General features: G+C 69.9%; 87 protein-coding genes, 7 tRNA genes and 1 pseudogene (1 of these 95 cut by a window edge). 69 read left to right on the plus strand and 26 right to left on the minus strand.

From position 1 onward, the window contains the following. A protein-coding gene (locus ACIBK4_RS34940; protein WP_399001331.1) for a sigma-70 family RNA polymerase sigma factor crosses the window boundary here: on the plus strand, positions 1 to 486 show its 3' portion. 21 nt of this gene lie to the left of the window's left edge; the window shows 486 of its 507 coding nt (coding positions 22–507); its start codon lies off the left edge, out of view; its stop codon occupies positions 484 to 486. 46 nt (positions 487 to 532) lie between these two features. Then, positions 533 to 1,030, plus strand: a complete 498-nt coding sequence (locus ACIBK4_RS34945) for a GNAT family N-acetyltransferase (RefSeq protein ID WP_399001333.1) — start codon at positions 533 to 535, stop codon at positions 1,028 to 1,030. On the opposite strand, the gene ACIBK4_RS34950 is transcribed toward ACIBK4_RS34945, so the two are convergent. Continuing rightward, complete coding sequence (locus ACIBK4_RS34950) at positions 1,020 to 1,469, minus strand: hypothetical protein (RefSeq protein ID WP_399001335.1); 450 nt, start codon at positions 1,467 to 1,469, stop codon at positions 1,020 to 1,022. The genes ACIBK4_RS34945 and ACIBK4_RS34950 overlap by 11 nt on opposite strands. A gap of 1 nt (position 1,470) precedes the next feature. Next, positions 1,471 to 1,830 carry a hypothetical protein gene (locus ACIBK4_RS34955; RefSeq protein ID WP_366434230.1) on the minus strand — a complete coding sequence of 120 codons (360 nt, stop codon included), beginning with the start codon at positions 1,828 to 1,830 and terminating at the stop codon, positions 1,471 to 1,473. A gap of 50 nt (positions 1,831 to 1,880) precedes the next feature. Between ACIBK4_RS34955 and ACIBK4_RS34960 the strand changes: the two genes are divergently transcribed. The 11 genes from ACIBK4_RS34960 to ACIBK4_RS35010 all read left to right on the plus strand — a co-directional run bounded on the left by ACIBK4_RS34960 (position 1,881) and on the right by ACIBK4_RS35010 (position 15,494). After that, a complete protein-coding gene (locus ACIBK4_RS34960; RefSeq protein WP_399001337.1) occupies positions 1,881 to 2,531 on the plus strand; it encodes an HAD family hydrolase in 651 nt (216 codons plus the stop codon). A 338-nt stretch (positions 2,532 to 2,869) separates the two neighbouring features. Beyond that, entirely contained in the window at positions 2,870 to 3,904 is a 1,035-nt protein-coding gene (locus ACIBK4_RS34965; protein WP_399001339.1) for a methionine ABC transporter ATP-binding protein, read from the plus strand. Then, complete coding sequence (locus tag ACIBK4_RS34970) at positions 3,901 to 4,605, plus strand: methionine ABC transporter permease (protein WP_262058620.1); 705 nt, start codon at positions 3,901 to 3,903, stop codon at positions 4,603 to 4,605. Before ACIBK4_RS34965 ends, ACIBK4_RS34970 begins: the two co-directional genes overlap by 4 nt. Before the next feature lie 78 nt (positions 4,606 to 4,683). Then, positions 4,684 to 5,520, plus strand: coding sequence for a MetQ/NlpA family ABC transporter substrate-binding protein (locus ACIBK4_RS34975; protein ID WP_399001342.1), 837 nt, complete (start codon positions 4,684 to 4,686; stop codon positions 5,518 to 5,520). A 29-nt stretch (positions 5,521 to 5,549) separates the two neighbouring features. Beyond that, positions 5,550 to 6,383 (plus strand): MetQ/NlpA family ABC transporter substrate-binding protein, encoded by an 834-nt coding sequence (locus ACIBK4_RS34980; RefSeq protein ID WP_399001344.1) that lies wholly within the window; start codon positions 5,550 to 5,552, stop codon positions 6,381 to 6,383. A 144-nt stretch (positions 6,384 to 6,527) separates the two neighbouring features. Then, the gene (locus ACIBK4_RS34985; RefSeq protein ID WP_399001346.1) at positions 6,528 to 7,166 is read left to right on the plus strand and encodes a GNAT family N-acetyltransferase; all 639 of its coding nucleotides are present in this window, start codon (positions 6,528 to 6,530) and stop codon (positions 7,164 to 7,166) included. A 115-nt stretch (positions 7,167 to 7,281) separates the two neighbouring features. Continuing rightward, positions 7,282 to 8,505, plus strand: a complete 1,224-nt coding sequence (gene cbiE / locus ACIBK4_RS34990; RefSeq protein WP_399001348.1) for a precorrin-6y C5,15-methyltransferase (decarboxylating) subunit CbiE — start codon at positions 7,282 to 7,284, stop codon at positions 8,503 to 8,505. A 384-nt stretch (positions 8,506 to 8,889) separates the two neighbouring features. Beyond that, positions 8,890 to 12,831 carry a nicotinate-nucleotide--dimethylbenzimidazole phosphoribosyltransferase gene (gene cobT, locus ACIBK4_RS34995; RefSeq protein ID WP_399001350.1) on the plus strand — a complete coding sequence of 1,314 codons (3,942 nt, stop codon included), beginning with the start codon at positions 8,890 to 8,892 and terminating at the stop codon, positions 12,829 to 12,831. Between the two features lie 143 nt (positions 12,832 to 12,974). After that, complete coding sequence (gene cobA, locus ACIBK4_RS35000; RefSeq protein WP_399001352.1) at positions 12,975 to 14,207, plus strand: uroporphyrinogen-III C-methyltransferase; 1,233 nt, start codon at positions 12,975 to 12,977, stop codon at positions 14,205 to 14,207. Between the two features lie 64 nt (positions 14,208 to 14,271). Then, entirely contained in the window at positions 14,272 to 15,090 is an 819-nt protein-coding gene (locus ACIBK4_RS35005; protein ID WP_366434239.1) for an RNA methyltransferase, read from the plus strand. Positions 15,091 to 15,098: 8 nt separating this feature from the next. Next, entirely contained in the window at positions 15,099 to 15,494 is a 396-nt protein-coding gene (locus tag ACIBK4_RS35010; protein WP_399001355.1) for an NUDIX domain-containing protein, read from the plus strand. 352 nt (positions 15,495 to 15,846) lie between these two features. On the opposite strand, the gene ACIBK4_RS35015 is transcribed toward ACIBK4_RS35010, so the two are convergent. Then, positions 15,847 to 17,184, minus strand: a complete 1,338-nt coding sequence (locus ACIBK4_RS35015) for a serine/threonine-protein kinase (RefSeq protein ID WP_399001357.1) — start codon at positions 17,182 to 17,184, stop codon at positions 15,847 to 15,849. 196 nt (positions 17,185 to 17,380) lie between these two features. Between ACIBK4_RS35015 and ACIBK4_RS35020 the strand changes: the two genes are divergently transcribed. Together ACIBK4_RS35020 and ACIBK4_RS35025 are read left to right on the plus strand one after the other, a co-directional pair. Further along, positions 17,381 to 17,656 carry a hypothetical protein gene (locus ACIBK4_RS35020; RefSeq protein ID WP_026150855.1) on the plus strand — a complete coding sequence of 92 codons (276 nt, stop codon included), beginning with the start codon at positions 17,381 to 17,383 and terminating at the stop codon, positions 17,654 to 17,656. A 212-nt stretch (positions 17,657 to 17,868) separates the two neighbouring features. Next, a complete protein-coding gene (locus tag ACIBK4_RS35025; RefSeq protein ID WP_033282229.1) occupies positions 17,869 to 18,078 on the plus strand; it encodes a hypothetical protein in 210 nt (69 codons plus the stop codon). Positions 18,079 to 18,279: 201 nt separating this feature from the next. Here the strand turns inward: ACIBK4_RS35025 and ACIBK4_RS35030 are convergent. After that, a pseudogene (locus tag ACIBK4_RS35030) lies at positions 18,280 to 18,455 on the minus strand (cobyrinic acid a,c-diamide synthase); the annotation flags it as partial. A gap of 42 nt (positions 18,456 to 18,497) precedes the next feature. Between ACIBK4_RS35030 and ACIBK4_RS35035 the strand changes: the two are divergent. Together ACIBK4_RS35035 and ACIBK4_RS35040 are read left to right on the plus strand one after the other, a co-directional pair. Next, a complete protein-coding gene (locus tag ACIBK4_RS35035) occupies positions 18,498 to 19,436 on the plus strand; it encodes a phosphotransferase family protein (RefSeq protein ID WP_399001360.1) in 939 nt (312 codons plus the stop codon). Between the two features lie 80 nt (positions 19,437 to 19,516). Then, on the plus strand, positions 19,517 to 19,819 hold the full coding sequence (locus ACIBK4_RS35040) for a zf-TFIIB domain-containing protein (RefSeq protein WP_366434243.1): 303 nt from the start codon (positions 19,517 to 19,519) through the stop codon (positions 19,817 to 19,819). 53 nt (positions 19,820 to 19,872) lie between these two features. On the opposite strand, the gene ACIBK4_RS35045 is transcribed toward ACIBK4_RS35040, so the two are convergent. The 5 genes from ACIBK4_RS35045 to ACIBK4_RS35065 all read right to left on the minus strand — a co-directional run bounded on the left by ACIBK4_RS35045 (position 19,873) and on the right by ACIBK4_RS35065 (position 20,344). Further along, positions 19,873 to 19,944 (minus strand) — tRNA-Val (locus ACIBK4_RS35045). A 34-nt stretch (positions 19,945 to 19,978) separates the two neighbouring features. Further along, positions 19,979 to 20,050 (minus strand) — tRNA-Val (locus ACIBK4_RS35050). A 34-nt stretch (positions 20,051 to 20,084) separates the two neighbouring features. Continuing rightward, positions 20,085 to 20,156 (minus strand) — tRNA-Val (locus ACIBK4_RS35055). Between the two features lies 1 nt (position 20,157). After that, positions 20,158 to 20,231 (minus strand) — tRNA-Cys (locus tag ACIBK4_RS35060). 40 nt (positions 20,232 to 20,271) lie between these two features. Continuing rightward, a tRNA-Gly gene (locus ACIBK4_RS35065) sits at positions 20,272 to 20,344 on the minus strand. Positions 20,345 to 20,523: 179 nt separating this feature from the next. Between ACIBK4_RS35065 and ACIBK4_RS35070 the strand changes: the two genes are divergently transcribed. From ACIBK4_RS35070 to ACIBK4_RS35080, 3 genes are read left to right on the plus strand one after another with little or no spacing between them, the layout of a single operon-like run. After that, on the plus strand, positions 20,524 to 21,567 hold the full coding sequence (locus ACIBK4_RS35070) for a chorismate-binding protein (protein WP_399001363.1): 1,044 nt from the start codon (positions 20,524 to 20,526) through the stop codon (positions 21,565 to 21,567). Continuing rightward, positions 21,564 to 22,385: an aminotransferase class IV gene (locus ACIBK4_RS35075; RefSeq protein WP_399001365.1), complete on the plus strand. Its 822-nt coding sequence runs from the start codon at positions 21,564 to 21,566 to the stop codon at positions 22,383 to 22,385. Before ACIBK4_RS35070 ends, ACIBK4_RS35075 begins: the two co-directional genes overlap by 4 nt. Positions 22,386 to 22,437: 52 nt before the next feature. After that, the gene (locus ACIBK4_RS35080; protein ID WP_399001367.1) at positions 22,438 to 23,262 is read left to right on the plus strand and encodes a GNAT family N-acetyltransferase; all 825 of its coding nucleotides are present in this window, start codon (positions 22,438 to 22,440) and stop codon (positions 23,260 to 23,262) included. Between the two features lie 15 nt (positions 23,263 to 23,277). Here the strand turns inward: ACIBK4_RS35080 and ACIBK4_RS35085 are convergent, their stop codons facing one another. After that, on the minus strand, positions 23,278 to 23,793 hold the full coding sequence (locus ACIBK4_RS35085) for a DsbA family protein (RefSeq protein ID WP_399001369.1): 516 nt from the start codon (positions 23,791 to 23,793) through the stop codon (positions 23,278 to 23,280). 228 nt (positions 23,794 to 24,021) lie between these two features. Here ACIBK4_RS35085 and ACIBK4_RS35090 point away from each other — a divergent pair, with 228 nt between their 5' ends. Together ACIBK4_RS35090 and ACIBK4_RS35095 are read left to right on the plus strand one after the other, a co-directional pair. Further along, complete coding sequence (locus ACIBK4_RS35090; protein WP_399001371.1) at positions 24,022 to 24,465, plus strand: hypothetical protein; 444 nt, start codon at positions 24,022 to 24,024, stop codon at positions 24,463 to 24,465. Positions 24,466 to 24,634: 169 nt separating this feature from the next. Continuing rightward, positions 24,635 to 24,787 carry a hypothetical protein gene (locus tag ACIBK4_RS35095; RefSeq protein WP_019059824.1) on the plus strand — a complete coding sequence of 51 codons (153 nt, stop codon included), beginning with the start codon at positions 24,635 to 24,637 and terminating at the stop codon, positions 24,785 to 24,787. Positions 24,788 to 24,867: 80 nt separating this feature from the next. Here ACIBK4_RS35095 and ACIBK4_RS35100 read toward each other — a convergent pair whose 3' ends face one another. Both ACIBK4_RS35100 and ACIBK4_RS35105 read right to left on the minus strand, forming a co-directional pair. Further along, positions 24,868 to 25,428 carry a CGNR zinc finger domain-containing protein gene (locus tag ACIBK4_RS35100; protein WP_399001373.1) on the minus strand — a complete coding sequence of 187 codons (561 nt, stop codon included), beginning with the start codon at positions 25,426 to 25,428 and terminating at the stop codon, positions 24,868 to 24,870. A gap of 276 nt (positions 25,429 to 25,704) precedes the next feature. Next, positions 25,705 to 26,118: an SsgA family sporulation/cell division regulator gene (locus ACIBK4_RS35105; protein ID WP_004002642.1), complete on the minus strand. Its 414-nt coding sequence runs from the start codon at positions 26,116 to 26,118 to the stop codon at positions 25,705 to 25,707. 191 nt (positions 26,119 to 26,309) lie between these two features. Here ACIBK4_RS35105 and ACIBK4_RS35110 point away from each other — a divergent pair, with 191 nt between their 5' ends. The 7 genes from ACIBK4_RS35110 to ACIBK4_RS35140 all read left to right on the plus strand — a co-directional run bounded on the left by ACIBK4_RS35110 (position 26,310) and on the right by ACIBK4_RS35140 (position 33,846). Further along, positions 26,310 to 26,774 carry a TIGR02611 family protein gene (locus ACIBK4_RS35110; protein WP_399001375.1) on the plus strand — a complete coding sequence of 155 codons (465 nt, stop codon included), beginning with the start codon at positions 26,310 to 26,312 and terminating at the stop codon, positions 26,772 to 26,774. Positions 26,775 to 26,851: 77 nt separating this feature from the next. After that, a tRNA-Val gene (locus ACIBK4_RS35115) sits at positions 26,852 to 26,923 on the plus strand. 344 nt (positions 26,924 to 27,267) lie between these two features. After that, positions 27,268 to 28,554 (plus strand): ABC transporter substrate-binding protein, encoded by a 1,287-nt coding sequence (locus tag ACIBK4_RS35120; RefSeq protein ID WP_399001377.1) that lies wholly within the window; start codon positions 27,268 to 27,270, stop codon positions 28,552 to 28,554. Continuing rightward, positions 28,554 to 29,522: a carbohydrate ABC transporter permease gene (locus ACIBK4_RS35125; RefSeq protein ID WP_399001379.1), complete on the plus strand. Its 969-nt coding sequence runs from the start codon at positions 28,554 to 28,556 to the stop codon at positions 29,520 to 29,522. Before ACIBK4_RS35120 ends, ACIBK4_RS35125 begins: the two co-directional genes overlap by 1 nt. Continuing rightward, a complete protein-coding gene (locus ACIBK4_RS35130; protein ID WP_399001381.1) occupies positions 29,519 to 30,394 on the plus strand; it encodes a carbohydrate ABC transporter permease in 876 nt (291 codons plus the stop codon). The genes ACIBK4_RS35125 and ACIBK4_RS35130 overlap by 4 nt, the downstream gene beginning before the upstream one ends. 4 nt (positions 30,395 to 30,398) lie before the next feature. Continuing rightward, complete coding sequence (locus ACIBK4_RS35135; RefSeq protein ID WP_399001383.1) at positions 30,399 to 30,989, plus strand: hypothetical protein; 591 nt, start codon at positions 30,399 to 30,401, stop codon at positions 30,987 to 30,989. A gap of 121 nt (positions 30,990 to 31,110) precedes the next feature. After that, the gene (locus ACIBK4_RS35140; protein WP_399001385.1) at positions 31,111 to 33,846 is read left to right on the plus strand and encodes a Tat pathway signal sequence domain protein; all 2,736 of its coding nucleotides are present in this window, start codon (positions 31,111 to 31,113) and stop codon (positions 33,844 to 33,846) included. A 7-nt stretch (positions 33,847 to 33,853) separates the two neighbouring features. Here the strand turns inward: ACIBK4_RS35140 and ACIBK4_RS35145 are convergent, their stop codons facing one another. Then, a complete protein-coding gene (locus tag ACIBK4_RS35145; RefSeq protein ID WP_399001387.1) occupies positions 33,854 to 36,400 on the minus strand; it encodes an SCO7613 C-terminal domain-containing membrane protein in 2,547 nt (848 codons plus the stop codon). A 65-nt stretch (positions 36,401 to 36,465) separates the two neighbouring features. On the opposite strand from ACIBK4_RS35145, the gene ACIBK4_RS35150 reads away from it, so the two are divergent. The 3 genes from ACIBK4_RS35150 (at position 36,466) to ACIBK4_RS35160 (ending at position 38,944) form a co-directional block, all read left to right on the plus strand. Further along, positions 36,466 to 36,912, plus strand: coding sequence for an SRPBCC family protein (locus ACIBK4_RS35150; protein WP_399001389.1), 447 nt, complete (start codon positions 36,466 to 36,468; stop codon positions 36,910 to 36,912). Positions 36,913 to 36,965: 53 nt separating this feature from the next. After that, positions 36,966 to 37,037 (plus strand) — tRNA-Val (locus ACIBK4_RS35155). 134 nt (positions 37,038 to 37,171) lie between these two features. Beyond that, positions 37,172 to 38,944: a DUF2207 family protein gene (locus ACIBK4_RS35160; protein ID WP_399001391.1), complete on the plus strand. Its 1,773-nt coding sequence runs from the start codon at positions 37,172 to 37,174 to the stop codon at positions 38,942 to 38,944. Positions 38,945 to 38,977: 33 nt separating this feature from the next. On the opposite strand, the gene ACIBK4_RS35165 is transcribed toward ACIBK4_RS35160, so the two are convergent. After that, positions 38,978 to 39,703: a 3'-5' exonuclease gene (locus tag ACIBK4_RS35165; RefSeq protein WP_366434259.1), complete on the minus strand. Its 726-nt coding sequence runs from the start codon at positions 39,701 to 39,703 to the stop codon at positions 38,978 to 38,980. 182 nt (positions 39,704 to 39,885) lie between these two features. On the opposite strand from ACIBK4_RS35165, the gene ACIBK4_RS35170 reads away from it, so the two are divergent. The 3 genes from ACIBK4_RS35170 to thrS all read left to right on the plus strand — a co-directional run bounded on the left by ACIBK4_RS35170 (position 39,886) and on the right by thrS (position 43,768). After that, entirely contained in the window at positions 39,886 to 40,452 is a 567-nt protein-coding gene (locus tag ACIBK4_RS35170) for a DUF4365 domain-containing protein (RefSeq protein WP_200689140.1), read from the plus strand. Further along, positions 40,449 to 41,678, plus strand: coding sequence for a hypothetical protein (locus ACIBK4_RS35175; RefSeq protein ID WP_399001394.1), 1,230 nt, complete (start codon positions 40,449 to 40,451; stop codon positions 41,676 to 41,678). Before ACIBK4_RS35170 ends, ACIBK4_RS35175 begins: the two co-directional genes overlap by 4 nt. A 113-nt stretch (positions 41,679 to 41,791) precedes the next feature. Further along, positions 41,792 to 43,768 (plus strand): threonine--tRNA ligase, encoded by a 1,977-nt coding sequence (gene thrS / locus ACIBK4_RS35180; RefSeq protein ID WP_399001396.1) that lies wholly within the window; start codon positions 41,792 to 41,794, stop codon positions 43,766 to 43,768. A gap of 31 nt (positions 43,769 to 43,799) precedes the next feature. On the opposite strand, the gene ACIBK4_RS35185 is transcribed toward thrS, so the two are convergent. Continuing rightward, complete coding sequence (locus ACIBK4_RS35185; RefSeq protein WP_399001398.1) at positions 43,800 to 44,456, minus strand: potassium channel family protein; 657 nt, start codon at positions 44,454 to 44,456, stop codon at positions 43,800 to 43,802. A gap of 79 nt (positions 44,457 to 44,535) precedes the next feature. On the opposite strand from ACIBK4_RS35185, the gene ACIBK4_RS35190 reads away from it, so the two are divergent. Then, a complete protein-coding gene (locus tag ACIBK4_RS35190) occupies positions 44,536 to 45,102 on the plus strand; it encodes an HIT family protein (protein ID WP_399001400.1) in 567 nt (188 codons plus the stop codon). Positions 45,103 to 45,202: 100 nt separating this feature from the next. Here the strand turns inward: ACIBK4_RS35190 and ACIBK4_RS35195 are convergent, their stop codons facing one another. After that, positions 45,203 to 46,870, minus strand: coding sequence for a hypothetical protein (locus ACIBK4_RS35195; protein ID WP_399001402.1), 1,668 nt, complete (start codon positions 46,868 to 46,870; stop codon positions 45,203 to 45,205). Between the two features lie 208 nt (positions 46,871 to 47,078). Continuing rightward, positions 47,079 to 49,274, minus strand: coding sequence for an elongation factor G-like protein EF-G2 (locus ACIBK4_RS35200; RefSeq protein WP_399001404.1), 2,196 nt, complete (start codon positions 49,272 to 49,274; stop codon positions 47,079 to 47,081). A gap of 291 nt (positions 49,275 to 49,565) precedes the next feature. On the opposite strand from ACIBK4_RS35200, the gene pgsA reads away from it, so the two are divergent. The 15 genes from pgsA (at position 49,566) to ACIBK4_RS35275 (ending at position 65,671) form a co-directional block, all read left to right on the plus strand. Further along, complete coding sequence (gene pgsA, locus ACIBK4_RS35205; protein ID WP_399001406.1) at positions 49,566 to 50,255, plus strand: phosphatidylinositol phosphate synthase; 690 nt, start codon at positions 49,566 to 49,568, stop codon at positions 50,253 to 50,255. Continuing rightward, positions 50,252 to 51,163 (plus strand): phosphatidylinositol mannoside acyltransferase, encoded by a 912-nt coding sequence (locus ACIBK4_RS35210; protein ID WP_399001408.1) that lies wholly within the window; start codon positions 50,252 to 50,254, stop codon positions 51,161 to 51,163. The genes pgsA and ACIBK4_RS35210 overlap by 4 nt, the downstream gene beginning before the upstream one ends. Further along, positions 51,160 to 52,320, plus strand: coding sequence for a glycosyltransferase family 4 protein (locus ACIBK4_RS35215; protein ID WP_399001410.1), 1,161 nt, complete (start codon positions 51,160 to 51,162; stop codon positions 52,318 to 52,320). The genes ACIBK4_RS35210 and ACIBK4_RS35215 overlap by 4 nt, the downstream gene beginning before the upstream one ends. Positions 52,321 to 52,506: 186 nt before the next feature. Next, positions 52,507 to 53,049, plus strand: coding sequence for a hypothetical protein (locus ACIBK4_RS35220; protein WP_366434270.1), 543 nt, complete (start codon positions 52,507 to 52,509; stop codon positions 53,047 to 53,049). Positions 53,050 to 53,241: 192 nt separating this feature from the next. Continuing rightward, positions 53,242 to 54,153 carry a pyridoxal 5'-phosphate synthase lyase subunit PdxS gene (gene pdxS, locus ACIBK4_RS35225; RefSeq protein WP_200686525.1) on the plus strand — a complete coding sequence of 304 codons (912 nt, stop codon included), beginning with the start codon at positions 53,242 to 53,244 and terminating at the stop codon, positions 54,151 to 54,153. Further along, entirely contained in the window at positions 54,153 to 54,755 is a 603-nt protein-coding gene (pdxT, locus tag ACIBK4_RS35230) for a pyridoxal 5'-phosphate synthase glutaminase subunit PdxT (RefSeq protein ID WP_318015194.1), read from the plus strand. Before pdxS ends, pdxT begins: the two co-directional genes overlap by 1 nt. Before the next feature lie 51 nt (positions 54,756 to 54,806). Then, entirely contained in the window at positions 54,807 to 55,559 is a 753-nt protein-coding gene (locus tag ACIBK4_RS35235; protein ID WP_352180401.1) for a YebC/PmpR family DNA-binding transcriptional regulator, read from the plus strand. 126 nt (positions 55,560 to 55,685) lie between these two features. After that, positions 55,686 to 56,297, plus strand: coding sequence for a crossover junction endodeoxyribonuclease RuvC (gene ruvC / locus ACIBK4_RS35240; protein ID WP_399001414.1), 612 nt, complete (start codon positions 55,686 to 55,688; stop codon positions 56,295 to 56,297). Next, complete coding sequence (ruvA, locus tag ACIBK4_RS35245; RefSeq protein WP_399001416.1) at positions 56,294 to 56,902, plus strand: Holliday junction branch migration protein RuvA; 609 nt, start codon at positions 56,294 to 56,296, stop codon at positions 56,900 to 56,902. Before ruvC ends, ruvA begins: the two co-directional genes overlap by 4 nt. A gap of 11 nt (positions 56,903 to 56,913) precedes the next feature. Beyond that, entirely contained in the window at positions 56,914 to 57,984 is a 1,071-nt protein-coding gene (gene ruvB, locus ACIBK4_RS35250) for a Holliday junction branch migration DNA helicase RuvB (protein ID WP_399001418.1), read from the plus strand. Positions 57,985 to 58,149: 165 nt separating this feature from the next. After that, positions 58,150 to 58,656 (plus strand): preprotein translocase subunit YajC, encoded by a 507-nt coding sequence (gene yajC, locus ACIBK4_RS35255; RefSeq protein WP_399001420.1) that lies wholly within the window; start codon positions 58,150 to 58,152, stop codon positions 58,654 to 58,656. A gap of 142 nt (positions 58,657 to 58,798) precedes the next feature. Next, positions 58,799 to 60,577 (plus strand): protein translocase subunit SecD, encoded by a 1,779-nt coding sequence (gene secD, locus ACIBK4_RS35260; protein WP_399001422.1) that lies wholly within the window; start codon positions 58,799 to 58,801, stop codon positions 60,575 to 60,577. Between the two features lies 1 nt (position 60,578). Continuing rightward, positions 60,579 to 61,703, plus strand: coding sequence for a protein translocase subunit SecF (secF, locus tag ACIBK4_RS35265; protein WP_399001424.1), 1,125 nt, complete (start codon positions 60,579 to 60,581; stop codon positions 61,701 to 61,703). Beyond that, positions 61,700 to 62,239 (plus strand): adenine phosphoribosyltransferase, encoded by a 540-nt coding sequence (locus ACIBK4_RS35270; RefSeq protein ID WP_399001426.1) that lies wholly within the window; start codon positions 61,700 to 61,702, stop codon positions 62,237 to 62,239. The genes secF and ACIBK4_RS35270 overlap by 4 nt, the downstream gene beginning before the upstream one ends. Positions 62,240 to 63,142: 903 nt before the next feature. Beyond that, entirely contained in the window at positions 63,143 to 65,671 is a 2,529-nt protein-coding gene (locus ACIBK4_RS35275) for a RelA/SpoT family protein (RefSeq protein WP_399001428.1), read from the plus strand. A gap of 76 nt (positions 65,672 to 65,747) precedes the next feature. On the opposite strand, the gene ACIBK4_RS35280 is transcribed toward ACIBK4_RS35275, so the two are convergent. From ACIBK4_RS35280 to ACIBK4_RS35295, 4 genes are all read right to left on the minus strand, one after another. Then, a complete protein-coding gene (locus tag ACIBK4_RS35280; RefSeq protein ID WP_399001430.1) occupies positions 65,748 to 65,951 on the minus strand; it encodes a hypothetical protein in 204 nt (67 codons plus the stop codon). Between the two features lie 35 nt (positions 65,952 to 65,986). Continuing rightward, positions 65,987 to 66,472, minus strand: a complete 486-nt coding sequence (locus ACIBK4_RS35285; protein ID WP_399001432.1) for a hypothetical protein — start codon at positions 66,470 to 66,472, stop codon at positions 65,987 to 65,989. A gap of 225 nt (positions 66,473 to 66,697) precedes the next feature. Then, positions 66,698 to 67,927: a DUF349 domain-containing protein gene (locus tag ACIBK4_RS35290; protein WP_399001434.1), complete on the minus strand. Its 1,230-nt coding sequence runs from the start codon at positions 67,925 to 67,927 to the stop codon at positions 66,698 to 66,700. 135 nt (positions 67,928 to 68,062) lie between these two features. After that, positions 68,063 to 68,893, minus strand: coding sequence for a peptidylprolyl isomerase (locus tag ACIBK4_RS35295; RefSeq protein ID WP_399001436.1), 831 nt, complete (start codon positions 68,891 to 68,893; stop codon positions 68,063 to 68,065). Between the two features lie 179 nt (positions 68,894 to 69,072). On the opposite strand from ACIBK4_RS35295, the gene ACIBK4_RS35300 reads away from it, so the two are divergent. Together ACIBK4_RS35300 and hisS are read left to right on the plus strand one after the other, a co-directional pair. Then, positions 69,073 to 69,783: an MBL fold metallo-hydrolase gene (locus ACIBK4_RS35300; RefSeq protein WP_399001439.1), complete on the plus strand. Its 711-nt coding sequence runs from the start codon at positions 69,073 to 69,075 to the stop codon at positions 69,781 to 69,783. A 10-nt stretch (positions 69,784 to 69,793) separates the two neighbouring features. Further along, a complete protein-coding gene (gene hisS / locus ACIBK4_RS35305) occupies positions 69,794 to 71,056 on the plus strand; it encodes a histidine--tRNA ligase (protein WP_399001442.1) in 1,263 nt (420 codons plus the stop codon). Between the two features lie 320 nt (positions 71,057 to 71,376). Here hisS and ACIBK4_RS35310 read toward each other — a convergent pair whose 3' ends face one another. From ACIBK4_RS35310 to ACIBK4_RS35325, 4 genes are read right to left on the minus strand one after another with little or no spacing between them, the layout of a single operon-like run. Next, positions 71,377 to 72,000 (minus strand): response regulator, encoded by a 624-nt coding sequence (locus tag ACIBK4_RS35310; RefSeq protein WP_399001444.1) that lies wholly within the window; start codon positions 71,998 to 72,000, stop codon positions 71,377 to 71,379. Then, positions 71,997 to 73,205 carry a sensor histidine kinase gene (locus ACIBK4_RS35315; RefSeq protein ID WP_399001446.1) on the minus strand — a complete coding sequence of 403 codons (1,209 nt, stop codon included), beginning with the start codon at positions 73,203 to 73,205 and terminating at the stop codon, positions 71,997 to 71,999. The genes ACIBK4_RS35310 and ACIBK4_RS35315 overlap by 4 nt, the downstream gene beginning before the upstream one ends. Continuing rightward, positions 73,202 to 74,059 carry an ABC transporter permease gene (locus ACIBK4_RS35320; RefSeq protein WP_399001448.1) on the minus strand — a complete coding sequence of 286 codons (858 nt, stop codon included), beginning with the start codon at positions 74,057 to 74,059 and terminating at the stop codon, positions 73,202 to 73,204. Before ACIBK4_RS35320 ends, ACIBK4_RS35315 begins: the two co-directional genes overlap by 4 nt. Then, a complete protein-coding gene (locus ACIBK4_RS35325; protein ID WP_399001450.1) occupies positions 74,056 to 74,922 on the minus strand; it encodes an ABC transporter ATP-binding protein in 867 nt (288 codons plus the stop codon). The genes ACIBK4_RS35320 and ACIBK4_RS35325 overlap by 4 nt, the downstream gene beginning before the upstream one ends. 142 nt (positions 74,923 to 75,064) lie before the next feature. On the opposite strand from ACIBK4_RS35325, the gene ACIBK4_RS35330 reads away from it, so the two are divergent. From ACIBK4_RS35330 to rpsD, 3 genes are all read left to right on the plus strand, one after another. Beyond that, a complete protein-coding gene (locus ACIBK4_RS35330; RefSeq protein WP_399001452.1) occupies positions 75,065 to 75,721 on the plus strand; it encodes a vitamin K epoxide reductase family protein in 657 nt (218 codons plus the stop codon). A 47-nt stretch (positions 75,722 to 75,768) separates the two neighbouring features. After that, on the plus strand, positions 75,769 to 77,124 hold the full coding sequence (locus ACIBK4_RS35335) for a replication-associated recombination protein A (protein ID WP_399001454.1): 1,356 nt from the start codon (positions 75,769 to 75,771) through the stop codon (positions 77,122 to 77,124). Between the two features lie 303 nt (positions 77,125 to 77,427). After that, positions 77,428 to 78,042 carry a 30S ribosomal protein S4 gene (rpsD, locus tag ACIBK4_RS35340; RefSeq protein WP_019066381.1) on the plus strand — a complete coding sequence of 205 codons (615 nt, stop codon included), beginning with the start codon at positions 77,428 to 77,430 and terminating at the stop codon, positions 78,040 to 78,042. A 28-nt stretch (positions 78,043 to 78,070) separates the two neighbouring features. Here the strand turns inward: rpsD and ACIBK4_RS35345 are convergent, their stop codons facing one another. Next, entirely contained in the window at positions 78,071 to 80,239 is a 2,169-nt protein-coding gene (locus ACIBK4_RS35345) for an ATP-binding protein (RefSeq protein WP_399001457.1), read from the minus strand. A gap of 148 nt (positions 80,240 to 80,387) precedes the next feature. Between ACIBK4_RS35345 and ACIBK4_RS35350 the strand changes: the two genes are divergently transcribed. The 13 genes from ACIBK4_RS35350 to nusB all read left to right on the plus strand — a co-directional run bounded on the left by ACIBK4_RS35350 (position 80,388) and on the right by nusB (position 93,412). Then, complete coding sequence (locus ACIBK4_RS35350; protein WP_366434290.1) at positions 80,388 to 80,843, plus strand: DUF948 domain-containing protein; 456 nt, start codon at positions 80,388 to 80,390, stop codon at positions 80,841 to 80,843. Between the two features lie 7 nt (positions 80,844 to 80,850). Then, on the plus strand, positions 80,851 to 81,210 hold the full coding sequence (locus ACIBK4_RS35355) for a hypothetical protein (protein ID WP_399001460.1): 360 nt from the start codon (positions 80,851 to 80,853) through the stop codon (positions 81,208 to 81,210). After that, entirely contained in the window at positions 81,210 to 83,882 is a 2,673-nt protein-coding gene (gene alaS, locus ACIBK4_RS35360) for an alanine--tRNA ligase (RefSeq protein WP_390165269.1), read from the plus strand. Before ACIBK4_RS35355 ends, alaS begins: the two co-directional genes overlap by 1 nt. 15 nt (positions 83,883 to 83,897) lie before the next feature. Beyond that, positions 83,898 to 84,362: a Holliday junction resolvase RuvX gene (gene ruvX, locus ACIBK4_RS35365; RefSeq protein ID WP_033282278.1), complete on the plus strand. Its 465-nt coding sequence runs from the start codon at positions 83,898 to 83,900 to the stop codon at positions 84,360 to 84,362. 122 nt (positions 84,363 to 84,484) lie between these two features. Then, positions 84,485 to 86,215 (plus strand): endolytic transglycosylase MltG, encoded by a 1,731-nt coding sequence (gene mltG / locus ACIBK4_RS35370; RefSeq protein WP_399001495.1) that lies wholly within the window; start codon positions 84,485 to 84,487, stop codon positions 86,213 to 86,215. Next, positions 86,196 to 87,035, plus strand: coding sequence for a shikimate dehydrogenase (locus ACIBK4_RS35375; protein WP_399001463.1), 840 nt, complete (start codon positions 86,196 to 86,198; stop codon positions 87,033 to 87,035). The genes mltG and ACIBK4_RS35375 overlap by 20 nt, the downstream gene beginning before the upstream one ends. 264 nt (positions 87,036 to 87,299) lie before the next feature. Then, positions 87,300 to 88,484, plus strand: a complete 1,185-nt coding sequence (aroC, locus tag ACIBK4_RS35380) for a chorismate synthase (protein WP_399001464.1) — start codon at positions 87,300 to 87,302, stop codon at positions 88,482 to 88,484. 32 nt (positions 88,485 to 88,516) lie between these two features. Next, positions 88,517 to 88,999, plus strand: a complete 483-nt coding sequence (locus ACIBK4_RS35385) for a shikimate kinase (RefSeq protein ID WP_399001497.1) — start codon at positions 88,517 to 88,519, stop codon at positions 88,997 to 88,999. Next, positions 88,996 to 90,087 carry a 3-dehydroquinate synthase gene (gene aroB / locus ACIBK4_RS35390; protein WP_399001465.1) on the plus strand — a complete coding sequence of 364 codons (1,092 nt, stop codon included), beginning with the start codon at positions 88,996 to 88,998 and terminating at the stop codon, positions 90,085 to 90,087. Before ACIBK4_RS35385 ends, aroB begins: the two co-directional genes overlap by 4 nt. Positions 90,088 to 90,251: 164 nt before the next feature. Further along, positions 90,252 to 91,088, plus strand: a complete 837-nt coding sequence (locus ACIBK4_RS35395) for a Pro-rich N-terminal domain-containing protein (RefSeq protein WP_399001467.1) — start codon at positions 90,252 to 90,254, stop codon at positions 91,086 to 91,088. A gap of 152 nt (positions 91,089 to 91,240) precedes the next feature. Continuing rightward, entirely contained in the window at positions 91,241 to 92,347 is a 1,107-nt protein-coding gene (locus ACIBK4_RS35400) for an aminopeptidase P family protein (protein WP_399001469.1), read from the plus strand. A 61-nt stretch (positions 92,348 to 92,408) separates the two neighbouring features. Further along, positions 92,409 to 92,975, plus strand: a complete 567-nt coding sequence (efp, locus tag ACIBK4_RS35405; RefSeq protein WP_019059745.1) for an elongation factor P — start codon at positions 92,409 to 92,411, stop codon at positions 92,973 to 92,975. Between the two features lie 2 nt (positions 92,976 to 92,977). Continuing rightward, a complete protein-coding gene (gene nusB, locus ACIBK4_RS35410; RefSeq protein ID WP_019066395.1) occupies positions 92,978 to 93,412 on the plus strand; it encodes a transcription antitermination factor NusB in 435 nt (144 codons plus the stop codon). The last annotated feature ends 274 nt before the right edge of the window (positions 93,413 to 93,686 follow it).

The raw sequence follows: 93,686 nt of genomic DNA on the forward strand, positions 1-93,686 counted from the left end.
ACCCTGCGCCCACTGCTCGCCGCCGAGGCATCCGCCGAGGCATATGCCTCCGGAACCGAGCCGGCCGACCTCGAACAGGCCGTCTGGCTCCGCCTCCTGGAACGCCTCGACACCTCCGGCCCACCGGTCGACCCCCAGCGCTGGCTCCGCCGCGCGGTCCGCTCGGAGGCCCAGCGCACCCGCCGTACCGCCCGGCTTGAACAGTCGTACGACGATGATCCTGTCGACGAGAGCGACCGCGGCCCCGAACAGGCCGCGCTCACGGCGGCGAGGCATCGCGCGCTGCACGATGCGGTGCGCCGATTGCCCGGCCGTTGCCCGCGTCTCATGGAGGCGCTGCTGTCGCCGAAGGACCTCACCTACCGCGAGATCGCGGGGGAGTTGGGTATCTCACAGGGCAGTCTCGGCCCGGAACGTTCCAGATGTCTGGGATGTCTTCGGCGATTGCTGACGCCGGAGGTTGCGGCCCACGAAGCACGGGGATAGGAGTGAGGAATCAAGTGGCGATCAGGTGAGCGGGAGGCGTGCGCACATGGGCATGAGCGTGACCATCTCGGTGGCGACCGAGCAGGACGCAGAGCAGATCTTCAGGCTGCAGTACCTGTGCTTCCAGAGCGAGGCGGCGCTGTACGGCAACTACCGCATCGACCCGCTCGTCCAGAGCCTCGACTCGGTCCGGAGCGAGGTCGGTTCCGACTGCGTCTTCGTCGCCCGGCTGGGCGAGGAGGTGGTCGGATCGGTCCGCGGCACGGTGACCGAGGATGGCGCGGCCGCCATCGGCAAACTCTGCGTCCACCCGCGCCTCCAGGGCCACGGCATCGGCGCCCGCCTCCTCCGCGCGGCGGAGTCGGCCCTCGCCGGGGAGCGCGGCGCCAAGAAGTTCCGCCTCCACACCGGCCACCGCAGCGAGGGCAACCTCCGCCTGTACCGCCGCGTCGGCTACGAGACCGTAGGCACCTCCCAGGGCGACGACGGCGTACCGATGATCGTCCTGGAGAAGCCGGTGGAGGCGTACGTCGCTACGGCGTGACGGTGTCGGCGCTGTCGGCCGTGCGGTTCTTGCGCAGCCAGTACAGCGCGGACAGCGGCAGCAGCACGGGGATGAAGATGTACCCCGCGCCGTAGTACGACCAGACCGTCGCGTCCGGGAACGCCGAACTGTCGATGACGGTCAGCGTCCCGACGATGAGGACACCCGCGAGTTCGGCGGCGCAGCAGATCTGTGCCGCCCTGCGGGCCGTCTCGCCGCCGCGGATCAGGGAGTACGTGATGAATCCGTACACCACGCCCGCCACGGCCGACAGCGAGTAGGCGAGCGGGGCCCGGTCGAACTCGGTGGCGATCTGGTACACCGAGCGGGAGACCGCGCCGACGACCATCACGCCGTAGAACCAGACGAGCAGGATGCCGGGTCCGCTGATGAGCCGCTTCGGCTTGTCCTGCGCGGTGTTCTCTTCCACGGTGGTCATCTCAGCTTCCCCAGATGTCGTAGAGCCGCACTTCGAGGACGGCGAGGACCACACCGCCGGCCGCGGCCGTGATCGAACCCCAGCGGGTGCGCTCGGTCAGTGACATGAAACCCGCCGCCGGGACGGCCGCGAACGCGCCCAGCAGATACGCCACGAAGATCACGGTGCCCTGCTCCGGCTTCTCGCCGCGCGCCAACTGCACGATGCCGACGACCAGTTGGACCGTGGCCAGCAGGGTGACGACGGCCATGCCGATGAAGTGCCAGTCCTTGGTCGGCTGATCACGGTAGGCCGCCCACCCGCACCAGGCGGCGAGCAGCAGCGCGGCGACACCGGTCGCCAGCGTCAGGGCATCAAGCATGGAGTGACCCTATTACGGGCCAAACGGCAGGTGACCGTAGGGTCGGGAACATGAAGATCCACGCTGAGGCCCTCCTGTTCGACAACGACGGCACGCTCGTCTCCTCCCTCGAATCCGTGCGCCGGTGCTGGACCCGGTGGGCACAGGAGTTCGGGATCACGGCCGAGGACTTCGCGCGGACCGAGCTGCACGGGCGGACCGCCGTGGCGATAGCCGCCGACCTGCTGCCCGCCGATGTCGTCCCGGCCGCGGTCGCGCGGATCGAGGCGCTGGAGGTCGAGGACGTGCCCAACGGGGGTGCCACTCTGCTGCCCGGCACCCGGGACTTCCTCGACTCGCTGCCCGCCGACCGCTGGGCCGTCGTCACCTCGGCCACCCGCCGGCTCGCCGAGGCGCGGCTCGCGTACGCCGGCATCCTCCCCAAGACCCTCGTGGTCGCCGAGGACGTCACGCGCGGCAAGCCCGACCCCGAGCCCTACCTCCTCGCCGCCCGCCGGCTGGGCGTCGACCCGGCCCGCTGTGTCGTCTTCGAGGACGCTCCGGCGGGACTCCAGGCGGGCCGCGCGGCCGGAATGATCACCGTGGCATTGGCCACAACCCACGAGGCCCACGAGCTCGACGCCGACCTTGTTGTGAGTGACCTGTCAGCCTTGTCCGCGCTGGTCAGTGACGGGGGAGTGGAGATATCCGCGCGCCGCTGACGGGCGTCCGCCGCTGTCCGGCATGCGGACAGCGGCCCTTTGTCAGGACCGTACGTCTGCTTTACTGATTCCATGACCACGACGAGCTACCGCATCCTTGCGACCGAGGCGACCCTGACGCCCGGTGCTCGTTGTATGTGTCGAATGTGCGCCTTCTAGAGGGCCCCCGCACCACCCCCGGGCCACCCGCCCGAGCCTCGCGCCCCGAAGCGAGTCGCCGTGGCATGTGCATGTCCGTGCGTCGCATCTCGTACGTGACTGACGCCGCCCCGCGCACATTTCCCCCCTCGTACCCAGGGCACACCCACGCCCGCGTACCCGACAGTCATGGAACCCCAGTGATCACCACATCGGGCCTGACCAAGGTCTACCGCTCACGCGGCCGGGAGGTCACCGCCCTCGACGGCGTCGATCTCCACGTCCGCGAAGGCGAGGTCTACGGCGTCATCGGCCAGTCCGGCGCCGGCAAGTCCTCGCTCATCCGCTGCGTCAACCTGCTGGAGAAGCCCACCGCCGGCACGGTCACCGTCGCCGGGCAGGACCTCACCGCCCTCGCCGGGCGCGGACCGCGCGCGGGACGGGAACTCCGGCAGGCGCGCAGCCGTATCGGCATGGTCTTCCAGCACTTCAACCTGCTCTCCTCACGGACCGTGCAGGACAACATCGAGCTGCCCCTCGAAATCCTCGGCAAGTCCGGGAAGGAACGATCCGCCAAGGCGCTCGAACTCCTCGACCTCGTCGGGCTCGCCGACAAGGCGAAGTCCTACCCGGCGCAGCTCTCCGGCGGTCAGAAGCAGCGCGTCGGCATCGCCCGCGCCCTGGCCGGCGACCCCAAGGTGCTGCTCTCCGACGAGGCCACCAGCGCGCTCGACCCGGAGACCACCCGCTCGATCCTCCAGCTGCTGCGCGACCTGAACCGGCAGCTGGGTCTGACCGTCCTGCTCATCACCCATGAGATGGACGTCGTCAAGAACGTGTGCGACTCGGCCGCGCTCATGGAGAACGGCCGCATCGTCGAGTCCGGCACGGTGAGCGAGCTGCTCGCGACCCCGGGCTCCGAGCTGGCCTCCGCCCTCTTCCCGGTCACCGGCGAGGCACACGGCGCGGACCGCACGGTCGTCGACGTCACCTTCCACGGCGAGGCCGCCACCCAGCCCGTCATCTCCCAGCTCTCGCGCACCTACAACATCGACATCTCGATCCTCGGCGCCGCCATCGACACCGTCGGCGGACTCCAGGTCGGCCGCATGCGCATCGAACTGCCCGGCCGCTACGAGGACAACGTCGTGCCGATCGGCTTCCTGCGCGAACAGGGCCTGCAGATCGACGTGTTGGGCCAGGAGCCCGTACTGCTGAAGGAAGGTGCCAAGTGACCTGGTCGGAGATGCAGCCCCTGCTGTCCCAGGCGTGTTGGGACACGCTGTACATGGTCGGCTGGTCCACGGTCATCGCCGTCGTCGGCGGCCTCCCGCTCGGCATCCTGCTCGTCCTGACCGACCGCGGCGGACTGCTCCAGAACGTCGCCGCGAACAAGGTCATCGGGCAGATCGTGAACGTCGCCCGCTCGCTGCCGTTCATCATCCTCATGGTCGCGCTGATGAACTTCACGCGGACCATCACCGGGACGACCATCGGCCGCGAGGCCGCCATCGTGCCGCTCGCGATCGGGGCAATTCCCTTCTTCGCGCGCCTGGTTGAGACGGCTGTCCGCGAAGTGGACGGCGGGCTCGTCGAGGCCGTGCAGTCGATGGGCGGCAACACCTGGACGATCGTGCGCAAGGTCCTCGTACCGGAGTCCCTGCCCTCGCTGATCTCCAGCACCACCACGACGATCGTCGCGCTCATCGGCTACTCGGCGATGGCCGGCACGGTCGGCGCCGGCGGCCTCGGCGACATCGCCATCCGCTACGGCTATCAGCGCTTCGAGACCCAGCTGATGTGGATCACCGTGGCGATCCTCGCGGTCGTCATCTCCCTCATCCAGTTCGCCGGCGACTACGCGGCCCGCTCCGTGCACCGGCGCGGCGGACGGTCGGGTCCCGCGCCGAGGCTCCGGCTGCTGAAAGCCGCGTAGGCCCACCCCCTCACAGACTCCCCGCACCACCCAACGCGGGGTCGTACCACGCAACACCCTTCAGGAAAGGCACTTTTCGTGCGTAACACCGCAAAGCTCACCACCGCCGTCCTCGCCGCCGGAGCGCTCACCTTCGCGCTCTCGGCCTGCGGCTCGGACAAGGGTTCCTCCTCGGCCTCCTCCGACTACAGCGGACCGCTGGTCGTCGCCGCGAGCCCGACCCCGCACGCCGAGATCCTGAACTTCGTCAAGAAGAACCTGGCGACGAAGGCCGGACTCGACCTGGAGGTCAAGGAGTTCACCGACTACGTCACGCCGAACACGGCGACGGAGGACGGCTCGGTGGGCGCCAACTACTTCCAGAACCAGCCGTACCTCGACGACTTCAACAAGAAGAACGGCACCCACATCGTGCCCGTCGTCACGGTCCACCTGGAGCCGCTCGGCCTCTACTCCCACAAGGTCAAGAGCGCCGACGCCCTCAAGAGCGGCGCGACCGTCGCCGTCCCGAACGACAGCGTGAACGAGGCCCGCGCCCTCAAGCTGCTCGCGGCGAACGGGCTGATCACCCTCAAGTCCGGTGTGGGCAACGAGGCGACCCCCGCGGACATCACCGAGAACCCGAAGAAGCTCAAGTTCAAGGAGCTGGAGGCGGCCCAGACCCCGCGCTCCCTGGACGACGTCGACGCGGCTGTCATCAACGGCAACTACGCCATCTCCTCGGGCCTGAAGCCCGCCAAGGACGCCCTGATCCTGGAGTCGGCGAAGAACAACCCGTACGGCAACTTCCTCGCGGTCGAGAAGGGCCACGAGAAGGACCCGCGCGTCAAGAAGCTCGCGAAGCTGCTCACTTCGCCCGAGGTGAAGAAGTTCATCGAGGACAAGTACGCCGGCTCGGTCATCCCGTCCTTCTGATCCTGCCGAGTCGAGCTGGGGGAATCACCATGCGCAAGAGCATCGCCGTCACGGCGGCCGGACTGGCCGTGACCCTCTTCGGCCTCACGGCCTGCGGTTCGGGCTCCGACTCCGGCAAGGGCGGTGGCAAGGACGGCACCCTCGTCGTCGGCGCCACCGCCGTACCGGCCGGCGAGGTCCTGACGTACATCAAGGACAACCTGGCCGAGAAGGCCGGACTGAAGCTGGAGATCAGGGAGTTCACGGACTACGTCCTGCCGAACACCGCGCTCCAGGAGGGCTCGCTGGACGCGAACCTCTACCAGAACCAGCCCTTCCTGGACGAGTTCAACAAGTCCAAGGGCACCGACCTGGTGTCGGTCGTCAAGGCGTATCTGCCGCCGATGGGCGTGTACTCCAAGAAGGTCCAGGACATCGCGAAGCTCGCCGACGGAGCCACCGTCGCCGTACCGAACGAGACGACCAACGAGGGACGCGCCCTCAAACTCCTCGCCGCCAAGGGGCTGATCACCCTCAAGGCGGGGGCGGGCACGGACGCGTCGCCCGCGGACATCACGGCCAACCCCAAGCACCTGAGGTTCAAGGAGCTGGACCCCGCCCAACTGCCGCGCTCGCTCGACGACTTGGACGTGGCCGTCATCAACAACAACTACGCCCAGGACGCGGGCCTCAGCCCCGCCAAGGACGCGATCCTCCTGGAGTCGGCGAAGGACAACCCCTACGCCAACCTCCTGGCCGTCAAACGCGGCAACGAGGACGACCCCCGCGTCGAGAAGCTCGCGAAGCTTCTCGTCTCCTCCGACGTGAAGAAGTTCATAGCGGAGAAGTACAAGGGCTCTGTCCTGCCGGTCACTTCCGGCTGACGGGGGCGTATACGGCGTATCACCACGCACGGGGTCCACGTCCTCACCATGAGTGGACCCCGTGGTGCGGTTCCCCGGTTTCATGCTGCATGCTGGGCAGTTCAGGTAGGCCCTGAACATTTTCCGAAGGTTACGGAGCGGCGCATGACGAGCACCTTCCCCAACATCTCCATCAGCACGGAGCGGTTGGTGCTGCGGCCCCTCGACGAGGACGACATCCCCGCGCTGACGGAGATGATGAACGACGAACAGGTCGGGTCCTGGACCGACGTCCCCCAGCCCTACACCGAGGACCGGGCCCGCCGTTGGATCACCGAGTACGCGCCCACCGAACGCACTTCGGGCCGCGGCCTCGACCTCGCCGTCACCGAGTTCCTCACCCAGCGTCTGGTCGGCATCGTCCAACTCGCCAAGACCGACTGGCACATCAGGTCCACCGAGCTGTCGTACATCATCGCGCCCTGGGCCCGCGGCGAGGGCTACGCCTCCGAGGCCGCGCTCGCCACCGCCCAATGGCTGTTCGGGGACCAGAAGTTGGAGCGCATCGAGCTGCGCACGGCCGCCGACAACACCGCCTCCCAGCAGGTCGCCCAGAAGATCGGCTGCATCAGCGAGGGCGTCCTGCGGGGCGCGTGCATAGCGCACGTCCACGGCGAGGACGGCACCTGGAGCGACGTCCGCACCGACTTCATCGTCTGGAGCCTCCTCCCGGAGGACCTGGAGGGCACGGCCGAACAACTCGAAGACGCCGACGGTTTCACGTCACTCGCCGACTGGAACTGAATCCGGCGGGTACGACCCGGGGAGCACCGCCCATCCGCACCAGGTACCCTCACGGTGCCCGCGTACGGGCCGCTTTCCCCGACGACCTGCGAATTACCCCTGGAGACTGACGACGATGGCCGACCGCGTCACGGTGATCGGCTGGGACGGCTCTCCGCTGACCGCCGCGGCACGCTCCGCCCTCGCCGCCGCCACCCTGGTGGCCGGCGCCCCCCACCACCTCGCGCTCCCCGAGGTACAGCAGAGCGCCGAGCGCATCCGTCTCGGCAGCGTCGCCCTCGCCGCCCGCCGCATCGCGGGCCACCGCGGCACCGCGGTCGTGTTCGCCGACGGGGACCCCGGCTTCTTCGGCGTCGTACGGACCCTGCGCGCACCGGAGTTCGGCCTGGAGGTGGAGGTCGTCCCCGCGGTCTCCTCCGTGGCCGCCGCCTTCGCCCGAGCCGGGATGCCCTGGGACGACGCCCAGGTGGTCGTCGCGCACCGGCGCACCCTGCGCCGCGCGGTGAACGTGTGCCGGGCCCACACGAAGGTCGCCGTCCTCACCTCACCGGGCGCGGGCCCGGCCGAACTGGGCTTGTTGATGGAGGGCGTCCACCGCACCTTCGTCATCTGCGAGGAACTGGGCACCGAGCACGAACAGGTCACCGTCCTCACCTCCGACAAGGCCGCCGACCGCACCTGGCGCGACCCCAACGTCGTCATCGTCATGGGCGGCCCGGTCGGCCCCACCGTCACCGGTGTCACCGGCGAGGGCTGGATCGCCGGCCGCGACCCGTCCGCCGTCGCCCGCGGCTGGACCCTCCCCGCCGAGGCCTACGGCGGACAACTGGGCGAAGGGGAAACGGACTTGCTCCGGGCCGCCCAGCTCGCCCGCCTCGGCCCCCGCGTCGGAGACCTCGTGTGGGACATCGGCTGCGGCAGCGGCGCCTTCGCCATCGAGGCGGCCCGCGCCGGAGCCGCCGTCATCGCTGTCGACCGCGACACCCAGGCCTGCACCCGCACCGACTCCGCCGCACGCAGCTTCGGCGTGCACCTCCAGATCGTCCAGGGCGACGCCCCGCACATCCTGGAGAACCTGCCCGAACCTGACGTAGTACGGGTCGGCGGCGGGGGAGTGGCGGTCGTCTCCGCGGTCGCCGACCGGCGCCCGCAGCGCATCGTGGCGCACGCCTCCACCCGCGACGAGGCCGAACTCGTCGGCCGCGACCTCACGGAGCACGGCTACCACGTGGAGTGCGCCCTCCTCCAGTCCGTCGAACTCGACACCAGGGCCTGGACGGAGACGGAACGCAGCGTCGCGTTCCTGCTCAGCGCCCTCCTTCCGGAGCGCGTTTCCTGACCCCTCGTACCGTCCCCGTGATCCTGTTGTCGTACTGCGCGCGGTAGGCTGGCGGACTGTTGTACCGCTTCGGGTGACCCGGCACTTCGTTCGTCAATGTCCGGAAAACCCGCCCGTTTTGGGGTGAGTGTGGTACGGCGGAACCGGAGGACGCGCAACGTGGCGCAGTCCACAGCGGGCCGTCGCGGGTCAACCTGTCGCGACGGCCGAACGGCCGCGACAATGCCAGTCAATGGCTTTGTCGTCTAAATGGCTTTGTCGCTTTTTGACGTCGGGTCGTTCGTGCCGCTGGACAGGCACGCTCGTTCTCCACTGCGGGGCGGTCGGTGCGCCGTTCCCGGTGAGCGGGTCGTAGAAGCACTAACCGATGGGCGAGGGGTACGCATGACCGACACCGGCCAGATCCCGGCCGAGGGGCTGCCGGAGAACGCAGGCATGGTGGAACAGCCAGGCGTTCCCGCGCACGGCGCGTACACCTACCTCTCCGAGACCACCGCCGAGGACGAAGACCTCCTGCTGCTCCCCGGCGCCCAGGGCGCCTGGGGCAACGAGGTCCCGCCCCCCGCCCCCGAGCCCGTCTTCGAGGCGGTCCACCAGCCCGCTCCGCAGGAGCAGACGGCGCCGGAGCAGCCCGCGTACGAGGGTGTCGCGTACGAGGCCGCCGCGCCCGAGCCGGCTCCCCACGAGGCCGCCGTGCCCGAGGCCGCCGTACAGGAGCCGGGTGCGCCCGAGGCTGTCGCGCCTGAGCCCGGCCCGCAGGAGGCCGCCGTGCACGAGGCCGGTCAGCACGAGACGGCCGTGCACGAGCCCGGTCCGCACGAGACGGCCGGTCGTGACAGCGGTTCCGTCGATCTGGGTGCCGTCAGGCATCCCGCCCCGCCGCCGCCCGCGCCGGTTCCGCCGCGCCGCCCGCTGCACCTCGGCCCGCCCCTCCCCGACACCTCCGCGAGCCCGGTCCGTTCCCTCGCCGACCGCGGTCCCGCGGGCGCGCCGGTACGGCAGATGGGCCCGCCGACGACCGCCCCCGAGTACTTCGACGCACCCCAACTCCGCGACCTGCCCCCGCAGGGCGCGGCTCCCTGGGGCGCCCAGGCACCGGTGAGTGCTGGGGTGCCGACAGCGGAAACGGTTGTTCCGGTTGGCAAACCCGATGGTGAGGCCGCCGGCGAGTCCCTAGGCGGGGGCATCGCCATGGCCCTGGACACCGGGGTCGTCGTGCCCGAGCCGGAGCCGGTCATGGGCGCGGGCACCGGCAAGGATCCCGACCTGGCGCAGGCCCCCGACGCCGGTGGCGCGTGGCAGGGGCACGGGCAGATGTTCGCCGGGGAGCCCGCGACCCCGTTCGCCCACGTCAGCACGGAGAGCTCCGGGAACGCCGGTGTCCCCGAGGCGGGCCAACTGCCCCAGGGTGCCGAGGAGTTGGCGGCCGGACAGCTGCCCGAGCAGGCGCAGGCCCAGGTCTACGAGCAGGGCTCCGAGCCGGAGTTCGCGCCGGGCGTCGCCGAGCAGGGTGTCGACGCCGGGTACGCGCCGCACGGCGACGGTGTCGCCGAGGGCGTGGTCGCTCCGGTGGCCGAGGAGGCGTTTGCTCCGGGGACCGGTTCGGTGCCGGGGGCCGAGGGCGCGTACGTGGTGGAGCCGGGTCCGGTTCCCGAGGCCGCGCTGGCCGTGACGGACGCCGGTCAGGTACCGGAGCCCGAGCAGGTCGCTCCGGATGTCGCACCGGCCGCCGAGGAGCCCTTCGTTCCCGAGCCCGGGCCTGTGGTGGTCCAGGACGTCGTCGAGGTGGCGGACACCGGAGAGGTCTACGACGCCGGGTTCGCCCTCGTTGCCGACCAGACCCCCGAGGCGGCAGCCGTACCGGAGCCGGTCGTCCAGGAACCGATCCAGGCCCAGGACGTCGCCTACGCCGCCGCGGTCGAGCAGACGCTGGACGCCCCGCACGCCCACGAGATCACCCCGGGCGAGGGACCCGCCGACCTCCAGGAAGCCGCGCCAATTCAGGCCGCCGCCCCGGAAGTTGAGGCACCCTTCACTCCCGAAGCCGCGCCCCTCGCCGAAGCCGAGGCGGAAGCGCTGGTCGAAGCCGAACCCGCTCCCGAACCCGCACCGGCCCCGCCCCCCGTCGTAGCCGAAGCGCCCGCACCGGAGCATCCGGCGGAGCCCGAACCGCTGCTGGAGCCGCAGCTGTTGGCGGAACCGGAGCAGGCCCTCCCCTCGGGCCCGCAGGCCCAGCAGCCGCTGTCCCCCGAGGCCGCGCATCTTGCCCAACCCCAACAGGCGGACGCGGACGCCCAGTTGCCGGACGCGCTCCCGCCGCACCCCGACGACTCGCTGGGGCGTTTCGTGCCGGTGGAGGGTTCGGTGCCCACCACCCCCCACCTCGCACCGACCCCGCCGCACCCGCTCACGCTCCCTCCGGAGGAGCAAGCCGTCGGCGCGGAGGACGCGTTCGCCGCCGTCCCCGCCCCCCGCGAGGCCGACCCCGACCTCGAACCGGAACTCGTACAGCACGCGGACGACCTGGACACCCGGGCCGCCGATCAGGAAGAAGAGAGCACGGCCGTAGTGGAAGACGTACGAGAGTCCACCGGCCCGGCCGCTCCCGCCTACGACGACGCCGAGCGCGAGGCCGTGCTCAAGGTGATGCGCGAGCGTCGGGACATCCGCAACGGCTTCCGCAGCGACCCGATCCCGCACGACGTACTGCTGCGCGTCCTGGAGGCGGCACACACGGCCCCGTCCGTCGGCCACTCGCAGCCGTGGGACTTCGTAGTCATCCGGTCCGCCGACACCCGCCGGAACATGCACGAACTGGCGCAGAGCCAGCGCGAGGCGTACGCGAAGTCGCTGCCGAAGGGCAGGGCGAAGCAGTTCAAGGAACTGAAGATCGAGGCCATCCTCGACACCCCGGTGAACATCGTCGTCACCGCCGACCCGACCCGCGGCGGCCGCCACACGCTGGGCCGGCACACGCAGCCGCAGATGGCGCCGTACTCCGCAGCGCTCGCCGTGGAGAACCTCTGGCTCGCCGCCCGCGCCGAGGGCCTCGGCGTCGGCTGGGTCAGCTTCTTCGACGAGCGCGAGATGGTCCGTGCGCTCGGCCTGCCGGAACACCTGGAGGTCATCGCGTACCTCTGCGTCGGCTACGTCGACGAGTTCCCGGACGAGCCCGAGCTGATGCAGGCCGGCTGGTCCAAGCGCCGCCCGCTGTCGTGGGTCGTGCACGAGGAGACCTACGGCCGTCGGGCGCTGCCCGGCGAGGACCCGCACGACCTGCTCGCGGAGACCGTCGCCGGTATCCGCCCGCTGGACGCGAAGGCGCTCGGCGAGGCGTGGGAGCGGCAGAAGCGGATGACGAAGCCGCCGGGCTCGCTCGGCATGCTGGAGATCATCTCCGCGCAGCTGTCCGGTCTTTCCCGGCAGTGCCCGCCGCCGATCCCGGAGCCCGCGGCCGTCGCGATCTTCGCGGGCGACCACGGTGTGCACGCGCAGGGCGTCACGCCCTGGCCGCAGGAGGTGACGGCCCAGATGGTCGCCAACTTCCTTGGCGGCGGGGCGGTTTGCAACGCCTTCGCGAGCCAGGTGGGCGCCGAGGTGTGCGTCGTGGACGTTGGAGTGGCATCCGAACTCCCGGCCACGCCCGGCCTGTTGCCCCGCAAGATCCGCGCGGGCACGTCCGACATGACGACCGGTCCCGCGATGTCCCGCGAGGAGGCCAAGCAGGCCATCGAGGTGGGCATCGAGACGGCCCGCGACCTGGTGGCGGCCGGCAACAAGGCGCTGCTCACCGGCGAGATGGGCATCGCGAACACGACGGCGTCGGCGGCCCTGATCTCGGTGTTCACGGACACCGACCCCGCCGAGGTCACCGGCCGGGGCACCGGCATCAACGACGAGACCCTGGCCCGCAAGACGGAGGTCGTGCGCCGCGCGATCGACCTGCACCAGCCGGACCCGGCCGACCCCATCGGCGTCCTCGCCGCGGTCGGCGGCTTCGAACACGCGGCGATGGTCGGCCTGTTGCTCGGCGGCGCGTCCTTGCGTACGCCGGTGATCCTCGACGGCGTCAGCGCGGGCGCCGCAGCTCTGGTCGCCCGCGCGATCGCCCCCGAAGTCCTCGCGGCCTGCATCGCGGGCCACCGCAGCGCGGAACCGGGCCACGTGGCCGCCCTGAACAAGCTCGGCCTGCGCCCCTTGGTCGACCTGGACCTCCGCCTCGGCGAGGGCACGGGCGCGCTGCTGGCCCTGCCGCTGGTGCAGAGCACGGCGCGGGCGATGCACGAGGTGGCGACGTTCGACTCCGCAGGGGTGACGGAAAAGTAGGCGCCCGTAGTCGGCGATGCGGCCCAGCCGGTGGACCGGCTGGGCCGCCCTGATGCCCTGCCCGTAAAATCTGCACGTCAGGGCCACCGCACGCCGTGAAAGCACGCGGGGGAGACCCGCCGTAAAAGAGGAGCCGCACCCTCATGGCCGAACACCCCGCCTACCCCGTAGGCCTCCGCCTCACCGGCCGCAGGGTCGTCGTCCTCGGCGGCGGCCAGGTCGCCCAGCGCCGCCTCCCCGCGCTGATCGCGGCGGGCGCGGACATCACGCTCGTATCCCCCGAGGCGACCCCGTCCGTGGAGGCGATGGCGGACGCGGGCGAGATCATCTGGGAACGCCGCCCGTACGCGGACGGCGACCTGGCGAACGCCTGGTACGCCCTGATCGCCACCACGGACCCGGAAGCGAACAACCGGGCCTCCGCCGAAGCCGAGACGAACCGCGTCTGGTGCGTCCGCTCCGACGACGCCGACCAGGCCACCGCATGGACCCCGGCGACGGGCCACAGCGAGGGCGTGACGGTCGCCGTCCTCACCACGGATGCGCGCGGCCGCGACCCGCGCCACACGGCGGCGATCCGCGACGCGGTCGTGGCGGGCCTGCGCGACGGCACCCTGGTGGCCCCCCACCACCGCACCCGCACCCCGGGCGTCGCCCTCGTCGGCGGCGGCCCCGGCGACCCGGACCTGATCACGGTCCGCGGCCGCCGCCTCCTCGCCGAGGCCGACGTCGTCATCGCGGACCGCCTCGGCCCCCGCGACCTCCTCGCCGAGCTCCCCCCGCACGTCGAGGTGATCGACGCGGCGAAGATCCCGTACGGCCGCTACATGGCCCAGGAGGCCATCAACAACGCCCTGATCGAACACGCCGAACAGGGCAAGTCGGTGGTCCGCCTCAAGGGCGGCGACCCCTTCGTCTACGGCCGTGGCATGGAGGAGGTCCAGGCGCTGGCGGAGGCGGGCATCCCGTGCACGGTCGTGCCGGGCATCTCCAGCTCGATCTCGGTACCGGGCGCGGCGGGCATCCCGGTCACCCATCGCGGGGTAGCACACGAGTTCACGGTGGTGAGCGGCCATGTGGCCCCTGACGACGAACGCTCCTTGGTCGACTGGCCGTCCCTCGCCAAGCTCACCGGCACACTGGTGGTGTTGATGGGCGTGGACAAGATCGGCAAGATCGCCGAAACCCTGATCGCGCACGGCAAGCCGTCCGACACCCCGGTCGCCCTGATCCAGGAGGGCACGACGGCCGCCCAGCGCCGGGTGGACGCGACCCTCGCGACGGTCGGCGAAACGGTACGCACCGAGGAGGTGAAACCGCCCGCGGTGATCGTCATCGGCGCGGTGGTCACCGTAGGCCCGAAGGAACTCGCGTAACCCCGGGTAACACAACCCGTTCCCAGCCGTTGGCACCACACCCAGGACAAGGCAGTATCACCCTGTGGCCGATCTCATCACCGTTGAGGATCCCGACGACCCGCGCCTGCGTGACTACACGGGCCTGACCGACGTAGAGCTGCGCCGGAAGCGTGAACCGGCCGAGGGCCTGTTCATCGCCGAGGGCGAGAAGGTCATCAGACGGGCCAAGGACGCGGGCTACGAGATGCGTTCGATGCTGCTGTCCGCGAAGTGGGTCGACGTCATGCGCGACGTGATCGACGAACTCCCGGCCCCCGTCTACGCGGTGAGCCCGGAGCTGGCCGAACGCGTAACCGGCTACCACGTCCACAGAGGCGCCCTGGCCTCCATGCAACGCAAACCGCTCCCCACGGCGGACGAACTCCTCCAGACCACGCGCCGCGTTGTGGTCATGGAGTCGGTGAACGACCACACCAACATCGGCGCGATCTTCCGCTCGGCGGCGGCGCTGGGCATGGACGCGGTCCTGCTGTCCCCGGACTGCGCGGACCCCCTCTACCGCCGCAGCGTAAAGGTCTCGATGGGCGCGGTCTTCTCGGTCCCGTACGCCCGCCTGGACAGCTGGCCCAAGGGCCTGGAGTCGGTACGCGAGGCAGGCTTCACGCTCCTGGCGCTCACTCCCGACGAAAAGGCAAAGAGCCTGGACGAGGCGGCCCCGCACCGCATGGAGCGGGTGGCCCTGATGCTGGGAGCAGAGGGCGACGGCCTGTCGACGCAGGCCCTGGTAGCGGCCGACGAATGGGTCCGCATCCCCATGGCCCACGGCGTCGACTCCCTCAACGTGGGCGCCGCGGCCGCGGTCGCCTTCTACGCGGTGGCCACCGGCCGCCCCGAACTCTAGGAGCCCGCTTGGCCCAGCGCGAGGCGATCGTCGCCGTACTCCGACGCGCGGACCGCGTCCTGGTCATCCTCCGAGGCCCCGACTCGGCCCGCGCGGGCTACTGGGCACCCCTGAGCGGCAAACTGGAACCCGGCGAAACCCAGGAAGAAGCCCTGGTCAGAGAGGTCTACGAGGAAGTAGGCCTCACGGTCTCCCCGCTCTCTAAAGTCTGGGAGTCCGTCACCGACGACGGCACCTTCCGCCTCCACTGGTGGACCGCCACCGAAACAGGCAACGGCACGATCGTCCCCGACCCGGGCGAGGTCTCGGAGGTCCGCTGGGTGACACCGGCGGAGTTCTTGAGCATGACCCCGGCCTTCGACGCGGACCGGGAGTTCTTCGAGCACGTCTTGCCGGGTTTGTAGGCACAGGGTGGGGGGCCGGGGGCCTCGCGCTGTCACCTGGCGGAGCGCGGCGCTCACTTTTCAGTGCAGGGAGGCTGCATCAGCCTGTCCGGCGCCCGCTTTTCAACCCAGGCGGGCAATATTCAGCCTGTCTGGCGCCCTCTTCCCAACCCAGGCGGGCAATATCCTGCCCGTCCGGCGCCCTCTTCCCAACCCGGGCCGGCAATATCCAGCCCGTCCGGCGTTTGAGGACGAGGCCGTTCAGGCCGATGGGGGTCTGGGGCGCAGCCCCAGGCGGGGCGGAAGGGGCGGCAGCCCCTGGGGATGGGACGGGTAGGGGCGGCGGGGGCGAAAAAACACCACCGCCACTCACCTACCACCCGCCCGAAACCGGACCATCCGCCCCTACGACAGCCCCATGCCCCACACGCCCCAGCCCATGAGCCGGCCCCGAACACCCCTGAGCCACCGCGATTCCCAGCGCAACCAGCAACGTCACCACGACGAACACGAACAACCGTTGCCGCAACAACCGAGGATTGGCAGGCCGCCGCCCGGTCCCCGTGGTCCGAGGCCCCGGCCGCCCTCCACCCCCACTACGAGGCGCAGGCCGACTCCCACTACCGGACCGAGTGCTGTTACGCCCCGACGGAGTCGCCCGCACACCCCCCGGCCGAGACGGCACCCCACCCCCACGCGACGGACTACCACCACCTCGGGACGACGGCGCGGCACCCCGAGGCGCAGGCGTCCCCTGAGGCCCCTGCGGTCGCCGCTGACTCTGAGTGGTCCGCTGCTGCTCCGGATAACTGTCGGTGAGCCGCCCGGTAGGCCGATCCGCCTCGGCAGCCCGAGGCGAGGGCGGCCGCACATCGGCCAGCCCCTGAGCCTCACGGGCGGCGATCTCCTTGAGCCGCAGAGACAACTGAAGCGTGCTGGGCCGCTCCTCGGGATCCTTGGCGAGGCAAGCGCGAACAAGCGGCGCGAGCGCATCCGGCACCCCGTGCAGCTGCGCCTCCTCATGCACCACGCGGTACAGCATCACCTCGGAACTACCGTGCCCGAAGGGCGAGTCGGAGGTCGACGCGTACGCAAGCGTGGCCCCGAGCGAGAACACATCGGTAGCCGGAGTAACGGCAGCCCCCCGCACCTGCTCAGGCGCAAGGAACCCCGGCGACCCGACAGCCGTACCGACATGGGTGAGCGTCGAAGCCCCGGTAGCCCAGGCAATACCGAAGTCGATGATCCGCGGCCCCTTGGGGGAGAGCAGGATGTTCGACGGCTTGAGATCCCGGTGGACAACCCCGGCCTCATGCACAGCCACAAGCCCCTCGGACAGCGCGGCCCCGATGGCGGCGACCTCGGCCGCACCGAGCGCCCCCTCGTCGGCGACCTTGTCGTGCAGGGACGGCCCGGGCACGTACTGAGTGGCGAACCAAGGCCGATCGGCCTCAAGATCCGCCGCGACGAGCCGAGCGGTGCACCCCCCACGAATCCGCCGAGCGGCCGAGACCTCGCGCGCGAACCGCGAACGGAACTCCTGGTCCTCCGCCAGATCAGGCCGGATCACCTTCAGCGCGACCCGCTGCCCCTTGCGGTCGGAGCCCAGATAGACGACACCCATTCCGCCCGCGCCGAGCCGTCTGTGAAGCCTGAACGAGCCGACGACGCGCGGGTCCTCGCGCCTCAGGCGCATCATCGCCATGTTCATCCCCGCTGCCCGGTCCGTGTGACGAGCGACAGCTTACGTTTCCACGGGCGCCCGCGCGCAAAGGCCGCGCCCTCTCGAACCGACGGATTGTCAGTGCCGGGTGGGAAACTTGAAGAGTGGTCAGAGGCGTTGCGAGCAGCAGGACTTCGTACTGCCTCCAACCCCAACCAACCATCACAGAAGGGGGATTGAGCGCGTGAAGGGTGATCGCGTCGAGATAGTGGTGGACGCCGGAGACACAACACGCACGTACGAGGTGGTGGCGAGCAGGGCGGGCCGTCGGGTGGAGACAGCGGTACGACGAGGTGTCGTAGAAGTGAGCGAAGTCACCCGCAACGGCTCGGTCGTCCGTACCGCCCGCTTCATGGCGACCAGGGTCCTCGCCCTGGTCGAGCAGCCGGTCCCGCGCGAGGACAGCTCAGAGAAAGCGGGGCACACCGGACTCCCCCTCCGGGAAGACCCCGAGACCTAGGACCCGGTCTCCACCCAGGGGAGTACTCCGCAGGTCATCGCTCATCCTCCGGGAGGCCCGCCAATCGGTACGAGGGCATGACGACCCGCACCCGCCGCACGCCTAGATTTGAGGTCAAGCGGCGGGTGCAGCACTCGTCCCCCGAGGTCAGACACCCGCCGCTGCCAACGACAACCGAGTTTGGTCAACGGAGCACGGTCAGGAGAGGGACCATGGCCCACACGGCACCGCGGGCATTGATCCGCACCGAGGGACGCAAGGCCTACAACGCGGCCTTCCGAACCCGCCGCACGGGCCGTCGCCACCCACTGGTGGCGACCTTGATGGCACTTCCCCTGGCAGTCCTGCTCCTCGTCGTCTTCGACGGCTGGGAGACCGTGGCCACACAAGCGTCGTCCGTGGGAGTGATGCTGGGGCGCTGAGCGGCGACCCCAGGCCCGGAAGAGCGGTCCGGGCGGGGACATCCACCCATGAAACCCCGTGGGGACGGGGGTGCGGCGGACGGCAAAAAAAGCCGGCGCAGCTGGGGAGCTGCGCCGGCTTTGCTTTGCCCCTGGGCTGTTGGGCCCGGGGGCAATCTCTTTGGCGCAGGCCGGCACCTCTCAACACAGGTCGGCAATATTCAGCCCGTCCGGCGTTTGAGGACGAGGCCGTTCAGGCCGATGGGGGTCTGGGGGCGCAGCCCCCAGGCGGGGTCGAAGGGGCGGCAGCCCCTGGAGGATGGGAAGGGTAGGGGCGGCGGGGGCGAAAACCCCTGGGTCCACCCATCCGCACAGGCCGCCCGAACCCGCCGTAGAAGTACGCTCGCGACGACCCCGACTCCCCGCACCCAGGAAGCGCGATGCCCCGCACCCCCTTGCTCTCCGCCCTCACCGCCCGAGCCAGGACCACGGCCCACGCGCGCACAGCCCCCTGCCCCTGCGGAGCGACCCCCACCCTCACCGACCGCCCCGACGGCACAGTCGTCCGCCACGAGGACACCGTCGCCAAGGCCCACGCCCCGCACACGAACCGCACCGACCTCACCGCCCGCCTCACCACGGCCGCACGACTCCCCGACATCCTCCTGCCCCCACTGGAACCCACCCCCCTCCACCTGCACGACCGCCTGGTGACCTGCTGGCCCTACGGCACCCCCGTAGACCCGGACGACCCGGACGCGGCCCCCTGGGAAGCGGCAGCCACTCTCCTCGCCCGCCTCCACCGCACCCCCGCCCCCACGCACCTCCCACCCATGCGAGGCCCCCTCAAGGCGGTCCGAGCGATCACCCGGCTCCGCGAGGCCGGCCCCCACTCCGCAGCCGCCCCCGTCCTGCACGCCTGGACCCTGCTCCCCGCCTGGACCCGCGCGGAGGCCCCCCAGCCGGACACCACCACCCTCTGCCACGGCGACCTCCACCTCGGCCAACTCGTCCGCCACCCGGCCCCCGACAGCCCGTGGCTACTGATCGACGTGGACGACATGGGCGTAGGAGTCCCCGCCTGGGACCTCGCCCGCCCGGCGGCTTGGTACGCCTGCGGACTGCTCCCGCCTGACGAATGGGCCCGCTTCCTGAACGCGTACCGCACGGCGGGCGGCCCGGCGGTCCCTGCCACCGGCGACCCCTGGCCCGCCCTGGACGTCCCGGCCCGCGCGCTCACCGTGCAGACCGCGGCCCTCGCCATCGTCAAGGCGGTCGCCGCGGGCCGCCCGCTGGACGAGGTGGAGCTCGCGGTCGTGGACGCGTGTGGCCGAATGGGTTCCGTACCGCCCGAGTTGGCGCCCGGATTCGCGAAGTAGGGTGCAACCGACCGGGGTCGGACGGAGTCTGTCCTGGGGAAACACCAAGATGTCCCGATGGGCGAGGAGTTGAGCCGAGCATGCAGTGTCCGAAGTGCCATGCGCCGATGCACACGTACAACCGCAACGGTGTCCAGATCGAACAGTGCAGCAACTGCCGGGGGATCTTCCTCGACTACGGCGAGTTGGAGGCGCTGACCCGCGTGGAGTCCCAGTGGCAGCAGCCCGCCCCGCCGCCCCCGGGCCCGCAGGCCTACCCCGCCCCGCCCGCGCCCGCCTGGGGCGCCCCGCAGCACGGTGGCGGTCACGGTGGTGGCCACTACGGCGGTCACGGCGGCCACCACCGCCACAAGAGCTTCGGCCACATGCTGTTCTCCAGCTGACCGGCACACGAAGAAGCCCCCGACCGTACGAAACGGTCGGGGGCTTCGGAGTGTGGACGATACTGGGATTGAACCAGTGACCTCTTCCGTGTCAGGGAAGCGCTCTCCCGCTGAGCTAATCGTCCTCGGGACCACGATCCGAAGACCATGGGCGGTGCGTGCGCGATACTGGGATTGAACCAGTGACCTCTTCCGTGTCAGGGAAGCGCTCTCCCGCTGAGCTAATCGCGCGGGGATCCTTGCGGACCAAGTCCTTGCGGACCAGTGGACGATACTGGGATTGAACCAGTGACCTCTTCCGTGTCAGGGAAGCGCTCTCCCGCTGAGCTAATCGTCCTTGGAGGTGGAGACGGGATTTGAACCCGTGTAGACGGCTTTGCAGGCCGTTGCCTCGCCTCTCGGCCACTCCACCAGGAGTGCGGGGGGTCGGGAAGATCCCCCACTTTCCTGCGAGCGGACGACCAGGTTCGAACTGGCGACCTCAACCTTGGCAAGGTTGCGCTCTACCAACTGAGCTACGTCCGCTTGTCGTTTCCGCTCGGCTTGCGCGTCGCGGCGACGAGTTGAACTCTAGCGGATTCCGGGGCCAGTACAAAAACGCGTTTGTGCAGCGTGCTGGCCTGCGGCTACGGGAACACATGGTCAGGGCAGCCGTGGGGACATGGCCGGGCAACCTGTGAGACACCCGCCATAGACTCGACGGCGTGTTCCGCCTCGCCCCTCTCGCCCGTTTCGGCGGCCGTGTCGCCACCGGTCTCCTCGATGTCACCAGCGATCCCGCGGCCCTGGACTCCACCGGCTTCTGGGCGGTCGCGGCCGACTTCGAGGGCCGTCTGACCTGCGCGCGCTTCCGCGACGTACGGGACGAACCGGTCCCGGCGCCCGTCCCCGGCGCCTGGCACGGCCCCGCGACCGACGCCTGGAGCTCCTCCCTCGACCGCGCCGCCTACACCGCCGGCGTCCGCCGTATCCGGGAGCACATCGCGGCCGGCGAGGTCTATCAGGCCAACCTGTGCAGGGTCCTGTCGGCGCCGGTCGCCCCCGACGCGGACGTCGACGCCCTCACCGCGCTGCTCGCACGCGGCAACCCGGCGCCGTACGCAGGAACGATCCGGCTGCCCGGGCACGGCGTGGAGATAGCCACCGCTTCCCCCGAACTCTTCCTGCGCCGCACCGGCCGGGTCGTCGAGTCGGGCCCGATCAAGGGCACCGGGCGGACGGAGGCGGATCTGCTGGAGAAGGACTTCGCCGAGAACGTGATGATCGTGGACCTGGTGCGCAACGACCTCGGCCGCGTGTGCGCCACGGGGACCGTGACGGTGCCGGACCTGTGCGTCGTCGAGAAGCACCCCGGGCTGGTCCACCTCGTGTCGACGGTCCGGGGCGAACTGCCCGCGGACGCCGGCTGGCCGGAGCTGCTGGCCGCCGCGTTCCCGCCCGGGAGTGTCACCGGAGCCCCCAAGTCCAGCGCGCTGCGCATCATCGACGCTCTGGAGACCGCGCCCCGGGGTCCCTACTGCGGGGGCATCGGCTGGGTCGACGCGGACCGGGGGAGCGGTGAACTGGCCGTAGGCATCCGCACGTTCTGGATCGACCGCGCCGACGGCGTGCTGCGCTTCGGCACCGGCGCCGGCATCACCTGGGGCTCGGACCCCGAGGGGGAGTGGCGGGAGACCGAGCTGAAGGCGTCACGGCTGCTCGCGGTAGCGTCGGGCGCGTACGAGGTGAGCGGAGGGGCTCTTTCATGAAGATCTGGCTCGACGGCGGGTTGCAGGACATCGAGTCCGCCCGCGTCTCCGTCTTCGACCACGGACTGACCGTGGGCGACGGCATTTTCGAGACGGTGAAGGCGACGGACGGGAAGACGTTCGCGCTGACCCGCCATCTCGACCGGCTGACCCGCTCCGCGCGCGGCCTCGGCCTGCCCGACCCGGACCTGGACGAGGTGCGCCGCGGCTGTGCGGCCGTCCTCGCCGCCAACCCGATGCCGCTCGGCCGGCTCCGCATCACGTACACCGGCGGCCACGGCCCCCTCGGTTCCGACCGCGGCGAGCAGGGCCCGACCCTCGTGGTCGCCCTCGGGGAGTCGAAGCGCCGCCCCGATTCCACGGCCGCCGTCACGGTCCCCTGGACCCGCAACGAACGCGGCGCCCTCACCGGCCTCAAGACGACGTCCTACGCCGAGAACGTCGTCGCCCTCGCCCGCGCCCACCAACACGGCGCCTCCGAGGCCCTGTTCGCCAACACGGTCGGCCAACTCTGCGAAGGCACAGGGTCGAACGTCTTCGTCGTCCTGGACGGCGAGATCCACACCCCGCCGGTCAGCTCCGGCTGTCTCGCCGGCATCACCCGCGCCCTGACCGTCGAATGGACCGGCGCCAAGGAGACCGACCTTCCGCTGGACGTCCTGGAACGCGCCGACGAGGTCTTCCTCACGTCGTCACTGCGGGACGTCCAGGCCGTCCACCTGGTCGACGAGCGTCAACTCCCGGGCACGGCAGGCCCGGTGACGGCCAAGGCCATGCGCGTGTTCGACGAGCGGTCGGGCGACGACCTCGATCCATAAGGCCTCATTTATTGGGCTGACCTGGGGTTCCAGGTCGGGTAGAACTCCCTTGATGACCACAACCCTGCGGCCGACCGAGCCGCTTCAGCAAGAGGCCGACGGGACGCGTACACGCCGCTACCAGGTGTGCGTGAACAGCCGTCCCGTCGGCTCGATACACCTCGGCACGAGTCCGTCCTTCGGCGACTCGGCGGCCCAGATCCTGGACCTGCGCATCGACGAGCGGGACGGTCGGCGCGGCCGGGGCACCGTGGCCGCGCTCGCCGCCGAGGAGGTGGTGCGCGGCTGGGGCTGCGACCGGATCGAGGTGTCCGTGCCCGCGGAGGCGGAGGCCGCGCTCAAGCTGGCGACCAACCTCGGATACGTCCTCCGCAACCGCCACATGGAGAAGCCCCTCGGCGACATCGCACCCCAACTGCCCCCGGGGAGCCGGGGGAGGCCGATGACTGAGGAGGAGTACGGCCCGTGGGAGAACCTCGGGACGGAGGCCTTCATGAAGAGCTGGACCGAGCGTGGTGTGCCCGAGGACGAGGCCCGGACCAGGGCTCTGCAGACCAACGCCGAACTGCTGCCCGACGGACGCGCCACCGCGGACATGGTCTTCAGCGTCCTGGAGCACGAGGGCACCCCGGTGGGCACGCTCTGGACGGGCCGCCGTGAGGGCAAGGCCTTCGTCTACAAGGTCGAGTCCGACGCCCGCCATCGGGGCAAGGGCCACGGCCGCACCCTGATGCTCCTGGCCGAGGCCCAGGGCATCGCGGCCGGTCTGCCGACCATCCGGCTGAACGTCTTCGCGGGCAACACCCCGGCCGAGCGGCTCTACGAATCACTCGGCTACGAGACGGTCGAGCGCCACCTGTACAAGAGCCTGGTCTGAGACTCTCCCCGAGGCTCACTCGCCCCCGGCGAGCAGCCGGTCGGCGATCTCCTCGACGCGGGCGCGCAGCCCTTCCTGGCTCTTGCCGCCGTCGAGGCGTTCGCCGCCGATGACGTACGTCGGGGTGCCGGTCACGCCGATGGCCTTGCCCTCGGCCTGGTCGGCGTCGACGATCAGGATGTGCCGGCCGTCGATCAGGGCGGTGTCGAACTCCTCGGCGTCCAGGCCGAGTTCGGCGGCCACCGCGACCAGGAAGGGTTCTCCCTCACGGTCCAGCTCCTCGACCCGGCCGAGCACGGCCTCGACGTAGTCCCAGCCACGCCCCTGTTCCGCGGCCTCCTCGGCGGCCTGCGCGGCGGCGAACGCGTGCTTGTGCTTCTCCAGAGGGAAGTGCCGCAGCCGCACCTCCAGCCGGTCGCCGTAGCGGGCCCGCAGGGCGCGTACATCGTCCAGGGCGGTGGCGCAGTCCGGGCACTGGAGCTCGCACCAGACGTCGAGGACGGGGGTGCGCACGGAGGGGAGGTCACTCATGGGACCAGTCTCCCAGCCCCGGCCCGGCCTCTCGAACCGGGACCGGGGGCCGCATCGGTACGACGCCGACCGGCACCTGCGGAGGATGCGACCCGGAGATGTCCCTGATGTCCTTCCGGGGCATGGCCTCCCGGGGACCGGACGGTGCAGGATGGAAGGGACGAAGTGCACGCCCGACCCGAGCCTGCCCTGTCGAAGCCTGCCCGACGGATCTACCTGGAGGACCGGATGATTGCCGAGACCGTCTGTTCCGCCGTCTCCGCGGCCGGCCTGGGCATCGCGGCGGTCACGGCGTACCGCAAGCGTTTTCTCTCCGCCGCGCGTATCGCCGCCTATTCGCTGGTGCCGGTGGGCCTGGTGATGACCGGTGTCGTCGGCTGGGCGGCCGACACCGCGTTCAGTCCTACGGCGTGGGCGGGTTTCGTGGTGCTGGGCGGCGCGTGGCTGCTCTTCACGGGCACCCGCGCGGTGGAGCGCCGCCGTGGTGGCACCCGCAAGGAGCGCAGGGCGGCCCGTGACTCCGGGCAGGCGGACGCGGTGGCTCCGGCGGCCTCCGCCCCCTCGCTGGGACCGGCGAAGCGCCCGGCGACCCGGCCGGCGGCAGCGCCGCGCGCGCAGGGCGGGGACGACTTCAGCGACATCGAGGCCATCCTGAAGAAGCACGGCATATGACGACCGGACCGGACCGGGACTGAAACGACACAGAGTGAGCCGGGTCCGCCGGTAAGCGTTCAGGACTCGACGCGACCTGAAACGGACAACACGGAATTCGGCGAACTCCCTCTCTTATCGGGCGTGTTGATCGCGTCGGGGGTCTTCGCTACGTCATCATCGCCGCGAGATGCTGGACACGACACAGAGCGACGCCGCGCCGCCGAAGGACGAGCCGCGCGGGTGCCTTTTCGCCCTTTCCCAGCCACCGCTGATGATCTTCCTAGCGGTGATCGGGTGTCTGCTGCTCATGGCCTCGCTGCACGACCTGCTGATGCTGTGAGCCGTACTCGTGGTCCCCGACGTCACCCGTCGGGGGCCGCGACCTCATCCCTGTGCGAGTGGAGCGACCGGCGCGGGTCGTCAGCCCGCCGCCTCCTTGCGCCGTGCCCGGTACGCGGCCACGTGCAGCCGGTTCCCGCAGGTCCGGCTGTCGCAGTATCTGCGGGAGCGGTTTCGGGAGAGGTCGACGAAGGCGCGCCGGCAGTCGGGGGCCTCGCAGCGGCGCAGCCGCTCCTGCTCGCCGGCCACCACGAAGAACGCGAGCGCCATCCCGCAGTCGGCGGCGAGATGGTCGGCGACCGAGGCGCCGGGCGCGAAGTAGTGCACATGCCAGTCGTAGCCGTCGTGGTCCGTGAGCCGGGGTGTGGTGCCGGCGGCGGCGATCAGATCGTTGATCAGTCCGGCGGCGGTCCGGGGGTCCGGGGCCGAGAAGACCGCGGTGAACCGGGCGCGGATCTTGCGCACGGCGGAGAGATCGAACTCCGACAGCACCCCGACATCGCTGATCTCGTGGTTTCGTACGAAATCCGCGAGCAGCGCGACATCCTGCAGTCCGTCCGGCGCCGCGGCGTCCTCCGGTGCGGTGTTCACCAGATCGACCACGGTGTCGAGGGCACACCGGGTGTCGTGGGTGATCAGCACGTTTCGCTCCCTGGCCTGGGGGGTCGGGCGGGCGCCCGCCGATGCTGGCCGATGGTAGTGGCTTCCCGGAGGGCGGCCCCCTGTCTCTGAGAACGGGACCGCGTCCCTCGCGGTTCCCCGGATCACGGAGAGTCGCGCGACCGGGCCGCACGCGCACCGGCGCCGCCCCCGCGACGAATCGCGGCGACGGCGCCGGTGTGTGCCATATGCGGTTGTCTGAGCCCGAGCCGTCTCCCCGAGTTCGGACGGCGCCGGGCGGCTTGGTGGGACCTCGTGCTAGCTCTCCGCCAGGATGTGCGACAGCTCCTGATCCAGGTCGAAGTGCCGGTGTTCCGTGCCGGGTGGCACGGCGGCGTCCGTCCGCTTCAGGAAGGACTCCAGGGCCCGCGCGGGAGCCTCCAGCAGGGCTTCGCCCTCGGGAGAGCTCAGTGCGATGCAGACGACGCCCTGACCGTGACTACGGGATGGCCAGACTCGGACGTCGCCGGTACCGGTGGGCCGGTGGAGGCCCTCCGCGAGAAGGTCGCGGGCGAACACCCACTCGACGGTCTCCTCGGCTCCGGTGTGGAAGGTGGCGTGCACGGCGTAGGGGTCGGCCGTGTCGTACCGCAGGCCTGCGGGGACAGGCAGGGATGACTCGCTCGACACAACGAGGCGCAGGTGCAGCTCGCAGCTGACCGTGGTGTTCATAAGCGCCAGGGCCTTTCGCTCAGTGTGCGCTCGGGGATTCGCACGTCGGCGAAATCGACATGCCACCTACGGTGCCGTTGTAAACCCCTCTGAGTGTTTTGCGTGCCTTTACGTAACTCTTCCGGCCGAGAGCCCGATCGCTCCGTGAGGCCATTCCGGTGACTGGTTTCCCTCGGGTAGGGTTTGTCCGTATGAATACGGGGAGTGACGAGCCGGGTGAGGTTGTCGTGGCGTCCGACGGGGCGGCCGACGAGAAGAGGGCGGACGGGGCGCAGGACGGGCAAGGACTCGGTTCCAAGGCGCCGGAATTCATCAAGGCACGCCGTGCGCTGCATCTGAGCTGGCAGGTCGGCGTCTTCGTCATCGGCCTCGCGGTCGTGGTCGCCGGCATCATCATGCTGCCGCTGCCGGGACCCGGCTGGGTCGTGATCTTCGGCGGCATGGCGATCTGGGCGACCGAGTTCGTCTGGGCCCAGCTGGTGCTCCGCTGGACCAAACGCAAGGTCACCGAGGCGGCACAGCGCGCGCTCGACCCCGAGGTGCGCCGTCGCAACATCGTCCTGACCTCGATCGGCCTGGTGATCGTGATCGCCCTGGTCGGCGTCTACGTCTGGAAGTTCGGCGTCGTGATGCCCTGGAAGATCAAGGACCAGTGACCCGCTGACGGCCTCCGGGGGCCTTCCCGCGCTGGTCGGGGCACCCGCTGACATGGGGTAATGTTCTCCGTGCGCCCGGGCGATTAGCTCAGTGGGAGAGCGCTTCGTTCACACCGAAGAGGTCACTGGTTCGAACCCAGTATCGCCCACCCGGACCGACGGCCCGCCTGTGATCACAGGCGGGCCGTCGGCGTTCCCGCCCCGTACGCCGCGTGGTCAACTCCCCGCCGGTCGGGCGTTTTTCGGCCGGTCGCCGACGGAGTGCGGCAGGCCGCTTCCTGTTCGGCCGGCCGATCGCACGCGCCTCACCTGCGGCGTCCGTCCCCTCGCCCCCGCAACGCGCCCGGCGGCGCCCTCGTAGCGCTCAGCCGGTCCACAAGAAATTCCTGTCCGAATCATTGACGCACCCCGAGGGCCTCCGTAACTTGTGCCAGCAAGCGCTTACTTGAAACGATTCATGCAGGTGGCAACGATGCTACGGGGAGGGCCCATCATGGGAACCGGCACGAATGTGGAGAGGCGTACGGTCCTGAAGGTCGCGGGGGTCTCGGCGGCCACGCTGGGGCTGGCCGCGACGGGGTGCGGCGGGAACGACGGCACCGCCGCGGACGGGACGGTGACGATCCGTTACTCGTGGTGGGGTGCCGAGGAGCGGGCGAAAAAGATCAATCAGTCCATCGCGCTCTTCCAGAAGAAGTATCCGAAGATCAAGGTGAAGACGGACTTTCAGGACTATCCCTCTTTCTGGGAGAAGTTCCAGACGCAGGCCGCGGGCGGAAATCCGCCGGACGTATTCCAGAACGCCGTCGGATTTCTTCGGAAGTACGACAAGAGAGGCGTCCTGCTCGATCTCAGATCACAGATCGACGCGGGGAATCTGAGCCTCGATCACTTCCGCGCCGGCGTCACGAAGGTCGGCGAGGTCGACGGCAAACAGCTCGGAATTCCGGTCGGTTCGAACACCATGGCGCTGGTCATCGACAAGAAGGTCTACGCGAAGGCGGGCGTCGACCCCACGGCGGGCTGGACCTGGGACGAGTACTTCAAGGCCCTCAAGACGATCCACGACAAGACCCAAGTCCCCGGAGACACGGGCTACTTCAGCATCATGTACCTGTACGACCTCTACCTCCGGCAGAACGGCAAGGCGTTCTTCACCAAGGACGGGCTCGGATTCGAGGAGTCAGATCTGACGGAGTGGTGGACGGACGGGTACGGCCGGGTGAAGGCCGGCATCGTCACCTCGCCGAAGGTCGTCGCCCAGGACACCCCCAAGTCCTCGCTCTCGGCGGGCCACGGCGCCTCGGAATTCACCTGGGACAACTTCACCGTCCGCTACACGGCGGAGGGCACCAGCGACTACGGCCTCGCGCCGATCCCCACCACCGACGGCAAGGACACCGGCCAGTACCTCGCCTCCCTGATGCTCAGCGGCTCCGCGCACACCAAGCACCCGAAGGAAGTCGCCCAGTTCATCGACTTCATGGTCCACGACCCCTCGGTCGGCAAGATCATGGGCTACGACCGGGGCATCCTGGCGACCACCGACCAGTACGACGCGTTCAAGCCGACCGACGCCGTCCAGAAGGAAATCGCCCAGTACGAGGTGGACACCGCCAAGGCCGGTGTCCTCGGGACGATCACCCCGCACCCGTCCGGCGCCGACACCGCCGAGTCCGCCTTCCTGCGCATCGGCGGGGACATGGCGCTGGGCAAGACCAAGGTCGCCGACGCGGTCAAGCAGTTCTTCTCCGAGGCGCAGGCCGCCTTCTCCGCCTGATGGGAACCGCCGTGACGCTCGTCAAGGACGCTCCGCCCGACGCCCGGCCGACCCGCCCCGCAGCCCCCGCCGACCGGAAGCGGCGGGGGCGCCGGGAGAATCTCGCCGGCTACCTCTTCATGTCCCCGTGGATCGCCGGCTTCCTGCTGCTGACCGCGGGACCCATGGTCGCCTCGCTCTACTTCGCGTTCACCGACTACAACCTCTTCGACAGCCCGAAGTGGATCGGCTTCGACAACTTCACCCGGATGTTCGACGACCCCCGGTGGCAGAAGTCGGTCGAGGTGACGGCGAAATACGTGATCATCGGCACCCCGCTGAAACTGCTCCTCGCCCTAGGCGTCGCCATGCTGCTCGCCCAGAGCCGCCGCGGCCAGGCCCTCTACCGGGCCGCCTTCTACGCCCCCTCGCTCATCGGCGCGAGCGTCTCGATCGGCTTCGTCTGGCGGTCCCTGTTCTCCGACGGCGCGGTGGTGGACCGTACGCAGTCGCTGTTCGGCGCCCATGTCGGCGGCTGGGTCGGCGACCCCGACTGGATCCTCTACTCCCTGGTCGCCCTCACCGTCTGGCAGTTCGGCGCCCCGATGGTCATCTTCCTCGCCGGGCTCAAGCAGGTACCGAGGGAACTGTACGAGGCCGCCGCGATGGACGGGGCCGGACCCTTCCGCCGGTTCTGGAACATCACGCTGCCGATGATCTCCCCGGTGCTCTTCTTCAACGTGCTGCTGGAGACCATCCACTCCTTCCAGATCTTCGGCTCGGCGTACGTCGTCTCCAACACCCAGTGCGGACCGGCCGACGCCACGCTCGTCTACACCTGTTACCTCTACCAACAGGGCTTCAAGAACGCCCAGATGGGCTTCGCGTCCGCGATGGCCTGGATGCTGCTGCTCGCCGTGGCGCTCGTGACGGCCGTCCTCTTCTGGTCGCAGAAGAAGTGGGTGCACTACGAGGAGGACGTCCGATGAGTGCTACGACTGCCCCGAAGTCCCCGGGTCTGGGGCGCAAGCGCACCGGCTCGCTCGTCTGGCACGTCGGAGCGCTCGCTGTCCTGGCCGTCGTCCTCTACCCGGTGCTCTGGGTCATCGGCGCCTCGTTCAAGCCGAGCAAGGATGTCGTCGGAAGCCTGCAACTGTTCCCCGGGCACCCGATCCTCGCCAACTTCAACGGCCTGGCCAAGGGCATCGCCGACATCTCGATCTGGACCTTCTTCCAGAACTCCCTTTTCTACGCCCTCGGTTCGGTCCTCGGCATCCTCATCTCCTGCTCCTTGACGGCCTACGCCTTCGCGCGCATCCGGTTCGCAGGACGCAACCTGCTCTTCTCCCTCATGATCGGCACGCTCCTGCTGCCGTACAACGTGCTGCTGATCCCGCAGTACGTGATGTTCCAGCACCTCCAACTGGTCAACACCTACGTCCCGTTGCTCATCGGCAAGTACCTGGCGACCGAGGCCTTCTTCGTCTTCCTCATGGTGCAGTTCATGCGCAACCTGCCGAAGGAACTGGACGAGGCCGCCCGGCTCGACGGCTGCGGACACCTGCGGATCTACTGGTCGATCGTGCTGCCGCTGTGCCGACCCGCGCTCATCACCAGCGCGATCTTCACCTTCATCAACGCCTGGAACGACTTCATGGGCCCGCTGATCTACCTCAACGAGCCCGGAAAATACACCGTTTCACTGGGCCTGATGATGTTCCGCGACTCCGACGGCGTGGCCGCGAACTACGGCGGCATGATCGCCATGTCCCTCGTCGCGCTGCTGCCTGTGCTGCTGTTCTTCCTCGCCTTCCAGCGGTACCTGATCGACGGTATGGCGACCTCCGGACTGAAGGGCTGAGACGGTGGCCGAAGCACGCGTGAAGGCGCGCAGGGAGTCGGTCTTCGCCGAGCGGTTCGGGGTGTTCGCCGAATGTCTGCTCACCGGGGTGTGGATCGCCGTCGCGTCGGCGGGAGTTGTCACCTACCCCGCCGCATTCGCCGCCGGGGCACGGCACTTGAGGCGCCGGACCGGCCATGTGGGCGGTGGCTGGCGGGAGTTCGTCGCGGACTTCCGGGCTGCGGTGCGCGGTGGGTGGGTCGTCGGGGTCGCCGGGTGGGGCGCGGCGGCCGTCGTGTGGGTGGACGTCCAGGCCGTGCGCGCCGGGCTGCCCGGTGGGCAACTCGCAGGCGCCGTCGGGGTGTTCGCGTTGCTCGGGGTCGTCGTCGCCGGGATGCGTGCGGCGGCGGTCTGGGCGCCGGGGGACACCTGGCGGGCGCTGCTCGCCGAGGCCGGTCGGCGTACGGTCCTCGACCCGGCCGGTTCTTTCCTGCTCGTCGGCGGGCTGGTCCTCGTCGGCTGTTCCGCCCTGCTCATCGCACCGTTGGCGGTCCCCGTCCTCGGGGCCGTCGCCGCGGCGGCCGTCGCCGTGGAGGAGCGGTACCGGCACCGCTGACGGGCGGGCGGTGCCTTGCACGAGGTCGGTGCTTTCGGAGTGCCGTACCTCTATCTGTCATGCCCCTGACCAGACGCACTTGAAGAAAGCTTCCCGCACGGAAAGGAAAGGTGGAAAGCTCATGTCTCCCATTCCCCGCAGGTCCCTGCTCAAGGCGGCCGCCGTCGCCGGAGCCGCCGCGCAGTTCAGCTGGGTGCTAGGGGCGAAGGACGCCCAGGCCGCGCCCAGAGCCGCGGCGGCCGACGGCGACCCGGTGACCCTCGACTGGCTGGAGGACGGCGGTCTCGGTGCCGCGCCCGGTTCGACGCTCGGCGTGCCGTGGCCGATGGGCACCTACCAGGAGGACCAGACCTTCGCGCTGACGGACGCCGAGGGTACGGCCGTGCCGGTGCAGTCCTGGCCGATCGCCTACTGGCCCGACGGATCACTCAAGTGGACGGCCCACGCGGTGAGTTCGGGCTCCGGCAAGCTCACCCTCACCGCCGGGGACACGGCCGCCCCCGAGAAGAAGGTCACCGTCGACAAGCGCGGCGGCACCATCGGCGTGTCGACCGGGGTCATCACCGCGAAGATCGGCAAGAACGGCTCCACCCTCATCAAGTCGGTCACCCGGGGCTCGACGGAGATCGCCAAGAACGGCCGGCTCGTCCTCATCCGGCAGCCCGAGATCGAGGACGAGGACCAGGGCGCGGTGAAGACCGAGCGCTTCGACGGAACGATCGGCGAGGTCACCGTCGAACAGGACGGCCCGGTAAGGGCGGTGGTCCGCATCGACGGCAAACACCGCAAGGGCGGCCGGAGTTGGCTGCCGTTCTCGATCCGCCTCTACTTCTACGCGGGCGCCGACTCCTTCCGCATGGTGCACACGATCACCTTCGACGGCACGGTGGAACCGGGCAAGGCGAGCGGAGACTTCATCCGAGGGCTCGGCGTTCGCTTCACCGTGCCGATGCGGGACGCGGCCTACGACCGCCACATCCGCATCGGCGGCGAAGGAACTGGACTACTACGGGAGGCAGTTCAGGGCATCACCGGCCTGCGCCGCGACCCGGGCGCGACCGTCCAGGCGGCCCAGTACGCAGGGCAGAAGCTCGCCGACCCGTCCACCTGGGACCAACGCGTCACGAGCCGTCTCCAGTACATCCCCAAGTGGGGCGACTACACCCTCTCCCAGCTCTCCGCCGACGGCTTCACCCTGCGCAAGCGCACCACGAAGGGCTACGGCTGGATCCCCGCCGGCGGTGGCGGACACGCCTCCGGATTCGGATACGTCGGTGGCGCGAGCGGCGGATTCTCCTTCGGGCTGCGGGACTTCTGGGACAAGTTCCCCGCGCAGCTCGACATCCGCGACGCCCACACCGACGAGGCCGAGGTCACCCTCTGGCTCTGGTCGCCCGAGGCCCAGCCGATGGACCTGCGCTTCTACCACGACGGCATGGGCCAGGACACGTACGCCAAGCAGCTAGAAGGCCTCGAAATCACCTACGAGGACTACGAGCCCGAGTTCGGCAGCCCGTACGGCATCGCCCGCACTTCCGAACTCCTCTTCTGGGCCAACGAGTCGACGCCCTCGGCGGAGGTCCTGGCCCAACAGGTGGACGCCGTAAGGGTGTTGCCGCAACTAGCCGCCCCACCCGCACAGTTGATCAAGTCCAAGGTCTTCGGCCCCGGCCTCTACTCCGAGCCCGACCGCTCCACCACCGCCAAGGCGAAGATCGAGGACCACCTCGACTTCCTCATCACCTACTACAAGGACCAGGTGGCGCAACGCCGTTGGTACGGCTTCTGGGACTACGGCGACTTCATGCACTCGTACGACACCGTGCGCCACCAGTGGCGGTACGACATCGGCGGCTACGCGTGGGACAACTCCGAGCTGTCGCCCGACATCTGGCTCTGGTTCGCGTACATCCGCTCGGGGCGCTCGGACATCTTCCGCTTCGCCGAGGCTCTCACCCGGCACACCGGCGAGGTCGACGTCTACCACCTCGGCCAATGGGCCGGCCTGGGCACCCGGCACGGCGTCCAGCACTACGCCGACAGCGCCAAGCAGCAGCGCATCGCCAACACCACCTACCGGCGCTACTACTACTTCCTCACCGCGGACGAACGCGTCGGTGACCTCATGGCGGCCAACGTCGACTCCGACGAGACGTTCCTCGTCCTCGACCCGATCCGCAAGATCCGCACCGCCCCGTACACGCCCGACCGGCACGCCCTGTCGATCGGATTCGGCACGGACTGGAGCGGGTTGGTGTCGGCGTGGCTGACCGAGTGGGAGCGCAAGGGGCCCAAGTGGGAGAAGGCCAAGGCGCGCGTCCTGTCGACCATGGAGACAATCGCCGCCCAGCCCAACGGATTTGTGCAGGGGAGCGGGCTGTACGACCTCGACACCGGCAAGTTCGCCGTCGCCTCCGCGCCCGTCGTCTCCGTCTCGCACCTCTCGGCCGTGTTCGGCCTCAACGAGCTCTGCGCGGAGCTGATTTACCTGGTCGACATGCCCAAGTTCAAGGAGGTGTACATGGATTACTGCCGCTACTTCAACGCCTCCAAGACGGAACAGGCGGCACGCTACGGCTCCAACTTCGGCACCCTGCTGCTCTTCCAGGGCCACTCACGCCTCGACGCCTACGCCGCCGTGCAACTGGACGACGCGACGCTCGCCAAGCGGGCGTGGACCAAGTTCTACAGTTCCGACGGCTACATGGAGTCGTCCCCGTGGAAGACGGAGCCGCTGACCGGCCCCGTCACGCTCGTCCCCGGCAGCGAGGCCGCCTGGGTGTCCTCGAACGACACCGCGCTCTACGGCCTTGCCGCCATCGAGAACTTGGCGCTGCTCGGCGACAAGATGCCCTAGCGCAGGGCTAGTTCATCCTTCCCAGGACGTCCCGTACTCGCCGGGCGTCGCGGATCCGCTGCTCGTATGTCGCGCCGAGTGCGAGCAGCAGGAGTCCGGCGAGGGCGGGCGGTGCCCAGCGGGGCAGGGCGCCGACGACCTGGGCGAGGTACGGGGCGAGTTCGTGCAGCGCGTCCAGGACGAGGGTGGCGCCGCCGAGGGTGAGCGGTGCCTGGAGGCGGTGCCGGGCGCCGATCAGGGTGACCAGCAGTGCGGCCGTGCCCAGGAGCAGGGGGCGCGTCCAGTGCGCGTCGGACCAGGCCGCGAGGAGGCTCGGGGCAAGCGTGGCGGCGAGCCCGGGGCCGTATGCCGTCCAGGACGAGACGCCCGGATCGCGGCGCCTGCGCAACGCGCCCACGAGCAGCGCCGGGACGGTCACCGGCAAGGTGTACGCCTCGGGGCTGCCGACGTCCCACGCGGACAGCCGCACCCAGGTCGCCAGGACGAACAGGACGGCGGCCGCATAGCCGACGTTGCGACGGTCGGGTCGTACCGCGGTGCCCGCCGCGATCACTCCGCACAGGGCCAACACCAGTGCGAACATGGGCAGTTCGAGAGTGGAGAGACCGATCGCGACCAGGGCCGCGACGGCGCCCGTGATCTCGACGGCCAGGGTGGTGGACGGGTCGCTGATACGCGGCGCGAGCAGCGCGGCGGTCACCGGTACGGCGAGTGCCAGCAGCGCGATGTGCTGCGGCTGCCAGTTCAGGGCGGCGCCGGTAGCGCAGGCGAGGACCGTGGCGTAGCCGAGGGACGCGGCGGCGGACGCCGGTGCGAGTCGGCCGCGCCAGGCCGCCACCGCGAACACGGCGGTCAGCGACGCGAGTACGGAGAGCGTGGCGGGCTCTGTGGCCAAGGAGAGGGCGGCCAGGCTGAGGGAGGTGACCAGGGCGAGGACGGTCGCGGTGCGGTGGGTGAGGGCGAGCAGGGCGATGATCGTGAGGTCCTGCGTCAACAGGCCGATGGTGTACGGCAGTTGCAGTGCGGTCGGGATCGTGAGGGCCGTCGCCCAGGTCAGGGTGAGGGCGGCGGTCCGTGCCCGGGGGCGCCATTCGGGGTTGCTCATCGTCATGGCCAGGACTGCCGCAACCGCCGCGAGGACCAAGGGAGTTGCTGCCGGGTGCGCCGGCCAGAAGGCGCCCGTCGCCGCCGCGTCACGGGCGTTGTCCGGCGCTCCGGACCAGACGCGCGACAGCCAGGCGCCCGGACCGAGCAGCGTGACGCCGACGAGCGGGAGTGCCCACAGCACCGCGCCCGCCTGGACGGCACCGGAGGCCCAGCCGAGACCGTGGCGCACGGGCTCGGGGAGCCGGCCCCGCACGAGGGCCAACAGGGCGATTCCACACGCCAGATATCCCGGAACGGTCCAGTCGGCGGGCACCGTCGCACGCACCATTCCGCCGAGCGCGACGACCACGAACAGGCCGCCCGCCGCTGCCGTACGCGTGCGGAGTCCCGCGTCCGAAGCGAGCCACGCGGCGCCGAACGCGCCCGCCGCGGCGAGGGCGAAGAGCGCCGCCGCACGGGCGGCGGCGCCCGGACCGGCCGCGTCCAGGGAGAGTTGGCCGGCCGCCAGCACGCCCCAGCCGCCCATGGCGTACGCGCCGCCGGCGGCGACGAGGCGAACTGCCTTGGGGGAGACCCGGAGCGCCAGAACCATGTCGATCACGGCGGTCAGCAGGATCGCGACCGTGATCGTGTGCGGGCCCCCGCCGGCCGCGATCGCCCAGAGGAGCAAGGGGAGTTGGGCGATCGCGAGCGCGGCGGGGAGGGGGAGGAGAAGGGTCGGTGAGGGCCGGTCCGCGCGGGTGTTGGGCGGGCTCGGCGGCGCCGCGAGTCCGGCGGGGTCAGGGCGGGGGCCGGTCGGGTTCGGGTGCGCCGCGACGTCGGCCGGGTGTGTGACGCCGGCCTGTTTCGTCTGTTCCGTGCGGGAGTTGGGCGGGCTCGGGAGTGCCGTGAGTCCGATGCCGTATGCGGTCCATACCGCCGTCAGTGCCGTCGCCGCCGCTGCCGCGAAGGTCACGCCGTCGCCGGTCGGGAACGCGACCTCGTGCAGCGCGTAGGCGTCCAGCACCGTCAGGGCGAGACCGAGGCCCGCGAGCGACTCGGCCGTGGAACGCAGGCCGCGACGCAGCAGTGCGACCGGTGCGCCGAGCGTCGCCAGGGTCACCGCGCCGAGCACCAGCGCCCGGCCCGCGATCCCCATGCTTCCCCAACTGACCAGCGTGAACGCGATCGCCGCGAGGGTGAGCAGGGTGGCGCCGAGCAGGAGCAGCACGTTCTGGACGCTCGGTGCGGTGGCCTCCCGCCGGGGCGGTGCGGTGGGCGGCGGCGACAGCACGGGTGCGGGCCGGTCCTGCTGGAGCACGGTCAGCAGCCAGGCGCGCCGGTGCAGCAACTGGGCCCGGCGGGTGTCCAGTTGGCGCAGCTCGGCGTCCAGGATCCCCAGCTCCACGGCCGGGGGCGGAATGTGCGTCATGACTCGGAGTGTGGCGCCCGTCACGTCGTACGACATGAGTACGCGTACTCAAACGCGCCTGGTGGCCGGGAGACGGGCCCGGGACCGGGCAGACTTCCGCCATGGACTGGAACCGTTACCGCTTCCGCGCCCGGTGGTCCCTGCCCGTGCCGCCCGCCGTCGTGTACCCGGTCCTGGAGCGGGCCGAGGACTATCCCCGCTGGTGGCCGCAGGTGCGCGCGGTCGACCGCATCGACGACACGTCCGGCGTCATCCGCATCCGCGCGAGCCTGCCGTACGTCCTGAGCTTCACCGCGCGCGAAGTGCGGCGCGATCCGGTCGCCGGGGTGCTGGAGATCGCGATGACCGGCGATCTGGAGGGCTGGGCACGCTGGACGCTCACGGCCGACGGTTCCGGCACGCTCGCCCGCTACGACCAGGAGGTCGACCTGAACCGGCCGTCGCTCAGGCGGTTCGCCGTACTCGGGCGGTCGGTGTTCCGCCTCAACCACGCGCTGATGATGCGGGCCGGACGGCGCGGGCTCCTCACGTACCTGGGCACGGACTGACGGAAGCGGTTTGAAGGAAACCGGCGGGGGCCTGTATTGTTCAGTCCGTTCCCGGGCGATTAGCTCAGTGGGAGAGCGCTTCGTTCACACCGAAGAGGTCACTGGTTCGAACCCAGTATCGCCCACCGGGGAAAACCGGTCCGCATCAGCGGGCCGGTTTTTTCGTATCCCGGGCACGTCTTTTGTGTCCGCTGTGCGTCTTGAGGGGGGCGTCATGAGTGGTGGGGACGGCAAGAGGCGGAGAAGGAGACGGGGGAAGGTGACTTCCCTGCGGCGGCGCCGAGTTCGGTCGTTGATCGTCATGGTCGTCGTGCTGGTGGTGTTCGGCGGGATCGCCGCCGGCGCACAGGCGCTCTCGAACACGGAGCGGGTCACCTCGATGTGGGTCGGCGCCGAGCTCCGCGCCGACGGGAGCGCCCGGATCACCGAGGTCATCGACTACGACTTCGGGCACTCGGGCGACACGCACGGCATCTATCGCGACGTACCGGGCTCGCCCTTCGAGGACGCGGACAACCTGCACGTCACCATGGACGGCCACAAGGTCCCCTATGAGGACACCTACGGCGACTACTACCAGGACGAGAAGGGTGAGCGGACCCTCGCCGACCGGCTCAAGGTGGGCGACCCCGGCCGCACGGTCGGGGGAGTGCACCGCTATCGCATCCAGTACGTGCTCCCTGACGTGGTCAAGGGCCGCAAACTTGCCTGGGACGCGGTCGGCACCGGTTGGAAGGTCGACCGGGCGAACGTGGAGATTCATGTGGTGGACGCGTACGGATTCACCGATCTCCTTTGCCGGCACGGCAGTTGGGACCACGGCAAGCCCTGTACGGCCCAGCAGAGCGAGCCGGGACACCTTGTCGTCAAGCTCGACAAGCTCAGCGGCAACGAAGGCCTCACGCTGTACGCCACCGCCGCCAAGAGCAAGGCCGTGACTCCGGTTGCGCTGCCAACGGCGCCCAGCGGCAAGGCCGTTGGCACCTCCCTTCCGCAACCGCTCTACAACAGCGGGCTGTTCCTCGCCGTCGCGCTGGCGGGCCTCGCGCTGACGCTGGGCACGCTGCGGTTCCTCGGGCGGGATCAGGTGGCGGGGGAGGGCGGCCGGGTGCGGCGGGTCGAGATCGAGCGGCTCGCCCGGTCGGTCGCCCCGTCCGCCACGCCACCCGAGGGCCTGACCCCGGCCCAGGGCGGCCTCCTGCGCATCGAGACGGTCAAGGACCAGCACAAGGTGGCCTGGCTGCTCACCGCCGCGGCCGACGGGCATCTTGCCATCGAGGGGAGCGATGAAGCCCCGGTGCTGAGGCGGCGCGATATCGACGGGCGGCCGGTTGACCGGGAGGTCGGCGACATACTGGACAAGATGCTCTCCACTCGCACCAGCATGACTCTCGGGACGCGCGACCACTGGTTCGGGGAGGGCTGGGAGCACCTTTCCGCGAAGCTGGAACTCTGGCGCTGGGAGAGTGGCCTGTGGGACACGACCCTCACCAAGCGGCTCCGTGAGCGGGCGATGGTTCAACTGGGCCTGGTGCTCCTGGGGTTCGTCCTCGCGACAACCGGTGGTGTTTTGAACGGCCTGCGTATCGCGGCCGGACTTCCCGTGCTGCTGGTGGGTGCCGTCGCGGCGGGTGTCAGTGTCGCCGTTATCGGCCGCGGCTGGGAGTTGGACCGGCGCACCCCGCGCGGCACCGCCCTGTGGCTCCAAGTCGAGGCGTTCCGGCGCTACTTGGCCGACCCGAGTGCCCGCCCCGACGACCTGCCCGTCGGGGCGGAGGCGGATCGCTACGCGGCATGGGCGGTCGCCCTGGGGGTCGAGTCCGCCTGGGAACAGGCCATCGGCGCTTCGGCCTCGGCACCGAGAGTGGGACGGAGTTCGTCGTTCGACCTCGGCGGTGTGCTGCTCGCGGCCGTCGTCCTCTCCGCGGCCGGCCCGGGTTCCGGTTCCGGTGGCGGGAGTTCGGGCGGCGGCGGTTCCTCCGGCGGCGGAGTCGGTGGCGGCGCCGGTGGTGGAGGCGGCGGCTCCTGGTGACGTGCGGGGCGCCGAATCCGGCGCCCCGTCCGGTCAGGCCGCGGCGTCCAGCTCCGGGCGCAGCGGCCACGACTGGTCCACCGACTCCGGGGTGCCGCTGCGCGCGAACCACGCCTGGAGGCCGCGGGCTTGGGCCGCGTGCCAGGTCGACTGCAGGGTGTGCAGTTCGGCGGGCGACAGTCGCTCCAGCCGGGTCGTGAAGCGGCGGCCCAGGGCGCGGACCACCTCCAGGGAGGCCAGCGCGTCCGCGCCCGCGTCGTGCGCGCCCTCCAACTCGACGCCGTAGTGCGCGCACAGGTCGGTGAGGGTGCGGCGGCCCTTGCGGTAGCGGTCCAGGTGTTTGTCCAGGACCCGGGGGTCCAGGACCCGCAGGGGCGTCGACTCGAACCACTGGTCCAGTGAGCACGCGCGGTGGCGGCGCAGTTCGCGGTCCAGCAGGGTCAGGTCGAACGGTGCGTTCATGACCACCAACGGGCGTCCCATCGCGGCCTGTTCGGCCAGCTCGTCGGCTATCTCGTGCATCACCGGCGCGGGCCAGCGGCCGTTGCGCTGAAGATGCTCATCCGTCAGTCCATGGATCGCCGTCGCCCCGGCGGGCACCGGCACCCCCGGGTTCACCAGCCACCGGGCCACCCGGGGCCGGGTGCCGGGGGCGTCCTGGACGACGATCGCGGCCGACACGATCCGGTCGGTCTCCACATCCACGCCCGTGGTCTCCGTGTCGAACGCGGCCAACGGGCCCTCGTACCAGCACGTCATACGTACACAACTCCTCGTTCACCCACGGCAGCTGACGCACCGTCTTCTGCCAGTTTGGTGATACCCGGGCTGTTTGCGCCGTACGCCGGAAGGACACAACAGGAGTGCGGGTCTTTGCAGTTCAGCGACCCGGAGCAGGCATTCTGCACCACAATTCACCTGAACTTGGAAGGCTGTTGGCCATGGTGATAGCGCAGCCCGAGCGGGGCGGGCTGCTGCCCGAACGGACGGCACCCCATCGCGGATCGCTCGCCACCACCGCCTGCATGGAGACTTTGCAGGTGGGCTATCTGCACGCCGTCGCCGCCGCGGCCGGCTGCTCGCTGTCCCAGCCCTTTCCGGACAACGGCATCGACTGGCACGTCAGTCACGGCTCGCCCGGGCACACGGTGGACGACGAGGTCACGATAAAAGTGCAGCTCAAGTGCACTTACCAGATTCCGCCGAATCCGCCGGGACGTTCCTTCTCCTTCACGCTCGACAACGACCATCTGCGCAAGCTCGCCCGCACACCGGTCTCGGTGCACAAGATCCTCGTCGTGATGCTCGTCCCGCGTTCCCAGGACGACTGGCTGCGCGCCAGCCACGACCGGCTCGATCTGCGGCACTGCTGCTACTGGGTCAACCTCGCCGGTCACGCGATCACCGGCAGGACCCGGACCACCGTGCGCATACCGACCTCGCGCATCTTCGACGACCGGGCGCTGTGCGAGATCATGACGCGGGTCGGGACGGGAGGCAGGCCATGAGGCACCGCTCGGTCGAGGAACACCTGCGGACGGTACGACCCCATCCCGAGGACCAGGCCGACGCGTCCTGGGACCGCGCTCCCCAACCCGACGAGGTCGACCCCGCCGTCCTCGGCGCCCTGCTGCGCCGGCACGGCTGGCAACGGCGCGGCGGCGCCGCCGGACGGTACGGCCGCTGGACCCCACCCGGGCCCGGCGGCTCGGGGACCAGCCTGCTGGTCCCCGAGAGCCGGGCCTTCCCCGACAGCGACGACCTCCTCGGCGAGGCGCTCATCGCGCTCGCCCGCAGCAACACCCCCTCCGCCCGCGAGGTCCTTGTCGGCCTCGCCGTACCGAGCGACGAGATCCGCTGGTGGCGCGACATCCCGACCGGACCGGCGGGCGCCGCGTCCTGGACGGTCGAGGAGCAACTCCGCGCCGCCGCCCGCCAGATGCTGCTCGCCGCCGCACTCGCCACCCGCGCGCGTGCCGGTTACTACGGCGCCCGCCACCGCCGCCCCGCCGCAGCATCGCTGGAACACGTCCTCGTCGGCTCCGCACCCGGCGGCCGCCAACTCACCGCGTTCGTCCCGGTCGACACCGGGCGCGCCCTCGCCGTACGCCTCCACCAAGCCCTGTACGCAACCCGCGAGGCCATCGACTACGAGCGGGCCACCGGCGGCATGGACGCCTTCGACGGGGCCGTCGAGGCGGGCGTCAGCCGGGAGTTGACCGAAGCCGTCGTCGCCCTCGTACGCGGTACGGAGGGGGCCCGGATCGCCGTCGAATGGGCGCCCGGCGCTGGCGTCCCCGAGGGCTGTTCGGCGCCCGCCGAGGCCGTCGAGTTCTCGCCCGGCGATCTGCCCGTGCTGCGCGCGGCCGGGGCCCGTTACCTGCGCGAGGAACCCTCCATGCCCGTCCGCATCACCGGCTCGGTGGTGCGGATGCGCCGGTCCGGGCCGCGCGGCGAGGGCACGGTACGGATGCAGGTGATCGCCGGCGCGGAGGTCGGGCACGTCCGGATGACCTTGGACGAGGAGTCGTATCGCATAGCCGGGCACGCGCATCTGGTCGGGCTGCCGGTGCGGGTGCACGGTCGGCTGGAGAGCCGGGGCGGCTTCCGGCGGCTGACCGGCGCCTCCGGGGTCGTACCCGTGCAGGTGGACGAGGCGGAGCGCGACCGGCTGCTGAAGTCCCTCCAGGAGAACCTCGACTTCTTCGAGGAGGCGTGCAGCGGGGAGGACTGAGCCAGGGGAGTGGGGGCGACCGTTTCGCGGTGGGCCCCTTAGGGTCGGTACGATCCCCTATTGCGCGCGCTCACGGTATGGCGCCGCATCCACCCTGCAGTCAGGAGAGACCGGTGTCAGACGTCCGTGTGATCATCCAACGCGATTCCGAGCGGGAAGAGCGCACGGTGACGACGGGCACGACGGCCGCCGAGCTCTTCGCCGGCGAGCGCTCGATCATCGCCGCGCGCGTGGCCGGAGAGCTCAAGGACCTCGCGTACGTCGTCTCCGAGGGGGACGAGGTCGAGGGCGTCGAGATCTCCTCCGCCGACGGCCTCAACATCCTGCGCCACTCCACCGCGCACGTCATGGCACAGGCCGTGCAGGAGCTGTTCCCCGAGGCGAAGCTCGGCATCGGGCCGCCGGTCAAGGACGGCTTCTACTACGACTTCGACGTCGAGCGGCCGTTCACGCCCGAGGATCTCAAGGCCATCGAGAAGAAGATGCAGGAGATCCAGAAGCGCGGGCAGAGGTTCTCCCGCCGCGTCGTGTCCGACGAGGACGCCCGCGAGGAGCTGGCGAACGAGCCGTACAAGCTCGAACTCATCGGCATCAAGGGCTCCGCCTCGACCGACGACGGCGCGGACGTCGAGGTCGGCGGCGGCGAGCTGACGATCTACGACAACCTCGACGCCAAGACCGGGGACCTGTGCTGGAAGGACCTCTGCCGAGGCCCGCACCTGCCCACCACGCGCAACATCCCGGCGTTCAAGCTGATGCGCAACGCGGCCGCCTACTGGCGCGGCAGCGAGAAGAACCCCATGCTCCAGCGCATCTACGGCACCGCGTGGCCCTCCAAGGAGGAGCTGAAGGCGCACCTCGACTTCCTGGTCGAGGCCGAGAAGCGCGACCACCGCAAGCTGGGCAGCGAGCTGGACCTGTTCTCCATCCCGGAGCAGATCGGCTCGGGCCTCGCCGTCTTCCACCCCAAGGGCGGCGTCGTCCGCCGTGTGATGGAGGACTACTCGCGCCGCCGTCACGAGGAGGAGGGCTACGAGTTCGTCTACACCCCGCACGCGACGAAGGGGAAGCTCTTCGAGACGTCCGGGCACCTGGACTGGTACGCCGACGGCATGTACCCGCCCATGCAGCTCGACGAGGGCGTGGACTACTACCTCAAGCCCATGAACTGCCCGATGCACAACCTGATCTTCGACGCACGCGGCCGCTCGTACCGTGAACTGCCGCTGCGCCTCTTCGAGTTCGGGACCGTGTACCGGTACGAGAAGTCCGGCGTCGTGCACGGTCTGACCCGCGCGCGCGGCTTCACGCAGGACGACGCGCACATCTACTGCACGCGCGAGCAGATGGCCGACGAGCTCGACAAGACGCTCACCTTCGTCCTCAACCTGCTGCGGGACTACGGCCTGACGGACTTCTACCTGGAGCTGTCGACCAAGGACCCGGAGAAGTTCGTCGGCTCGGACGAGGTCTGGGAAGAGGCCACGGAGACGCTGCGCCAGGTCGCCGAGAAGCAGGGGCTGCCGCTCGTTCCCGACCCGGGTGGCGCCGCGTTCTACGGCCCGAAGATCTCCGTCCAGACGAAGGACGCGATCGGCCGGACCTGGCAGATGTCCACGGTCCAGCTGGACTTCAACCTGCCGGAGCGCTTCGACCTGGAGTACACCGGTCCTGACGGGTCCAAGCAGCGGCCGGTCATGATCCACCGGGCGCTGTTCGGTTCCATCGAGCGGTTCTTCGCGGTGCTGCTCGAGCACTACGCGGGTGCGTTCCCGGCGTGGCTGGCGCCGGTGCAGGCGGTCGGGATTCCGATCGGCGACGGGCACGTCGAGTACCTGGAGAAGTTCGCCGTGGCGGCGAAGAAGAAGGGGCTGCGCGTCGAGGTCGACTCGTCCTCCGACCGGATGCAGAAGAAGATCCGCAACGCGCAGAAGCAGAAGGTCCCCTTCATGGTCATCGTCGGCGACGAGGACATGAACGGCGGTACGGTGTCCTTCCGTTACCGCGACGGCTCGCAGGAGAACGGCATCGCGTTCGACGACGCGATCGCGAAGATCGAGCAGGTCGTGGCGGACAGGGCGCAGGTCTGAGTCCGTAGTTTTTGAGAGGCCCTCGGGGAGTTCAGACCCCCGGGGGCCTCTCGTCGTCCTCCCTCGCGAAGACCTGGAGCAGCCAGGAGGCGAAGGTTCCGGTGACCGCGCCCAGGAGGGCCAGGCCGATGGCCATCATTCCTACGGCGATCAGGCGGCCCAGCGGAGTGATCGGCGCGACGTCGCCGTAGCCGACGGTCGCGAAGGTGGCGCAGGTCCACCAGACGGCGTCGCCGAAGGTCTTTATCGTCGCCCCGGGTGCCGTGTGTTCCTCCTGGTAGACCGAGAGGGCGCCCGCGAAGCCGAGCAGGACGGTGGACAGGCCGGCGTAGACGATCACGCGCGCGTGCAGCGCGAGCCGGGGCTCTCCGCGCCGCCGTAGTACGGCCTCGTAGAACTTGACGACCCGCAGCGGGCGCAGCAGGGGCAGGAGCAGTACGAGGGTGTCCAGCCAGTGGGTGCGGACGAAGCGCAGGCGCTGGCCGCTGAGGCGCCAGCGGACCGCGTAGTCGACGGCGAAGAGCGCCCACGCGGCGAACAGCACGGCGAGGCAGAGGTCCTGCCAGTCGCCGGACAGACCGTGGGCCAGGATGCGGACCGCGTACGCGGCGAGGTACACCATCGACGCCACGGCGAGCGGAATTTCGGTGCGGCGCTCCCAGCGGGCCTTGCGGCTGTCGTCGTCCATCGGTCCAGCTTGGCGGCGGGTGCCCTTCGCGCAACCCCGGCGACACGCCGCGAACGAGCGAAGCCATATGCTGACTTGCATGACGAGTGAGCCGGAGCAGCAGATCGGAGTGGGCACGCCGGACGCGTTCCAACGCCTCTGGACGCCCCACCGGATGGCCTACATCCAGGGCGAGAACAAGCCGACCGGCCCCGGTGCCGACGACGGTTGCCCCTTCTGCTCGATTCCGGCGAAATCGGACGAGGACGGGCTGATCGTCAGGCGCGGTGAGCTGGTGTACGGGGTGCTCAATCTGTACCCGTACAACGGCGGCCATCTGATGGTCGTGCCCTACCGTCACGTCGCGGACTACACCGACCTGACGGACGCGGAGACCGTGGAGCTGGCGGCGCTCACCAAGCAGGCGATGACGGCCCTGCGCACCGCGTCCGGCGCCCACGGGTTCAACATCGGCATGAACCAGGGGAGCGTGGCGGGCGCGGGCATCGCCGCCCACCTCCACCAGCACATCGTCCCGCGCTGGGGCGGCGACACGAACTTCATGCCGGTGGTCGGCCACACGAAGGTACTGCCCCAACTCCTCGCGGACACACGGAAGATGCTCGCGGACGCGTGGCCGGCATCACCCAGCCCGTCCGGCGTTTGAGGACGAGGCCGTCCAGGCCGAAGCGGGGGTCTGGGGGCGGCAGCCCCCAGTTACCGCACCCCCCACTCACCCACACGTGACCCGCTCAACCGCCGGAGGCCTACGCGTCGTAGACGTCGGCCTTCCTCGGTGACACCTCCTGCACGCCCCCGCTGAGGACCGACGAGCGGTTGCTGAACTTGTCCGTGTTGACCCCGTTCTCGTCGAGGACGCGGATCGCCGCGGCGTGCACCACGCGCAGGACCGGGGTCGCGGCGCGCAACGCGTCGTCCGCCATGAAGCGGTGGCGCCAGGGCTGGTCGGCCCAGGCGTGCCGCAGGCCGAACGGCTCGGGCAGGGATATGGAACCGCCGAGCCAGTTCAGCAGCGGCGGGTACCAGGTGATCGGGGCGCGGACCGCGAGGCGTACGACCTCGTCGGCGGGGACGAGCGGGAGCTTGACCTTGCGGGTCTCCCACGGCTTGAGGGTCTTCTGGACGTCCTTCGACGGGGCCTCGGGCTTGCCGGTGAACAGGGAGTTCACGGGACCCAGGGCGTGACCGGTGATCTCGATGCGCAGCGTCTTGTGGAGCACGGTGACCGTGATCATCATCGTGATGACCAACTGCCCTTCCCAGAGCGTCCATTGGACCCCCAGGTAGTGGCGGTCGCCGGCGCCGAACTGCTGCTTGTTGCAGATGTCCTGTATCGCGTGCGACTTGACCTGGTACGCGTCCACGTCCGTGCCCTCGGGCCGGGACACCGCCTTGGCGCCCTCGCCGATCGGCGTGACGACCCAGTGGCGTATGGACGCCTTGGGGAAGCCGCCGGTGTTGATCGTGTTCCGCTCCAGCATGCGCAGGTCGTCGTGGATGTTGCGGATGACGTCCCAGCTGCGGAAGGGGTGGATCTCCCGGTCGGCGTCGCGCGCGATCAGGTCCTCGGCGAGCTGCCAGCTGCCCCAGCGGGTGCCCATGCCGAGGATGCCCTTGGGGCCGGCGTAGAAGATCGAGTTGGACTGCTGCTCGGCGCTGAGCTTGGCCAGGGACTGGCGGAGCTGCTCGGCCTGGGTCTCGCCGGGGCTGGTCGGCACCGCCTCCGGGACCTTGGCGCCGACGCTGCTGCCCGACAGCAGGCTGTCCCAGCGGCCGCGCAGATCCTTCGCGGTGTTCTCGCAGACCTGCTTGGCCCACAGCCAGCCGACCACGGGGAGGACGACGCACGCGCGTGCGTACCAGGACCAGAAGCCGTGGAAGGGCATCTTGATCAGGAAGATCACGGCGACCGCGCCGACGGCGACGAGGAGGGTGGTGGCGATCGCGCCCGCCCTCTTGTTCGCCTGGGTGCGCTTGTCGACCAGGCTGCGCAGCTGGAAGACCAGCAGCCAGACGATGAGCCCGGGCAGGAAGAGCAGGCCGCACAGCACCATGATCATGGACAGCCTGTTGTCCCGCGCGCGGCGGATGTTGTTGGCCGCCAGGGCGTGCTCGACGACCGCCTGCGGTTCGGTGCCGAACGACTGGATGAGCGGCTTGCGTCCGGGGCCGAGCATCCGGGACACCAGGGCTCCGGAGAATGCCTCACCGAGGTTGGGGCGGAAGATCGTCGCCCACTTGCGGCCCTCGTTGACGGCCGTCTGGTGCCATTCGTTGTCGGCCTTCTTGATGTCGGCCACCGGGTTGTCCCGGTAGGCCGCCGAGGCCAGCGCGAAGGTCGCCGTCTGTCCCTCGTCGCCGGTACGCGGCACCTGTGGTCCGAAGATGTCCGCGTAACCGCTGTCAACGGTCATTACCGCCCCCGATCGCCGCTGCTCCCGCTTCTGCGGCTTTCCCGACTTCCGTGCTCCGCACACCTGTTGATCAGGTCATCAGCGTATCGGCCATCACTGACATTCGTCGGCGGACAGCCGAAGCTGCCCGCCGACCCGGAACTGATCGTTCCCTTCGGGTCACTTGTGGGTAGCCGCGCGCCACAAGTGAGTCACTCTGCATCAACTGCTAGGCGTCGCCCGCCGCTTCGCGGATCCGCTCGGCGATCTGTGGAGGCATCGGCTCGTGGCGGGCGTAGGCGCGGTTGAAGCGGGCGGTGCCGTGCGAGAGGGAGCGGAGGTCGACGGCGTAGCGGCCGATCTCTATCTCGGGCACCTCGGCGCGGATCAACGTACGCCCGCCGGTCGTCTGTTCGGTGCCGAGCACGCGGCCCCGCCGTCCGGAGAGGTCGCTCATCACCGCGCCCACGTAGTCGTCGCCGACCAGCACGGTCACCTCGGCCACCGGTTCCAGGAGGTGGATCTTCGCGTCGACCGCGGCCTCCCGCAGGGCCAGCGCCCCGGCCGTCTGGAACGCGGCGTCCGAGGAGTCCACCGAGTGCGCCTTGCCGTCCAGGAGCGTGATCCGTACGTCCAGAAGGGGATGTCCGGCCGCAACTCCCCGTGCTGCCTGGGCCCTTACGCCCTTCTCCACCGACGGGATGAACTGGCGCGGCACCGCGCCGCCGATGACCTTGTCCACGAACTCGATGCCCGTGCCGCCCGGCAACGGCTCGACCTCGATCTCGCAGATCGCGAACTGCCCGTGCCCGCCGGACTGTTTGACGTGCCGGCCGCGCCCCTGCGCCTTGGCGGCGAACGTCTCCCGTAGGGAGACCTTGTGCGGGACGAGGTCGACCTGGACGCCGTAGCGGCTGCGCAGCCGTTCCAGGGCGACGTCCGCGTGGGCCTCGCCGAGGCACCACAGGACGACCTGGTGGGTGTCCTGGTTCTGTTCCAGGCGCATGGTGGGGTCCTCGGCGACGAGCCTGCTCAGGCCCTGCGAGAGCTTGTCCTCGTCCGCCTTGCTGTGCGCCTGGATGGCGAGCGGCAGCAGCGGGTCCGGCATCTCCCAGGGCTCCATCAGGAGCGGGTCGTCCTTGGCCGAGAGGGTGTCCCCGGTCTCCGCGCGGCCCAGCTTCGCCACGCACGCGAGGTCGCCCGCGATGCAGTGCGTGAGCGCCCGCTGCTGTTTGCCGAAGGGCACGGAGAGGGCGCCGACGCGTTCGTCGACGTCGTGGTCCTCGTGGCCGCGGTCGGCGAGCCCGTGCCCGGAGACGTGGACGGTCGCGTCGGGCCGTAGCGTCCCGGAGAACACACGCACCAGGGAGACGCGGCCGACGTACGGGTCGGAGGCGGTCTTCACGACCTCGGCGACCAGCGGACCGTTCGGATCGCACGACGTGAGCTCCCGCGCCCTGCCGTCGACCGTGGTGACCCCGGGCGCCGTGCGCTCCAGCGGGGTCGGGAAGCCGCCTGTGATCAGCTCCAGGAGCTCAACCGTGCCCAGACCCTGCCGGGCTCCCTCGGTGGCCGGAGCGGCCGCCAGAACGGGAAAGAAGACCCCGCGCGCCACGGCCCGCTCCAGATCGCCGATCAGCGTCTTGACGTCGATCTCCTCGCCGCCGAGATAGCGGTCCATGAGGGTCTCGTCCTCGCTCTCCGCGATGATCCCCTCGATGAGCCGGTTGCGGGCCTCCTCGATCCCGGGCAGCTGGTCGGCCCCGGGCTCGGACTCCTTGCGCTCCCCGGACGCGTAGTCGAACAGCTTCTGCGACAACAGCCCGACCAGACCGGTCACGGGCGCGTGCCCGTCCGGCCCCGGCGCGCCGTGCAGCGGCAGATACAGCGGGAGTACGGCGTCGGGGTCGTCCGCGCCGAACGCCTCCGCGCAGGTGCGGGTCATGCTCTCGAAGTCCGCGCGGGCGGACTCCAGATGCGTGATGACGATGGCGCGCGGCATGCCGACCGCCGCGCACTCCTCCCACACCATGCGGGTCGAGCCGTCCACGCCGTCGGAGGCCGAGACGACGAAGAGGGCCGCGTCCGCCGCGCGCAGACCGGCCCTCAACTCGCCGACGAAATCGGCATACCCGGGGGTGTCGAGAAGATTGACCTTGTACCCGTCCCAGTCGACGGGCACCAGGGAGAGCTGCACCGAGCGCTGCTGCCGGTGCTCGATCTCGTCGTAGTCGGAGACGGTGCCGCCGTCCTCCACGCGGCCCGCCCGGTTCACCGCCCCCGCGGTCAGCGCGAGGGCCTCCACCAGAGTCGTCTTGCCCGATCCGGAGTGGCCGACCAGCACCACATTCCGTACGGACGCGGGGTGGTCGGCCGCTGTAGCCCTGCCGGCGGCTCCGGGGTGTGCGTTCGCCTTGTCGCCCATGGCCTTGCCTCCCGTGCACGGTGAGGTCACTGTGGGCGCGGACACACGCAGCCGCGTGCGGTGGCGGCTCCGATGACGCCCGCGGTGCTTCGAGCTTTCCACTCCGGTCACGGTGCGTCCATACAGCGGACGCGATCCGGCCGCCGGCACCGACGGCATCGAGTCGTGCCGCGGCCATGCGAAACACGGGCGCACGGGTGCCCGGCCGTCGCCCACGCGCGCGCGTGGCTACGATGGGCCAGCCGGTGGCCAGCAGGGGCCGCGCGGCGAAACCGACCCTCCGGGAAGGCCATGCTGAACAAGTACGCGCGTGCATTCTTCACGCGTGTCCTCACGCCGTTCGCCGCGTTTCTGATCCGCCGGGGCGTCAGCCCCGACATGGTCACCCTCCTCGGCACCGCCGGAGTGGTCGCGGGCGCGCTGGTCTTCTACCCCATGGGCGAGTTCTTCTGGGGCACGGTCGTGATCACGCTGTTCGTGTTCTCCGACCTCGTCGACGGCAACATGGCCCGCCAGCTGGGCCGCTCCAGCCGCTGGGGCGCCTTCCTGGACTCCACGCTCGACCGGGTGGCCGACAGCGCGGTCTTCGGCGGCCTGGCCCTCTGGTACGCGGGCGGCGGCGACAACATCGCCCTGTGCGCCGTCTCGATCTTCTGCCTGGCCAGCGGCCAGGTCGTGTCGTACACCAAGGCGCGCGGCGAATCGATCGGCCTGCCGGTCGCCGTCAACGGCCTGGTCGAGCGCGCCGAGCGGCTCGTGATCTCACTCGTGGCGTGCGGTCTCGCCGGTCTGCACAAGTTCGGCGTCCCGGGCATCCAGTGGCTGCTGCCGATCGCGCTGTGGATCGTCGCCGTCGGCAGCCTGGTCACGCTGATCCAGCGCGTCGTCACGGTCCGCCGCGAGGCCGCCGAGGCCGACGCCACGGCGGCCCAGGAGGCTCAGGAGGCACCAGAGCAGCACAGCAGCGGGGCGACTCCGTGAGCAGTGCCCAGGAGCGGCTGACGGACGCGCTCTACGGCCTCGGCTGGAGCGCCGTCAAGAAGCTCCCCGAGCCGGCCGCCGTCCGGCTCGGCCGAACCGTCGCCGACCTCGCCTGGAAGCGACGCGGCAAGGGCGTACGGCGGCTGGAGAGCAACTACGCGCGCGTGGTGCCCGACGCGAGCCCCGAGCGGCTCGCCGAGCTCTCGCGCGCGGGCATGCGCTCGTACCTGCGCTACTGGATGGAGTCCTTCCGGCTCCCCGCCTGGAGCGCCGACCGGATCCGCACGGGCTTCGACCCCAAGGACGTCCACCACCTCACCGACGGCATCGCCTCCGACCGCGGTGTCATCCTCGCGCTGCCCCACATGGCCAACTGGGACCTCGCCGGCGCCTGGGTCACCACCAAGCTGGAGACCCCGTTCACCACGGTGGCCGAACGCCTCAAGCCGGAGACGCTCTACGACCGTTTCGTCACCTACCGCGAGGGCCTCGGCATGGAGGTCCTCCCGCACAGCGGCGGCACCGCCTTCGGCACGCTCGCCCGCCGCCTGCGCGACGGCGGCCTGGTCTGCCTGGTCGCCGAACGCGACCTGTCCGCCTCCGGCGTCGAGGTCAAGTTCTTCGGCGAGCCCACCCGCATGCCCGCCGGCCCGGCCCTCCTGGCCCAGCAGACCGGCGCACTCCTGCTCCCCGTGACCCTCTGGTACGACGACTCACCCGTCATGAAGGGCCGGGTCCACCCACCGGTCGAGGTGCCCGAGTCAGGTGACCGGGCCGAGAAGACGTCTGTCATCACACAGGCGCTGGCAGACGCCTTCGCCACCGGCATCGCCGACCATCCGGAGGACTGGCACATGCTGCAGCGCTTGTGGCTCGCGGATCTCGACCCCACGAAGGGGCCCTCGTGAGGATCGGCATCGTCTGCCCCTACTCCTGGGACGTGCCGGGCGGCGTCCAGTTCCACATCAGGGACCTCGCCGAGTACTTCATCCGGCTCGGCCACGAGGTCTCCGTCCTGGCCCCGGCCGACGACGACACCCCGCTGCCGCCGTACGTCGTCTCGGCCGGCCGCGCGGTCCCGGTGCCGTACAACGGCTCGGTGGCCCGCCTGAACTTCGGCTTCCTCTCCGCCGCCCGGGTCCGACGCTGGCTGCACGACGGCGAGTTCGACGTCATCCACATCCACGAACCGACCTCGCCGTCCCTGGGCCTCCTGGCGTGCTGGGCGGCACAGGGCCCGATCGTCGCCACGTTCCACACCTCGAACCCGCGCTCCCGGGCGATGATCGCCGCGTACGCGATCCTCCAGGCCGCCCTGGAGAAGATCAGCGCGCGCATCGCCGTGAGCGAGTACGCCCGCCGCACGCTCGTCGAACACCTCGGCGGCGACGCTGTCGTCATCCCGAACGGCGTCGACGTCGACTTCTTCGCCCGAGCCGAACCCAAGCCGGAGTGGCAGGGCGGCACGATCGGCTTCATAGGGCGCATCGACGAACCCCGCAAGGGCCTCCCGGTGCTCATGAAGGCCCTGCCGAAGATCCTCGCCGAACACCCGCAGGCCAGGCTCCTGGTGGCCGGCCGCGGCGACGAGGAGGAGGCCGTCGAATCGCTCCCCAAGGAACTGCGTTCACGCGTCGAGTTCCTCGGCATGATCAGCGACGACGACAAGGCCCGCTTCCTGCGCAGCATCGACCTCTACGTAGCCCCCAACACCGGCGGCGAGAGCTTCGGCATCATCCTCGTAGAGGCCATGTCGGCGGGCGCCCCCGTCCTCGCCTCCGACCTCCCCGCCTTCGCCCAGGTCCTCGACCAGGGCGGCGCCGGCGAACTGTTCCCCAACGAGGACGCGGACGCCCTGGCCGAGGCGGCCGTACGACTCCTGGGCGACCCCGAGCGCCTGGCGGAGCTGCGCCGGAGCGGGAGTTCCCATGTGCGCCGCTTCGACTGGTCGACGGTCGGCGCGGACATCCTGTCGGTGTACGAGACGGTGACGGCGGGTGCGGCGGCGGTGGCGACGGACGAACGGACGGGGTTGCGGGCGAGGTTCGGCTTGGCGCGGGACTGAGGGAGCGGCAACTTCTCGGACACGCCGGGCACCATCAGCCCGTCCGGCGTTTGAGGACGAGGCCGTCCAGGCCGAAGCGGGGGCGTGGGGGCGGCAGCCCCCACAACGCCAACACCGACACCCCCACCAACTCCCCGCACGAGACCCGGTCAACCCAAGTGGAACGGCCCCGTAGGGTTGCCGTCCGTGACCGCAACTCTGATCTGGATCCTCGTCGCCGTCGTCGCGATCGGCCTGTACCTGAGCTGGACCGCCGGACGGCTCGACCGGCTGCACGCCCGGATCGACGCGGCTCGCGCGGCACTCGACGCCCAACTGCTGCGCCGCGCCTCGGTGACCCAGGAACTGGCCACCTCCGGCGTTCTCGACCCGGCCGCCTCGATCGTCCTCTACGAGGCCGCGCACGCCGCCCGGCAGGCCGAGGAGGAGCAACGGGAGGTCGCCGAGAGCGAGTTGAGCCAAGCCCTGCGTGCCGTCTTCGCCGAGGCCCCGCAGGTCGAGGGCGTCCGCGAGGCACCCGGGGGAGAGGCGGCGGCCCGCGAACTCACCGAGGCGGTACGGCGGGTGCCCATGGCCCGGCGCTTCCACAACGACTCCGTACGCGCGGCCCGCGCCCTGCGCCGGCACCGCAAGGTCCGCTGGTTCCGGCTGGCCGGACACGCGCCCTTCCCGATGGCCTTCGAGATGGACGACGAGCCACCGGCGGCACTGGTGGACCGGGCGGCATAGAACGCAACGGCACGGCACAGCCGTAGAAAACAGCCGTGGAGAACCGCCGTAGACCATGGCCCTAGGGCACAGCCGTGAGGTACGGGGGTTCGAAAATGATCCACCGCCTCCCCATTGGCCCTTGCTGTGGCCTGCGCCTCTCGCGTTTCCTCGGTACTGCAGAAACCCTCTTTCACCGAGTGAGGTCACCCCGTGTCCAGCACCCCCAGCTCCGCCCAGACTCCCGAGACCGGCACCGCGCGCGTGAAGCGCGGTATGGCCGAGCAGCTCAAGGGCGGTGTGATCATGGACGTGGTCAACGCCGAGCAGGCGAAGATCGCCGAGGACGCCGGTGCCGTGGCCGTCATGGCCCTGGAGCGGGTCCCCGCCGACATCCGCAAGGACGGCGGCGTGGCCCGGATGTCCGACCCGACGATGATCGAGGAGATCATCGAGGCGGTCTCCATCCCGGTCATGGCCAAGTCCCGCATTGGCCACTTCGTCGAGGCCCAGGTCCTGCAGTCCCTCGGCGTCGACTACATCGACGAGTCCGAGGTCCTCACCCCGGCCGACGAGGTCAACCACTCCGACAAGTGGGCCTTCACGACCCCCTTCGTCTGCGGTGCCACCAACCTGGGCGAGGCCCTGCGCCGGATCGCCGAGGGCGCCGCGATGATCCGCTCGAAGGGCGAGGCCGGCACCGGCAACGTCGTCGAGGCGGTCCGCCACCTGCGCCAGATCAAGAACGAGATCGCCAAGCTGCGCGGCTTCGACAACAACGAGCTGTACGCCGCCGCCAAGGAGCTGCGCGCCCCGTACGAGATCGTCCGCGAGGTCGCCGAACTGGGCAAGCTCCCGGTCGTGCTGTTCTCCGCCGGTGGTGTCGCCACCCCCGCCGACGCCGCGCTGATGCGCCAGCTCGGTGCCGAGGGCGTCTTCGTCGGCTCCGGCATCTTCAAGTCCGGCGACCCGGCCAAGCGCGCCGCCGCCATCGTGAAGGCGACCACCTTCTACGACGACCCGAAGATCATCGCGGACGCGTCCCGCAACCTCGGCGAGGCCATGGTCGGCATCAACTGCGACACCCTCCCGGAGACCGAGCGTTACGCGAACCGGGGCTGGTGATGACCACTCCCGTCATCGGAGTGCTCGCCCTCCAGGGCGACGTACGGGAGCACCTGATCGCCCTGGCCGCGGCCGACGCCGTGGCCAGGCAGGTCAGGCGCCCCGAGGAACTCGCCGAGGTGGACGGTCTCGTCATCCCCGGGGGTGAGTCGACCACCATCTCCAAGCTGGCCGTCCTCTTCGGAGTGATGGATCCGCTGCGTGCACGCGTGCGTGCCGGAATGCCTGTCTACGGCACCTGCGCCGGCCTGATCATGCTCGCCGACAAGATCCTCGACCCGCGCTCGGGCCAGGAGACGATCGGCGGCATCGACATGATCGTGCGCCGCAACGCCTTCGGACGTCAGAACGAGTCCTTCGAAGCAGCTGTCGACGTCCGGGGCATTGAGGGCGATCCTGTGGAGGGCGTCTTCATCCGCGCCCCCTGGGTCGAGTCCGTCGGTGCCGAGACCGAGGTCCTCGCCGAACACGAGGGCCACATCGTCGCGGTCCGCCAGGGCAACGCGCTCGCCACGTCGTTCCACCCGGAACTGACCGGCGACCACCGCGTGCACTCCCTGTTCGTCGACATGGTGCGCGCGAACCTGGCTCCGGGGTCCTAGTAGGATCTCTGGGGTTCGTAAAGAGTTGGGTTACGCGAAGGAGACAGGCAGATGTCCGGCCACTCTAAATGGGCTACGACGAAGCACAAGAAGGCCGTGATCGACGCCAAGCGCGGCAAGCTCTTCGCGAAGATGATCAAGAACATCGAGGTCGCGGCCCGTACCGGTGGTGCCGATGTGTCCGGCAACCCGACGCTGTTCGACGCCATCCAGAAGGCCAAGAAGAGCTCGGTCCCGAACAAGAACATCGACTCCGCGGTCAAGCGCGGTGCCGGTCTCGAAGCCGGTGGCGCCGACTACGAGACGATCATGTACGAGGGTTACGGCCCGAACGGTGTCGCGGTGCTCATCGAGTGCCTCACCGACAACCGCAACCGCGCCGCCTCGGACGTGCGTGTCGCCATGACCCGCAACGGCGGGAACATGGCCGACCCCGGTTCCGTCTCGTACCTCTTCAACCGCAAGGGTGTCGTCGTCGTCCCCAAGGGCGAGCTGTCCGAGGACGACGTCCTGGGTGCCGTGCTCGACGCGGGCGCCGAGGAGGTCAACGACCTCGGTGAGTCCTTCGAGGTCATCTCCGAGGCCACCGACCTGGTCGCGGTCCGCACCGCGCTCCAGGACGCCGGCATCGACTACGACTCCGCCGACGCCAACTTCGTCCCGACCATGCAGGTCGAGCTCGACGAGGACGGCGCCCGCAAGATCTTCAAGCTGATCGACGCCCTGGAGGACAGTGACGACGTGCAGAACGTCTTCGCCAACTTCGACGTCAGCGACGAGGTCATGGAGAAGGTCGACGCGTAGCGCTGCCGCGAGCCGAAGTCGAACAAGCGGTTCAACGGGCCGACGGGACACACCCCGTCGGCCCGTCGCTTTGTCAGTGACACCCGATAGCCTGCACAAACAGGCGATCGAACGAGGGGGGTTGGAGTGCGGGTACTGGGTGTCGACCCTGGGCTCACCCGATGTGGTGTCGGTGTCGTCGAAGGCGTCGCCGGTCGGCCGCTCACCATGGTCGGCGTCGGTGTCGTACGGACCCCTGCGGACGCCGAGTTGGGGCTGCGCCTCGTCGCCATCGAGCAGGGCATCGAGGCATGGCTGGACGAACACCGGCCCGAATTCGTCGCTGTGGAGCGGGTGTTCAGCCAGCACAACGTCCGTACGGTGATGGGCACCGCGCAAGCCAGCGCCGTAGCGATGCTCTGTGCCGCGCGGCGCGGAATCCCCGTCGCCCTGCACACCCCCAGCGAGGTCAAGGCCGCCGTCACCGGAAGTGGCCGTGCCGACAAGGCCCAGGTCGGCGCGATGGTGACCCGGCTGCTACGGCTCGACGCGCCCCCGAAGCCCGCCGACGCGGCCGACGCACTCGCCCTCGCCATCTGCCACATCTGGCGCGGCCCCGCGACCCACCGCCTCCAACAGGCCGTCGCCCAGAACCGGTTGCAACAGGCGGTCGCCCAACACGCGGCCGGCACGCTGAAAACCCCGCAGGCCCAGCAAGCACCGAAGACCCCGCACGCATCGAAAGGCCGTACCGCATGATCGCCTTCGTCAGTGGCACGGTCGCCGCTCTCGCCCCCGACGCCGCGGTGGTCGAGGTCGGTGGTGTCGGCATGGCCGTCCAGTGCACGCCGAACACGCTGTCCACGCTCCGCCTCGGCAAGCCGGCCAAGCTCGCCACCTCCCTCGTCGTCCGCGAGGACTCGCTCACCCTGTACGGCTTCGTGGACGACGACGAACGCCAGATCTTCGAGCTGCTCCAGACCGCGACCGGCGTCGGACCCCGGCTCGCGCAGGCGATGCTCGCGGTGCACACCCCGGACGCGCTGCGTCGAGCGGTGGCCGCCGGGGACGAGAAGGCGCTGATGGCCGTGCCCGGCATCGGCAAGAAGGGCGCCCAGAAACTGCTGCTGGAGTTCAAGGACCGGCTCGGCGCACCGGTGGGGTCGGCCCCGGCGATCGGCGCCCCCGTCACCAGCGGCTGGCGCGATCAGCTGCACGCCGCGCTCATCGGCCTCGGGTACGCCACCCGCGAGGCCGACGAGGCGGTGGCCGCCGTAGCACCGCAGGCCGAGGCCGCTCAAGGCACGCCTCAGGTGGGGCAGTTGCTGAAGGCGGCCCTGCAGACCCTGAACCGCGCCCGCTAGGAGAACCGTCAGTGAACTGGGACGACATGACCGACGAGACCGCCGCCGAGCGGCTGGTGGGCTCGGTCGCCGACCGCGAGGACCAGGCCGTCGAGGCCGCCCTGCGCCCCAAGGACCTGGGCGAGTTCATCGGCCAGGAGAAGGTCCGCGAACAGCTCGACCTGGTGCTGCGCGCCGCACGCGCGCGTGGCGCCACCGCCGACCACGTGCTGCTCTCCGGTGCCCCCGGCCTCGGCAAAACCACCCTGTCGATGATCATCGCGGCCGAGATGGAAGCCCCGATCCGCATCACCAGCGGGCCCGCCATCCAGCACGCCGGCGACCTCGCCGCGATCCTCTCCTCCCTCCAGGAGGGCGAGGTCCTCTTCCTCGACGAGATCCACCGCATGTCCCGGCCCGCCGAAGAGATGCTCTACATGGCGATGGAGGACTTCCGCGTCGACGTCATCGTCGGCAAGGGCCCCGGTGCCACCGCGATCCCGCTCGAACTCCCGCCGTTCACCCTGGTCGGCGCCACCACGCGCGCGGGACTGCTGCCGCCCCCGCTGCGCGACCGCTTCGGCTTCACCGCGCACATGGAGTTCTACGAACCCACCGAGCTGGAGCGCGTCATCCACCGCTCGGCGAACCTCCTCGACGTGGAGATCGACCCCGCCGGCGCCGCCGAGATCGCCGGCCGCTCCCGCGGCACCCCCCGTATCGCCAACCGACTGCTGCGCCGCGTCCGGGACTACGCGCAGGTCAAGGCCGACGGCTTCATCACCCAGGACATCGCCGGCGCCGCCCTCAAGGTCTACGAGGTCGACGGCCGCGGCCTCGACCGGCTCGACCGGGGTGTCCTCGAAGCCCTGCTCAAGCTGTTCGGCGGCGGACCGGTCGGCCTGTCCACGCTCGCGGTCGCCGTGGGGGAGGAGCGCGAGACCGTCGAAGAGGTCGCCGAACCCTTCCTCGTACGGGAGGGACTGCTGGCCCGTACCCCGCGCGGACGCGTCGCCACCCCCGCCGCGTGGGCGCATCTCGGCCTCACCCCGCCCCGCTCGTCAACCGGGGGAAACGGACAAGGGGACCTGTTCGGGGCGTGACGGCGGGGGCGCTGGCCGGGTCAGGAACCCCGGTGCCATGCTGAGCGTTGTTCCATCAGCGTGGACTCGCTTAGACTCCGCCGATGCCGCCTTTGTGGGCGGCGCCGACCACCCCCATCCACCAGGCCGCTCACCGCCGCGGTCGTGCGAAGGAAATTCCGTCCCGTGAATATCGTGACCCTCCTCCCGTTCATCGTGCTCATCGGGGCCATGTTCCTGATGACCCGCTCTGCCAAGCGCAAGCAGCAGGCGGCCGCGTCGATGCGTAATGACATGCAGCCCGGCACCGGCGTCCGCACGATCGGGGGCGTGTACGCGACGGTCAAGGAGGTCAACGAGGAGACGGTCCTTCTCGACGCCGGCCCCGGCGTCGAGCTCCTCTTCGCGAAGAACGCGATCGGCGCCGTCCTCACCGACGACGAGTACAACCGCATCGTCCACGGCATCGAGCACGACCTGAAGGACGACACCGACATCGTCCCGGACGACGCCTCCTCCCTCACCGAGACCGACGAGCCCGCCGCCGACTCTTCCGACGACAAGCCCATCGACCTCGGCAAGAAGGACGCGGCCGACGAGCCGGCCGACGCCACCGAGGAGCCGGCGAAGCCCGCCGAGGCGAAGACGGAAGAAGAGCCGAAGAAGTCCGACGGCGAGTCCGACGCGAAGTAGTCACGTCCCGGGAGCGCGGCGCGACCCGCTCGCGCCCCGCGCACCCCGGGTACGTGCGTCGTTCGTACGGGATCCCGACACCATGTCATGGCCGTAGCCGCGCTGACCCGGCGCGGAGCGGCCCGAGAGGGAGTACGAGAAGGTGGCAGCACCTAAGAGGGGCCGCAGCGCGAGCGCCCAGAGCAAGCCGTGGCGCTCGCTGGCCCTCATCCTGATCGCCATCGTGGCGCTCACCGGTGGCATGTTCGCATCCGGGCACAACACTCCGCGTCTCGGCATCGACCTGGCCGGCGGCACGAGCATCACCCTGCGGGCGGTGGCCCAGCCCGGCGAGGAATCGTCGATCAACAAGACCAACATGGACACCGCGGTCGACATCATGAACCGCCGTGTCAATGGTCTTGGTGTCTCGGAGGCCGAGGTCCAGACCCAGGGCTCCAGGAACATCATCGTCAACATCCCGAAGGGCACGAACTCGGAGGAGGCGCGGCAGCAGGTCGGTACGACCGCCAAGCTGTACTTCCGCCCGGTCCTGGCCACGGAGGCGTCCACGGGCGCCGCGACGACGACCCCGTCCCCGAGCGCGTCCGGCAGCGCCTCCAGCAGCCCGTCGAGCACGGCCAGCTCCAAGGCGACCGCCTCCTCGACCGGCTCCGCGACCCCGACGGCCACCGCCACCTCTCAGGGCCGTGCCGCCAGCGACGCGCTGAAGGCAGACGCCACCTCGTCCGCGAGCCCCAGCGCCACGGCCTCGGCCAGCGCCACCCCCTCGGCGAGCAGCAGCGCCGCCGCCAGCGCGGCGGCCGCCAAGCTGGAGGCCCAGTACACCGCGCTCGACTGCTCCAAGAAGTCGGTCCAGAACACCGCCGGCAAGACCGCCAAGGCCGGCGACGCGACCGTGGCCTGCGGCCAGGTCTCGGGCGTCTGGTACAAGTACGTGCTCGGCCCCGCCGCCGTGGACGGCACCGACGTCAAGAAGGCCGCGGCCGTCCTGAACACGACGACCGCCGCCGGCTGGCAGGTCACCATGGACTTCACCGGCAAGGGCGGCGACAAGTTCGCCAAGGTCACCGGTGAGCTGGCGAAGAACACCGCCCCGCAGAACGAGTTCGGCATCGTCCTCGACGGCCAGGTCGTCTCCAGCCCCTCCGTCAGCTCGTCGATCACCGGCGGCAGCGCGGAGATCTCCGGCAGCTTCACCCAGGAGGAGGCCCAGAGCCTCGCCAACATGCTGTCGTACGGCGCCCTGCCGCTGACCTTCAAGGAGGACAGCGTCACCACGGTGACCGCGGCCCTCGGCGGTGAGCAGCTGCACGCCGGTCTGATCGCGGGCGCGATCGGCCTCGCGCTGGTCGTCATCTACCTGCTGATCTTCTACCGCGGTCTGTCGGTCATCGCGATCCCCTCGCTGCTGGTCTCCGCGATCCTCACGTACGTGATCATGGCGCTGCTCGGCCCGGGCATCGGCTTCGCGCTGAACCTGCCGGCCGTCTGCGGTGCGATCGTCGCGATCGGTATCACCGCGGACTCGTTCATCGTGTTCTTCGAACGCATCCGGGACGAGATCCGCGAAGGCCGTTCGCTGCGTCCCTCCGTGGAGCGGGCCTGGCCCCGCGCGCGGCGCACCATCCTGGTCTCCGACTTCGTGTCGTTCCTCGCCGCCGCGGTGCTGTTCATCGTCACCGTCGGCAAGGTCCAGGGCTTCGCGTTCACCCTCGGTCTGACCACCGTGCTCGACGTGGTCGTCGTCTTCCTGTTCACCAAGCCGCTGATGACCATCCTCGCCCGCAGGAAGTTCTTCGCGGACGGCCACAAGTGGTCCGGCATCGACCCGAAGGCGCTGGGCGCCAAACCGCCGCTGCGCCGCACCCGCCGTCCCGCCGGTTCCGCCGCGGGCCCTGTCGACCCGAAGGAGGCGTGAGATGTCGAAGCTCGGCAACCTCGGCGCCCGGCTGCACCGTGGCGAGGTCGGCTACGACTTCGTCGGCAATCGCAAGATCTGGTACGGCATCTCGATCCTGATCACCATCACGGCCATCCTCGGCCTGACGGTGCGCGGCCTGAACATGGGCATCGAGTTCCAGGGCGGCGCCGCCTTCACCACGCCGAAGCACATGAGCGCCTCGGTGACCCAGGCCGAGAAGTACGCCGAGGACGCCTCCGGTCACGACGCGGTCGTCCAGAAGCTCGGCGACGGCAGTCTGCGCATCCAGATCGCGGGCATCGACACCGACAAGTCCGACAGCATCAAGACGAAGCTGGCGAAGGACCTCGACGTCAGCACCGAGAGCATCGCCGCCGACCTGGTCGGCCCCAGCTGGGGTGACCAGGTCGCCAACAAGGCCTGGGAGGGCCTGGCGATCTTCATGGTGCTGGTCGTGATCTACCTGGCGATCGCCTTCGAGTGGCGCATGGCCCTGGCCGCGCTCGTCGCCCTGATCCACGACATCACCATCACCATCGGCATCTACGCCCTCGTCGGCTTCGAGGTCACGCCCGGCACGGTGATCGGTCTGCTGACCATCCTCGGTTACTCGCTCTACGACACGGTCGTCGTCTTCGACAGCCTCAAGGAGCAGACCAAGGGCATCACCAAGCAGACCCGCTGGACCTACAGCGACATCGCCAACCGCTCGATCAACGGCACGCTGGTCCGCTCCATCAACACCACGGTGGTCGCGCTGCTGCCGGTCGCGGCCCTGCTGTTCATCGGTGGCGGGTTCCTCGGCGCGGGTGTCCTCAACGACATCTCGCTGTCGCTGTTCGTCGGTCTCGCGGCCGGTGCGTACTCCTCGATCTTCATCGCCACGCCGCTCGTCGCCGACCTCAAGGAGGCCGAGCCGCAGATGAAGGCGCTCAAGAAGCGCGTCCTCGCCAAGCGGGCCCAGGCCGCCGCGCAGGGTGAGCCGGTCGAGCCCGAGGTCACCGCCCAGACGGACGACGACTACGACGACGAGCCCGAGGACGCGGCAGCCGTCGTGGGCCCGCGCACCCAGCCGGCGTCCCGCAACCGCGGCCGCGGGCGTCCCTCGGGGAAGCGCCGATGACCGACGTCCAGGAGCTGCTGCTCAGCCGTATCCGCGATGTGGCCGACTACCCGGAGCCGGGTGTGGTGTTCAAGGACATCACCCCGCTCCTGGCGGACCCGGCCGCGTTCACGGCGCTCACGGACGCCCTCGCCGAGGTCGTCGTGCGCACCGGTGCGACGAAGGTCGTGGGCCTGGAGGCCCGCGGGTTCATCCTCGGCGCCCCGGTGGCCGTCCGCGCGGGCGTCGGCTTCATCCCCGTGCGCAAGGCGGGCAAGCTCCCCGGAGCGACCCTCAGCCAGGCGTACGACCTGGAGTACGGCTCCGCCGAGATCGAGGTGCACGCCGAGGACCTGAGCGCCGGTGACCGCGTCCTGGTCGTCGACGACGTCCTGGCCACCGGCGGCACCGCCGAGGCCTCCGTCCAGCTGATCCGCAGGGCGGGCGCCCAGGTCGCCGGCCTCGCGGTCCTCATGGAACTGGGCTTCCTCGCGGGCCGCGCCCGCCTGGAACCGTCCCTGGAAGGCGCCCCGCTGGAAGCACTGCTGGTGGTCTGACACCGCCAGCACGCACGCGCCCTGCGACGCTTCGAGAACGGCCGCCCCGGCACCACCGGGGCGGCCGTTTCCGTGCCCCGGGGCGCGCGGGGCTGTATCCAAATGCTGCTCCACCGCGAGGTCGCACGAGCCGCGATTGCCCGGCGGCCGGCCGGGCACCCCGGTCTCTTGCCCGGTCGAGCTGCGATGGTGTCGTGCTTGGTTAGGTGTCTTCGGTCGGCCGTTGTCCGCTGGGACGAGTCGTGATGGCAGGGCGGTCAGCCGGGTACCCCCGGCTCCTGTCCGATCGGCTGCGATGGGCACAGTGCTTGGTTAGGTGTATCCGGTCGGGCGTCATCCGCCGCCGGGACGAGCCGTGATGGTGCGGGTGTGGTCGGGCGGGCCTCTCCGGCTTCTCCTCGGTCGTCTGCCCGGAGGTGCTGTGGTGGGTGCGGCGCGCTTGGCCAGGTGTCTCGGTCTGTCGCTGTCGGCCGGGGCGAGCTGTGATGGCGGGGTGGTCGGCCGGGTAGCTTCGGCTCCTCCTCGGTCGTCTGCCCGGACGAGCCACGGTGGCGCGGTGGTAAGGCGGACACCTCCGGTCCTTCCTCGATCGCCTGCCGGGACGAGCCGCGGTGGTGCCGTGCTCGGCCAGGTGCTTCCGGTCCGTCGTCCTCTGCCCTGACGAGCCGTGATCGCGCCGCGCTTGGCCAGGTACCTCCGGCCCCCGTCGCCCGGCCCGGAATACCCCCGCCGGACGTCTCCAAGGCGCCCCCACGTCATCTCCGGAATGCCGGTGGCAGCCCCTCGTGTTTCATCCGTAGACGGGCCTCACATCGGCCTGAAGGCGAGCCCGGAGCCCGGGATCGCTACCATGGGCACTCCGGAGCCTGACCGGGGGACCCGGATCGCGCACGAGGAGTCCTCTTGGCAGACGAGGCCCAGCCCCTGACCGCCGCCAAGCCCGAGCCCACCCCGGGCCCCGCGGCGGAGCCCGCCACGAGCGCGAGCACCGCACCGAGCGAACCGCTCCCGGCGGCGGAGCACGACCGGTCGGCGCCCGCCGACAAGGCGGCCGAGTCCGCGCGCCCCAAGCCGGCCCCGGCGGCCGCTCCCGCGCCCCGTCCGACGGCCGGCCAGCCCGCACGTACCGGCGGCGGCTCCTCCAACCGCGTCCGCGCCCGCCTCGCCCGTCTCGGCGTCCAGCGCTCCAACCCGTACAACCCGGTCCTGGAGCCCCTGCTGCGGATAGTGCGCAGCAACGACCCGAAGATCGAGACGGCCACCCTCCGCCAGGTCGAGAGCGCCTACCAGGTCGCCGAGCGCTGGCACCGCGGCCAGAAGCGCAAGAGCGGCGACCCGTACATCACGCACCCGCTCGCCGTGACGACGATCCTGGCCGAGCTCGGCATGGACCCGGCGACCCTCATGGCCGGCCTGCTGCACGACACCGTCGAGGACACCGAGTACGGCCTCGACCAGCTCCGCCGCGACTTCGGTGACTCCGTGGCCCTCCTCGTCGACGGCGTCACCAAGCTCGACAAGGTCAAGTTCGGCGAGGCCGCGCAGGCCGAGACCGTGCGCAAGATGGTCGTCGCCATGGCCAAGGACCCTCGGGTTCTCGTCATCAAGCTCGCCGACCGGCTGCACAACATGCGCACCATGCGCTACCTCAAGCGCGAGAAGCAGGAGAAGAAGGCGCGCGAGACCCTGGAGATCTACGCGCCGCTCGCCCATCGCCTGGGCATGAACACCATCAAATGGGAACTGGAGGACCTCGCCTTCGCGATCCTCTACCCCAAGATGTACGACGAGATCGTCCGGCTGGTGGCCGAGCGGGCACCGAAGCGTGACGAATACCTGGCCATAGTGACCGACGAGGTCCAGACCGACCTGCGCGCCGCCCGCATCAAGGCGACCGTCACCGGCCGCCCGAAGCACTACTACAGCGTCTACCAGAAGATGATCGTCCGCGGCCGCGACTTCGCCGAGATCTACGACCTGGTGGGCATCCGCGTCCTCGTGGACACCGTCCGCGACTGCTACGCGGCCCTCGGCACGGTGCACGCGCGATGGAACCCGGTCCCCGGCCGGTTCAAGGACTACATCGCGATGCCCAAGTTCAACATGTACCAGTCGCTGCACACGACGGTGATCGGCCCCAACGGCAAGCCAGTTGAGCTCCAGATCCGTACCTTCGACATGCACCGCCGCGCCGAGTACGGCATCGCCGCGCACTGGAAGTACAAGCAGGAGGCCGTCGCCGGCACCTCCAAGGTGCGCTCGGACGCGCCCCGGACCACCGGCAAGGACGACCACCTCAACGACATGGCGTGGCTGCGCCAGTTGCTCGACTGGCAGAAGGAGACCGAGGACCCGGGCGAGTTCCTGGAGTCCCTGCGCTTCGACCTGTCCCGCAACGAGGTCTTCGTCTTCACGCCCAAGGGCGACGTGATAGCGCTGCCGGCGGGCGCCACCCCGGTGGACTTCTCCTACGCGGTGCACACCGAGGTCGGCCACCGGACCATAGGAGCACGGGTCAACGGACGGCTCGTACCGCTCGAATCCACCCTGGACAACGGCGACTTGGTGGAGGTCTTCACCTCCAAGGCACCCGGCGCGGGCCCCTCCCGAGACTGGCTCGGCTTCGTGAAGTCGCCGCGCGCCCGCAACAAGATCAGAGCCTGGTTCTCCAAGGAGCGCCGCGACGAGGCGATCGAGCAGGGCAAGGACGCCATCGCCCGCGCGATGCGCAAACAGAACCTGCCGATCCAGCGCATCCTCACCGGCGACTCCCTCGTCACGCTCGCGCACGAGATGCGCTACCCCGACATCTCCTCGCTGTACGCGGCGATCGGCGAGGGCCATGTCGCCGCGCAGAACGTCGTACAGAAGCTGGTGCAGGCGCTCGGCGGCGAGGAGGCGGCCACCGAGGAGATCGACGAGAGCGTGCCGCCGGCGCACGGCCGAGGGCGCAAGCGCCGGTCGAACGCCGACCCCGGTGTCGTCGTCAAGGGCGTCGAGGACGTGTGGGTCAAGCTGGCCCGCTGTTGTACGCCCGTCCCCGGTGACCCCATCATCGGTTTCGTCACCCGGGGTAGCGGCGTATCGGTTCACCGCAGTGACTGCGTCAACGTGGAGTCACTGTCCCGCGAACCCGAGCGCATCCTGGAGGTCGAGTGGGCGCCCACCCAGTCCTCGGTCTTCCTGGTCGCCATCCAGGTGGAGGCCCTGGACCGCTCCCGGCTCCTCTCGGACGTCACCCGCGTCCTGTCCGACCAGCACGTCAACATCCTCTCCGCGGCCGTCCAGACCTCCCGCGACCGCGTGGCCACCTCCCGCTTCACCTTCGAGATGGGCGACCCCAAGCACCTGGGACACGTCCTGAAGGCCGTCAGGGGAGTGGAGGGCGTCTACGACGTGTACCGGGTGACGTCGGCCCGGCAGCAGCGCTAGAGGCCGTTCCGCGACGTCGTACGAGTGAGGCCGGGCAGCGCGCGCTGCCCGGCCTCACTCGTACCGATTCATGGGTTCACGACCGCAGTCGTTTCACGTACCTCACCGAGAGGACGGCTCCGGCCACCAGCAGCAGGAAGCCGATACCGGAAATCCATGCTGATTTATTCGGCTCGTCGGACAGATAGCCAAGGCCGACGACCACGAGAACGAGGCCCAGCAGCACACCGGAAAAACCTGCCCACAACCTTTTCATCATGTCCTCCCGGATATCACTCACGGATATCACTCACGGGTATTGCCCACTGCCATTGTTCACGGGGTCGAATAGATGGGCCAGACCCGCGTGTTGGACGTCGTGGCGTGCGCCGGGGACTGCGGTCCGTACATGTTGACGACGTCATTGAAGGTCACCGTGCCCGAGGGGCCGCACACGGGAAGTTTCTTGGCGATGCAGGCCTGGAGCACCACCTTGCCCGTGACCTGGTAGCGGCCGTCGGAGCCCTCCTTCACGTATGGCTGCGTGAAGTCCATCTTGATGCCCAGCGCCTGTCCCTGGACGTTGTTGTGGCCGGACAGTGTCGCCTTGACGTCGACGAGCTTGTTCTTGCTGTCGCGGGTCGTGGTCACCACGAAGTCGATCTCGCCGGTGCGCGTATGGCCCGCGCCGCCGCCGGGATAGAACTTGTAGACATTGCTGGACACGTGATTGGCCGCATAGGCGCTCGGTGCGACCACCGCCCCGCCGACTGCGGTCGCGGCGGTCAGTGTCAGCGCGATTCCCGCTGTACGGATTCGCATTTTTCCCCTGTTTTAAAGTTCTTTTGCTATTGTTGAACAGGCCTTGGTCCTGGCCTGCGTGATCAAGTCAATCACGGAATATGGCCGAAAAACCAACCACCGAATAGGGGCGAATTTCACGGGCGCCGCGGGGAACCCGATCGCCCGTAAACCCGTCGCCGGGCAACCGAAAGGCCCCCGTACACGAGGTACGGGGGCCCTGGTCGAAGCCGGGAGTGCGGAGCGTCAGCCGCCGAACTCCTGCAAGCCCTTCAGCGCCTGGTCCAACAGGGCCTGGCGGCCCTCCAGTTCGCGCTCCAGCTTGTCGGCCCTGGACGTGTTGTTCTGGGCCCTGGCCTGCTCGATCTGGCCCTTCAGCTTGTCCACGGCGGCCTGGAGCTGACCGGTCAGACCCTCGGCACGCGCGCGTGCCTCCGGGTTCGTCCGGCGCCACTCGGTCTCCTCGGACTCCTGGAGGGCCCGCTCGACCGTGTGCATCCGGCCCTCGACCTTCGGGCGGGAGTCACGCGGCACATGACCGATGGCCTCCCAGCGCTCGTTGATCGAGCGGAAGGCCGCGCGGGCCGCCTTCAGGTCGGTCACCGGCAGGAGCTTCTCGGCCTCCTCGGCCAGCTCCTCCTTGAGCTTCAGGTTCTCCGTCTGCTCGGCGTCCCGCTCGGCGAAGACCGAGCTGCGCGCGGCGAAGAAGACGTCCTGGGCGCCGCGGAAGCGGTTCCACAGATCGTCCTCGTGCTCACGCTGGGCGCGGCCCGCCGCCTTCCAGTCGGCCATCAGCTCGCGGTAGCGCGCGGCTGTCGGACCCCAGTCCTGCGAGGCCGACAGACCCTCGGCCTCGGCGACCAGCTTCTCCTTGGTCTTGCGGGCGTCCTCGCGCTGCGCGTCCAGCGACGCGAAGTGCGCCTTGCGGCGCTTGGAGAAGGCCGACCGGGCGTGCGAGAAGCGGTGCCACAGCTCGTCGTCCGACTTGCGGTCCAGGCGCGGCAGCCCCTTCCAGGTGTCCACCAGCGCGCGCAGCCGCTCACCGGCCGCCCGCCACTGGTCGGACTGCGCCAGCTCCTCCGCCTCGACTACCAGCGCCTCCTTGGAGTGCCGGGCCTCGTCGGACTGCTTGGCGCGCTGCTGCTTGCGCTCCTCGCGGCGCGCCTCGACGGTCTCCACCAGCTTGTCCAGCCGGACGCCCAGCGCCGCCAGGTCGCCCACCGCGTGGTGGGCGTCGACCTGCTCACGGAGATGGTCGACGGCGGCCTGCGCGTCCTTCGCCGACAGGTCGGTGGTCTTCACTCGCTTTTCGAGGAGGCCGATCTCGACAACCAGGCCCTCATACTTGCGCTCGAAGTAGGCCAGCGCCTCCTCGGGGGAGCCGGCCTGCCAGGAACCGACGACCTGCTCGCCGTCGGCCGTACGCACGTACACGGTCCCCGTCTCGTCGACGCGGCCCCACGGGTCGCTGCTCACAGCGCCTCCTCCACATGATGCCTGCACAGGGCCTCTGTGCCCCCGGGCATCGTCCACAGTTTCGTCACGGCCAACATAGGCGACCGGCGGGCGGCCTGTCCGCATCCAGCGCGACCGAAATTTCGCTGTTGACGGTCAGGATTTCGTGACGGTCGCCTTGTTGATCACGACCGTCGCGTTCGGAGCGGTGTTGCCCGTCGTGGGGTCGGCGGCCTGCGCCCCAGCAGCGGCGATCTTGTTCAGGACCTTCATGCCCGCGGCGTCGATCGTGCCGAACGGCGTGTAGCTCGCCGGGAGCGTGCTGGCCTTGTAGACGAGGAAGAACTGGCTGCCGCCGGTGTGCTTCTGACCGGTGTTCGCCATCGCCACCGTGCCCGCCGGGTAGATCCCGCCCTTGAGGCTGGTGTCCTTCAGGTTCTCGTCCGGGATCGTGTACCCGGGACCGCCGCTGCCCGAGCCCGTCGGGTCGCCGCACTGCAGCACGTAGATGCCGCTGGTGACGAGCCGGTGGCACTTCGTGTGGTCGAAGAAGCCCTTGCTCGCGAGGAAGTTGAACGAGTTCACGGTGTGCGGCGCGGCCGACGTCTTCAGCGCGATGCCGATGTCACCGCAGGTCGTCGCGAGCTTCATCGTGTACTTCGCCGACTTGTCGATCGTGACCGCCGGCTCCTTCTTCCACGTCAGCGTCTTGACCTTGCCCGCCGCCGGCTTCGCGCACGGGTCGGGCGCCTTGCTCGTCGCCGAGGCGCTGGGCGTCACGTCCGCGCTCGCGTTCGACTTGTCGTCGTCGTTCTTCAGGACGCCGGTCGTGTACAGCGCGACACTGCCGATCACGATCACGCCGAGCACCGACGCGATCACCGAGTTGCGCATGCGCGCCTTGCGTCGAGCGGACGTACGCCGCTGCTGCTGCCGCAAGAACTTCTCCCGCGCGAGCTGCCGCTTCCGCTGTTCCTGGGTGACCACCGGATTCTCTCCTCATGCGTCTCGTACGTCGACTGGGACGCGTGCGTCTTGTGAGCCGACCGCCTGCGTGTGCCCCGTACCGTATATGGGTTCGCTGAGGATTCGGCAGCGCCGGTAGGCTCTGACCACTGAGGCAGGGATCCTTATCCCCTCCCGTATCGACACAACGAAGGACGATCGTGCTCATTGCCGGGTTCCCCGCCGGGGCCTGGGGGACGAACTGTTATCTCGTCGCCCCCGCCGCCGGTGAGGAGTGCGTGATCATCGACCCGGGCCATCAGGCCGCCCAGGGAGTCGAGGAAGCGCTCAGGAAGCATCGGCTCAAGCCCGTCGCGGTCGTCCTCACCCATGGCCACATCGACCATGTGGCCTCGGTCGTCCCGGTGTGCGGCGCGCACGACGTGCCGGCCTGGATCCACCCCGCGGACCGGTTCATGATGAGCGACCCCGAGAAGGCGCTCGGCCGCTCGATCGGGATGCCGCTGATGGGCGAGCTGACCGTGGGGGAGCCGGACGACGTCAAGGAGCTGACCGACGGAGCGCGGCTGGAGCTGGCGGGACTGGAGTTCTCGGTCGCGCACGCGCCGGGCCATACGAAGGGGTCGGTGACCTTCCGGATGCCCGAGACCACGGAGATCCCCTCCGTGTTCTTCTCCGGGGATCTGCTCTTCGCCGGCTCCATCGGACGCACCGACCTGCCCGGCGGCTCCCACGCCGAGATCCTCGACTCGCTGGCCCGTGTGTGCCTGCCGCTCGACGACTCGACCGTGGTGCTGTCCGGCCACGGCCCCCAGACGACCATCGGCCAGGAGCGCGCCACCAACCCGTATCTGCGGGAAGTGGCCGCCGGCCAGGGAGCCGACGTGAAGGCTCCCCGACGAGGAATGTGACGAGATTTTCGTGAGCACCTTTCAGGCCCCCAAGGGCACGTACGACCTGATTCCGCCGGAGTCGGCCAAGTACCTCGCCGTGCGCGAGGCCATCGCCGCTCCGCTGCGCAACTCCGGCTACGGCTACATCGAGACGCCCGGCTTCGAGAACGTCGAGCTCTTCGCGCGCGGTGTCGGTGAGTCCACCGACATCGTGACCAAGGAGATGTACGCCTTCGAGACCAAGGGCGGCGACCAGCTCGCCCTGCGCCCCGAGGGCACGGCTTCCGTACTGCGCGCGGCACTTGAGGCCAACCTGCACAAGCTGGGCAACCTCCCGGTCAAGCTCTGGTACTCCGGCTCGTACTACCGCTACGAGCGCCCCCAGAAGGGCCGTTACCGCCACTTCTCCCAGGTCGGGGCCGAGGCGATCGGTGCCGAAGACCCGGCGCTGGACGCCGAGTTGATCATCCTCGCGGACCAGGCGTACCGCTCCCTGGGGCTGCGGAACTTCCGCATCCTCCTCAACAGCCTGGGCGACAAGGAGTGCCGTCCGGTGTACCGGGAGGCGCTGCAGACCTTCCTCCGGGGCCTGGACCTCGACGAGGAGACGCTCCGCCGCGCGGACATCAACCCGCTCCGTGTCCTCGACGACAAACGCCCCGACGTCCAGAAGCAGTTGACGGACGCGCCGTTGCTCCGTGACTACCTGTGCGACGCGTGCAAGGCGTACCACGAGGAGGTCCGTGAGCTCATCACGGCTGCGGGCGTCGCCTTCGAGGACGACCCGAAGCTGGTCCGTGGCCTGGACTACTACACCCGTACGACCTTCGAGTTCGTCCACGACGGTCTGGGGTCCCAGTCCGCGGTGGGCGGTGGCGGTCGTTACGACGGTCTGTCCGAGATGATCGGGGGTCCCGCGCTGCCGTCCGTGGGCTGGGCGTTGGGCGTCGACCGTACGGTCCTCGCCCTGGAGGCGGAGGGCGTCGAACTCGAACTCCCCGCGTCCACCAGCGTGTTCGCGGTCCCGCTGGGTGAGGAGGCTCGCCGGGTTCTCTTCGCCAAGGTGACCGAACTCCGCAAGCTGGGGATCGCGGCCGACTTCTCCTACGGCTCCAAGGGGCTGAAGGGCGCGATGAAGAACGCGAACCGCAGTGGGGCTCGCTACACGATCGTCGCCGGCGAGCGTGACCTTGCCGAGGGTGTCGTCCAGCTCAAGGACATGGAGTCCGGGGAGCAGTCGGCGGTCGGGGTGAACGAGATCGTGGCGGAGCTGGAGTCGAAACTGGGCTGAGGCCTGGTTTCCTCGCCCCCGCCGCCCCTACCCGTCCCATCCCTGGGGGCTGCCGCCCCCAGACCCCCGCTTCGGCCTGAACGGCCTCGTCCTCAAACGCCGGACGGGCTGAGAGATGTGCACCGGCGCCTTGGAAGCTCCGGTCAGCATCTCTCGGCCCGTCCGGCGTTTTACCCCTTCAGCGCTTTCAGCCCCCGTCGCAAACCCAGCTGCTCCAGCCCCTCCGCCTACAATCCAGCCCCTCCGGCGTTTGAGGAGCGGGGGTCCAGGGGGCGGAGCCCCCTGGGATGGGACGGGTAGGGGCGGCGGGGGCGAGATTCTCAGTCCAGCAACCCGAACCGCATCGCACTCGTCACCGCAGCCGTCCGGTCATCCACCCCCAACTTCCCGAAGACCCGCAGCAGATGGGTCTTCACAGTCGACTCCCCGATGTACAACCGCCGCCCGATCTCCGCGTTGGTGCACCCCTCCGCCACCAACCGCAGCACAGAAGTCTCCCGCTCGGACAACCGAGGCCGCTCCGGCTTGGTCCGCAACTGGTCCACCAACCGCGCCGCCACAGAAGGCGCCAACACCGTCTCGCCACGCGCAGCGGCCCGCACGGCGTTTGCCAGTTCCCCCCGAGGCAGATCCTTCAGCAGATAGCCCGCAGCTCCGGCCTCCACGGCCCGAAGGATGTCCCGGTCGGTCTCATACGTCGTGAGGACGATCACCCGGCAAGACAGCCCCGCCGCACTCATCCGCACGATGGAGTCGACACCCCCGCCGCCCGGCATCCGCAGGTCCATCAACACGATGTCCGGCCTCAACTCGGCGGCCAGCGCCTCCGCCTGCGGCCCACTGGAGGCATCGGCGACGACATCGAGATCCGGTTCGGCACTGAGCATGGCGCGCAGACCTTCCCGTACGACGGGATGGTCGTCGGCCAGGATGATCCGGATCATCGAGTACTCCTCAGAGCCGATACCGGCGAGACCGGCAGCCGTACCGTCACCGTCGTCCCCTCACCCACCGCACTCCGCACCACCGCCGTCCCACCCACCTCCGCCGCCCGCGTCCGCAACCCCGCCAACCCGTAACCACCGGACACCGCCCCCGGATCGAACCCGCACCCGTCATCCCTTACGGACACGGTGAGTTGCTCATCGGCGTACACCAGCGCGAGGCTCACCGCCGCCGAACTCCCCGCATGCTTACGGGCGTTGGCGAGCGCCTCCTGGCACGAACGCAGAGCCACGACCTCCGGCCCGGCGGGCAACGCGCGTACCGGGCCGGTGACTTGGAGTGTCGCGTCATGGCGGGCGGCGAGCCGGCGCAGGGCGTCCGAGAGGGACGCGCCCTCCAGGTCGGCCGGTGTGCCGCCGGCGACCAGGGCGCGGGCCTCGGCGAGGTTCTGCCGGGCCGTCTCGTCCATCAGGGCCAAGTGGCGGCGGGCCTGCGGGAGATCGTCGTCCAGTTCCGCCTCCACCGCCTGGACCAGCATCAGCAGACTGGTGAAGCCCTGCGCGAGGGTGTCGTGGATCTCGCGGGCCATCCGCTCCCGTTCGGCCAACGCGCCGTGCGCCGAGGACAGTCGGGAGACCTCGTGGCGGCTGGCGTCCAGCTCGGCTATCAACTCCGCGCGCTCCTGGCTCTGTTCGATGACACGGATGATCCAGGTGCCGAGGGCCATCGAAAAGACCAGGGTGACCACCGCGAAGACCGAGTTGAAGAACACGTCCTGCGCGCCAGGCCACCACAGCAGCGTCCAGCCGATCACGGGCGCGATGTTGATCACCGTCACCGCGATCAGCGCCCAGCGCAGCCGCAGCACCATGAAACAGGGCGGGACGAGGGCGAAGCCCATCAGCCGGGTCTCGCCGACCAGCACCGCCGAGGGCAGGAACAGCGCCATCTGCGCCACCAGGTAGCCGACGGCGCGCCGCTCGTCGGGCGGATCGCCCCGAAGCACGGGGCGCCCGACCCAGACGTAGAGCGGGATCAGCGGGACGAGGAGCGCGGCCGCCGTGACGCGTACCGGCCACCCCGGTTGGCTCGTGCCGAGCACGAACACCAGGGTGGCCAGCCAGATCAGGGCGAAGTACGTGTCCCAGAGCCGGAACGAGCGGTCCCAGGTGTACGAGCCCGACGCCCCGTGCGGAGCCGTCATCCGTCGCGCCGGTTCTTCCACCGGAAGGTCAGCAGGCACAGCAGCAATCCTCCGACGCACCACGCCCCGAGCACCAGTGCGACCTTCCCGAACTCCCAGCTCCCGGCTTGCTCCAGCACCTGCGCCGACGAGGGCAGGAACACCCCGCGCAGCCCCTGGCACATCCACTTCAGCGGGAACAGGGCACCGATGTTGAGCATCCAGTCCGGGATGGTGTCGATGGAGATGTACACCCCGGAGATGAACTGCAGGACCAGGAAGGGGAGTACGACCACGGAGGTCGCGCTCTTGCCGGACTTCGGGACCGAGCTGACCGCGATGCCGAGCAGCGCGCACGCCGTCAGACCGAGCACGAAGATCCACCCGAAGTCCAGCCACTTCACCGCCGACGAGGGCAGGTCCACGTCGTAGAGCGTGGTGCCGACGAGGAGCAGGATCGCCGTCTCCATCAGGCCCGTGACCAGAACCAGCCAGATCTTGCCGAGGAAGTACGCGGCCGGTGGCATCGGGGTGCCGCGCAGCCGGCGCAGCACCTTCTCGTCGCGTTCGATCGCGATCGAGATGCCGAGGGACTGGAAACTCGTCGACATGATGCCGGCGGCCATCATGGCCGGGACGTAGAGCTGGGAGGCGTTGACGCCCGCGCCCCGGACGTCGTCCTTGAAGATCGACGCGAAGAGGAAGAGGAAGACGACCGGGAAGGCGAAGGTGAACACCACCTGGTCGCGCTGCCGGAAGAACTGTTTGAGTTCCAGCGACCCGCGCCGGAGGCCGAGTCCCCAGGCGTTGGGGAGTCGCTCTCCGGAGGTCTTCGTCCGGGTCCGTACGGCGGTCGTGTCCGTGGTCGTGGTCATCGCGCGTCCTCCTGTCCGGTCAGGCGGAGGTAGACGTCCTCCAGGGTGGGGCGGCTCACGAGGAGTCCGGGGATCTCGCCGTCGAAGCGGTGCATGAGCTCGGCTACGACCTTGGTAGGAGTCTCCGTGTGCTCCGCGCGCGGGGTGCCGTCCGGCTCGGTCCACTCGACGGTCGCTCCGGTGCCATGGCGTTCGCGCAGGGCGGCCGGTTCGCCCTCGGCGACCACGCGGCCCTTGGCGACGATGGCGAGGCGGTCGGCGAGGTTTTCCGCCTCCTCCAGGTAGTGGGTGGTGAGGAGGATCGTGGTGCCCTCGTCGGCGAGCTTGCGGATCAGGTCCCAGAACTGGCGCCGGGCCGCCGGGTCGAAGCCGGTCGTCGGCTCATCCAGGAGGAGGAGATCGGGGCCGCCTATCACGCCGAGGGCCACGTCGAGACGCCTGCGCTGGCCGCCCGACAGCGCCTTGATGCGGCTGTCCACCTTGGCCTCCAGACCCACCAGACCGATGACCTCCTCCGGGTCGCGCGGCCGGGGGTAGTAGCGCGCGAAATGCCGTACCGTTTCGCCGACCGTCAACTCCGCGGGTGCCGATTCGTCCTGCCAGACGATCCCGACCCGCGAACGCCACGCGCGTGTGCCCGTCGCCGGGTCCGAGCCGAGCACCGAGACCTCGCCGGCGTCCCGGCCGCGGTTGCCCTGGAGGATCTCGACCGTGGTGCTCTTGCCCGCCCCATTGGGCCCGAGCAGGCCGAACACCTCCCCGGTGAGGATCTCCAGGTCGATTCCGTCGACGGCGGTCACGTCCCCGTACTGCTTGCGCAGCCCCCGCACATCCACTGCGAGGTCGTTCGCCTGTGTTGTCATGCCACGAGCATCGTCCGGAATCGAGCGCTCAGGGACGACCGTGCGTCCTTCCTTATGTCCATCGAACGGTGGACACGCGTGTGCGTGCGGCACAATGGCCCTGCCCGAAGAAGGTCCAACTCTCAAGTGACGGATCGGCGTGATGAGCAAGACGACAGTGAAGGACGTCTCCACCGACTCCGAACCGGAGCACACGGCCGACGAGCCGCGCACGGTGGGCAGCAGCCGGGCCTTCGCCGTGCTGCTGATGATCACCGGTGCGGCCGGACTGCTTGCCGCGTGGGTCATCACGATCGACAAGTTCAAGATCCTTGAGGGCAAGCTCGCCGGGAAGACGTTCACCCCGAGCTGCAGCATCAACCCGATCGTGTCCTGCGGCAGCGTCATGGAGAGCAAGCAGGCCGCCGCCTTCGGCTTCCCGAACCCGATGCTCGGCCTGGTCGCCTACGGCATCGTCATCTGCGTCGGCGTCAGCCTGCTGACCCGGGTGCAGTTCCCGCGCTGGTACTGGCTGACCTTCAACTTCGGCACGCTCTTCGGGGTGGCCTTCTGCACCTGGCTGCAGTTCCAGTCGCTGTACCGGATCAACGCGCTGTGTCTGTGGTGCTCGCTGGCCTGGGTCGCCACGATCACCATGTTCTGGTACGTCACGTCGTTCAACATCCGCAACGACTTCCTGAAGGCCCCGCGCCCGGTCAAGAACTTCCTGGGCGAGTTCACCTGGGTCCTCCCGGTCACCCACGTCGGCATCATCGCCATGCTGATCCTGACCCGCTGGGGCACCCAGCTCTGGGCGTAGAACCCGGCCCGACCGGATTGTCAGTGGCGTGACATAGGGTTTTGGACGTGGAGCCCGACCTATTCACCGCCGCCGCGGAAGAACGCCAGGAGAAGGACCCGTCCAGCAGTCCCCTGGCGGTGCGGATGCGCCCGCGCACCCTCGACGAGGTCGTGGGCCAGCAGCATCTGCTGAAGCCGGGCTCGCCCCTGCGCCGACTCGTCGGTGAAGGGGCGGGTGGCCCGGCCGGCCCCTCCTCGGTGATCCTCTGGGGACCGCCCGGCACCGGCAAGACGACCCTCGCGTACGTCGTCTCCAAGGCGACCAACAAGCGGTTCGTGGAGCTGTCCGCGATCACCGCCGGGGTCAAGGAGGTCCGCGCGGTCATCGACGGCGCCCGGCGCGCCACCGGTGGCTTCGGCAAGGAGACCGTCCTCTTCCTCGACGAGATCCACCGCTTCAGCAAGGCCCAGCAGGACTCCCTGCTCCCGGCCGTCGAGAACCGCTGGATCACCCTCATCGCGGCGACCACGGAGAACCCGTACTTCTCGGTGATCTCCCCGCTGCTGTCCCGCTCCCTGCTCCTCACCCTCGAACCCCTCACGGACGACGACCTGCGCGCCCTGCTGCGCCGGGCACTGTCCGACGAGCGCGGGCTCAAGGACGCGGTCACCCTCCCCGAGGACAGCGAGAACCACCTGCTGCGGATCGCCGGCGGCGACGCCCGCCGCGCGCTCACCGCCCTGGAGGCCGCCGCCGGGGCCGCCCTGGACAAGGGCGAGCCGGACATCACCCTCCAGACCCTGGAGGAGACGGTCGACCGCGCGGCGGTGAAGTACGACCGCGACGGCGACCAGCACTACGACGTGGCCAGTGCCCTCATCAAGTCCATCCGGGGTTCGGACGTCGACGCGGCCCTGCACTACCTCGCCCGCATGATCGAGGCCGGCGAGGACCCCCGCTTCATCGCCCGCCGCCTGATGATCTCCGCGAGCGAGGACATCGGCCTGGCCGATCCGAACGCTCTGCCCATCGCGGTCGCCGCCGCCCAGGCCGTAGCGATGATCGGCTTCCCGGAGGCCGCGCTCACCCTCAGCCACGCCACCATCGCGCTCGCCCTGGCGCCCAAGTCGAACGCGGCGACCAACGCGATCGGCGCCGCCATGGAGGACGTACGCAAGGGGCACGCGGGCCCGGTGCCCATGCATCTGCGGGACGGGCACTACAAGGGCGCGGCCAAGCTCGGGCACGCGCAGGGGTACGTCTACCCGCACGACCTGCCCGAGGGGATCGCCGAGCAGCAGTACGCCCCGGAGGAGCTGAAGGACCGCGAGTACTACGAGCCGACCCGGCACGGAGCCGAGGCGCGGTACGCGGACGCCGTGGAGTGGACCAGAAAACACCTTGGTCGTAAGCGGTCCTGAGCACCCTGTAGAATCCCCCGAAGTGCTGTGTCCCGTGCTGTCAGAACGGGACGGTCAGCCGGAGCCACGGTTTTCGGACCGGCTCCAGGAGCGTCGCGCACCGTTCGAATGGTGTCGCGGGCAGCCCACCACCATCCGCCGCGAGGCGGGACCGGTCGGTGGGCCACTCGCGTGCTGCACGTAGTGCCCAGATCAGGGGAGCGGCTGCCCACCAGGTCCCGCAAGGGATTCGGCGGGTCTCCCCGGCTGCGGATGCGACCTCTCTCACCACCCTGACAAGCCGATAACCAGGAAAGAGACATCGTGGCGAATCAGTCCCGCCCCAAGGTCAAGAAGTCGCGTGCCCTCGGCATCGCGCTGACCCCGAAGGCCGTCAAGTACTTCGAGGCCCGTCCCTACCCGCCGGGTGAGCACGGTCGTGGCCGCAAGCAGAACTCGGACTACAAGGTCCGTCTGCTGGAGAAGCAGCGTCTGCGCGCGCAGTACGACGTGTCCGAGCGCCAGCTCGTCCGCGCCTACGAGCGTGCCTCCAAGGTCCAGGGCAAGACCGGTGAGGCCCTGATCATCGAGCTGGAGCGTCGTCTCGACGCGCTGGTCCTGCGTTCGGGCATCGCCCGCACGATCTACCAGGCCCGCCAGATGGTCGTTCACGGCCACATCGAGGTCAACGGCCAGAAGGTCGACAAGCCGTCCTTCCGCGTCAAGCCGGACGACGTCGTCATGGTCCGCGAGCGCAGCCGCAGCAAGACCCTGTTCGAGGTCTCCCGCGCCGGTGGCTTCGCCCCCGACGGCGAGACCCCGCGCTACCTCCAGGTGAACCTCGGCGCCCTGGCGTTCCGCCTGGACCGCGAGCCGAACCGCAAGGAGATCCCGGTGATCTGCGACGAGCAGCTCGTCGTCGAGTACTACGCCCGCTGATCACCTCACGGTCGTAGCACCACCCGCGTCAGCCCGTCGGCTCCCCGCCCTTCCAGGTGGGGGAGGCGGCGGGCTTTCGCATGTCCACGATCGCCGGCGCCCGCCGCAGCGGTCCGCGCGGCACGGGCAGCGCGTCGAGCGACCGCTCCTGCCCCAACGCCCGCGCCACGGCCGCCTCCCGGCCGAGCAGCGCCCCTTCCCGTACGCACTCCTCGTACCGCTCGTCGCCGAGGCGCTCGCGGGCCATCGCCTCGCACAGCTCGTGCGGCGCGTTGTAGTACGCCGAGCCGAACAGCGGCAGCCCCACCGAGGGCCACATCCCGGACGCCGCGCCCTGCAACAGCGCGGCCTCGGCGGCATCGCCCTCCGCCGCCGTGACGAGGGCCAGCAGCTCGACCGCGAGCACCGAACCCAGCAGGTCGCGGAACCCGTGCGCGCTGCCCAGGCAGTCCGCCAACAGGTCCCGGGCGAGCGGGAGTTCGCCGTCGCTCCAGGCGACGTAGGCCAGGACGTACAGCGCGTACGCCCGGGTCCAGCGCTCGCCGTGGTCCTCGCACACGCGCCGGACGTCCTCGCACAGCTTCACCGCGTCCGCCAGGTCGCCCTGGAACGCCCGGGTCATCGCCAGTTCGACCTGACCCATCAGGACGTTGCTGTTGAGCTCGCCGATCTGCTGGTAGCGGTCGAGCGCCGAGCGCAGCAGGGTCTCCGCGCGGGCCATGTCGTCGGTGACCAACGCCAGGCAGCCGGTGCGGTGTTCGGCGTAGGCGACCGCCGTGGGGTTCGCGGCCTCGTCCGCCTCCTCGCGGCACTCCTGGAGGGCAGCCAGCGCGGGCACGGTGTCGCCCTGGAGGATCGCCACATAGCCGAGCACCCAGAGGGCCTTCAGCCGTGACTGGTCGTTGGCGGTGTCCTCCGCGTCCAACTGCACGGCCTGCTCCAGCCAGTGCCGGCCCTCCGCGAGGCGCCCGCAGCCCGCCCAGTAGAACCACAGGGAGCCCGCGAGGTACTGGCCCAGATGCGTCTCGTCCGGCTCGGTCAGGCAGTACTCCAACGCGCCGCGCAGATTCGGCAGTTCCGCCTCGACCCGCGCGGCGACCTCGCCCTGACGCGGCGAGAACCAGTCCAGTTCGCACCACGTGGCCAGGCCCAGATACCAGTCGCGGTGTCTGCGCCGCAGCCGGGCAGCGTCCCCGGCCGCCTCCAGCCAGTCGGCACCGTAGGCCCGGATCGTGTCGAGCATGCGGTAGCGCACGCCCGTCGGCGTCTCCTCGCGGACGACCACGGACTGCGCGAGGAGTTCGGAGAGGACGTCGAGGACGCGGTCGGAGTGCAGTCCGTCGCCGCCGCACACGTACTCGGCGGCCTCCAGATCGAAGCGCCCGGCGAACACCGAGAGCCGCGCCCACAGCAACCGTTCCTCGGGCGTGCACAGTTCATGGCTCCAGCCGATCGCCGTGCGCAGCGTCTGGTGCCTGGGCAGCGCGTCCCGCCGCCCACCGGCCAGCAGCCGGAACCGGTCGTCGAACCGCGTCAGCAACTCCCCGGGTGACAAGGCCCGCAGCCGCCCTGCCGCCAGCTCCACAGCAAGGGGAATCCCGTCGAGCCGACGGCACAACTCCCGTACGTCCGGACCGTCTTCGAGGGCGACACCCTGCTGCGCGGCCCGGTCGGCGAACAGCTCCACCGCCTCGTCCTCGCCCAACGGCGCCACCGCGACGACCCGTTCACCCGCCAGCTCCAACGGCCGCCGCCCCACGGCGAGCACCCGCAACCCCGGCACCCGCCCGAGCAACTCGGCCACCAGCTCGGCACACACCTCCACCAGATGCTCGAACCCGTCCAGCACCAAAAGGAGTTGACGGTCGGTCAGGTGGGCGAGCAATGCCTCGCGCGGCAGCCGCGCGGTGTGATCCGTCAGCCCCAGCGCCTCCACGACCGCGAAGTCCACGAGTTCGGGATCGCGCACCGGTGCCAGTTCCACCCGCCACACACCGTCCGGGGGAGTGGACCGGGCCGCCGCATGGGCCGAGAGCCGGGACTTGCCGACCCCGCCGGGGCCGGTCACCGTGACCAGACGCGAGGCGTCGAGTGCCCGCGCCAGCTCGGTGAGTTCGGCCGAGCGGCCCACGAACCGGTCGGGTTCGAGGGGCAGATTGCCGTCCGCGGTGGTGCCGCCGCCAGGGGAAGCTCGCATGGAACACGGAGCGTACTGAACCGTATTCAGTCCGTACAATCGCTTCGCGCAACTCCGGTGTGCGCGGGGCGGTAATGCGGTACGGAGCGCCACCCTCGTCGCGATAGGCTCGGCGCACTATTGATTTTCGCGAGCGAGCGGGAAGTAGGTGCGCACAGTGTCCGGTGGAGAGGTGGCCGGGATCCTGGTGGCCGTCTTCTGGGCGATCCTGGTCTCGTTCCTCGCCGTGGCACTGGTACGGCTGGCCCAGACGCTCAAGGCGACCACGAAACTGGTCGCGGACGTGACCGACCAGGCCGTGCCCCTGCTGGCCGACGCCTCCGCGGCGGTGCGCTCCGCGCAGACCCAGATCGACCGGGTCGACGCGATCGCCTCCGACGTCCAGGAAGTCACCTCGAACGCCTCCGCACTGTCCACCACCGTCGCCTCCACCTTCGGCGGCCCCCTCGTCAAGGTCGCGGCCTTCGGCTACGGCGTCCGCCGGGCCCTGGGCGGCCGCCGCGAGAGCGTGCCCGCGCCGTCCGGGGCGTCCCGTCGTACGGTGATCGTGGGCCGTACCGTCCCGGCCGGACGGCGGGGCAAGCGCACCCGGAAGAAGGACTGACCGAGCGATGTTCCGCCGTACGTTCTGGTTCGGCACGGGCGTAGCCGCCGGTGTCTGGGCGACCACCAAGGTCAATCGCAAGCTGAAGCAGCTGACCCCCGAGCACCTGGCCGTCTCCGCGGCCAACAAGGCGCTCGAAGCGGGCCACAAGCTCAAGGACAGCGCGGTGCACTTCGCGCTCGACGTCCGCGCGGGCATGGCCCAGCGCGAGGCCGAACTCGGCGACGCACTGGGGATCAACGCCCCGGTCGACCCCGAACTCCCGGCGCCCCGGCAGCACTTCGCCATCGAGAACCGCAACACCCCCATGTCCGTCGAAAGAAACGACAGGACGACGTACTCGTACAACCGGAATGAGGACCACTGATGGAGTCGGCTGAAATCCGCCGCCGCTGGCTGAGCTTCTACGAGGAGCGCGGCCACACCGTCGTTCCCTCGGCGTCGCTCATCGCGGACGACCCGACTCTGCTCCTGGTCCCCGCCGGCATGGTCCCCTTCAAGCCGTACTTCCTCGGCGAGGTCAAGCCGCCGTGGCCGCGCGCCACCAGCGTGCAGAAGTGCGTGCGCACGCCCGACATCGAAGAGGTCGGCAAGACCACCCGCCACGGCACGTTCTTCCAGATGTGCGGCAACTTCTCCTTCGGCGACTACTTCAAGGAAGGCGCGATCACCTACGCCTGGGAGCTGCTCACCTCGCCCCAGGACAAGGGTGGTTACGGCCTCGACCCCGAGCGCCTGTGGATCACGGTCTACCTCGACGACGACGAGGCCGAGACCATCTGGCGCGAGAAGATCGGCGTCCCGGCCGAGCGCATCCAGCGCCTCGGCAAGAAGGACAACTACTGGTCGATGGGCGTCCCCGGTCCCTGCGGCCCGTGCTCCGAGATCAACTACGACCGCGGCCCCGAGTTCGGCGTCGAGGGCGGCCCGGCCGTCAACGACGAGCGGTACGTGGAGATCTGGAACCTGGTCTTCATGCAGTACGAGCGCGGCGAGGGCATCGGCAAGGAGGACTTCGAGATCCTCGGCGAGCTGCCCAGCAAGAACATCGACACGGGCCTCGGTCTGGAGCGCCTCGCGATGATCCTGCAGGGCGTGCAGAACATGTACGAGATCGACACCTCCATGGCCGTCATCAAGAAGGCCACCGAGCTGACCGGCGTCGAGTACGGCGACTCGCACGAGTCGGACGTCTCCCTGCGCGTGGTCACCGACCACATGCGCACGTCCGTGATGCTCATCGGCGACGGCGTGACCCCTGGCAACGAGGGGCGCGGTTACGTCCTGCGCCGGATCATGCGCCGCGCCATCCGCAACATGCGGCTGCTCGGTGCCACGGGTCTGGTCGTCAAGGACCTCATCGACACCGTCATCGCGATGATGGGCCAGCAGTACCCCGAGCTCGTCACCGACCGCCAGCGCATCGAGACCGTGGCCCTCGCCGAGGAGGCCGCCTTCGTCAAGACGCTGAAGGCCGGCACCAACATCCTCGACACCGCCATCGCCGACACCAAGCAGTCGGGCGGCAAGGTCCTCGCCGGCGACAAGGCGTTCCTGCTCCACGACACCTGGGGCTTCCCGATCGACCTCACCCTCGAAATGGCCGCCGAACAGGGCCTTTCCGTGGACGAGGACGGCTTCCGGCGCCTGATGAAGCAGCAGCGCGACCAGGCCAAGGCCGACGCGCAGGCCAAGAAGACCGGGCACGCCGGCGTCGGTGCCTACCGCGAGATCGCCGACAAGGCCGGCGAGACCGACTTCATCGGCTACTCGGACACCCAGGGCGAGTCCACCATCGTCGGCATCCTCGTCGACGGCGTCTCCTCCCCGGCCGCGACCGAGGGCGACGAGGTCGAGATCGTCCTCGACCGCACCCCCTTCTACGCCGAGGGCGGCGGCCAGATCGGCGACACCGGCCGCATCAAGGTCGAGTCCGGTGCCGTGATCGAGATCCGCGACTGCCAGAAGCCGGTGCCCGGGGTCTACGTCCACAAGGGCGTCGTCCAGTACGGCGAGGTCACCGTCGGCGCCAAGGCCGAGGCCGCGATCGACATCCGCCGCCGTACCGCCATCGCCCGCGCGCACTCCGCCACCCACCTCACTCACCAGGCGCTGCGTGACGCGCTGGGTCCGACGGCCGCGCAGGCCGGTTCCGAGAACCAGCCGGGCCGCTTCCGCTTCGACTTCGGATCGCCGTCAGCGGTTCCCACCGCCGTGATGACCGACGTCGAGCAGAAGATCAACGAGGTGCTCGCCCGCGACCTGGACGTGCACGCCGAGATCCTCAGCCTCGACGAAGCCAAGAAGCAGGGCGCCATCGCCGAGTTCGGCGAGAAGTACGGCGAGCGGGTCCGCGTCGTGACCATCGGCGACTTCTCCAAGGAGCTGTGCGGCGGCACCCACGTCCACAACACCTCGCAGCTCGGCCTGGTCAAGCTGCTCGGCGAGTCGTCGATCGGCTCCGGAGTCCGCCGTATCGAGGCGCTCGTCGGTGTCGACGCCTACAACTTCCTCGCCCGGGAGCACACGGTCGTCGCCCAGCTCCAGGAGCTGATCAAGGGGCGCCCGGAGGAGCTGCCGGAGAAGGTCTCCGCCATGCTCGGCAAGCTGAAGGACGCCGAGAAGGAGATCGAGAAGTTCCGCGCGGAGAAGGTGCTCCAGGCCGCCGCCGGTCTCGTCGAGTCCGCCAAGGACGTGCACGGGATCGCCGTCGTCACCGGTCAGGTCCCGGACGGCACGAGCGCCGACGACCTGCGCAAGCTGGTCCTCGACGTGCGCGGCCGTATCCAGGGCGGACGGGCCGCCGTCGTAGCCCTCTTCACGGTCAACAACGGCAAGCCGCTCACCGTCATCGCCACCAACGAAGCCGCCCGCGAGCGCGGCCTCAAGGCCGGTGACCTGGTGCGCGCGGCGGCCAAGACCCTCGGCGGCGGCGGTGGCGGCAAGCCGGACGTGGCCCAGGGCGGTGGCCAGAACCCGGCCGCCGTCGGCGAGGCCGTGGACGCTGTCGAGCGCCTCGTCGCCGACACGGCCAAGTAAGAAACGGCCGAGAACATGCGAAGAGGACGTCGACTCGCGATCGACGTCGGGGACGCCCGGATCGGGGTCGCCTCGTGCGACCCCGACGGGATCCTCGCCACTCCCGTCGAGACGGTCCCCGGCCGCGACATCCCGGCGGCACACCGCCGGCTGAAGCAGCTCGCCGAGGAGTACGAACCGATCGAAGTCGTTGTCGGCCTCCCGCGCTCCCTCAAGGGGGGCGAGGGACCGGCCGCCGTGAAGGTCCGGGCCTTCGCCCAGGAGCTGGCCAAGGGCATCGCCCCGGTACCGGTCAGACTGTTGGACGAACGGATGACCACGGTGACGGCCAGTCAGGGACTGCGCGCCTCCGGGGTGAAGTCCAAGAAGGGCCGGTCGGTCATCGACCAGGCGGCAGCGGTCATCATTCTGCAGCAGGCCCTGGAATCCGAACGGGTGTCAGGTAAACCACCCGGCGAGGGCGTCGAAGTGGTCATCTGATCGCGATACGGTAACGTTCCGCGCGATGCGATGGTGTTCGAACAGCCATGGCACAGCAAGAGGCGGGACGGGAGCCGGAGCCGCAAGCGCCGCGACCGCCGCCTCGCGGCTCTAGGGGATCGATGACTGAGTATGGCCGGGGCCCAGGCTCCGAACCGTGGCATCCGGAGGACCCGTTGTTCGGGGACGTCGGATGGGAAGGACAGCAGGCCCAGCAGGGGCAGCAGTCCTCCTACGGCGGCCAGCCGCAGCACTACCCGGAACAGCCGCAGCAGTACGGCGACTGGGGCCATGGCCAGCAGGCCGACTACGGTCAGGCGCAGCAGCAGTACCCGGTCTACGACGAACAGGGCAACGCGCACTACCCCGACCAGCAGCAGTGGACGGACCAGCAGCAGTACGCCGATCAGAGCCATCAGCAGTACGCCGCTCAGCAGCAGCAATATCAGCAGGGCGGCTGGGACGGCACCGGCGCGCCTGCGCACGTCCCGTACGCCGCGGACCCCGTCGACCCGTACGGGCAACAGGCCGCCGCCTATGGCGAACAGCAGCCCGATTTCTACGGCACGCCCGACGCGTTCCCGCCGCCGGAGCCGCCGGGCAAGCGACGCACCGAGCCCGAACCGGAGCAGACGGACTGGGACCCGGGACCCGATCAGGGCGAACACGCGTTCTTCGCGGGTGGCGGCGACGACGATGACGAGGCCGATGACGAGCCGGACGGGCGCCGACGGGGCAAGGGCGGCAAAGGCAAGGACAAAGGCGGCAAGGAGCGGAAGCGCCGCAACGGCTGCGCCTGCCTCGTGGTCGTCATGGTGTTCGGCGGCGGCCTGGCCACGGTCGGCTATTTCGGCTGGCAGTTCTACCAGAACCGTTTCGGCTCGGCGCCGGACTACGCGGGCGACGGCACCGGTTCGGTGAGTGTCACCATCCCCAAGGGGGCGGGTGGCTACACCATCGGGCAGGAGCTGAAGAAGCAGGGCGTCGTGAAGAGCGTCGATGCCTTCGTGGCCGCTCAGTCGCAGAATCCCGACGGCAAGAAGATCCAGGCCGGTGTCTTTCTCCTCAAGAAGGAAATGTCCGCCGCGAGTGCGGTCAAGCTGATGCTCGACCCCAAGAGCCAGGACAATCTGATCGTCCCCACGGGCTGGCGGAACTCCAAGATCTACGCGGCGATCGACAAGAAACTCCAGGTTTCCGACGGCACCACCAAGGCCGTTGCGAAGAAGGACTACAAGTCGCTCGGACTGCCCAGCTGGGCGAACAGCAACAAGGACATCAAGGACCCTCTGGAGGGCTTCCTCTACCCCGGCACATACGGCGCCGCAAAGGGTATGAAACCCGAAACGGTCCTCAAGCAGATGGTCGCCCAGGCCAGCGACAAATATGGCGCGATCGACCTCGAAGCGAAGGCCAAGGCGCTCAACCTGGAAGACCCGCTGCAGGTCATCACGGTCGCGAGCCTCGTCCAGGCCGAGGGCAAGACGCACGACGACTTCCGCAAGATGGCCGAAGTGGTCTACAACCGCCTCAAGACCACGAACACCGAGACGAACCGCTACCTGCAATTCGACTCGACCTTCAATTACCTGAAGGGCCAGAGCAACATCCACATCAGCGAGTCCGAGATCAACAGCAACAAGGACCCGTACAACACCTACACCCAAAAGGGCCTCCCGCCCGGTCCCATCGACAACCCCGGTGACGAGGCTCTGGCAGCGGCACTGAATCCGACCCACGACGGCTGGATCTACTTCGTGGCGACCGACGGCGAGAACAAGACCGAATTCGCCAAGACGTACGCCGAATTCCAGGCACTCAAGGAAAAGTTCAATGCCACCTCGGGCAACTGACGCCCGCCGTGCCGCCGTGCTCGGTTCCCCCATCGCCCACTCCCTCTCCCCGGTGCTGCATCGCGCGGCATACGGGGAGCTGGGGCTGGACGGCTGGTCCTACGACCGCTTCGACGTGGACGAGGCGGCCCTCCCCGGGTTCTTCAAGGACCTGGGCCCGGAGTGGGCGGGCCTGTCGCTGACGATGCCTCTGAAGCGGGCGGTCATACCCCTGCTGGACGAGATCAGCGAGACGGCGTCGTCGGTGGACGCGGTCAACACCGTGGTCTTCACGGAGGACGGCCGCCGAGTCGGCGACAACACCGACATCCCCGGCATGGTCGCCGCCCTCCGCGAACACGGCATCGAACAGGTCGACTCCGCCGCGATCCTGGGCGCCGGCGCCACCGCTTCCTCCGCGCTCGCCGCCCTCGCCCGCATCTGCACGGGCGAGGTCGTCGCCTACGTCCGCAGCGAGGCGCGCGCGGCGGAGATGCGGGAGTGGGGCGAGCGGCTGGACGTGGAGGTACGCACGGCCGACTGGTCGGACGCGGCGGAGGGGCTGCGCGCACCCCTGGTCTTCGCCACAACGCCGGCCGGCACGACGGACGCCCTTTCCTCCGCCGTACCGGAACGCCCCGCCACCCTCTTCGACGTTCTCTACGACCCCTGGCCCACGGACCTCGCGGCCCGCTGGTCCGGCTACGGCGGCGCGGTCGTCAGCGGCCTCGACCTGCTGGTGCACCAAGCGGTACTCCAGGTGGAACAGATGACGGGGTGCCGGCCTGCCCCGGTGGACGTGATGCGGAGGGCGGGGGAGAAGGCGCTGGCGGATCGGTGAGGTGGGGTTGGTCTGTCGGCGTCAGCCGGTTCCTGTCCTTGCCTCCGGCAGGGTTGTAGCGAAGTCGCCGCCCGACCTCGAACCCGATCCGTACCCCTCACCCGTACCCCACCGCGTCCGCTCCCTGGACCGTCGGCCAGGTCCGCGCCCCGGACGTGGGAGGATCGGGGGCGGCGGGCCAGGGCCGCGCACCCGGTCACGCCGTCGACGTATGCGAGGACGCGCGTACGCAGCAGTACCAGGGCGCGAGCATGAGGAGCACCGTTGAGCAGGTTGCGCTGGCTGACCGCGGGGGAGTCCCACGGTCCCGCACTCGTGGCGACGCTGGAGGGCCTTCCCGCCGGCGTGCCGATCACCACGGACATGGTGGCGGACCACCTGGCCCGGCGCCGGCTCGGTTATGGACGCGGTGCGCGCATGAAGTTCGAGCGCGACGAGGTCACCTTCCTCGGCGGTGTCCGCCACGGCCTGACCCTCGGTTCGCCGGTCGCGATCATGGTGGGCAACACCGAGTGGCCCAAGTGGGAGCAGGTCATGGCGGCCGACCCGGTCGACCCGGAGATCCTGGCGGGCCTGGCCCGCAACGCTCCGTTGACCCGGCCGCGGCCCGGCCACGCCGACCTCGCCGGTATGCAGAAGTACGGCTTCGACGAGGCCCGGCCGATCCTGGAGCGGGCCTCCGCGCGGGAGACCGCGGCCCGTGTCGCGCTGGGCGCGGTGGCCCGGTCGTACCTGAAGGAGACGGCCGGGATCGAGATCGTCTCGCACGTCGTCGAGTTGGCTTCCGCGAAGGCGCCGCAGGGTGTGCTGCCCACGCCGGCCGATGTCGAGAAGCTGGACGCCGATCCGGTGCGCTGTCTGGACGCGGACGCGTCGAAGGCGATGGTCGCGGAGATCGACCAGGCCCACAAGGACGGCGACACCCTCGGCGGTGTGGTCGAGATCCTTGCCTACGGCGTTCCCGTGGGCCTGGGCTCGCACGTGCACTGGGATCGGAAGCTGGACGCCCGGCTGGCCGGTGCCCTCATGGGTATCCAGGCGATCAAGGGCGTGGAGATCGGTGACGGTTTCGAGCTGGCCCGGGTGCCCGGTTCGCAGGCGCACGACGAGATCGTCAACACCGATGAGGGCATCCGCCGGGTGTCGGGCCGCTCCGGTGGTACCGAGGGCGGTCTGAGCACCGGCGAGCTGCTGCGCGTGCGTGCCGCGATGAAGCCCATCGCGACCGTGCCGCGTGCCCTGCAGACCGTCGACGTGGTCACCGGTGAGGCCACGCAGGCTCATCACCAGCGTTCCGACGTGTCCGCGGTCCCGGCCGCCGGGATCGTCGCCGAGGCGATGGTCGCCCTGGTCCTCGCGGACGCGGTCGCGGAGAAGTTCGGCGGCGACTCGGTGCCCGAGACCCGTCGTAACGTCCGCTCGTACCTTGAGAACCTGGCCATCCGGTGACCGCGACCCCGCTGGTCGTCCTGGTCGGTCCCATGGGTGTCGGCAAGTCCACCGTCGGGCAGCAGCTCGCCGAGCGGCTCGGTGTCGGCTACCGGGACACCGACGACGACATCGTGGCCGCCGAGGGCCGCACCATCGCCGAGATCTTCGTGGACGAGGGCGAGCCCGTGTTCCGTGCGATCGAGAAGCGTGCCGTGCGCCAGGCGCTCGCCGGGCACGACGGTGTCCTCGCGCTGGGCGGGGGCTCGATCCTCGACGAGGACACGCGCGCGCTGCTCGCCGCGCACCGGGTCGTCTACCTCTCGATGGACGTGGACGAAGCGGTCAAGCGCACCGGCCTCAACGCGGCCCGTCCGCTGCTGGCGATCAATCCGCGCAAGCAGTGGCGTGAACTGATGGAAGCCAGGCGGCACTTGTACGCCGAGGTCGCGCAGGTCGTCGTACCGACCGACGGCCGCACCCCCGAGGACGTCACCCAAGCCGTCCTGGACGCACTGGAGTTGAAGGAAGCATGAGCGAGTCAGTGACGCGGATCCAGGTCGGCGGCACGGCGGGCAGCGACCCGTACGAGGTCCTGGTGGGCCGTCAACTCCTGGGCGAACTGGGCGCGTTGGTCGGCGACCGGGCCAAGCGGGTCGCCGTCATCCACCCCGAGGCGCTCGACGAGACGGGTGAGGCACTGCGCGCCGACCTGGCCGGGCAGGGCTTCGAGGCCGTCGTCATCCAGGTGCCGAACGCGGAGGAGGCCAAGACCGCCGAGGTCGCCGCCTACTGCTGGAAGGCGCTGGGCCAGTCCGGCTTCACCCGCTCCGACGTCATCGTCGGTGTCGGCGGCGGTTCCACCACCGACCTGGCCGGCTTCGTCGCCGCGACCTGGCTGCGCGGGGTCCGCTGGATCGCCGTACCGACGACCGTGCTCGCCATGGTCGACGCGGCCGTCGGCGGCAAGACCGGCATCAACACCGCCGAGGGCAAGAACCTGGTCGGCTCCTTCCACCCGCCGGCCGGCGTCCTCTGCGACCTCGCCGCGCTGGACTCCCTCCCGGTCAACGACTACGTCTCCGGGCTCGCCGAGATCATCAAGGCCGGCTTCATCGCCGACCCGGTGATCCTCGAACTCATCGAGTCCGACCCGGAGTCGGCCCGCACCCCGGCAGGCCCGCACACCGCCGAGCTGATCGAACGCTCCATCAAGGTCAAGGCCGAGGTCGTCTCCGCCGACCTCAAGGAGTCGGGCCTGCGCGAGATCCTCAACTACGGCCACACCCTCGCGCACGCCATCGAGAAGAACGAGCGCTACAAGTGGCGGCACGGCGCCGCAGTGGCCGTAGGCATGCACTTCGCGGCCGAACTGGGCCGTCTCGCGGGCCGGTTGGACGACGCGACGGCGGACCGCCACCGCACGATCCTGGAATCGGTCGGCCTGCCGCTCAGCTACCGCTACGACCAGTGGCCCAAGCTGCTGGAGACCATGAAGGTCGACAAGAAGTCCCGCGGCGACCTGCTCCGGTTCATCGTCCTCGACGGCCTCGCCAAGCCGACCGTGCTCGAAGGCCCCGACCCGGCGGTCCTCCTCGCCGCGTACGGCGAAGTGGGCGAGTAAGTACCGCCAAGCCCCTTCCGCCCGAATTGCCTTGCGCGGACGGGCACTTCGGCCCCTCCCCGGCCGTTCACCAAATGGCGGCCGGGGAAGGTACCGTTCGGTAGGGAGCGGGGGTTCGGGCCCGCTGCCAGCGCCAATCGCCGTACGAGATGGAGTGGCACCGGATGCAGCACGCAGTGGGGTCTCCGCTGCCGCCGCCCCACCAGCCGGGGCAGGGACCGACCACCGGTTGGTCCCCGGCCGGACAACACTCGGGCCCGCCGCCCCATCCGGGCCCGGCACCCGTGCCACCCCCGCCACCGGCCCCGGGCTTCGCACCCACCCCGCCGCCGCACGCGGTCCCGCGCCGCGCACCGGACACCACCGGCCACGTCCAGCTCCCGCCGGGCGGCCCCGTCCCCATGCCCAGCGCCCCACCGGCCGCGGCAGCCCCCGACCCGACCTCCACCACCCTCGCGGTGCTGCTCATCGGCCCCGCCGGCGCGGGCAAGACGAGCGTCGCGAAGTACTGGGCGGACCACCGCCGGGTCCCCACCGCCCACATCAGCCTCGACGACGTCCGCGAGTGGGTCCGCTCCGGCTTCGCCGACCCCCAGTCCGGCTGGAACGACCACTCCGAGGCCCAGTACCGCCTGGCCCGCCGCACCTGCGGCTTCGCCGCCCGCAACTTCCTCGCCAACGGCATCTCCTGCATCCTCGACGACGCGGTCTTCCCCGACCGCCCGGTCGTAGGCCTCGGCGGCTGGAAGCGCCACGTAGGCCCCGGCCTCCTCCCGGTGGTCCTGCTCCCCGGCCTGGAAATCGTCCTGGAACGCAACGCCGAACGCTCCGGCAACCGCCGCCTCACCGACGAGGAGGTGGCCCGCATCCACGGCCGCATGGCCGGCTGGTACGGCTCGGGCCTCCCGATCATCGACAACTCCCAGATGGACGTCCAGCAGACGGCCCAGGTCCTGAACGACGTCCTGGCCCGATCAATAGCAAGCCCCCCGAGCTGGTAACGAACGGGACTTGATGTCTTTTAGGGGCGCGGGGAACTGCGCGACAAGCCCCCACCGGCGCGCACCCGGCACACAACCGTCGAACCCACCCCGTCCCCCGAACGGCACTCTCCCAACCAGCACAATCCAGCCACCGCTCCTACGCTCATCTCATGTCTGAGGTCTACGCAGCCCGCCGAGCAAGGCTCAGGGACCGAGCCCAAGCCACCGGCAGCCAATCCACGCTGGTCACCAACCCGGCCAACGTGCGCTACTTGGCCGGTCCAGCCCCACATCGCACCGTTCTGCTGCTCGGCAAGCGTGACGACATGCTGGTCTGCGCGAGCCCGCTGGAGGAACGCCCTTCCGAGGGCCGCCCCGACGAGGCACTGCGCATCCACACGCTCCCCGGTCCCGACGGCGACCCCGCCGTAGCCGCCGCGGACCTCGCGGCAGCGCACGGCGCGGAATCCATGGCCGTAGAAGAACACCACCTCACGGTCGCCCGCCACAGAGCCCTCCGCTCGGTCGCCCCCACACTCCGCCTCACGGACATCGGCGGCGCGGTCGAACAACTCCGGGTCGTCAAGGACGAGGAGGAGATCTCCTGTCTGAGAATCGGCGCCGAGATCGCCGACCAGGCCCTCGGCGAGCTCCTGGAGTCGATCCTCGTCGGCCGCACCGAACGCCACCTGGCCCTCGAACTGGAGCGACGCCTCGTCGACCACGGAGCGGACGGCCCCGCCTTCGCGACCTCCGTCGCCACCGGCCCGCACTCGGGCAGACGCGGCCACCGGCCGACCGACCGACGGGTCGAGGAAGGAGATTTCCTTTCCGTCTGCCTCGGCGCCAGCTATCGCGGATACCGCTGTGAGATCGGTCGTACGTTCGTGATCGGTACCTCTCCCGCCGACTGGCAGATCGAGCTCTACGACCTCGTCTTCGCCGCCCAGAGGGCCGCGCGGGAGTCTCTGGCCCCCGGCGCCGCCTACCGGGATGTGGACCGCGCGGCCCGCCAGGTACTGGACTCCGCGGGGTACTCGGAGGGCCTCGCAGCCCTCACCGGCCACGGTGTCGGGCTCGAAATCGACGAGGAGCCGCAGCTGGCCCCCGCGGCCATGGGTAAACTGGACGCTTGCGTGCCGGTCACCGTCGAACCGGGGGTTCACCTCCCGGGCCGGGGCGGTGTCCGGATCGATGACACGCTCGTCGTACGCCCTGAGGCGGACGGCGGACCCGAGCTACTCACCATCACGACCAAGGAGCTGCTCGCGCTCTAGCTCTTCCGAGCTGTGCGCGTGTCCCGTGGTCGTCCACGTCAGTCCAGGAGATTCCGCAACCGTGGCTTCCACGAACGACCTCAAGAACGGCCTGGTGCTCAAGCTCGACGGGGGCCAGCTCTGGTCCGTCGTCGAGTTCCAGCACGTCAAGCCCGGCAAGGGCCCTGCCTTCGTGCGCACCAAGCTCAAGAACGTGCTCTCCGGCAAGGTCGTCGACAAGACGTTCAATGCCGGCGTCAAGGTCGAGACGGCCACTGTCGACAAGCGCGACATGCAGTTCTCGTACATGGACGGCGAGTACTTCGTCTTCATGGACATGGAGACCTACGACCAGCTCATGGTCGACCGCAAGGCCGTCGGCGACGCCGCCAACTTCCTGATCGAGGGCTTCACCGCCACGGTCGCGCAGCACGAGGGCGAGGTGCTCTTCGTCGAGCTGCCGGCCGCCGTCGAGCTCGTCATCCAGGAGACCGAGCCCGGCGTCCAGGGCGACCGCTCCACCGGTGGCACCAAGCCCGCCACCCTGGAGACCGGTTACCAGATCCAGGTCCCGCTCTTCATCACCACCGGTGAGAAGATCAAGGTCGACACCCGCTCCAGCGACTACCTCGGCCGGGTGAACAGCTAACCGTGGCTGCCCGCAATACGGCCCGCAAGCGCGCCTTCCAGATCCTCTTCGAGGGCGACCAGCGCGGTGTCGGCGTCCAGACCGTCCTCGCGGACTGGATCCGGCTCTCCCGGGACGACACCCGGCAGCCGCCGGTCAGCGAGTACACGATGGAGCTCGTCGAGGGGTACGCGCAGCACGCGCGCCGTATCGACGAGCTGATCGCGCAGTACTCGGTCGGCTGGACGCTGGACCGCATGCCCGTGGTGGACCGCAACATCCTGCGCCTCGGCGCCTATGAGCTGATCTGGGCCGACGAGACGCCGGACGCCGTCGTCCTCGACGAGATGGTGCAGCTGGCGAAGGAGTTCTCCACGGACGAGTCGCCCTCGTTCGTGAACGGCCTGCTGGGCCGTTTCAAGGACCTGAAGCCGTCGCTGCGCCGGGACGAGGCGTAGGCAGGACGCGAGTACGCGAGCGAAACGCCGGAGGGCCCGCAGCGCGACCGCTGCGGGCCCTCCGGCGTTCCCGTGGGCGGTTTCTGTGGGCATGAGGGCGTTCCCGTACGCCTGAGGCTCCTGAGGCCCGCAGAAAGCCGCCGGGGGGGGGGGGGGCCCGGGGGGGGGGGGCCCCCCCCCCGCCCCGGGGGGGGGGGGGCGGGGGCGGGGGGGGGGCCCCCCGGCGTGCGCCGCCCCCCCCGCCCGCCCGCCACCCCCCCCCCCCCCCAGGAAG

It is taken from the genome of Streptomyces sp. NPDC050528 (assembly GCF_044457795.1).
Lineage (GTDB): Bacteria > Actinomycetota > Actinomycetes > Streptomycetales > Streptomycetaceae > Streptomyces.

Coding starts and splice junctions, on each gene's coding strand:
- ACIBK4_RS34945 (WP_399001333.1), top strand. CDS start 533: ATGGGCATGAGCGTGACCATCTCGGTGGCGACCGAGCAGGACGCAGAG.
- ACIBK4_RS34950 (WP_399001335.1), bottom strand. CDS start 1,469: ATGACCACCGTGGAAGAGAACACCGCGCAGGACAAGCCGAAGCGGCTC.
- ACIBK4_RS34955 (WP_366434230.1), bottom strand. CDS start 1,830: ATGCTTGATGCCCTGACGCTGGCGACCGGTGTCGCCGCGCTGCTGCTC.
- ACIBK4_RS34960 (WP_399001337.1), top strand. CDS start 1,881: ATGAAGATCCACGCTGAGGCCCTCCTGTTCGACAACGACGGCACGCTC.
- ACIBK4_RS34980 (WP_399001344.1), top strand. CDS start 5,550: ATGCGCAAGAGCATCGCCGTCACGGCGGCCGGACTGGCCGTGACCCTC.
- ACIBK4_RS34985 (WP_399001346.1), top strand. CDS start 6,528: ATGACGAGCACCTTCCCCAACATCTCCATCAGCACGGAGCGGTTGGTG.
- cbiE (WP_399001348.1), top strand. CDS start 7,282: ATGGCCGACCGCGTCACGGTGATCGGCTGGGACGGCTCTCCGCTGACC.
- cobT (WP_399001350.1), top strand. CDS start 8,890: ATGACCGACACCGGCCAGATCCCGGCCGAGGGGCTGCCGGAGAACGCA.
- cobA (WP_399001352.1), top strand. CDS start 12,975: ATGGCCGAACACCCCGCCTACCCCGTAGGCCTCCGCCTCACCGGCCGC.
- ACIBK4_RS35015 (WP_399001357.1), bottom strand. CDS start 17,184: ATGAACATGGCGATGATGCGCCTGAGGCGCGAGGACCCGCGCGTCGTC.
- ACIBK4_RS35025 (WP_033282229.1), top strand. CDS start 17,869: ATGGCCCACACGGCACCGCGGGCATTGATCCGCACCGAGGGACGCAAG.
- ACIBK4_RS35035 (WP_399001360.1), top strand. CDS start 18,498: ATGCCCCGCACCCCCTTGCTCTCCGCCCTCACCGCCCGAGCCAGGACC.
- ACIBK4_RS35040 (WP_366434243.1), top strand. CDS start 19,517: ATGCAGTGTCCGAAGTGCCATGCGCCGATGCACACGTACAACCGCAAC.
- ACIBK4_RS35075 (WP_399001365.1), top strand. CDS start 21,564: ATGAAGATCTGGCTCGACGGCGGGTTGCAGGACATCGAGTCCGCCCGC.
- ACIBK4_RS35080 (WP_399001367.1), top strand. CDS start 22,438: ATGACCACAACCCTGCGGCCGACCGAGCCGCTTCAGCAAGAGGCCGAC.
- ACIBK4_RS35085 (WP_399001369.1), bottom strand. CDS start 23,793: ATGAGTGACCTCCCCTCCGTGCGCACCCCCGTCCTCGACGTCTGGTGC.
- ACIBK4_RS35090 (WP_399001371.1), top strand. CDS start 24,022: ATGATTGCCGAGACCGTCTGTTCCGCCGTCTCCGCGGCCGGCCTGGGC.
- ACIBK4_RS35095 (WP_019059824.1), top strand. CDS start 24,635: ATGCTGGACACGACACAGAGCGACGCCGCGCCGCCGAAGGACGAGCCG.
- ACIBK4_RS35105 (WP_004002642.1), bottom strand. CDS start 26,118: ATGAACACCACGGTCAGCTGCGAGCTGCACCTGCGCCTCGTTGTGTCG.
- ACIBK4_RS35110 (WP_399001375.1), top strand. CDS start 26,310: ATGAATACGGGGAGTGACGAGCCGGGTGAGGTTGTCGTGGCGTCCGAC.
- ACIBK4_RS35120 (WP_399001377.1), top strand. CDS start 27,268: ATGGGAACCGGCACGAATGTGGAGAGGCGTACGGTCCTGAAGGTCGCG.
- ACIBK4_RS35125 (WP_399001379.1), top strand. CDS start 28,554: ATGGGAACCGCCGTGACGCTCGTCAAGGACGCTCCGCCCGACGCCCGG.
- ACIBK4_RS35130 (WP_399001381.1), top strand. CDS start 29,519: ATGAGTGCTACGACTGCCCCGAAGTCCCCGGGTCTGGGGCGCAAGCGC.
- ACIBK4_RS35140 (WP_399001385.1), top strand. CDS start 31,111: ATGTCTCCCATTCCCCGCAGGTCCCTGCTCAAGGCGGCCGCCGTCGCC.
- ACIBK4_RS35145 (WP_399001387.1), bottom strand. CDS start 36,400: ATGTCGTACGACGTGACGGGCGCCACACTCCGAGTCATGACGCACATT.
- ACIBK4_RS35150 (WP_399001389.1), top strand. CDS start 36,466: ATGGACTGGAACCGTTACCGCTTCCGCGCCCGGTGGTCCCTGCCCGTG.
- ACIBK4_RS35165 (WP_366434259.1), bottom strand. CDS start 39,703: ATGACGTGCTGGTACGAGGGCCCGTTGGCCGCGTTCGACACGGAGACC.
- ACIBK4_RS35170 (WP_200689140.1), top strand. CDS start 39,886: ATGGTGATAGCGCAGCCCGAGCGGGGCGGGCTGCTGCCCGAACGGACG.
- ACIBK4_RS35175 (WP_399001394.1), top strand. CDS start 40,449: ATGAGGCACCGCTCGGTCGAGGAACACCTGCGGACGGTACGACCCCAT.
- ACIBK4_RS35185 (WP_399001398.1), bottom strand. CDS start 44,456: ATGGACGACGACAGCCGCAAGGCCCGCTGGGAGCGCCGCACCGAAATT.
- ACIBK4_RS35190 (WP_399001400.1), top strand. CDS start 44,536: ATGACGAGTGAGCCGGAGCAGCAGATCGGAGTGGGCACGCCGGACGCG.
- ACIBK4_RS35195 (WP_399001402.1), bottom strand. CDS start 46,870: ATGACCGTTGACAGCGGTTACGCGGACATCTTCGGACCACAGGTGCCG.
- ACIBK4_RS35200 (WP_399001404.1), bottom strand. CDS start 49,274: ATGGGCGACAAGGCGAACGCACACCCCGGAGCCGCCGGCAGGGCTACA.
- pgsA (WP_399001406.1), top strand. CDS start 49,566: ATGCTGAACAAGTACGCGCGTGCATTCTTCACGCGTGTCCTCACGCCG.
- pdxT (WP_318015194.1), top strand. CDS start 54,153: ATGACCACTCCCGTCATCGGAGTGCTCGCCCTCCAGGGCGACGTACGG.
- ACIBK4_RS35235 (WP_352180401.1), top strand. CDS start 54,807: ATGTCCGGCCACTCTAAATGGGCTACGACGAAGCACAAGAAGGCCGTG.
- ruvA (WP_399001416.1), top strand. CDS start 56,294: ATGATCGCCTTCGTCAGTGGCACGGTCGCCGCTCTCGCCCCCGACGCC.
- secF (WP_399001424.1), top strand. CDS start 60,579: ATGTCGAAGCTCGGCAACCTCGGCGCCCGGCTGCACCGTGGCGAGGTC.
- ACIBK4_RS35270 (WP_399001426.1), top strand. CDS start 61,700: ATGACCGACGTCCAGGAGCTGCTGCTCAGCCGTATCCGCGATGTGGCC.
- ACIBK4_RS35285 (WP_399001432.1), bottom strand. CDS start 66,472: ATGCGAATCCGTACAGCGGGAATCGCGCTGACACTGACCGCCGCGACC.
- ACIBK4_RS35310 (WP_399001444.1), bottom strand. CDS start 72,000: ATGATCCGGATCATCCTGGCCGACGACCATCCCGTCGTACGGGAAGGT.
- ACIBK4_RS35315 (WP_399001446.1), bottom strand. CDS start 73,205: ATGACGGCTCCGCACGGGGCGTCGGGCTCGTACACCTGGGACCGCTCG.
- ACIBK4_RS35320 (WP_399001448.1), bottom strand. CDS start 74,059: ATGACCACGACCACGGACACGACCGCCGTACGGACCCGGACGAAGACC.
- ACIBK4_RS35325 (WP_399001450.1), bottom strand. CDS start 74,922: ATGACAACACAGGCGAACGACCTCGCAGTGGATGTGCGGGGGCTGCGC.
- ACIBK4_RS35330 (WP_399001452.1), top strand. CDS start 75,065: ATGAGCAAGACGACAGTGAAGGACGTCTCCACCGACTCCGAACCGGAG.
- ACIBK4_RS35345 (WP_399001457.1), bottom strand. CDS start 80,239: ATGCGAGCTTCCCCTGGCGGCGGCACCACCGCGGACGGCAATCTGCCC.
- ACIBK4_RS35355 (WP_399001460.1), top strand. CDS start 80,851: ATGTTCCGCCGTACGTTCTGGTTCGGCACGGGCGTAGCCGCCGGTGTC.
- alaS (WP_390165269.1), top strand. CDS start 81,210: ATGGAGTCGGCTGAAATCCGCCGCCGCTGGCTGAGCTTCTACGAGGAG.
- ruvX (WP_033282278.1), top strand. CDS start 83,898: ATGCGAAGAGGACGTCGACTCGCGATCGACGTCGGGGACGCCCGGATC.
- mltG (WP_399001495.1), top strand. CDS start 84,485: ATGACTGAGTATGGCCGGGGCCCAGGCTCCGAACCGTGGCATCCGGAG.
- ACIBK4_RS35375 (WP_399001463.1), top strand. CDS start 86,196: ATGCCACCTCGGGCAACTGACGCCCGCCGTGCCGCCGTGCTCGGTTCC.
- ACIBK4_RS35385 (WP_399001497.1), top strand. CDS start 88,517: ATGGGTGTCGGCAAGTCCACCGTCGGGCAGCAGCTCGCCGAGCGGCTC.
- aroB (WP_399001465.1), top strand. CDS start 88,996: ATGAGCGAGTCAGTGACGCGGATCCAGGTCGGCGGCACGGCGGGCAGC.
- ACIBK4_RS35395 (WP_399001467.1), top strand. CDS start 90,252: ATGCAGCACGCAGTGGGGTCTCCGCTGCCGCCGCCCCACCAGCCGGGG.
- ACIBK4_RS35400 (WP_399001469.1), top strand. CDS start 91,241: ATGTCTGAGGTCTACGCAGCCCGCCGAGCAAGGCTCAGGGACCGAGCC.